General features: G+C 72.9%; 89 protein-coding genes, 1 tRNA gene, 1 rRNA gene and 1 pseudogene (1 of these 92 running past the window's edge). 32 read left to right on the top strand and 60 right to left on the bottom strand.

The genetic code is table 11. The annotated features are described in order from the left end of the window. Together ACIP9H_RS36445 and ACIP9H_RS36440 are read left to right on the top strand one after the other, a co-directional pair. Window positions 1–450: the final stretch of a RecQ family ATP-dependent DNA helicase gene (locus tag ACIP9H_RS36445; protein WP_401593330.1), read on the top strand. 1,710 nt of this gene lie to the left of the window's left edge; only the last 450 of its 2,160 coding nucleotides appear in the window; the start codon falls outside the window, past its left edge; it ends in the stop codon at window positions 448–450. 196 nt (window positions 451–646) lie between these two features. Continuing rightward, window positions 647–1,243, top strand: coding sequence for a hypothetical protein (locus ACIP9H_RS36440; protein WP_401593328.1), 597 nt, complete (start codon window positions 647–649; stop codon window positions 1,241–1,243). Here the strand turns inward: ACIP9H_RS36440 and ACIP9H_RS36435 are convergent, their stop codons facing one another. From ACIP9H_RS36435 to ACIP9H_RS36425, 3 genes are all read right to left on the bottom strand, one after another. Beyond that, complete coding sequence (locus ACIP9H_RS36435) at window positions 1,244–1,900, bottom strand: hypothetical protein (RefSeq protein WP_401593326.1); 657 nt, start codon at window positions 1,898–1,900, stop codon at window positions 1,244–1,246. Between the two features lie 59 nt (window positions 1,901–1,959). Further along, window positions 1,960–2,655, bottom strand: a complete 696-nt coding sequence (locus ACIP9H_RS36430) for a ribonuclease HII (protein WP_401593323.1) — start codon at window positions 2,653–2,655, stop codon at window positions 1,960–1,962. Window positions 2,656–2,725: 70 nt separating this feature from the next. After that, window positions 2,726–3,343 (bottom strand): TetR/AcrR family transcriptional regulator, encoded by a 618-nt coding sequence (locus tag ACIP9H_RS36425; RefSeq protein ID WP_401593320.1) that lies wholly within the window; start codon window positions 3,341–3,343, stop codon window positions 2,726–2,728. Between the two features lie 113 nt (window positions 3,344–3,456). On the opposite strand from ACIP9H_RS36425, the gene ACIP9H_RS36420 reads away from it, so the two are divergent. Next, entirely contained in the window at window positions 3,457–5,004 is a 1,548-nt protein-coding gene (locus ACIP9H_RS36420; RefSeq protein ID WP_401593318.1) for an MFS transporter, read from the top strand. Window positions 5,005–5,060: 56 nt separating this feature from the next. On the opposite strand, the gene ACIP9H_RS36415 is transcribed toward ACIP9H_RS36420, so the two are convergent. From ACIP9H_RS36415 to ACIP9H_RS36405, 3 genes are all read right to left on the bottom strand, one after another. Then, window positions 5,061–6,701: a DUF4153 domain-containing protein gene (locus ACIP9H_RS36415; RefSeq protein WP_401593315.1), complete on the bottom strand. Its 1,641-nt coding sequence runs from the start codon at window positions 6,699–6,701 to the stop codon at window positions 5,061–5,063. Between the two features lie 188 nt (window positions 6,702–6,889). Further along, on the bottom strand, window positions 6,890–7,801 hold the full coding sequence (locus tag ACIP9H_RS36410) for an ADP-ribosylglycohydrolase family protein (protein ID WP_401963295.1): 912 nt from the start codon (window positions 7,799–7,801) through the stop codon (window positions 6,890–6,892). Between the two features lie 56 nt (window positions 7,802–7,857). Continuing rightward, window positions 7,858–8,523: a histidine phosphatase family protein gene (locus ACIP9H_RS36405; protein ID WP_401593309.1), complete on the bottom strand. Its 666-nt coding sequence runs from the start codon at window positions 8,521–8,523 to the stop codon at window positions 7,858–7,860. A gap of 190 nt (window positions 8,524–8,713) precedes the next feature. On the opposite strand from ACIP9H_RS36405, the gene ACIP9H_RS36400 reads away from it, so the two are divergent. Next, entirely contained in the window at window positions 8,714–9,499 is a 786-nt protein-coding gene (locus tag ACIP9H_RS36400; protein ID WP_401593306.1) for a VOC family protein, read from the top strand. Window positions 9,500–9,538: 39 nt separating this feature from the next. Here ACIP9H_RS36400 and ACIP9H_RS36395 read toward each other — a convergent pair whose 3' ends face one another. Further along, window positions 9,539–10,147, bottom strand: coding sequence for a YdbC family protein (locus tag ACIP9H_RS36395; protein WP_401593303.1), 609 nt, complete (start codon window positions 10,145–10,147; stop codon window positions 9,539–9,541). Window positions 10,148–10,231: 84 nt separating this feature from the next. Here ACIP9H_RS36395 and ACIP9H_RS36390 point away from each other — a divergent pair, with 84 nt between their 5' ends. Together ACIP9H_RS36390 and ACIP9H_RS36385 are read left to right on the top strand one after the other, a co-directional pair. Further along, window positions 10,232–10,636 carry a VOC family protein gene (locus ACIP9H_RS36390; RefSeq protein WP_401593300.1) on the top strand — a complete coding sequence of 135 codons (405 nt, stop codon included), beginning with the start codon at window positions 10,232–10,234 and terminating at the stop codon, window positions 10,634–10,636. A 33-nt stretch (window positions 10,637–10,669) separates the two neighbouring features. After that, entirely contained in the window at window positions 10,670–11,701 is a 1,032-nt protein-coding gene (locus ACIP9H_RS36385) for a hypothetical protein (RefSeq protein WP_401963292.1), read from the top strand. 88 nt (window positions 11,702–11,789) lie between these two features. Here ACIP9H_RS36385 and ACIP9H_RS36380 read toward each other — a convergent pair whose 3' ends face one another. Then, window positions 11,790–14,720 (bottom strand): vitamin B12-dependent ribonucleotide reductase, encoded by a 2,931-nt coding sequence (locus tag ACIP9H_RS36380; protein ID WP_401593295.1) that lies wholly within the window; start codon window positions 14,718–14,720, stop codon window positions 11,790–11,792. A 127-nt stretch (window positions 14,721–14,847) separates the two neighbouring features. Next, window positions 14,848–15,360: a transcriptional regulator NrdR gene (gene nrdR, locus ACIP9H_RS36375; protein WP_401593292.1), complete on the bottom strand. Its 513-nt coding sequence runs from the start codon at window positions 15,358–15,360 to the stop codon at window positions 14,848–14,850. Window positions 15,361–15,952: 592 nt separating this feature from the next. On the opposite strand from nrdR, the gene lexA reads away from it, so the two are divergent. After that, a complete protein-coding gene (gene lexA, locus ACIP9H_RS36370) occupies window positions 15,953–16,723 on the top strand; it encodes a transcriptional repressor LexA (RefSeq protein ID WP_319659169.1) in 771 nt (256 codons plus the stop codon). A gap of 111 nt (window positions 16,724–16,834) precedes the next feature. Here lexA and ACIP9H_RS36365 read toward each other — a convergent pair whose 3' ends face one another. The 4 genes from ACIP9H_RS36365 to ACIP9H_RS36350 all read right to left on the bottom strand — a co-directional run bounded on the left by ACIP9H_RS36365 (window position 16,835) and on the right by ACIP9H_RS36350 (window position 22,966). After that, the gene (locus ACIP9H_RS36365) at window positions 16,835–18,844 is read right to left on the bottom strand and encodes an ATP-dependent DNA helicase (RefSeq protein ID WP_401593289.1); all 2,010 of its coding nucleotides are present in this window, start codon (window positions 18,842–18,844) and stop codon (window positions 16,835–16,837) included. Window positions 18,845–18,938: 94 nt separating this feature from the next. Continuing rightward, entirely contained in the window at window positions 18,939–19,688 is a 750-nt protein-coding gene (locus ACIP9H_RS36360; protein WP_401593286.1) for a GNAT family N-acetyltransferase, read from the bottom strand. A 37-nt stretch (window positions 19,689–19,725) separates the two neighbouring features. Continuing rightward, window positions 19,726–21,507: an IucA/IucC family protein gene (locus ACIP9H_RS36355; RefSeq protein ID WP_401593284.1), complete on the bottom strand. Its 1,782-nt coding sequence runs from the start codon at window positions 21,505–21,507 to the stop codon at window positions 19,726–19,728. A gap of 67 nt (window positions 21,508–21,574) precedes the next feature. Beyond that, window positions 21,575–22,966 (bottom strand): diaminobutyrate--2-oxoglutarate transaminase family protein, encoded by a 1,392-nt coding sequence (locus ACIP9H_RS36350; RefSeq protein WP_401593391.1) that lies wholly within the window; start codon window positions 22,964–22,966, stop codon window positions 21,575–21,577. A gap of 224 nt (window positions 22,967–23,190) precedes the next feature. Between ACIP9H_RS36350 and ACIP9H_RS36345 the strand changes: the two genes are divergently transcribed. Then, the gene (locus tag ACIP9H_RS36345; RefSeq protein WP_401593281.1) at window positions 23,191–24,378 is read left to right on the top strand and encodes a trypsin-like serine peptidase; all 1,188 of its coding nucleotides are present in this window, start codon (window positions 23,191–23,193) and stop codon (window positions 24,376–24,378) included. A 79-nt stretch (window positions 24,379–24,457) separates the two neighbouring features. Here the strand turns inward: ACIP9H_RS36345 and hflX are convergent, their stop codons facing one another. From hflX to miaA, 6 genes are all read right to left on the bottom strand, one after another. Further along, a complete protein-coding gene (gene hflX / locus ACIP9H_RS36340; protein WP_401593278.1) occupies window positions 24,458–25,960 on the bottom strand; it encodes a GTPase HflX in 1,503 nt (500 codons plus the stop codon). 177 nt (window positions 25,961–26,137) lie between these two features. Then, the gene (locus ACIP9H_RS36335; protein ID WP_401963288.1) at window positions 26,138–27,673 is read right to left on the bottom strand and encodes a M1 family metallopeptidase; all 1,536 of its coding nucleotides are present in this window, start codon (window positions 27,671–27,673) and stop codon (window positions 26,138–26,140) included. A 71-nt stretch (window positions 27,674–27,744) separates the two neighbouring features. Next, on the bottom strand, window positions 27,745–29,877 hold the full coding sequence (locus ACIP9H_RS36330) for a RelA/SpoT family protein (RefSeq protein WP_401963286.1): 2,133 nt from the start codon (window positions 29,875–29,877) through the stop codon (window positions 27,745–27,747). A 153-nt stretch (window positions 29,878–30,030) separates the two neighbouring features. After that, a complete protein-coding gene (dapF, locus tag ACIP9H_RS36325) occupies window positions 30,031–30,909 on the bottom strand; it encodes a diaminopimelate epimerase (RefSeq protein WP_401593270.1) in 879 nt (292 codons plus the stop codon). Between the two features lie 17 nt (window positions 30,910–30,926). After that, entirely contained in the window at window positions 30,927–31,394 is a 468-nt protein-coding gene (locus ACIP9H_RS36320; protein WP_360912894.1) for a hypothetical protein, read from the bottom strand. A 97-nt stretch (window positions 31,395–31,491) separates the two neighbouring features. Beyond that, complete coding sequence (gene miaA / locus ACIP9H_RS36315) at window positions 31,492–32,442, bottom strand: tRNA (adenosine(37)-N6)-dimethylallyltransferase MiaA (RefSeq protein WP_401593267.1); 951 nt, start codon at window positions 32,440–32,442, stop codon at window positions 31,492–31,494. A 106-nt stretch (window positions 32,443–32,548) separates the two neighbouring features. Between miaA and ACIP9H_RS36310 the strand changes: the two genes are divergently transcribed. Beyond that, window positions 32,549–32,764 (top strand): antitoxin, encoded by a 216-nt coding sequence (locus ACIP9H_RS36310; RefSeq protein ID WP_360912803.1) that lies wholly within the window; start codon window positions 32,549–32,551, stop codon window positions 32,762–32,764. On the opposite strand, the gene ACIP9H_RS36305 is transcribed toward ACIP9H_RS36310, so the two are convergent. Genes ACIP9H_RS36305 through miaB form a run of 3 tightly spaced genes read right to left on the bottom strand, consistent with a single transcriptional unit; the run spans window position 32,761 to window position 35,348 of the window. Beyond that, window positions 32,761–33,465 carry a class III extradiol dioxygenase subunit B-like domain-containing protein gene (locus tag ACIP9H_RS36305; protein ID WP_401593264.1) on the bottom strand — a complete coding sequence of 235 codons (705 nt, stop codon included), beginning with the start codon at window positions 33,463–33,465 and terminating at the stop codon, window positions 32,761–32,763. The genes ACIP9H_RS36310 and ACIP9H_RS36305 overlap by 4 nt on opposite strands. Window positions 33,466–33,490: 25 nt before the next feature. Continuing rightward, complete coding sequence (locus ACIP9H_RS36300) at window positions 33,491–33,814, bottom strand: hypothetical protein (protein ID WP_401593261.1); 324 nt, start codon at window positions 33,812–33,814, stop codon at window positions 33,491–33,493. A gap of 46 nt (window positions 33,815–33,860) precedes the next feature. Further along, a complete protein-coding gene (gene miaB / locus ACIP9H_RS36295; RefSeq protein WP_401963299.1) occupies window positions 33,861–35,348 on the bottom strand; it encodes a tRNA (N6-isopentenyl adenosine(37)-C2)-methylthiotransferase MiaB in 1,488 nt (495 codons plus the stop codon). A gap of 136 nt (window positions 35,349–35,484) precedes the next feature. Between miaB and ACIP9H_RS36290 the strand changes: the two genes are divergently transcribed. Together ACIP9H_RS36290 and ACIP9H_RS36285 are read left to right on the top strand one after the other, a co-directional pair. Further along, window positions 35,485–36,468 carry a TAXI family TRAP transporter solute-binding subunit gene (locus ACIP9H_RS36290; RefSeq protein ID WP_401593259.1) on the top strand — a complete coding sequence of 328 codons (984 nt, stop codon included), beginning with the start codon at window positions 35,485–35,487 and terminating at the stop codon, window positions 36,466–36,468. Between the two features lie 171 nt (window positions 36,469–36,639). Next, on the top strand, window positions 36,640–38,475 hold the full coding sequence (locus ACIP9H_RS36285) for a bifunctional serine/threonine-protein kinase/glutamate ABC transporter substrate-binding protein (RefSeq protein WP_401593256.1): 1,836 nt from the start codon (window positions 36,640–36,642) through the stop codon (window positions 38,473–38,475). Window positions 38,476–38,508: 33 nt separating this feature from the next. Here ACIP9H_RS36285 and ACIP9H_RS36280 read toward each other — a convergent pair whose 3' ends face one another. From ACIP9H_RS36280 to ACIP9H_RS36260, 5 genes are read right to left on the bottom strand one after another with little or no spacing between them, the layout of a single operon-like run. After that, entirely contained in the window at window positions 38,509–40,287 is a 1,779-nt protein-coding gene (locus tag ACIP9H_RS36280) for an HAD-IA family hydrolase (protein WP_401593254.1), read from the bottom strand. A 59-nt stretch (window positions 40,288–40,346) separates the two neighbouring features. Next, complete coding sequence (locus tag ACIP9H_RS36275) at window positions 40,347–41,459, bottom strand: ABC transporter ATP-binding protein (protein WP_401593252.1); 1,113 nt, start codon at window positions 41,457–41,459, stop codon at window positions 40,347–40,349. A 14-nt stretch (window positions 41,460–41,473) separates the two neighbouring features. After that, entirely contained in the window at window positions 41,474–42,301 is an 828-nt protein-coding gene (locus ACIP9H_RS36270; RefSeq protein WP_401593249.1) for an ABC transporter permease, read from the bottom strand. Then, window positions 42,289–43,182: an ABC transporter permease gene (locus tag ACIP9H_RS36265; protein ID WP_401593246.1), complete on the bottom strand. Its 894-nt coding sequence runs from the start codon at window positions 43,180–43,182 to the stop codon at window positions 42,289–42,291. Before ACIP9H_RS36265 ends, ACIP9H_RS36270 begins: the two co-directional genes overlap by 13 nt. Further along, entirely contained in the window at window positions 43,179–44,330 is a 1,152-nt protein-coding gene (locus ACIP9H_RS36260) for an ABC transporter substrate-binding protein (RefSeq protein ID WP_401593243.1), read from the bottom strand. The genes ACIP9H_RS36265 and ACIP9H_RS36260 overlap by 4 nt, the downstream gene beginning before the upstream one ends. Before the next feature lie 274 nt (window positions 44,331–44,604). Between ACIP9H_RS36260 and ACIP9H_RS36255 the strand changes: the two genes are divergently transcribed. Further along, a complete protein-coding gene (locus ACIP9H_RS36255; RefSeq protein ID WP_401593241.1) occupies window positions 44,605–45,372 on the top strand; it encodes a GntR family transcriptional regulator in 768 nt (255 codons plus the stop codon). Here ACIP9H_RS36255 and ACIP9H_RS36250 read toward each other — a convergent pair. Next, on the bottom strand, window positions 45,347–46,735 hold the full coding sequence (locus tag ACIP9H_RS36250) for a sensor histidine kinase (RefSeq protein ID WP_401593239.1): 1,389 nt from the start codon (window positions 46,733–46,735) through the stop codon (window positions 45,347–45,349). The genes ACIP9H_RS36255 and ACIP9H_RS36250 overlap by 26 nt on opposite strands. An 11-nt stretch (window positions 46,736–46,746) precedes the next feature. Beyond that, the gene (locus tag ACIP9H_RS36245) at window positions 46,747–47,460 is read right to left on the bottom strand and encodes a response regulator transcription factor (RefSeq protein WP_401593237.1); all 714 of its coding nucleotides are present in this window, start codon (window positions 47,458–47,460) and stop codon (window positions 46,747–46,749) included. A gap of 303 nt (window positions 47,461–47,763) precedes the next feature. On the opposite strand from ACIP9H_RS36245, the gene ACIP9H_RS36240 reads away from it, so the two are divergent. The 5 genes from ACIP9H_RS36240 (at window position 47,764) to ACIP9H_RS36220 (ending at window position 52,880) form a co-directional block, all read left to right on the top strand. Further along, the gene (locus tag ACIP9H_RS36240) at window positions 47,764–48,540 is read left to right on the top strand and encodes an amino acid ABC transporter ATP-binding protein (protein ID WP_401593235.1); all 777 of its coding nucleotides are present in this window, start codon (window positions 47,764–47,766) and stop codon (window positions 48,538–48,540) included. Window positions 48,541–48,566: 26 nt separating this feature from the next. Beyond that, entirely contained in the window at window positions 48,567–49,484 is a 918-nt protein-coding gene (locus ACIP9H_RS36235) for a glutamate ABC transporter substrate-binding protein (RefSeq protein WP_401593232.1), read from the top strand. Between the two features lie 142 nt (window positions 49,485–49,626). Beyond that, the gene (locus ACIP9H_RS36230) at window positions 49,627–50,274 is read left to right on the top strand and encodes an amino acid ABC transporter permease (RefSeq protein WP_401593230.1); all 648 of its coding nucleotides are present in this window, start codon (window positions 49,627–49,629) and stop codon (window positions 50,272–50,274) included. Next, window positions 50,271–51,119 (top strand): amino acid ABC transporter permease, encoded by an 849-nt coding sequence (locus ACIP9H_RS36225; RefSeq protein ID WP_401593228.1) that lies wholly within the window; start codon window positions 50,271–50,273, stop codon window positions 51,117–51,119. The genes ACIP9H_RS36230 and ACIP9H_RS36225 overlap by 4 nt, the downstream gene beginning before the upstream one ends. A 105-nt stretch (window positions 51,120–51,224) precedes the next feature. Further along, a complete protein-coding gene (locus ACIP9H_RS36220; protein ID WP_401593225.1) occupies window positions 51,225–52,880 on the top strand; it encodes an FAD-dependent monooxygenase in 1,656 nt (551 codons plus the stop codon). A 48-nt stretch (window positions 52,881–52,928) separates the two neighbouring features. Here ACIP9H_RS36220 and rny read toward each other — a convergent pair whose 3' ends face one another. The 7 genes and pseudogenes from rny to ACIP9H_RS36185 form a co-directional block, all read right to left on the bottom strand. Beyond that, window positions 52,929–54,422 (bottom strand): ribonuclease Y, encoded by a 1,494-nt coding sequence (gene rny, locus ACIP9H_RS36215; RefSeq protein WP_401593222.1) that lies wholly within the window; start codon window positions 54,420–54,422, stop codon window positions 52,929–52,931. Window positions 54,423–54,515: 93 nt separating this feature from the next. Beyond that, window positions 54,516–55,148 (bottom strand): annotated as a pseudogene (recX, locus tag ACIP9H_RS36210) (recombination regulator RecX); the annotation flags it as partial. Further along, window positions 55,085–56,230, bottom strand: coding sequence for a recombinase RecA (recA, locus tag ACIP9H_RS36205; protein ID WP_401593220.1), 1,146 nt, complete (start codon window positions 56,228–56,230; stop codon window positions 55,085–55,087). The gene recA and the pseudogene recX, both read right to left, overlap by 64 nt. 169 nt (window positions 56,231–56,399) lie before the next feature. Further along, window positions 56,400–57,602 carry an AI-2E family transporter gene (locus tag ACIP9H_RS36200; RefSeq protein ID WP_401593219.1) on the bottom strand — a complete coding sequence of 401 codons (1,203 nt, stop codon included), beginning with the start codon at window positions 57,600–57,602 and terminating at the stop codon, window positions 56,400–56,402. Window positions 57,603–57,761: 159 nt separating this feature from the next. Continuing rightward, the gene (locus ACIP9H_RS36195; RefSeq protein WP_401593218.1) at window positions 57,762–57,956 is read right to left on the bottom strand and encodes a DUF3046 domain-containing protein; all 195 of its coding nucleotides are present in this window, start codon (window positions 57,954–57,956) and stop codon (window positions 57,762–57,764) included. Between the two features lie 71 nt (window positions 57,957–58,027). Further along, window positions 58,028–58,741 (bottom strand): MEDS domain-containing protein, encoded by a 714-nt coding sequence (locus ACIP9H_RS36190; RefSeq protein WP_401593215.1) that lies wholly within the window; start codon window positions 58,739–58,741, stop codon window positions 58,028–58,030. Window positions 58,742–58,754: 13 nt separating this feature from the next. Continuing rightward, window positions 58,755–60,476, bottom strand: coding sequence for a PucR family transcriptional regulator (locus ACIP9H_RS36185; protein WP_401593213.1), 1,722 nt, complete (start codon window positions 60,474–60,476; stop codon window positions 58,755–58,757). A 325-nt stretch (window positions 60,477–60,801) separates the two neighbouring features. Here ACIP9H_RS36185 and dnaK point away from each other — a divergent pair, with 325 nt between their 5' ends. The 8 genes from dnaK to ACIP9H_RS36145 all read left to right on the top strand — a co-directional run bounded on the left by dnaK (window position 60,802) and on the right by ACIP9H_RS36145 (window position 70,364). Next, window positions 60,802–62,715 carry a molecular chaperone DnaK gene (dnaK, locus tag ACIP9H_RS36180; protein WP_401593211.1) on the top strand — a complete coding sequence of 638 codons (1,914 nt, stop codon included), beginning with the start codon at window positions 60,802–60,804 and terminating at the stop codon, window positions 62,713–62,715. Window positions 62,716–62,724: 9 nt separating this feature from the next. After that, the gene (locus tag ACIP9H_RS36175) at window positions 62,725–63,294 is read left to right on the top strand and encodes a nucleotide exchange factor GrpE (protein ID WP_401593209.1); all 570 of its coding nucleotides are present in this window, start codon (window positions 62,725–62,727) and stop codon (window positions 63,292–63,294) included. Window positions 63,295–63,300: 6 nt separating this feature from the next. Then, window positions 63,301–64,260, top strand: a complete 960-nt coding sequence (locus tag ACIP9H_RS36170) for a DnaJ C-terminal domain-containing protein (RefSeq protein ID WP_401963277.1) — start codon at window positions 63,301–63,303, stop codon at window positions 64,258–64,260. Further along, window positions 64,257–64,670 (top strand): chaperone modulator CbpM, encoded by a 414-nt coding sequence (locus ACIP9H_RS36165; protein WP_401963276.1) that lies wholly within the window; start codon window positions 64,257–64,259, stop codon window positions 64,668–64,670. Before ACIP9H_RS36170 ends, ACIP9H_RS36165 begins: the two co-directional genes overlap by 4 nt. Beyond that, the gene (gene clpB / locus ACIP9H_RS36160; RefSeq protein ID WP_401963274.1) at window positions 64,661–67,309 is read left to right on the top strand and encodes an ATP-dependent chaperone ClpB; all 2,649 of its coding nucleotides are present in this window, start codon (window positions 64,661–64,663) and stop codon (window positions 67,307–67,309) included. Before ACIP9H_RS36165 ends, clpB begins: the two co-directional genes overlap by 10 nt. Before the next feature lie 25 nt (window positions 67,310–67,334). Continuing rightward, on the top strand, window positions 67,335–67,796 hold the full coding sequence (gene trxA, locus ACIP9H_RS36155; RefSeq protein ID WP_401963272.1) for a thioredoxin: 462 nt from the start codon (window positions 67,335–67,337) through the stop codon (window positions 67,794–67,796). A 98-nt stretch (window positions 67,797–67,894) separates the two neighbouring features. Beyond that, complete coding sequence (locus ACIP9H_RS36150) at window positions 67,895–69,652, top strand: FAD-dependent oxidoreductase (protein ID WP_401963270.1); 1,758 nt, start codon at window positions 67,895–67,897, stop codon at window positions 69,650–69,652. 73 nt (window positions 69,653–69,725) lie between these two features. Then, the gene (locus ACIP9H_RS36145) at window positions 69,726–70,364 is read left to right on the top strand and encodes a DUF1707 domain-containing protein (RefSeq protein ID WP_401593196.1); all 639 of its coding nucleotides are present in this window, start codon (window positions 69,726–69,728) and stop codon (window positions 70,362–70,364) included. 51 nt (window positions 70,365–70,415) lie between these two features. On the opposite strand, the gene ACIP9H_RS36140 is transcribed toward ACIP9H_RS36145, so the two are convergent. Beyond that, window positions 70,416–71,336 (bottom strand): DUF6891 domain-containing protein, encoded by a 921-nt coding sequence (locus tag ACIP9H_RS36140; protein WP_401963268.1) that lies wholly within the window; start codon window positions 71,334–71,336, stop codon window positions 70,416–70,418. 195 nt (window positions 71,337–71,531) lie between these two features. On the opposite strand from ACIP9H_RS36140, the gene ACIP9H_RS36135 reads away from it, so the two are divergent. After that, on the top strand, window positions 71,532–72,815 hold the full coding sequence (locus ACIP9H_RS36135) for a PP2C family protein-serine/threonine phosphatase (protein WP_401593192.1): 1,284 nt from the start codon (window positions 71,532–71,534) through the stop codon (window positions 72,813–72,815). Here ACIP9H_RS36135 and ACIP9H_RS36130 read toward each other — a convergent pair. After that, window positions 72,763–73,311 carry a helix-turn-helix domain-containing protein gene (locus ACIP9H_RS36130; RefSeq protein ID WP_401593190.1) on the bottom strand — a complete coding sequence of 183 codons (549 nt, stop codon included), beginning with the start codon at window positions 73,309–73,311 and terminating at the stop codon, window positions 72,763–72,765. The two genes, ACIP9H_RS36135 and ACIP9H_RS36130, sit on opposite strands and share 53 nt — an antisense overlap. 66 nt (window positions 73,312–73,377) lie before the next feature. On the opposite strand from ACIP9H_RS36130, the gene ACIP9H_RS36125 reads away from it, so the two are divergent. Further along, a complete protein-coding gene (locus tag ACIP9H_RS36125) occupies window positions 73,378–74,328 on the top strand; it encodes an alpha/beta fold hydrolase (RefSeq protein ID WP_401593188.1) in 951 nt (316 codons plus the stop codon). 113 nt (window positions 74,329–74,441) lie between these two features. After that, window positions 74,442–76,346: a Na+/H+ antiporter NhaA gene (locus ACIP9H_RS36120; protein ID WP_401593186.1), complete on the top strand. Its 1,905-nt coding sequence runs from the start codon at window positions 74,442–74,444 to the stop codon at window positions 76,344–76,346. Window positions 76,347–76,373: 27 nt separating this feature from the next. On the opposite strand, the gene ACIP9H_RS36115 is transcribed toward ACIP9H_RS36120, so the two are convergent. The 6 genes from ACIP9H_RS36115 to ACIP9H_RS36090 all read right to left on the bottom strand — a co-directional run bounded on the left by ACIP9H_RS36115 (window position 76,374) and on the right by ACIP9H_RS36090 (window position 85,990). Continuing rightward, a complete protein-coding gene (locus tag ACIP9H_RS36115) occupies window positions 76,374–79,139 on the bottom strand; it encodes a cation-translocating P-type ATPase (RefSeq protein WP_401963265.1) in 2,766 nt (921 codons plus the stop codon). Window positions 79,140–79,160: 21 nt separating this feature from the next. Continuing rightward, window positions 79,161–80,117, bottom strand: a complete 957-nt coding sequence (locus ACIP9H_RS36110) for a polyphosphate kinase 2 family protein (protein WP_401593182.1) — start codon at window positions 80,115–80,117, stop codon at window positions 79,161–79,163. Between the two features lie 136 nt (window positions 80,118–80,253). Further along, window positions 80,254–81,726 carry a SulP family inorganic anion transporter gene (locus ACIP9H_RS36105; RefSeq protein ID WP_401593180.1) on the bottom strand — a complete coding sequence of 491 codons (1,473 nt, stop codon included), beginning with the start codon at window positions 81,724–81,726 and terminating at the stop codon, window positions 80,254–80,256. Between the two features lie 109 nt (window positions 81,727–81,835). Next, entirely contained in the window at window positions 81,836–82,228 is a 393-nt protein-coding gene (locus ACIP9H_RS36100; protein ID WP_401593178.1) for a hypothetical protein, read from the bottom strand. Window positions 82,229–82,335: 107 nt separating this feature from the next. After that, complete coding sequence (locus tag ACIP9H_RS36095) at window positions 82,336–84,771, bottom strand: SpoIIE family protein phosphatase (protein ID WP_401593176.1); 2,436 nt, start codon at window positions 84,769–84,771, stop codon at window positions 82,336–82,338. Window positions 84,772–84,856: 85 nt separating this feature from the next. Next, entirely contained in the window at window positions 84,857–85,990 is a 1,134-nt protein-coding gene (locus ACIP9H_RS36090) for a hypothetical protein (protein ID WP_401963262.1), read from the bottom strand. A 167-nt stretch (window positions 85,991–86,157) separates the two neighbouring features. On the opposite strand from ACIP9H_RS36090, the gene ACIP9H_RS36085 reads away from it, so the two are divergent. Next, window positions 86,158–87,066 carry a hypothetical protein gene (locus ACIP9H_RS36085; RefSeq protein WP_401593172.1) on the top strand — a complete coding sequence of 303 codons (909 nt, stop codon included), beginning with the start codon at window positions 86,158–86,160 and terminating at the stop codon, window positions 87,064–87,066. 16 nt (window positions 87,067–87,082) lie between these two features. Here ACIP9H_RS36085 and ACIP9H_RS36080 read toward each other — a convergent pair whose 3' ends face one another. From ACIP9H_RS36080 to ACIP9H_RS36065, 4 genes are read right to left on the bottom strand one after another with little or no spacing between them, the layout of a single operon-like run. Next, window positions 87,083–88,291 carry a PucR family transcriptional regulator gene (locus ACIP9H_RS36080; protein ID WP_401963261.1) on the bottom strand — a complete coding sequence of 403 codons (1,209 nt, stop codon included), beginning with the start codon at window positions 88,289–88,291 and terminating at the stop codon, window positions 87,083–87,085. Window positions 88,292–88,339: 48 nt separating this feature from the next. Next, a complete protein-coding gene (locus ACIP9H_RS36075) occupies window positions 88,340–88,648 on the bottom strand; it encodes an AzlD domain-containing protein (protein ID WP_401593168.1) in 309 nt (102 codons plus the stop codon). Beyond that, window positions 88,645–89,409, bottom strand: a complete 765-nt coding sequence (locus ACIP9H_RS36070) for an AzlC family ABC transporter permease (RefSeq protein ID WP_401963259.1) — start codon at window positions 89,407–89,409, stop codon at window positions 88,645–88,647. Before ACIP9H_RS36070 ends, ACIP9H_RS36075 begins: the two co-directional genes overlap by 4 nt. Window positions 89,410–89,419: 10 nt before the next feature. Further along, on the bottom strand, window positions 89,420–90,268 hold the full coding sequence (locus ACIP9H_RS36065) for an AraC family ligand binding domain-containing protein (protein ID WP_401963257.1): 849 nt from the start codon (window positions 90,266–90,268) through the stop codon (window positions 89,420–89,422). A 181-nt stretch (window positions 90,269–90,449) separates the two neighbouring features. Here ACIP9H_RS36065 and ACIP9H_RS36060 point away from each other — a divergent pair, with 181 nt between their 5' ends. Continuing rightward, complete coding sequence (locus tag ACIP9H_RS36060; RefSeq protein WP_401963256.1) at window positions 90,450–95,114, top strand: ATP-dependent helicase; 4,665 nt, start codon at window positions 90,450–90,452, stop codon at window positions 95,112–95,114. 13 nt (window positions 95,115–95,127) lie between these two features. Then, window positions 95,128–95,961: a DNA-formamidopyrimidine glycosylase family protein gene (locus tag ACIP9H_RS36055; protein ID WP_401593160.1), complete on the top strand. Its 834-nt coding sequence runs from the start codon at window positions 95,128–95,130 to the stop codon at window positions 95,959–95,961. Between the two features lie 765 nt (window positions 95,962–96,726). On the opposite strand, the gene ACIP9H_RS36050 is transcribed toward ACIP9H_RS36055, so the two are convergent. From ACIP9H_RS36050 to ACIP9H_RS36010, 9 genes are all read right to left on the bottom strand, one after another. Beyond that, window positions 96,727–97,203 carry a Dps family protein gene (locus tag ACIP9H_RS36050; RefSeq protein ID WP_401593158.1) on the bottom strand — a complete coding sequence of 159 codons (477 nt, stop codon included), beginning with the start codon at window positions 97,201–97,203 and terminating at the stop codon, window positions 96,727–96,729. Window positions 97,204–97,422: 219 nt separating this feature from the next. Continuing rightward, window positions 97,423–97,812, bottom strand: coding sequence for a helix-turn-helix transcriptional regulator (locus ACIP9H_RS36045; protein WP_360917182.1), 390 nt, complete (start codon window positions 97,810–97,812; stop codon window positions 97,423–97,425). A 94-nt stretch (window positions 97,813–97,906) separates the two neighbouring features. Continuing rightward, on the bottom strand, window positions 97,907–98,449 hold the full coding sequence (locus ACIP9H_RS36040; RefSeq protein WP_401593155.1) for a CinA family protein: 543 nt from the start codon (window positions 98,447–98,449) through the stop codon (window positions 97,907–97,909). Then, complete coding sequence (gene pgsA / locus ACIP9H_RS36035) at window positions 98,446–99,189, bottom strand: CDP-diacylglycerol--glycerol-3-phosphate 3-phosphatidyltransferase (RefSeq protein ID WP_401963253.1); 744 nt, start codon at window positions 99,187–99,189, stop codon at window positions 98,446–98,448. Before pgsA ends, ACIP9H_RS36040 begins: the two co-directional genes overlap by 4 nt. Continuing rightward, the gene (gene rimO / locus ACIP9H_RS36030) at window positions 99,186–100,676 is read right to left on the bottom strand and encodes a 30S ribosomal protein S12 methylthiotransferase RimO (protein WP_401593151.1); all 1,491 of its coding nucleotides are present in this window, start codon (window positions 100,674–100,676) and stop codon (window positions 99,186–99,188) included. Before rimO ends, pgsA begins: the two co-directional genes overlap by 4 nt. 114 nt (window positions 100,677–100,790) lie before the next feature. After that, on the bottom strand, window positions 100,791–101,588 hold the full coding sequence (locus ACIP9H_RS36025) for a helix-turn-helix domain-containing protein (protein ID WP_401593149.1): 798 nt from the start codon (window positions 101,586–101,588) through the stop codon (window positions 100,791–100,793). 231 nt (window positions 101,589–101,819) lie between these two features. Continuing rightward, entirely contained in the window at window positions 101,820–104,489 is a 2,670-nt protein-coding gene (locus ACIP9H_RS36020; protein ID WP_401593147.1) for a DNA translocase FtsK, read from the bottom strand. Window positions 104,490–104,602: 113 nt separating this feature from the next. Beyond that, window positions 104,603–105,283 (bottom strand): response regulator, encoded by a 681-nt coding sequence (locus tag ACIP9H_RS36015; RefSeq protein ID WP_360917201.1) that lies wholly within the window; start codon window positions 105,281–105,283, stop codon window positions 104,603–104,605. A gap of 286 nt (window positions 105,284–105,569) precedes the next feature. Then, window positions 105,570–111,038 (bottom strand): HAMP domain-containing protein, encoded by a 5,469-nt coding sequence (locus ACIP9H_RS36010; RefSeq protein WP_401593145.1) that lies wholly within the window; start codon window positions 111,036–111,038, stop codon window positions 105,570–105,572. Window positions 111,039–111,322: 284 nt separating this feature from the next. Between ACIP9H_RS36010 and ACIP9H_RS36005 the strand changes: the two genes are divergently transcribed. Further along, window positions 111,323–113,941, top strand: coding sequence for a SpoIIE family protein phosphatase (locus ACIP9H_RS36005; RefSeq protein WP_401963250.1), 2,619 nt, complete (start codon window positions 111,323–111,325; stop codon window positions 113,939–113,941). A gap of 78 nt (window positions 113,942–114,019) precedes the next feature. Here ACIP9H_RS36005 and ACIP9H_RS36000 read toward each other — a convergent pair. The 3 genes from ACIP9H_RS36000 to rrf all read right to left on the bottom strand — a co-directional run. Then, window positions 114,020–114,092 (bottom strand) — tRNA-Thr (locus ACIP9H_RS36000). Window positions 114,093–114,154: 62 nt separating this feature from the next. Beyond that, the gene (locus tag ACIP9H_RS35995) at window positions 114,155–115,120 is read right to left on the bottom strand and encodes a DegT/DnrJ/EryC1/StrS family aminotransferase (protein ID WP_401593141.1); all 966 of its coding nucleotides are present in this window, start codon (window positions 115,118–115,120) and stop codon (window positions 114,155–114,157) included. Window positions 115,121–115,260: 140 nt separating this feature from the next. After that, window positions 115,261–115,343, bottom strand: a 5S ribosomal RNA gene (gene rrf, locus ACIP9H_RS35990); the annotation flags it as partial.

Here is a 115,343-nt window from a genome sequence, read left to right as displayed (position 1 = left end):
GTGGCGGACGACGTGGTCGGCGCCGTGGTCACGGTACTGGCGGACTGGGCCCGGGGACCGGGCGGCTGGGCCAGTGGCGGGCCCGACGCACCGCCCCGCCCGGTCGGTGTGGTGACCGTCGCCTCGCACACCAGGCCGCAGTTGATCGCCTCGCTCGGGCAGCGCATCGCCGACGCCGGGCGCATGCCGCTGCTGGGACAGCTGGCCCACACCGGAGACGTCGAGCCCTCACGCGTGCCGCGCAGCAACAGCGCCCAGCGACTGCGCGCCCTGCACGAGGCGTTCGCCGTTCCGCCCGCTCTGGCCGAAGCGATCGCGGCCGTGCCCGGACCGGTCCTGCTCGTCGACGATGTCACCGAAACGGGCTGGACCCTGGCGGTCGCCGCGCGACTGCTCCGCAGGTCCGGTGTTACGGCCGTGTTTCCGCTGGTCCTGGCGCTGCAAGGCTGATCCGTCGTCATATGCTGGACAGCTCGCGGGGATCTATGCGGCGGACGGCGCGATAACCGGCACATCGACCAATTGACCGTTGCCGCTCGCGAGTGCGCCAGCGAGAATTGGGGGCGTTCCCCGTTCGGCTCCTCGAGCCCCCCGACCGGCATGCGCCCGCGCACCCGGTCTCGGACGCATACCCGAAGGGAGGATCGTGGCCATGGGCTTCGCTCCGGAGACCACTTCCGGCACGTCCTCCCGCGCCGTCCGCCGGGTTCGCACCCTGGAACCGGCCGAGTGGATCGCCTCGGGATTCCCGCTGCTGATCAGCCCGCGCGACGTGGTCAAGGACCTGCACGCGCGCCACCTCCCCGCCCCGGGCACGGCGGTGATCGCGGTCCTGTCGCCCGACGGACGGCTGACGGCCAGTGCCTCGTTCGCCCAGCGCGAGGGCGTCGTCGACGGATGGGAGCGCCGCAACGCGATCCTGTCCCACCTGCGCCGGGTCACCCCGGACGACCTGCGGCGGCGTACGCCGGTGCGCACCACGGTCCTTCTGGTGTGCCGGGAGGGCGGCGCCGAGTGGACCGAGGCGGACGGTGCGTGGGCATGGGGCCTGCGGGACGCGTGCTCGCTGCACGGACTGCGCCCCGGCTCCTACATCACCCTGACCGAGGACGGCTGGCGCGTGTACGGCGAGGCCCGGGTCGGGCGCACCCCCAACGCCTCGTCCTGGTCCGGAGAACAGCACGGCGCAGCGGCCCTGCGTCCCGGGGGGACACCGGCCCTGCGCCGCGCGGCGGCCCGCTGATCAGGCGGTCGCGCCGAGCAGTCCGTTGATCCGCTGGGGGTCGCCGCACACGATCAGCAGGGCGCCGGCCCGCCGCACCGCCGAGGGCAGCAGCGCTGCCAGGACCTCGTCCGAGCCGCCGTTGACGGCGACGACCACGACCGGACGGCCCTGGGCGCGCTCCGCGTCGTGAGCCGCGTAGAAGACGTCGTCACCGGCGTCGTGCTGCGCCCAGTAGGACGCCTCGCCGAAGCTCAGCTCGTGGGCGGCCCAGGGGTGCTGCTCGCCGGTGGTGAGCACCAGGACCTCGCCGGGCGCCCGGCCGCTGTCGAGCAGCAGGTCGACGGCCTCGTCGGCGGCGTCGAGCGCGCCCTCGACCGGAGCAGGGATGAGCTGGATCTGCGCCGCCGTCGCACCGGCGGAGCCGGTCTGTGCGACCTCGGCTTCCCGTGGCGACCGCGGCTGCGGCGGAACGGCCGGACCGCGGGCGGGGCCGGGGCGACCGGGCCGGGCGCTGCCCGCAGTGCCGCCGCGCGGTGGCGCTGGACGCGGGGACGCGGGACGGGGGCCGGGGGCCGGTACGGGGCGGGGGGTCGACGCGGACCGGCCGGCGGCCGGGGCTACGCGAGAACCCGGGACACTCTCGTGAATCTGAGGCTCCTCGGGGATGAGAGGCATGTGCTGATGTCTATCAAATGCACCGGAACAGCGCATCGGCGGGTAGGTCACAACTCGGCTCAGAAATCGAAGCCGAGCTGCTCACCTGTCTCCCCCGCCTCCACGGTCTCCCGGACTTTCTTCAGGTGTTGCCAACGCGGCAGCGTATCGAGATATGCCCAGGACAGCCGGTGGTGGGGGGTGGGCCCCAGCTCCGCCAGCGCGGCACGGTGCACCGGCGAAGGGTACCCGGCATTGTCGCCGAAGCCGAACGGAGCATAGTCGATGCCCAGTTCGGCCATCATGGCGTCCCGGCGCACCTTGGCGATCACGGATGCGGCGGCCACGGCGACGCAGGACTGGTCGCCCTTGATGACCGTCCGCACCCGCCACGGGCCGCCGAGGTAGTCGTGCTTGCCGTCGAGGATGACCGCGTCGGGCCGTACGGGCAGGGCCTCCAGGGCACGCGTCGCCGCGAGCCGCAGTGCGGCCGTCATCCCGAGGTCGTCGATCTCCTCGGGCGAGGCGTGGCCGAGGGCGTAGCTGTTCACCCAGCCGACGAGTACGGCGGAGAGTTCGCCCCGGCGCTTGACGGTGAGGAGTTTGGAGTCGGTGAGCCCGTCCGGCGCCCGCCGCAGTCCGGTGACGGCCGCGCAGACGGTGACCGGTCCGGCCCAGGCTCCCCGGCCGACCTCGTCGACGCCCGCGACGACCTTGGCGCCGAGTGTCGCGCGCAATGAGCGCTCGACGCTGTGGGTGGGAGGTTCACGAACCATGACAGGGCCCACCCTACGCTTCCGCGCGGTACGGTCCGAGGCCGGGTCCCGCGCGTCCACGCGCGCCTCGTCAGGGGCGGAGCAAGGGCAGCATCACCTGGTCGACGACCTCCACGAGGTCGTGTTCGGAGATCTCGCGTCCGCCCATCTTCGAGCGGTACATCATCAGGGCGGGCACGACGTCGGCGACGATGTCGCCGGTGGCGTCCGGGCGCACTTCCCCGCGTCCCACTCCGCGCCGTACGACGTCCAGGATGCGGTGCTTGGTGGGTTCGACGACGCCCTCGACGACCAGCCGCACGAAGCAGTGCGCGGTCTCCTGGTCGGACTCGTCGATGACGGCGCGCAGGGCGAGTCCGCTCTGCGAGTACATCGCCTCGCGCATTCTCAGCACGAGGAAGAGCAGGTCCTCGCGCAGGCTGCCGAGGTCCGGCACATCGGGGACGGCGGGGAGCGCGGCCTGGAGCGCGTCGGTGGCCAGGGCCTGCTTGGACGGCCAGCGTCGGTAGACGGCCGCCTTGCCGGTCTGGGCGGCGGACGCCACGCCTTCCATGGTCAGCCCCCGCCAGCCGACGGTGCTCAGCTGCTCCAAGGCCGCTGTGAGGATGGCCCGTTCCAGCACCGGACCGCGGCGGCGCGGCGCGACCTGCTTGGACGGCTCCGTTGCCGCCTTGCGCGACATGACCATGGCACCTTCTCGGCTTTCTCGCTTCTAGTGAACGCTTGCGTTCACTAACAGACCCACTCTACTGTCGTCCATAGTGAACGCGACCGTTCACTAGCCATCGTCTGGGGGATCTTGTGACGACTGAGCAACTCACCTCACCACCCACGCCCGGCGCCGCGCGACGCGGCGGCAGGCCGGGTGTCGCACTCGCCGTGATCGCGGCCTGCCAGCTCATGGTCGTGCTGGACGCCACGATTGTGAATATCGCGCTCCCGCACATCCAGGGCGCACTCTCCTTCTCCACGACCGACCTGTCCTGGGTGCTCAACGCCTACACCCTCACCTTCGGCGGCCTGCTGCTGCTCGGCGGGCGGGCCGGCGACATCCTGGGCCGCCGCAGGGTGTTCGTCTTCGGCATCCTGCTGTTCTCGCTCGCGTCCCTCCTCGGGGGCTTCGCCCAGGAGCCGTGGCAGCTGCTCGCGGCGCGCTCCCTGCAGGGTGTCGGCGGCGCGATCGCCTCGCCCACCTCGCTCGCCCTCATCACCACGAACTTTCCCGAAGGCCCCGAACGCAACCGCGCGTTCGGCGTCTTCGCCGCGGTCTCCGCGGGCGGCGGCGCGGTGGGCCTGCTGGCGGGCGGCATGCTCACCGACTGGCTCGACTGGCGCTGGGTGTTCTTCGTCAACGTGCCCATCGGCCTGCTGATCGCCTTCCTGGCACCGCGCTGGATCAACGAGTCGCAGCGGCATCCCGGCCGCTTCGACATCGCCGGCGCGGTGACGTCGACCCTCGGCATGGCCTCCCTGGTCTACGGCTTCATCCGGGCGGCGAGCCAGGGCTGGCGGGACGGGCTCACGGTCGGCGCGTTCTGCGCGGCGGTGGTGCTGCTGATCTCGTTCGTCCTGATCGAGCGTCGCGCGAAGGAACCCATCACCCCGCTGCGGATGTTCGCCGACCGCAACCGCTCCGGCACCTACGTGATGATGCTGAGCCTGGCCGCGGGGATGTTCGGCATGTTCTTCTTCATCGTCCTCTTCGTGCAGAACGTGCTCGGCTACAGCGCCATCGCGGCCGGTTTCGCCTTCCTCCCGGTCACCGTGGCGATCGTGACGGGGGCGGGACTCTCCACCCGCTTCCTGCCGGTGCTCGGGCCGAAGCCCTTCCTGGTCACGGGCTCGACGCTGGCCGGCATCGGCATGGCCTGGCTGACCTTCATCGACCCGGGCAGCAGTTACGTGGGCGGTGTGCTGGGCCCGATGGTGATCTTCGGCTTCGGCATGGGCCTGAACTTCGTGACGCTGACGCTGACCGCCGTCTCCGGGGTCGCCCAGCACGAGGCGGGCGCGGCCTCCGGACTGCTCAACGCCATGCAGCAGGTGGGCGGTTCGCTGGGCCTGTCGATCCTGGTGACGGTCTTCGGCACCGCGAGCCGCGACCAGGCGACCGAGACGGTGCCGCAGTTCCTCGCCGGGGCGACCCCGGCGCAGAAGGCGGAGTTCCTGCGGACGCGCGAACTGCCGGCTCCCTGGTCGCACGAGGTGCTGGCGCACGGCATCTCCACCGCCCTGTACGCCGCCGTGGCCCTGGTCCTACTGGCCCTGGCCACCGCGCTGTTCGTCATCCGGGTGCGCAGGAGCGACCTGGAGGCGCTGAGCGGCACGGCGGGGACACCGGCCGCCTGACGGCACCCCGCCGCCCGGCCCGAGGGGAGGCCGGGGCGGCGGTGCGCCGGGCCCCATCAGGGCACTTCGATGCGGTACCCGTCGAGTCCCGCCCGCGAGCAGGCGTCGGAGGGGTCCACCGGGCGCGCGGCCAGCACCGAACGGGCCCGGCTCTCGCCGAGGCTCCTGGCGTACCAGGGATCGCCGCCGCCGCGCAGGTCGTGCGCCAGCGTCTGCAGCGCGCAGGAGCGCTGCGGCTCCGGCAGCCGGTCGAGCGCCGGGACCGCGTCGGCGGACAGGTCCTGGAGGTAGACCAGGTCGATGCGTCCGGTGTTCTCGTACCGGGTGACCTGCTGCTCGGCGATGAGGGCGTCCGGACCCGAGAGGCCGAAGACCAGGAAGCCGACGGCCGCGCTCGCCACCACCGCCCGCGGCAGCCAGCGGGCGCCGAGCACCCCGGCCGCCATGATCAGCACGATCAGCAGCCCCAGCCACAGTTCGACGCCGGCCACGGAGATCCGCATCCGCGTCAGCCCGTAGGCGCCCACGTACAGCTCCATGCGGCGCAGTGCGGAGGCGACCACGACGAGCGTCAGCACGCAGATCGCGCCGAGGACCGAACGCACCAGCAGGCGGTCGCCGTCCCCGCCCCGCGGCGCCCAGCGCAGCGCCAGGCCGATCACCGCGATGGTCAGCAGGGTGACGATCAGCAGTTGCCAGAAGCCCTGCCGGGCGTACTGCGCGTACGTCAGCCCGGTCTCCGCCAGCACCTTCTGGTAGCCGCCGAACAGCACGGTGAGCTGCACGGCGTTGAAGACGGCGAACAGCACGGCGAGGACGACCAGCGGCAGCGCCCACTCGGCCCGGCCGCGGGCGCGGCCGGGCCTGACCTTGACGCGGTCGAAGCGGCGCGGTGCCGCGGCCGTGTACGCGGCGGCCAGGGCGCCCAGCAGGCCGAGGGCGAACATCACGACGCGCAGGGGGAAGTCGCCGAGCGTCATGTCGGGGACGATGCCGCTCAGCAGGTCGGCGAAGGCGGCGTCCGCCCCGGCGAACAGCGCGCCGAAGACGACGAGCAGGACAACGGCGACCACGACCGCCTTGGCCATGGGCAGCCAGCGCTGCCGGTTGCCCGCGGTGCGCTCGCGCAGGCCGCGCATCGCCCAGCCGGTACCGGGCACCACGGACGCCCACACGCCGAGGCTCCCCAGCAGCACGCCCGGCCAACGGCGGCCGCCGTGCAGGGCGAGCGAACCCACGGCGAAGAAGGCGAGGACCGCGAGAAAGGCCGGCCAGCCGGCGTCGCGCAGCGCGGGGACGAGCAGCAGGCCAAGGGCCGTGACCGCCCACACCAGGGTCCACGCGCGCGGGCGGCGGCCGCGCACGACGGCCGCGACGGCGGCGGCGAGCGCGGCGGGCAGGGCGGTCAGCAGGAGGTTGACGCCGATGCCGTCGCGCAGGAGCACGGCGGCCACGAGACCGGTGCAGACGGCGATCCAGAGGACCGCCGCGGGCACGGCGGACGGTGCCTTCACGCGGCTGTCGATGATCCACTGCGGAGGGGGCGGCGGGGGCGGCGGCGTCCAGGGATGCGGCTGCACCGGGGCACGGCCGCCCGGGCGGGCCTGTGGATACGCCGGCAGGGCCGGCGGCCGGGCGGAGTGCGCGGTGCCGTGCGGCGGCCGCTGCGGCGCGGCGCCCTTCGGTACGTCGGACATGAGGACCCCTCCCCACCGGTCGCATGCCGATGACGCGGCGCGGGACCGGAGCTTGTCAGCGCCCCGGGAAGATCGCCGGGGCAGCGTGGCCGACAGGCTATGCGCCGTGGTCCGGGGCGCACAGGCGCCGAGGAACTCCCTGGCCCGTCTGTGACAGGGCCGTGACAGTGGAGGGGTTTCCGCCGCGCTCAGGCGGCGGACAGCCACTCCGGCAGCGGTTCACAGCGTTCCCGCCACGCCCGCGGCGGCTCGCCGTCCGGCCGGGCCGCGACGATGCCGCCGACGATGGCACAGGTCGTGTCGACGTCACCGCCCGCCCGGGCGGTGGTCCAGAACGCGCGCTCGTAGTCGCCGAGCCCCCGGACCGCGGCCCACAGCGCGAAGGGGACCGTGTCGTGCGCGCTGGTGCGCCGGCCGCAGCCGAGTACGGCGGCGACGGTGGCGACGTCGTCGTAGTCGAGCATGTCCACGGCGCGCCGCAGCCCCGCGTGGACGGCGCTGCGCGGCAGGAGCCCGACGACGGACGTGAGCAGCGCGGCCGGATCGGCCGGGGCGCCGGGTGCGGCGACCAGGGCGGCGGCAGCGGCGACCGCCATGGCGCCGGCGACCGCCTCGCGGTGCTGGTGGGTGGTGTACGCGGACAGCTCCGCCTGCTCGGCGGCCTTCTCCGGCTCGCCCGCGAACCACGCCCCGAGCGGCGCGACGCGCATGGCCGCGCCGTTGCCCCAGGAGCCCTGACCGTTGAACATCTCGGCGGCCAGCGTGCGCCAGTCACCGTTCTCCTGCCGGATCAGCCGCAGCATGCGGTTGACCGCGGGGCCGTAGCCGCGGTCGAAGTCGTGGTGGGCGGCGAAGGACGCGGCCAGCGCGTCCTGGTCCACGGCGCCGTGCGCGGACAGGACAGCGAGGACCGAGCAGGCCATCTCGGTGTCGTCGGTCCACTGCCACACCCCGGCCGGCAGCGTGCCGCTCTGCAGCGCGGGGTAGTGCGCGGGGACGAAGAACTGGGAGCCCAGGGCGTCGCCGACGGCGAGTCCTCGCAGGCTGGCGAGCGCGCGGGAGCGCGAGGCATCAAAAGGATCAGAGGGATCAGCGGTCATGGCGCCCAGAACTCTGACATCCCGTGTCATCGGGGTCAATCGTCCTGTGCGCAATATCACTCGTGATATCTCGCCAGGTCGGAGACAGTGGTGCGCCAGCGTGCGAAGGGCCGGTCGAGCCGGTAGCGGCCGTCCGGCTCGGCGAGCAGCACGCGGAACTCTCCGTTGTCCGGATTGGACAGGCACTCGAACTCGTCGACCGTCCAGTGGAACCACCGCATGCAGAACAACCGCATGGTCAGCCCGTGCGTCACCAGGAGCACGTTCGGCGGGAACTCCGGCTTGTCGAAGGCCCGGTAGAGCGTCTCCAGGAACGCCCCGACCCGGTCGTACACGTCCGCCCCGGACTCGCCCTGCGCGAAACGGTAGAAGAAGTGGCCGTACGCGTCCCGGGCCTTGCGCTGCCGCTGCACGTCCTCGGCGTCCTGGTAGTTGCCCCAGTCCTGCTCGCGCAGCCGGGGCTCCTCCCTGGCCCGGGTGCGGCGCGGGTCGAGTCCCAGCAGGTGGAAGGTCTCGTGCGTGCGGCGGTACGGGGAGACGAAGGCCTGGACCCGTTCGTCGCCGAAGAGCCCGCGCAGTTCCCCGCCCGCGGCACGGGCCTGCTCCTCGCCCTTGAGGGTGAGGTTGAGCGCGTGGTCGGGGACCCGCTCGTAGATCGTGTCGTCGGCGTTTCCCTGGGACTCCCCATGACGGATGAGCACAATGCGACGCGGTCGAGCCATGGCCTCACTGTAATTCGTGCACCCCCGCGCGGGCACGGCGGTCCGCCCACCGGGCATCGCGGCCGGCCGGGCCTCCTGACCTCGGCGGAACCCACGTCCGGCCGAGGGCGGCGGCCCCGATTGTCAGTGGTCGGTCCCAGACTGAGGATTGAAGAGGGAGCCCTTGGCGGCACCCCGGTTGGAGGCCGCAATGAAGACCACCGCGTTCGTATCCGGCACACCCTGCTGGACCGATCTGAGCAGTCCCGACATCGAGGCCTCGCGCGCCTTCTACGGCGGCCTGTTCGGCTGGGAGTCCGAGCCGGGGCCCCCGGAGGCGGGGGGCTACACCTTCTTCACCCTGCGCGGCGAGCCCGTGGCCGCCGTCGGGCCGGTGATGGCGGAGGGCGACCGGCCCCGCTGGATCACCTACATGGCGACCTCGGACGCCGAGGCCACGGCCAAGGCGGTGCAGGCCGCGGGAGGCGCCGTCTCCGTGGCGCCGATGGCCGTCTTCGACCAGGGCGGCTTCGCGCAGTTCACCGACCCGCACGGTGCGGAGTTCGCCGTCTGGCAGCCGGGGAGGTTCAAGGGCGCGGGGCTGCTGAACGAGCCGGGGGCGTTCAGCTGGATCGAGCTCAACACCCGCGACGTGGAAGCCTCCCGCAGGTTCTACGGGGACGTCTTCGGATGGACGGGCGAGACGCATCCCTTCGCCGGCGACAGCACGTACACGGAGCTGGAAGTGGAGGGCGGCGGCGGCCCGTTCGGCGGCATCCTGCTCATGAACGACGCCTGGCCCGCGGAGATACCCCAGCACTGGATGCACTACTTCGCCGTCGAGGACACCGATGCGGCCGCCGCGCGGGCCGCGGAGCTCGGCGGCGGCGTCTCGGTGGCGCCCTTCGACCTGCCGCACGTGGGACGCATCGCGGTCCTCGGCGATCCGCACGGCGCCTACTTCTCCGTGATCACCCGCCCCGCAAAGGAGGACTGACCGGGCGGCTCCGAACCGCTGCGCGCGAGCCGTCCGGCCTCAGACCGACCAGGACTGCTCCAGGTCGACGACGTCGCCGGCGACCGCGAGCACGTCCGCTTCCAGCTCCGCGCGCTGCGAGAGCCGGGCGACCGAGCCGTCGCGGTACTTGCCGCGCTCCGCGGCCGAGTCCCACATCGACAGGGTCAGGAAATCGGACTCGGGACCCTGCGCGAACACACCGCGCAGCATGCCCGGCGAGCCGGCCATCGCCGGGTTCCAGACCTTCTGCTGCATGAGGACGAAGTGGTCCGCCCGGTCCGGCCGCACCTTGCAGTGGGCCAGCCTGAGCAGGTCGCTGTCCGCGAAACGGGGGCGGAAGCCGATCTTGACGTCCAGGCGGTGCTCGAAGAGTTTCACGCCGAGGCTCTCGTACGTGTCCGCCTGCGGCGTCGCGAAGCGGTCGTGGGGCCCGGCCATGAAGGCGTCGTAGTACTCGCGGTCCTCCCAGAAGGCGAAAAGGTGCGCGACACCCGGCTGGCTGCGGCTCCAGCCCCCGCCCTGCCCCCGGAAGCCCGGCTCGCCGGGGAGTCCGTTGGCCCATTTCCGCTGTCCGCGCTCGAAAGCAGCCCGATCGAGGACGCCACAGCGAATCCACTTCACCAGCACCGCGCCATCCTATGGCCCACCAGCGGCCATTCCGCCCCTCAGGGAAATCAACTACCCCATGGGACAAGCCAATACGATCACGGCATGGATGCCCTGTACCCGCGGCTGCTCGTCGAGGACTTCGACACCGCCGTCCGCTTCTGGACCGCCGCCCTGCGCGACCTGCTCGCGACGGAGCCCGTCAAGGTGCTCCCGGAAGCCGGCTACGCCAACTGGGACCTCGGCGGACAGGCCGCCCTCACCCTCTTCTCCCGCACCGCGATCGCGCGGACGATCGGCACGGAGTCGCTGCCCGCGCGCGCTCCCGTCCAGGACGCGGCGATGCTCGTGCTGCGGGTCGACGACGTCCACTCCGCGACCGGGACGCTCGCGGCCCACGGCGCCGAGGTCCTCGCCGGACCGCAGGACCGCCCCGACTGGGGACCGAACCTGCGCACCGCCCACCTCCGCACGCCCGACGGCACCCTCGTCGAACTCCAGTCGTACTGATCCCGGCAGCCCGCCAGCCCCGAAGGAGTCCCGATGGTGAGGACCACGCCGCCCCGGCCGATCGACGTCGCTGCCGTGTTCCCCGAACTGGCGCCGCTGGCACGGCAGGCCGTTCGCCTGCATCCTCGGCCGGGCCTGCCGACGGTCCACGAGAGCTCGGTCGGCGGGCCCCTGCTCTGGCCCGTCGGCGAGGACTGGCCCGCGTGCGACGACGCACACGAGCACTGGGACCCGCCGGTTTCGCCGGACGACGTCCGCCGGTCCCGGGATCTGCTGGAAGAGGCGTGGCTCCGGCCCCGCTCTCCGCAGGAGGACCTCCTCACCGCGGAGCAGCGCGCGTACCTCGACACGCTGCAAGAAGGGCATCCTCCGCACAGCGGACCCAATCCGCTGCTCCCGGTCGCCCAGCTGTATCTGCGCGACGTGCCGGGGCTGTCCGGCCCCGACGGGGCCGACGTCCTCCAAGTGCTGTGGTGCCCGCTCGACCACGAGGACGCCCTGCCCACGGCCCGCCTGGTCTGGCGGAACTCCTCCGAGGTCCACGAGGTGCTCACGGAGCCGCCCGTCCCGCTCGACGTCGACCACTACGGCAACTACGTGCCTGAGCCCTGCGTGCTGCACCCCGAGGCCGTCACCGAGTACCCGGCGCCGCTCCAACTGCCCGGCGAACTCGCGCGGCGCCTCCACGACTGGGGACGCGCCGAATGGGCCGCGCTGCACCCGGAGGACGCCGGCCACGATGGCAGCGCGTACTACCAGTACGAGCACAGCGTCGCCCCCGGCTGGAAGGTGGGCGGCTGGGGTCCGTGGAGCTTCAGCGACCCGTCGCCGCTGAACTGCGACATGTGCGGCGCGGAATACCGGCCGCTCCTGACCGTCTCCTCCGGCGAGTGGGACGGAGGAAGCGGCAGCTGGATCCCGCTCGAGGACCGCGACCGCACCGGCCCCGCGGGGCTCCGGCGGCCGTCCGACCCCCCGATGGTCCAGATAGGCCGCGGCTACAACCTGCAGATCTACAGCTGCCCCACGTCCTTCGACCACCCTCACTTCGAGAACATGCAGTGACGCCCGGGGTGCCCTGCCGCCGGCCGGAAAGCACGTGTCCCCCCGAAGCCCTCGGGGCTTCGGGGGGACACGTCAGGGGCGGTCGGGCTCAGCTGCAGCCGCTGGTCGAGCCGCAGCCCTCGCAGAGGTAGCAGCTGCCCGCGCGGCGCATCTTCGTACCGCAGGAGAAGCAGAGCGGGGCATCGGCGTTGAGGCCGAGCTGGATCTCCAGCAGTTCGGTCGAGTTGTGCGCGGTCTTCGGCGCCGGGACCGTCGCGGCTTCCGCCACGGCGGCCTCAGGAGCCGCGGCCGGCTTGGCCGACGGGGCCTCGCTCTGGCGCGGCGCGGACTGGGCCAGGCCCTCGACGTCGACCTCCTCGTCGGCCGCCGGCTCGTAGGAGCCGGTGTCGAGGTGGCGGCGGCGCTCCCCGGCGGAGTGGATGCCGAGCGCGGAGCGGGTCTCGAAGGGCAGGAAGTCCAGCGCCAGGCGGCGGAAGATGTAGTCGACGATCGACTGGGCCATCCGCACGTCCGGGTCGTCGGTCAGACCGGCCGGCTCGAAGCGCATGTTGGTGAACTTCGAGACGTAGGTCTCCAGCGGCACGCCGTACTGCAGGCCGACGGAGACGGCGATGGAGAAGGCGTCCATCATGCCCGCGAGGGTCGAGCCCTGCTTGGACATCTTGAGGAAGACCTCGCCGAGACCGTCGTCCGGGTAGGAGTTGGCGGTCATGTAGCCCTCGGCTCCGCCCACCGTGAAGGAGGTGGTGATCCCCGGACGGCCCTTGGGGAGCCGGCGGCGGACGGGGCGGTACTCGACGACCTTCTCGACCGCGGCGGGGGCGGCGGCCTCGACGACGTCGGCCTTCTTCTCCTCCGCCTTCTTCTTGGCGGAGAGCGGCTGGCCGACCTTGCAGTTGTCGCGGTAGATCGCGAGCGCCTTCAGGTCGAGCTTCCAGCCCTGGTAGTAGATCTCCTCGATCTCCTCGACGGTCGCCGACTCGGGCATGTTGACCGTCTTGGAGATGGCGCCGGACAGGAACGGCTGGGTCGCGGCCATCATCCGGACGTGGCCCATCGGCGCGATGGAGCGCTCGCCCATGGCGCAGTCGAAGACCTCGTAGTGCTCGGTCTTCAGCCCGGGGGCGTCGAGGACGCTGCCGTGCTCGGAGATGTGGGCGACGATCGCCTCGATCTGCTCCTGCTGGTAGCCCAGGCGGTGCAGGGCCTGCGGGACCGTGTTGTTCACGATCTGCATGGAGCCGCCGCCGACCAGCTTCTTGAACTTGACCAGGGCGAGGTCGGGCTCGATGCCGGTGGTGTCGCAGTCCATCATCAGGCCGATGGTGCCGGTGGGGGCCAGCAGGGAGGCCTGGGCGTTGCGGAATCCGTTCTGCTCACCGAGGCGCAGGACGTCCTGCCAGGCCTCGGTGGCCGCGGCCCAGACCGGGGTGTCCAGGTCGTCCATGCGCGTCGCGACGGCGTTCGCGTCGGAGTGCTGCTTCATGACGCGGTTGTGGGCGGTGGCGTTGCGGGCGTAGCCGTCGTACGGGCCGACGACCGCGGCCAGCTCGGCGGAGCGCCGGTACGACGTGCCGGTCATCAGCGAGGTGATGGCGCCGGCGAGCGCGCGGCCGCCCTCGGAGTCGTAGGCGTGGCCGGTCGCCATCAGCAGGGCGCCGAGGTTGGCGTAGCCGATGCCCAGCTGGCGGAAGGCGCGGGTGGTCTCGCCGATCTTCTGGGTCGGGAAGTCGGCGAAGGAGATGGAGATGTCCATCGCGGTGATGACGAGCTCGACGACCTTGGCGAAGCGCACGGCGTCGAAGCGCTGGGTGCCCTTGCCGTCGTCCTCGAGGAACTTCATCAGGTTGAGCGAGGCGAGGTTGCAGGACGAGTTGTCCAGGTGCATGTACTCGCTGCAGGGGTTGGACGCGGTGATGCGGCCCGTCTCCGGCGTGGTGTGCCAGTGGTTGATGACGTCGTCGTACTGGATGCCGGGGTCGGCACAGGCCCAGGCGGCCTCGGCCAGCTTGCGGAACAGCGCCCTGGCGTCGACCTCCTCGATGACCTCGCCGGTCATGCGGGCACGCAGGCCGAACTTCTCGCCGTTCTCGTACGCCTTCATGAAGTCCGCGTTCACACGGACGGAGTTGTTGGCGTTCTGGTACTGGACGGACGCGATGTCGTCGCCGCCCAGGTCCATGTCGAAGCCCGCGTCGCGCAGGGCGCGGATCTTCTCCTCCTCCTTCACCTTGGTCTCGATGAAGGCCTCGACGTCGGGGTGGTCGACGTCGAGCACGACCATCTTGGCAGCGCGCCGGGTGGCACCGCCGGACTTGATGGTGCCGGCGGAGGCGTCGGCGCCGCGCATGAAGGAGACCGGGCCGGAGGCGTTGCCGCCGGAGGAGAGCAGCTCCTTGGAGGAGCGGATGCGGGAGAGGTTCAGGCCGGCGCCCGAGCCGCCCTTGAAGATCATCCCCTCTTCCTTGTACCAGTCGAGGATCGACTCCATGGAGTCGTCGACGGAGAGGATGAAGCAGGCGGAGACCTGCTGCGGCTGGGCGGTGCCGACGTTGAACCAGACCGGGGAGTTGAAGCTGAACACCTGGTGGAGCAGTGCCCAGGTCAGCTCGTGGTCGAAGATCTCGGCGTCGGCGGGCGACGCGAAGTAGCCGTGGTCCTCCCCGGCCTTGCGGTAGGTCCGCACGACACGGTCGATGAGCTGCCGCAGGCTGCTCTCGCGCTGCGGCGTGCCGACCGCGCCGCGGAAGTACTTGCTGGTGACGATGTTGACCGCGTTCACCGACCAGGAGTCGGGGAACTCCACGCCGCGCTGCTCGAAGTTGATCGAGCCGTCGCGCCAGTTGGTCATGACGACGTCACGACGCTCCCAGACCACCTCGTCGTAGGGGTGCGTCCCCGGGGTGGTGTGGATGCGCTCGATGCGCAGACCCTTGGCGGGCGCCGTGCCCGCGCCGCCCGCAGCCTTGCCGGACTTGGCGCGGGAACCCCGTGCCGGGCCGCTCGTCGTCTCTGTCATGTGCCGCCTCCCATTACAGGCATTACATCTAAAACGCCTTGAAGCGCCGCGATCTTCCCGCGGCGATGCTGTTCCACGGCCGGAACACCCTTGCGGGCGCCCGGCAAATCTGAGTTGTCCGCCGGTCCTAGTCGGCGGTGGCGACGGGCGAGGGGACAGCGCCGTCCCGGTCCCGTCCGCCGGTGTCGGTCGGTGACCTCCGGTCGCGCAGTTCGGCGATCGCGGCCTCGAAGTCCTCGAGCGTGTCGAAGGCCTGGTAGACCGAGGCGAAGCGCAGATAGGCGACGAGGTCCAGGTCCTTCAGCGGGCCGAGTATGGCCAGGCCGACGTCGTGAGTCGACAGCTCGGCGCTGCCCGTGGCGCGCACCGCCTCCTCGACGCGCTGCCCGAGCTGGGCGAGTGCGTCCTCGGTGACGGGGCGGCCCTGGCAGGCCTTGCGGACTCCGGCGATGACCTTGTTCCGGCTGAAGGGTTCGGTGACCCCGCTGCGTTTGATGACCATCAGCGAGGCCGTTTCCACGGTGGTGAAGCGGCGGCCGCAGTCGGGACACTGCCGGCGGCGGCGGATCGACGTGCCGTCGTCGGTGGTCCGGCTGTCGACGACGCGGCTGTCGGGGTGTCGGCAGAAGGGGCAGTGCATCGGTTCCCTCTCCCTCCCTCACCCACGGTGAGCGCACGACGTCATGACGCGGGGAACCCCCTGGGGCCTCGCGAAGCAGCCACAAGCATAGGCGATCCGGGAGGGCCCGAAGACCCGGGGACCACTACTTGTGGGGCCTGCCCCCTATCCAACCACTAGATCTGGTGGCTCGGGGGTCATGTGCGCCAATCCGGCGGAGCGCGTGTCGCGGCTCGCCGACGGGACGGGAGCCTACGCGACACCACGCCTCACGGGAGCGGCGGGGCGGAAGTGACACACTGGGTGTACGGATCGTCACGGGTCGCGCATCATGGAACCCGGGGCGCCGGGGGTGAACGGCGGGGAACTCCGGGAGAACGGCGGGCCGACGGCGGGGAGCGGGGGCGGGCGTCACACGGCCGCGATCCCGTCCGCACGAGGGGGATTGGGCGGCGGAATCCCGGGAAGAATCGAATTCATATTCGATCTATATCATCGACCGCTTGATCTTGTCAGTGGAACTGTGGAAATTCACTCGAACGTGTGTTTGGCGCAACCTTTCGAAAGCAACTACCGTTGTCTTACTAGGGAGAACATCTCGAGAGGGGCCGCCGTGACCACCACCGCCGACAGCGCCACACTGACCGCCCATGACCGCCCCCAGGACCGGCTACGCCCGATGGATGCGATGAACGACGAGACCACCAAGCCCGCACGTGCGCTCCCCGGACGACCTCCTGGAATCCGCGCGGACAGTTCCGGACTGACCGACCGGCAGCGCCGGGTCATCGAGGTCATCAGGGACTCGGTGCAGCGCCGCGGGTACCCGCCCTCCATGCGGGAGATCGGCCAGGCCGTGGGCCTGTCGAGCACCTCGTCGGTCGCCCATCAGCTGATGGCCCTGGAACGCAAGGGGTTCCTTCGCCGGGACCCGCACCGCCCCCGCGCCTACGAGGTGCGCGGCTCCGACGCCGCGCAGGCGCAGCCGACCGACACCGCGGGCAAGCCCTCCGCGTCGTACGTGCCGCTGGTCGGCCGGATCGCCGCCGGTGGCCCGATCCTGGCCGAGGAGTCGGTCGAGGACGTCTTCCCGCTCCCCCGCCAGCTGGTGGGTGACGGCGAACTGTTCGTGCTCAAGGTCGTCGGCGACTCGATGATCGAGGCCGCCATCTGCGACGGGGACTGGGTGACGGTGCGCCGTCAGCCCGTCGCCGAGAACGGCGACATCGTCGCCGCGATGATCGAGGGCGAGGCCACGGTCAAGCGCTTCAAGCGCGAGGACGGCCATGTCTGGCTGCTTCCGCACAACTCCGCGTACCAGCCCATCCCGGGCGACGAGGCGACCATCCTCGGCAAGGTGGTGGCGGTGCTGCGCCGGGTCTGACCCACGACCCGCCCGTGACCGGGCCCCGGGACCTCTGCGCCGGTTCCGGGGCTCGTCTGTGCACGGGCGGACGGGGTGCGGCGGGCCACTGGGACGGGGCCCGCGCCCCGGTCAGACCACCTGCGCCTCGTTGGCCTTCGCGGCCGCGTCGATGGCGGCGAGCGACCTGCGGACCTGATTGCGGTCCGTGGTCTGCCAGAAGTCCGGCATCGACGCCTTGATGAAGCTGCCGTAGCGGGCCGTGGCGAGCCGCGGGTCGAGGACGGCGACCACGCCCCGGTCCCCGGCCGCACGCACCAGGCGGCCGGCCCCCTGGGCCATCAGCAGCGCCGCATGGGTGGCGGCGACCGCCATGAAGCCGTTGCCGCCCTTCTCCTCCACCGCCTTCTGACGCGCGCTCATCAGCGGGTCGTCCGGACGGGGGAAGGGAATCCGGTCCATCACCACCAACTGGCAGCTGTCCCCCGGCACGTCCACGCCCTGCCAGAGCGACAGCGTGCCGAACAGGCAGGTGCCGGGGTCGGCGGCGAAACGGCGGATCAGCTCACCCAGCGTCTCCTCGCCCTGGAGCAGCACCGGGTGGTCGATCCGGCCGCGCAGCGCCTCGGCGGCGGCCTGGGCCGCGCGCATCGAGGAGAACAGCCCGAGGGTGCGGCCCCCGGCGGCCTCGATCAGCTCGGTCAGTTCGTCCAGCATGTCCTCACGGCCGCCGTCGCGTCCGGGCTGGGAGAGATGCCGGGCGACGTAGAGGATGCCCTGCTTGGGGTAGTCGAAGGGCGAGCCGACGTCGAGGCCCTTCCAGACCGGGAGTTCGTCCTCGCCCTCCGCGGCCACGGTGCCCTCCGGCGGGAGCCCGAGCGAGGCCGCGACGCCGTTGAAGTCGCCGCCCAGGCGGAGGGTGGCCGAGGTCAGCACGACGGAGCGCTCGGTGAACAACTTCTCGCGCAGCAGCCCGGACACGCTCAGCGGTGCCACCCGCAGCGAGGCGCCGAAACGGTCGTGGCGCTCGTACCAGACCACGTCCCACTCGGAGCCCTCGACGATGCGCTCGGCGACCTCGTGGACGTTCTCGGCCGAGGCGAGCGCCATCTTGCGGACGGCGTCCTCGTCCTGCACGGAGCGGTCGCGGGTCTCGCCGAGCGAGGTGATGACCAGCCGGCAGGCGTCGCGCAGCGCCATCAGGGCGTAGCGCAGGTCCTCCGGCAACTCCTCCAGCCGCCCGGGCAGGGCGAGTTCCATCAGCCGCTCGAAGCCCTCGGAGGCGCTCATCAGCGCGTCCGCGGCCTTCTCGTTGACCAGTTTGGCGGCGAGTCTGACGGTGCGGTTGACCCGGCCGGGGGCGAGCTCGCCGGTGGCGACACCGGTGACCCGGGAGACGAGTTCATGGGCCTCGTCGACGATCAGCACCTCGTGGGAGGGCAGGACCGGCGCGCCTTCGAGCGCGTCGATCGCCAGCAGCGCGTGATTGGTGACGACGACGTCGGCGAGTTTGGCGCGCTCGCGGGCCGCCTCGGCGAAGCACTCGGCGCCGTACGCGCAACGGGTGGCGCCCAGGCACTCCCGGGAGGTGACGGCCACCTGCTGCCAGGCGCGGTCGGACACGCCCGGGGTGAGGTCGTCGCGGTCACCGGTCTCGGTCTCGTCCGACCAGTCCCGCAGCCGCAGCAGGTCCTGGCCCAGCTTGCTGGTCGGCGCCGCGGCCTCGAACTGGTCGAAGAGGCCGGGCTCGTCCGACTCCTCCTCCCGCGGCACGCCCTCGTGGAGCCGGTGCAGGCACAGGTAGTTCGACCGGCCCTTGAGCATCGCGAACTGCGGCTCGCGCCGCAGGAGCGGGCGGAGCGCGGTGACGGTGCGCGGCAGGTCGCGTTCGACGAGCTGGCGCTGCAGCGCCAGGGTCGCCGTGGCGACGACCACGCGCTCCCCGTGCGCCAGGGCGGGCACCAGGTAGCCGAGGGACTTGCCGGTGCCGGTGCCGGCCTGGACCAGTAGGTGGGAGCCGTCGTCCACGGCTTCGGCGACGGCTTCGGCCATGCTGACCTGGCCGGGGCGCTCCACGCCGCCGACGGCGGTGACGGCGGCGTGAAGAAGGTCGGTGAGGGCGGGCTTCGAGGGCTGTGTCATAGCAGGACCACCCTACGGGGCGGCACCGACAACGCAGGCGGCCACGGAATTCCCCGGTGCCCGGCACCCCGCGCAGTCCGCCTCGGCCTCCGCCTCAGAGGACGTGCCGCAGCGCCCGGTCGCGGATCAGCAGGGCGGCCCGCTTGCCGGGCAGCTGCACCTCCGCTGAGAACCGGAACCCCGCCGCGAGGAAGGCCGACACCGAGGGCGTGTTGCGCAGATCGGGCTCGGCGACCACCCGGGCGCAGCTCGGGCGGTGCTCCAGGACGTGGTCGGCGACCGCGCGCAGCAGGGTGCCGCCGAGGCCGCGCGCGCGGTCGCCGACGCGGCCGATGAGCAGGTGGAGCCCGGTGTCGTGGGGGCGGGCCGGGTAGTGGCGGGCGAGGGGGTCCAGGTCGGCGCGGTAGATCTCCCAGTAGCTCATGGGGACGCCGTCGAGCACGCCGATGCACGGCACGCTGCGTCCGTCGCCGTCGAGCTGGCCCCGCAGGTGCCGCTCGGCGACCGCCGGGGCGCCCGAGAGCTGCCAGAACGCGGCGACGGCGGGATCGTTCATCCAGCGGCTGACCACCGGCAGGTCGCGCTCGGGCCGGGCGGGGACGAGGTGGAAGGTCCCGGCCGGAGTGTCCACCGGGCCCCAGTCGGCGACCCCGTCGAGGAGGTCGTCCAGGGCGGCGGGGCAGCCCGCGCGGTCGTCGGCGGTGACGTCCTCCGCGAAGAGGGCGCGCACCTCGGGGGGCAGCTCCAGGTCCAGGGTGTCGTCCTGGGCGGGAGCACCCGGCGCTTCCGGGGCCGCGGTGCGGCCGGTGCGTCCGGCGTGGGTGTTGGAGTCGGCGGCCGTCATGGCGGCTGCGGCCTCCTTCCTTCGTGGCCTCCCGCGGTCAGGCGCGGAGGGGGTTGGGGACGGTGACGTACACGGACTGGGTGTCGACGGGGCCGACGAGTTCGTCCAGGCCGTGCAGCCGGGTGAGCAGGTTGGCCTTGCAGCGCAGCTCGGGTGCCTCCAGCAGCAGGCCCGGCAGCGGGGACCGGCCGCCCGCGGCGGCCTTGCCGAGGAAGCGGCGGAAGGCGGCCAGCAGGACCCGCTCGTCGGCCAGGCGCTGGGAACCGAAGGCGCCGATGAGGCCGAGGACGTTGTTGATGCCGAGGTAGTAGGCGAGGCGCTCGTCGGCGACGGTGTCCGGCACAAAGGTGTCGCTTTCCGCTCCGGCACCGGGCAGGCGCGCCTCCAGGGCGGTGCGGGCGCTCTCGCGGAAGTAGTAGCCCTGGTTGTCGCGGTAGCGGCCGCCGGCCGGCCAGCCGTGGGCGTCCAGCACGACGAGGGTGTTCTGCTGGTGGGCCTCCAGGGCGATGCCCGCCTCGCCGTCGAGCCACAGCACCGGGCGCACGACCGCGTCCAGGTAGCGCAGGAACCACTCGGCCGACACCGCCGCCGCGGGGCGTCCGCTGCGGGCCGCCAGCCCCCCGACGAGTTCGGCGAGGCGCGAGGTCATGCCCGGTCCCCCGTCGGGCGCGGGCCGGGGAGCGGTGAGGCCGGCGAGGCAGGCCACGTCGTCGCCGGGCCCGAAGGGGTTGTGCCGTACGACGACGTCGAGACCGCGGACGGGGGCGCCGCCGTCCGGGGCGTCGACGGCGAGCCACGCGGGATCGCGGACGATGTCGAAGCCCGGGTGCGCCAGGTGCCAGCGCTCGGCGAGGCCGGCCCGGAGCAGGCGGTGCACCTCGACGCCCCGGTGGAGCTCCTTGCGGAGGTTCTCGCGGCGGGAGTTGGTGATGCGTACGGCGAGGGAGAGCTTGAGCATCGCGGCCGTGCCGGGCCGCAGGACCGTCCGCACGGAGGACGTCGGGTGCCAGGGCTCGCCGGCCGCGCCCAGGTCGTGCAGCAGGCCGGCCTCCACCAGGGCGCGCACCTCGGGCCGGTGCGCGAGGTCGCGGGCCTGCCAGGGGTGCAGCGGCAGCGGGACGGTGCCGGGCGGGAGCCGCCGGACGACGTCGGGGCCCGCCAGGGCGGCGATCAGGCGGGCGGCCGGCACGGTGCGGCCGCGCTCGGTCCACGCCGAGTCGTGGGCCAGGACCGCGCGGTCCACCGCCGCCCAGTGCAGGGCGAAGGACCCGCGGTGCTCGGGCGCGTAGGCGGCCGATTCGGCCTCCGTCAGTCCTTCGCGGCTCTTGGGCGTGGGGTGCAGGGGGTGGCCGAGCACGAGGGCCTGCTCGGCGTCGAGGAACGGGGTCGTGCCGGGGGGCGCGGCCGGCCGTGCCCGGCGTTCGGTGACGATCGCCGCGGTCCTGCGGACGGAGTCCGCCACCCGTGCCACCAGGTCGGTGCCGTCGGGTCCGGGGACGGCGGCCTCCCGGGCGAGCAGTGCGGCCAGGGTGACGGCGTCCACCGCCCGGCCCCCGGCGGCCGGACGCGGGGCGCCGAATCGGTGGTGGCCGGTGGGCGACCAGTGGCGGACCGGCACACGCAGTTCGGTGCCGGTGACGGGCAGCGGCACGCACAAGGTGTCGCCCTGCGGCGCCGGCAGGCCCGTCTCGCGTGCCCAGCACCGCAGCAGGGCCTCGCTGCCGGCCGCGTCGGCGACGGCGTACGGCTCGTCGGCCTCCTCGTGCCGGGCCTGCGGGGGGACGGTGGCCGTGGTCCCGGGGGCGGGGCGTGCGGTCATGCGGTGGCTCCTGGGGGGTCGGCGTGGCGGCGCGCGGTGCCGGCGGGGTCCGGGGTCACGAGGTGCTTCACGTCCGATCCGCGCAGGCCGCCGCCAAGGCGTCGGCCAGGCGGTCGAGGACGGCCTCGCACTCCTCGTCGGTCATGGTGAGCGGGGGCAGCAGGCGGACGACGCTCGCGTCGCGCCCGCCGAGTTCGACGACGAGGCCGCGGTCCAGGGCGGCGCGGCGGACGGCGGCGGCCAGTCGGGGTGCGGTCGGTGGGACGCCGTGGGCGGTGGGCGCGGCCTGATGCTCGGGGTCGATCAGTTCGAGGCCGAGCATCAGGCCGCGCCCGCGGGCGTCCCCGACGCAGGGGTGGGCGGCGGCGAGGTCGCGCAGCCGGGCGAGCATGCGGGCGCCCAGGACGGCGGCGCGGGAGGCGAGGCCTTCACGCAGGACGTGGGTGAGGGTGGCGGCCCCCGCGGCCATGGCGAGCTGGTTGCCGCGGAAGGTGCCCGCGTGGGCGCCGGGCCGCCAGACGTCGAGCTCCTCGCGGTAGACGACGACGGCCAGCGGCAGGCTGCCCCCGATGGCCTTGGCGAGCACCATCACGTCCGGCACGACACCACTGTGCTCGACGGCCCAGAAGGCGCCCGTCCTGCCGACGCCGGTCTGCACCTCGTCGGCGATGAGCGGGATGCCGCGTTCGCTGGTGACGGCGCGCATGCGGCGCAGCCAGGTGTCGGGGGCGGGGATGACGCCGCCCTCGCCCTGGACCGGTTCCAGGAGCATCCCGGCGGGCGGCCGGACCCCGCCCTTGGGGTCGTCGAGCAGACTCTCCGTCAGCCGGGCCGAGAGTTCCGCGCCCCGCTCCCCGCCCACGCCGAACGGGCAGCGGTAGTCGTACGGGTAGGGGAGCCTGGTGACACCGGCGTCCGCGGCGGCGCCCGCGGCGCCCCGCACGGAGGTGTCGCCGGTGACGGCCAGCGCGGCGGCCGTCATGCCGTGGTAGCCGCCGGAGAAGGCGAGCAGCCCGTCGCGGCCGGTGGCGGTGCGCACGAGTTTCAGGGCGGCCTCGACGGCGTCCGTGCCGGCCGGGCCGCAGAACTGCACCTTGCCGTGCTCGGCGAGTTCGCGGGGCAGCGTCTCGAACAGGGCGGTGGTGAAGCGGTCCTTGACGGGGGTGGCCAGGTCGAGCACGTGCAGCGGCGCACCGGAGTCCAGGACGGCCCGGATGGCCTCCACGACGACCGGGTGGTTGTGGCCGAGCGCGAGGGTGCCCGCTCCGGAGAGGCAGTCGAGGTAACGGCGGCCGTCGGCGGCCTCGATGGTCATCCCGTGGGCGCGCACGGGTACGACGGGAAGCGTACGGGCGTAGGTGCGGGCCGCCGACTCGCGCAGCGACTGACGTCGCAGGATGCCCTCGGTGTCCCCGAAGTCGTCCTGGTGCACCGCCAGTCGGTCCGGTGCGCTCGGCATGGCGGCCACGTGCTCACTCCTCGGTGTCGGCTGCAGCGCCCCCGGAGCTACCAACGACCGCACGGGCGCACGGCAACTGCCTGTGCCGGAGATCTCACGGCGGAACCGCCCGCGCGGGCCTTGCCGTCCCCTTCCACGGGGCATACGTCGCCCATGAGCGGGCAGAGTTGGGCATTGCCCTTCAGCGAGCAACCACCATGTTCACTACAGGGGGATCGCAACCGATGTCATCGATAAGCCGGTTGGCCGTGGCGGCGACCACGGCCGCGTTGCTCGCCGTCACGGCGACCGCCTGCGGCGGTTCCGACGACAAGGCCGATGCCAAGCCCAGCCCTTCGGCGTCCGCGTCGTCCGGGGACAGCGGGCTCCAGTTGCCCACCGACCTGCCCACCACCCTTCCCACCAGCCTCGACGACCTGAGCAAGTGGGCGGACGCGCTCCAGAACGGCGGCTGGAAGGACTGGGACAAGGACAAGTGGCTGCGGGACGCCGCCGACTTCATCAACCCGATCATCAAGGACCTGTGGGACGCCGACCGGCTCCGCGAGGCCGACGGGACCCCGGACGACGAGCAGCGGGCCGACGTCACGCAGGCGGACGACGGCACCACCGACCCCGAGCCGGCCGCGATCCGGGCGCAGCGGCTGGCGACCCCGTTCCACGACGCCTCGCCGGCGACGGGCAAGCTGCTGTTCGACATGCCGGACGGGCAGGCGGTCTGCTCGGCGACCGTGGTGAGCGACCCGGCGAACCCGGGGAAGAGCAATCTGGTGTGGACGGCCGGCCACTGCGTGCACGCGGGCGCCGCGGGCGGCTGGTACCGCAACATCGTCTTCGTGCCCTCCTTCAACAACGGGGGCCTGAGCGGCGCGGCACTGCAGAGCGCCACCAAGGAGCAGCTCGCCCCGTACGGCACCTGGTGGGCGACGAAGGCCGGCACCTCGAAGCAGTGGATCGACGGGGGCGGGGAGTCCTCGGAGACCAGCTCGGCCTACCCGTACGACTTCGCCGTGCTGAAGGTGACGAACCCGGACTCCACCAGGTCGCTGGAGGAGACGGTCGGCGCCTCCGTACCCGTCTGGTTCGACGCGCCCACCTCGGCGGCCATCGACTCCATGGACATCCGCGGCTACCCCGCGGCGGCGCCCTTCGACGGCTACGGCTACCAGCAGTACCACTGCGCGGGAGACCCGGTCCGGCTGGCGCTCACCAAGGGCGCGCCGACGATGCACTGGCTCGGCTGCACCATGACGGCCGGCGCCTCGGGCGGCGGCTGGTTCGCCAAGGAGCCCGACGGCACGGTCGCCCTGGTCAGCAACACCTCGATCGGGCCGCAGGACAGCCCCCGGTGGCTGGCCGGACCCCACCTGGGGTCCGAGGCGGAATCGATCTTCGACACGGTGCGCCAGTAGCCGCGAGCGGCGAGCCGACAGAGAACGCCGCAGGGCCCGCCCCTCCATGGGGCGGGCCCTGCGGCGTACGTACGTGCCGCTAGTGGCGCGCGGCGAGCGCGAACGGCTCCAGTTCCGCCGCCAGCTCGTCGTGGACGCGGGCCTTGAGCAGCGTGCCGTCGCCGGTGTGCTCCTCGGAGAGCACCTCGCCGTCGGAGTGCACCCGGGCGACGAGCGCGCCGCGGGTGTACGGCACCAGGGCCTCGATCTCGACGGCGGGCCGCGGGAGCTCGTCGTCGATCATCGCCAGCAGTTCCTGGATGCCGCGCCCGGTGCGGGCGGACACCGCGATGGAGTGCTTCTCGCGGCGCAGCAGCGACTGCAGCACCACGGGGTCGGCCGCGTCGGCCTTGTTGATCACCACGATCTCCGGCACGTCCAGCGCGCCGACGTCGCGGAAGACCTCGCGGACCGCGGCGAGCTGCTCGTCCGGGTTCGGGTGCGAGCCGTCCACCACGTGCACGATGAGGTCGGCGTCGGCGACCTCCTCCATGGTGGAGCGGAACGCCTCGACCAGGTGGTGCGGCAGGTGCCGGACGAACCCGACGGTGTCGGCCAGGGTGTAGAGCCGGCCGCTCGGGGTCTCCGCCCGGCGCACGGTCGGGTCCAGGGTGGCGAACAGCGCGTTCTCCACCAGGACGCCCGCGCCGGTGAGCCGGTTGAGGAGCGAGGACTTGCCGGCGTTGGTGTAGCCGGCGATCGCCACCGAGGGCACCTTGTGGCGCTTGCGCTCCTGGCGCTTGAGGTCGCGGCTGGTCTTCATCTCCGCGATCTCCCGGCGCATCTTCGCCATCTTCTCGCGGATACGGCGCCGGTCGGTCTCGATCTTGGTCTCACCGGGACCACGGGTGGCCATGCCGCCGCCCGAGGAGCCGGAGCCACCGCCACCCATCTGCCGGGACAGCGACTGGCCCCAGCCGCGCAGGCGCGGCAGCATGTACTGCATCTGCGCCAGCGAGACCTGCGCCTTGCCCTCACGGCTCTTGGCGTGCTGGGCGAAGATGTCGAGGATCAGGGCGGTCCGGTCGACCACCTTGACCTTGACGACGTCTTCCAGGTGGATGAGCTGGCCGGGGCTGAGCTCACCGTCGCAGACCACGGTGTCGGCGCCGCTCTCCATCACGATGTCGCGCAGTTCCTGCGCCTTGCCCGAGCCGATGTAGGTGGCCGGGTCCGGCTTGTCGCGGCGCTGGACGACGCCGTCGAGGACGAGTGCGCCCGCGGTCTCGGCGAGGGCGGCGAGCTCCGCGAGGGAGTTCTCCGCGTCGCGGACGGTGCCGTCCGTCCACACACCGACGAGTACCACCCGCTCCAGGCGGAGCTGCCGGTACTCGACCTCGGTGATGTCCTCCAGCTCGGTGGACAGACCCGCCACGCGGCGCAGAGAGGCACGTTCGGAACGGTCGAACTGCTCGCCGTCACGCTCCCCGTCGATCTCGTGACTCCAGGCGACGTCCTCTTCCATCAGGGCGTCGGCCCGAAGGCTCTCGGGGAGGCGCTGGCGGCTGCTTGCAGAGCTCGAAGAGGAGGAAGAGGAGGTCATTGGATCCTTTGCTCGGAGAGGAATCGATGCGCGGGGCGCTCACGCCTCGCGTACGGGACAACGCCTGGCGCGTCCGGGGGATTCCCCGGCCGGGCCGCGGCGCCGTCGCCGTACGTAGATGGTCGCACGCCGGTCCCCGCCCGGTCACGCGACTTTCGCCCGTGCGGGCGCGGGCCCTCAGCGGTGCCCGCCGTGTGCCTGGCCGTGCGCATGCCCGTGGGACTGGCCGTGGGACTCCGCGTGCGGAGCGGCATGGGGTCCCGGTTTGGCGGGGGCCGGCTTCCAGTCCGGGTGGCCCGGCATCGGGGGTGTGGTGGGCCCGTACAGCCACGCCCGCAGGAAGGGGCCGAGGTCGCGGCCGGCGGTCTCGGAGGCCAGGTCGATGAAGTCCTTGGTGGTGGCCACGCCGTCGCGGTGCCGGGTGACCCAGGCGCGCTCCAGCTCCTGGAAGGTGTCGGCGCCGATCTCCTGGCGGAGCGCGTACAGGGCGAGGGCGCCGCTGAAGTAGACGTTGCCGCGGAAGATGCTCAGCTTGGCCTGCGACCCGGGGTTGCCGGGCACGAGCGGGTGGGCCGGGGGCCCGCCGGCGCGGCGCAGTTCGCCGTCGACCTCGTAGGCGCTCTTCGCGAGCTTGTCCAGCGTGTACTCGTGGTACTTCTCGGCGCCGTAGCGCCACTGGTACCAGGTGGCGTGGCCCTCGTTCAGCCACAGGTCGGACCAGGTCCCGGGGCTCACGCTGTCGCCGAACCACTGGTGGGCCAGTTCGTGCACCATCACCGGCGTGGCGTCCTGCTCGCGGGCGAGCAGGACGCGGCGCTCGAAGAGCGAGAGGGTCTGCGTCTCCAGTTCGAAGCCGGTGATCGTGTTGGCGCTGAGGATGCCGTAGGTCTCGAAGGGGAAGGGGCCGACCTGCTCCTCCATCCACGCGATCTGGTCGGCGGTCTGCGCCAGCCGCTTCTCCAGCGTCGCCCGGTCGGGGTCGGCGGCGTCCAGGACGTCGCGCAGGGGCAGGCCGCCGGGCCCGGTGCGGTGCAGGACGGCGCTGTGCCCGATGGAGACCTGCGCGAGCTCGGTGGCCATGGGGTGCGCCGTGCGATAGGTCCACGTGGTCGTGGCGCCCCGCGTGAGGGAGGGCTCGGGCAGGCCGTTGGCGACGACCGTGAGGTCCTTGGGGGCGGTGACGTGGAAGGCGAACCCCGCCTTGTCCGAGGGGTGGTCGTTGCAGGGGAAGACGGTGTGGGCGGCACTGGCCTGGTTGGCCATGACCAGCCCGTCCTTGGTGGGGATCCAGCCGCTGTCGTCCTTGGTGGTGGGGTCGCTGGTGTGGACGACGGTGATCTCCATCCGGCCGCCCTCGGGGACGGGGGCGGCCGGGGTGACGACCAGTTCCTCGCGCTCGGTGGTGAACCGGGCGGGCTGGTCGTTGACCTCGACGGAGCTCACGATGCCCCGGGCGAAGTCGAGGTGGAAGCTGTGCAGGGTGTCGGTGGCGAGCGCGTCGATGCGGGTGACGGCGCTGAGCGGCCGATTGTTGCCGTGGTAGGTGAGCGAGATGTCGTAGTCGTGGACGTCGTACCCGGGGTTGCCGAGCTCGGGGTAGAGCCGGTCGCCGATGCCGGCGGAGGTCGAGTCGCCGCCGGGCAGTCCCGCCGCAGTGAGCGCGATCACCGCGGCCGCGGTGAGGGCGCCGCGGCGCGCAAAGGATCCGATCATGAGACATCGGTATCAGCGCTCCGGGCACCTGAGGTGGCGGCGCGTCAGCACCCCACCCGATCGGGTATTCCTCAGGCCTGTGGGGTGGCGAGGGTCCCCTGGGCGCGGTACACGTCGTAGACGCCGGGTACGGCGCGCATCGCGCGCATCAGGGCCGGAAGCGCTCCCGGATCAGGCAGTTCGACGGTGTACGTGTGGCGTACCCGGTGCTCCTGCGGGGGCTCCACGGCGGCGTAGACGATGGCGGCGCCCTGGCCGGCGATGACCTCGGTCAGGTCGGCGAGCAGCCGCGGACGGCCCAGGGCCTCGGCGTAGAGCGTGGCGCGGTGGCCGGAGCCGGGAGCGTCGTGCCGCCACCGGACGGCGACCGGGGCGCGGCCGGAGTCCACCATGCGGGCGCTGACCGGGCAGCCCGCCCGGTGCACGGCCACCGTGCCGCCGCGGATGACGAAGCCGGTGATCCCGTCGGGCGGCACGGGCGTGCAGCAGCGGGCCATCCGCACGGTGCCGCCGGGCGGGTCGGTGTCGGCGGTCTCCGCGAGCGGGTCGGCGGTACGGCGCGTGCTGGTGGCGGCGGCGCGGACGGTGGGCGTGGCCGGCTGCTCCTCGGGGCCGGCCGGCGGGTGGGCCTCCAGCCACCGGCTGATGGCGATGCGGGCGGCGGGGGTGCGGGCGTGCTCCAGCCACTCCGGGGACGGCCCGGAGGCCTCCTCACCTGTGGTGCGGGCCATGAGCAGTTGCAGGGTGTCGCCGTCCTTGAGCGGGGTGCGCAGCGGCGCGAGCCGGCCGTTGACCCGCGCGCCGACGACGGCGTGGGCGGCCTCGCCGTGCAGCGCGTAGGCGGCGTCGGTGCACGTGGCGCCGTCGGGCAGGCCCACGGTGCCGCCGTCGGCGGAGAAGACGGTGATCTCGCGGTCCTGGGCGAGTTCGTCGCGCAGGGTGCTCCAGAAGAAGTCCGGGTCGGGGGCGTCGCGTTGCCAGTCGAGCAGCCGGGCGAGCCAGCCGGGCCGGGTCGGGTCGACGCGCTCGCCCTCGGCGCCCTCGGGGGCCTCGCCCGCCGTGTACGGATTGCCGAGCGCGATGACGCCGGCTTCGGCGGCCAGGTGCATCTGCCGTGTGCGGATGAGGACTTCGGCGATCCGGCCCTCGGTGTCGCGGACGGCGGTGTGCAGCGACTGGTAGAGGTTGAACTTCGGTGCCGCGATGAAGTCCTTGAACTCGGTGACGACCGGGGTGAAGCAGGTGTGCAGCTCGCCGAGGACGGCGTAGCAGTCGGCGTCCTCGGCGACCTGGATCAGGACGCGGCCGAAGTCGCTGCCGCCGGGACGCGCGCCGCCGCGCTTGAGCCCGACCCGGTGCACCGACACCACGTGCCGCGGCCGCACGTCGACCGCGGCGCCGATGCCGGCGTCCCGCAGCACCCGTCGCACGTCCTCGGCGACGGCGTCCAACGGGTCGGGCAGGGCGGCGTGTTCGACGATCAGGTCGGTGGTGCGGCTGTACTCCTCGGGGTGCAGGATGGCGAAGACCAGGTCCTCCAGCTCGGTCTTGAGCGCCTGGACGCCGAGGCGTTCGGCCAGCGGGATGAGCACGTCGCGGGTGACCTTGGCGATGCGCGCCTGTTTCTCGGGGCGCATCACGCCGAGGGTGCGCATGTTGTGCAGCCGGTCGGCGAGCTTGATCGACATCACGCGGACGTCGTTGCCGGTGGCGACCAGCATCTTCCGGAAGGTCTCGGGCTCGGCGGCCGCGCCGTAGTCGACCTTCTCCAGCTTGGTCACGCCGTCGACGAGGAAGCGCACCTCCTCGCCGAACTCCTCATGGACCTGATCCAGCGTCACGTCGGTGTCCTCGACGGTGTCGTGGAGCAGCGAGGCGGTCAAGGTCGTGGTCTCGGCGCCCAGTTCGGCCAGGATCAGGGTCACCGCGAGCGGGTGCGTGATGTACGGCTCCCCGCTCTTGCGCATCTGGCCGCGGTGCGAGGACTCGGCGAGCTCGTAGGCCTTGCGCAGGATGGCGAGATCGGCGCCGGGGTGCCGCATGCGGTGCACCTTGGCGATGTGCTCGATCGCGTCCGGCACGCGCCCGCGGCCGCCGGGACCGAGCAGGGCCGCGCGCCCCAGGCGGCGCAGGTCCGCCGCCCGAGGGATGCGCCTGCGCCCCTCGGCGTTCGGGGCGGCTTCCACTGCGTTGTCTGGGCTCATACGGGCACCTCCGGCAGCGTCGACCGGCGGCGGGACGGCTTCCGTGCCGGTGCTTGATGCTACCGAGCCCATCACGTGCCGCTGCCACGCTCTCGCCCAGCGTGATCGGCATCACCCGTTCGAGCGAATGAACACCCCGGGGGACGGGTACGCTTATGCGCCCTCGCGCATCAGGACCGGATCGATCACGCCTGTTGCGACAATGACGGCCGGGCCGGTCATCTCCACGGTGCCGTCCGGGTGTTCGGTGACGGTCAGGCGCCCGCCGGGCACGTCCACGGTGTACGTCTGCGGACGGCCCGTCACCGCCGGGTCGATCCCGTCGCGGCGGGCGGCGGCGACCATGACGGCGCAGGCTCCCGTGCCGCAGGAGCGGGTCTCGCCGGAGCCGCGCTCGTGGACGCGCATGGCGACGTGCCCGGGGCCCCGGTCGACCACGAACTCGACGTTCACGCCGTCCGGGTAGGCCGCGGCGGGCTCCCAGACCGGGGACGTCAGCAGGTCGCCGGCGTCGGCGAGGTCGTCGACGAAGGCGACGGCGTGCGGATTGCCCATGTTCACGTTGCGGGCCGGCCAGCGGCGCCCGCCGACGGAGACCTCGACCTCCCCCGCGGGGAGCGCGACACGTCCCATGTCCACGGTGACGTCGCCGTCCTTGGCGAGGTGCGCGCGCCGCACGCCGGCGCGGGTGGCGACCGCGAGGTCGCCCGCCTCCGCGAGACCGGCGTGCTCCAGGTAACGGGCGAAGACCCGGACACCGTTGCCGCACATCTCGGCGACGCTGCCGTCGCCGTTGCGGTAGTCCATGAACCACTCGGCCTCCGCGGCCATCGCCGCGGCCTCGGGGTGCTTCGCCGAGCGGACCACCCGCAGCACGCCGTCCGCGCCGATCCCGGCCCGGCGGTCGCACAGCCGGGCGACCATGGCGGGGGTCAGGTCGAGCTCCCCGTCGTGGTCGGGGACGATCACGAAGTCGTTCTCCGTGCCGTGCCCCTTGAGGAACGGCAGGCCCTGCGGTGCGGCGGTGGTCATGCCCCCGATCCTACGGGTCAGCGCAGGCGGGCGACGCGCCAGAAGGCCAGCAGCGCCAGCACGAGGATGATCGCCGCGTACAGGGCGAGGTAGCGCCAGTCGGGGCGCCGCTCGGAGCCGCGGGCGGGCAGTCCCGGCCAGGTGTGACCGACCTTGCGGGCGGCCATCAGGCCCCAGCCGGCCGCGCAGCAGCCCAGCAGGAAGCCGAGCATGGCGACCACGGCACCGCCGTCGCCGGTCTCGAAGGCGAGCGGGAAGGCGAACATCAGCGAGCCGAGCGCGCCCAGCCCGACGATCGGGGCGATCTGCCAGACCCGCAGCCGGCGCTCGGGGCGCAGTTCGCTGAAGGACTGCTCCTCCTCGGCGAGGGTCTGCGCGTCGAGCGGGTCCTCCAGGGGTCCGTCGACGACCAGGCGGTCGTGCTCCGCGTCCGCGGCACCCTCCGCCTGTTCCGGTTGCGGTCCGTTGCGAGGGCCGGCTTCCATCGCCACGCGCCCTCCAAAGAGTCCGACACCGTAGCCCGATGCTCGATGATGGCACGGCCGAAGTGGCGTCAAGTGCCGGTGGGGCGTCCCGATGCCATCACGTGATCAGGCTGTGACCGCTGGGCCGGGCCGGGTCGAACAGGGCGAGGGCCTGGGCCACCAGTTCCTCGCCGCGTCCGCCGAGCCAGTGCACACGGCTGTCCCGGCGGAACCACGAATCCTGACGGCGCGCGAAGCGTTTGGTGGCGCGCACGGTCTCGTCGCGCGCCTCCTGCTCGGTGCAGGCACCCAGGAACGCGGCCAGAACCTGCTGGTAACCGAGCGCCCGGGAGGCGGTCCGCCCCTCGCGCAGACCGGCCGCCTCCAGTGCCCGCACCTCGCCGACCAGCCCGGCGTCCCACATGCGGTCGACACGCAGCGCGATCCGCTCGTCGAGTTCGGGGCGCGGCACGTCGACGCCGATCTGGACGGTGTCGTAGACCGACCCCTTGGAGTGGGCGTCGGGCAGGTTCGCGGTGAAGGGACGGCCGGTGATCTCCACGACCTCCAGTGCGCGCACGACCCGCCGCCCGTTGCTGGGCAGGATCGCTCGCGCCGCTTCGGGGTCGACGGCGGCGAGGCGGGCGTGCAACGGCCCGGAGCCCCGCTCCTCCAGCTCGGCCTCCAGCCGGGCCCGGACCTCGGGGTCGGTGCCGGGGAAGTCCAGGGCGTCGATCGCGGCACGCACGTAGAGGCCGGAGCCGCCGACGAGGACGGCGCTGCGCCCGGCGGCCAGCAGCCGGTCGATCTCGGCACGGGCCAGGCGCTGGTACTCGGCGACGCTGGCGGCCTCCGTGACGTCCCAGATGTCCAGGAGGTGGTGCGGGACGCCGTGCCGCTCCTCCTCGGCGAGCTTGGCGGTGCCGATGTCCATGCCGCGGTACAGCTGCATGGAGTCGGCGTTGATCACCTCACCGTCCAGGGCCCGGGCCAGGGCGACACCGAGGTCGGACTTGCCGGCGGCCGTGGGGCCGACGACGGCGATCACGTGGGGGGCGTCGTTCTTCACGTGCACAGTTTCGCAAATTCCGGCGGCGCGGATTCACCCCCGGACGGGTAGCATCATCAAACAGAAAAGGTCATTTCGGGCTATTCCACGCAGGGGACGGTGAGCCATGAGCTTCATGGACACGCTGAAGGCCAAAGCCGAGCAGGCCAGGGTCAAGGCCGGGGATTTCGTGGAGCGCCACGGCGACGCGATCGAGTCCAAGCTCGACAAGGTCGCGCACACGGTGGACGAGAAGACCAAGCACAAGTACAGCAGCAAGATCGACTCGGGCGTGGACAAGACCAAGGGCGCCCTGGGTCAGATGAAGGAAAAGCGGGACTAGGACCAGACCGACACGAAGTAGCCCACTCCGTAGGGCGCCTCGTCGTACAGCAGCGCGCCGCCGAGTCCGGCCTGCTCCCCCGCACCGGCCAGCACCTGCCACGGTGCGCGGCCCGCCGCTCCCAGCTCGCTCGCCAGCCCCGCGTCCAGCCCGGCCAGTGCGGCCGTGTCCGCGCCGCCCAGTGCCCGCGCGACGGACGCGTCGAAGGCCTCGGCCCGGTCGTCCAGGTAGCCGGGCGCCTTGAGGGTGCGGCAGTTGGTGCCGTCCGCCATGACGAGCAGCGCGACCCGGTCGGCCAGGTCCGCGAGCCCCCGGCCCAGCTCCAGCATGCGCGCCACCGGGGCGTCCTCGGGCACCGCGCAGCCGTGCAGGGGCGCGGCCAGGCGGGCGTCGTCCAGCAGCACGGCGGCGACCGTCAGCGCGGGAGCCAGCGGCTCGGGGTCGGAGCCGTCGCCCAGGCGCACCGCGCGGTTCACTCCGTACGGGCGCAGCGACCCGGTGCCCCCGCCCTCCCAGACGTGCGAGCCCTCCCCCGCAGCGACCGCGCCGACCACGACGAGCAGGTCCGGGCGGGCCGCGGCGACGACGGCCAGCGCGTCGGCACAGGCGGCGCGCAGGGCGTCCAGCTCGGCGGAGGCACCCGCGGCGACCTCGGGCACGAGCAGCGGCGGACAGGGGCACACGGCGGCGGCGACCAGCATGATCGGAAGCCTAACGCGCGCCGGCTCACCAGCCCTCGGGCACACGGTCCCGGGGCGTGGCCGCCACCGAGGGGTCCTTGCTGTCGGCGACCAGCTCGGCGACGGTGAAGCGGCAGATGTAGGTCGTGGTCATGCCCTCGTTCACCTGGAGCAGGCCGTCGGCCGTGCGGTAGGTCGAGGTGCGCCGTACGCTCAGCGGCTTGCGGGGCCGGAAGGCCTGCGCCGCGCCCTCCAGGGCCCGCAGCGCGTCCTCACGGCTGCCGTCGGCGTGGCCGAGCAGGTCGAACTCCCAGCGCCTGCTGTCGCCGCTGCCTGCGGTCTCCTCGACGAACAGTCCCCACCGGCTCATGCCGTCCCCCTTGGATCTGCTGTTGTGCCGCCGGGTACCCGGCGGGTCAGTGGGCGGCGCAGCCGGGCGCGGCCGCGGGCACCGGCGCCGGGACGCCGATCGTCGGCAGCCCGAGCATCACGCCCGCCGGCTTGGCGGCCGCGGCCGCGGTGCGGCGCTCCCAGGCGTCGCCCGCCGGGGTGCGCCGGACGGCGAAGGCGGGGCGTTCCGCGAGCAGGTGGTGCGGCGCGGCGTAGGTGATCTCGGCGGTCACCATGTCGCCGGGGCGCACGGGCCCGGCCGGCGGCGCGAAGTGCACCAGGCGGTTGTCGCCGGCGCGCCCGGACAGCCGCCGCGTGGCGTCGTCCTTGCGGCCCTCGCCCTCGGCGACCAGGATCTCCAGGGTCCTGCCGACCTGCTTCTTGTTCTCCTCCCAGGAGATCTCCTCCTGGAGCGCGACCAGGCGCTCGTACCGCTCCTGCACGACGGCCTTGGGCACCTGCCCGTCCATCTCGGCGGCGGGAGTTCCCGGGCGCTTGGAGTACTGGAAGGTGAAGGCCTGGGCGAACCGTGCCTCGCGCACCACGTGCAGCGTCTGCTCGAAGTCCTCGTCGGTCTCGCCGGGGAAGCCCACGATGATGTCGGTGGAGATGGCCGCGTCCGGCATGGCCGCGCGCACCTTCTCGATGATGCCGAGGTAGCGGTCCTGCCGGTAGGAGCGGCGCATGGCGCGCAGCACCGTGTCGGAACCGGACTGCAGCGGCATGTGCAGCTGGTGCATCACGTTCGGGGTCTCGGCCATGGCCGCGATCACATCGTCGGTGAAGTCGCGCGGGTGCGGCGAGGTGAAGCGCACGCGCTCCAGCCCGTCGATCTTCCCGGTGGCGCGCAGCAGCTTGCTGAAGGCCTCCCGGTCGCCGATGTCGGAGCCGTACGCGTTGACGTTCTGGCCGAGCAGGGTCACCTCGACGACGCCCTCGGCGACCAGGGCCTCGACCTCGGCGAGGATGTCGCCGGGGCGGCGGTCCTTCTCCTTGCCGCGCAGCGCGGGGACGATGCAGAAGGTGCAGGTGTTGTTGCAGCCGACCGAGATCGACACCCACGCCGCGTACGCGGACTCCCGCCGGGTCGGCAGCGTGGAGGGGAAGGTCTCCAGCGACTCGGCGATCTCGACCTGGGCCTCCTCCGCGACCCGGGCGCGCTCCAGCAGCACCGGCAGGCTGCCGATGTTGTGGGTGCCGAACACGACGTCGACCCAGGGGGCCTTCTTCACGATCGTGTCGCGGTCCTTCTGCGCCAGGCAGCCGCCGACGGCGATCTGCATGCCCGGGCGGGCCGCCTTCTGCGGGGCCAGGCGGCCGAGGTTGCCGTACAGGCGGTTGTCGGCGTTCTCGCGGACCGCGCAGGTGTTGAAGACCACGACGTCCGCGGCCACGGTGCCGTCTGCGTCCTTGGGCGCCCGGACGTAGCCGGCCGCCTCCAGGAGGCCCGCCAGCCGCTCGGAGTCGTGGACGTTCATCTGGCACCCGTAGGTGCGGATCTCGTAGCTCTTCACATCCTGCTCTTCACGCTGCACCCGTCCAGGGTAAGGGGGCGCCGGAGGCGCTCGTGCTCGCGTTCCCCCCGGACGGGCCCGCGGCGGAGCGGGCGCACGCTGGCCAGGGCGGGAGGGGGCTGGCAGTATCGCCCGGATGAAGGCTCCCCGGATCGGCAGGCGCCGGGCCGTGCAGGCGGTGCTGGCGAGCGCGGCGGCGACCGCGCTGCTGCTGTGGTGGCTGCTGCCCGCCGACGGGCCGTCGCGCCCCCGGGGAACGGTGTCGTTCTCGACCGGGTCGCGCAACGGGGTCTACGAGACCTACGGCAAGCGGCTCCAGCCCTACCTGCGCACCGATCTGCCGGGCGTCCAGGTGCGGCTCGTGCCGTCCGAGGGCTCGGTGGACAACGTGCGGCGGGTGGCGACCGGCAAGGCGGACTTCGCCATCGCCGCGGCCGACGCGGTCGCGGACTACCGGGGCGCGGGGGCCGGGCGGCTGCGGGCCTGCGCCCGGCTGTACGACGACTACATGCAGCTGGTGGTGCCCGCCGGCTCCCGGGTGCGGTCGGCGAAGGACCTGCGGGGCCTGCGCGTCGGGGTGGGGCAGCCCAGTTCCGGGGTGAACCTCATAGCGCGGCGGCTGCTCACCGCGGCGGGCCTCGGGCACAAGGGGGACGTGCACCGGGAGCCCGTCGGCATCGACACGGCGCCGCAACTGCTCCGCGAGGGCAAGCTGGACGCGTTCTTCTGGTCGGGCGGGCTGCCGACCAAGGCCGTGACGGATCTGGCGGAGCGCTCCGACATCAGGCTCGTCCAGCTCGGCGACCTCGTAACGGCGCTGCACTCCGGGCGCGACGAGTCCGGCTACTACCGGCAGGCCCTGATGCCGGCGGACGCCTACCCGATGATCCAGGGCGGGCGGGCCGTGCAGACGATCGCGGTGGCCAATCTGCTGATCACCACGGACCGGGAGGACACCGGGCTGGTGGAGCGGCTCACCCGGACCGTCATCGACAGCCGGGACCGGATCGGCCAGGAGGTGCACGCCGCACAGCTGGTGGATCTGCGGACGGCCGTCTTCACCGACCCGCTCCCGCTGCACGCGGGGGCCGAGCGCTACTACCGCTCCGTGAAGCCGTAGACCCGCCGGCGTGCTCCCCGCGGCATCGCGCCGTGCCCCGGCGCGCGGGAAGCAGGCCCTTTAAGCGGCGTTCCGTCCGACATGTGATCATCTCCCTTCCCGGGGGCCGATGTTCATCCCTTGCGCCGCCCCATAACCTGTAGCCGACCACGGACCGATGGGGGCACAGGCATGAGCACTGAGGGTATTCCGGAGACCCTCATCGACGGCCGCTACGAGCTGCGCCGGCAGCTCGGGCGCGGCGGCATGGGCGTGGTCTGGGAGGCGTACGACAACCGGCTCGGCCGTCAGGTCGCCGTCAAGGAACTGCTGTTCCGCGGTGCGCTGGACCCCGAGACGCAGGCGCAGTGGGTGGAGCGGGCGCGCCGCGAGGCGCAGGCGATCGCCCGGATCGGGCACGAGCACGTGGTCGCGGTGCACGACGTGATCGAGGCCGAAGGCCAGGTCTGGATCGTCATGGAACAGGTCAACCCGCACTCGCTGGCGGACCAGTTGCGCGAGCGGGGCCGGCTGCCGGCGATGCAGGCGGCACGGATCGGTCTGGAGGTGCTGCGCGGACTGCGCGCGGTGCACGCGGCCGGCGTGCTGCACCGGGACGTGAAGCCGCACAACATCCTCTTCCGGCGCGATGGCCGCGCCGTGCTGATGGACTTCGGCATCGCCACCTTCGAGGGCGCGGCCCAGGTGACGCGGCTGCACGAGACCGTGGGCACCCCGCAGTACCTCGCCCCCGAGGTGGCCAACCGGCAGCCCCCCACGCCCGCCGCCGACCTGTGGTCGCTGGGCGTCACGCTGTACGAGATGGTCGAGGGCAGGGCGCCCTTCCGGGGGCCGACGCCGTACGAGGTGCTGGAGGCGGTGCGCACCTCGGAGCCGCCGCCGATGACGCACGGCGGGCCCCTGCGGCCCCTGGTCGACGGCCTGCTGATGAAGGACCCGGCGGCGCGGATGACGGCGCAGCGCGCCGAGCAGTTGCTGCAGCACGTGGCGCAGGAGACCCCGCAGTTCCCTCTGCCCGTCCTCACCGACTACGACCCGCAGGCCACGGGGACGGAGTCGACGCCGGTCCAGGAGCAGCTCACGGACCCGTCCGCGTCGGAGGGCTCCGGGCCGGCCCCGCGGCCCGCCGGGCGCCCCGCGTGGCGGCGCTGGCGCGCGCTGCTGGCGGGCGGCGTGGGGCTGGTGGTGCTGGCGGCGGCGGGCTGGTTCGCCACCGACGGGCTGCGGGACGGCAACGGGCTGCGGCTGGCCGGGTCGCCGACGTACCAGGCGGCCCGTGCGCGCGGCTATCTGCTCGTCGGTGTCAAGAAGGACCAGCCGGGGCTGAGCCAGGCGAACGCCAAGGGCGGCTACGAGGGCTTCGACATCGATCTGGCCTGGGCGATCGCCCGTCATCTGGGGTTCCAGCAGGTCCAGTTCACGGTCGTGGACACGCAGTCCCGCGAGTACCGCCTGAAGGCGGGCCAGGTCGACCTGATAGTGGCGAGCTATTCGATCACGGAACCACGCAAGAAGCAGGTCGACTTCGCGGGCCCCTACTACCAGGCGGCGCAGGACTTCCTGGTGCGCACGAACTCGCCCATCCACGGCGCGCAGGACCTGTTCGGCCGCACCGTGTGCACGGTCACCGACTCCACGCCCGCGGAGCGCCTGCGGAACCAGTTCCCGCTGATAAAGACCGACCAGCAGGCGTCGTACGGGATCTGCGTCGACGAGTTGCTCAAAGGCCAGGTCGACGCCGTCTCCACCGACGACATCATCCTCGCCGGCTACCGGGCCCAGCACCCCGCGCAACTGCGCCTGCTGGGCGTGCCCTTCGGGATCGAGGAGTACGGCGTGGGCATCCAGAAGAACGAGCCCGCGCTGAAGCACGCCATATGCGACGCGATCCAGGACGAGATCACCTCGGGTGCCTGGCGGGCGTCGTACATCAAGCACCTCAAGCCGCTCACCCCGCAGCAGCTCGCGGACCAGCGGCCGCCCGAGGAGATGGAGGAGTGCGCCTGACGGCGCCGGGGTCCCCGGGCGGCCCCGCGGGGCTCAGCGCAGCGCGAAGGTGGTGACGACGGCGGCGTGGTCGGAGGGCCACGCGTTGCCGGCGACGTCGGGCTCGGGGCGGGGCTCGCCGGTGACCAGTGCGGTGGAGTCCAGGACCTCCAGCCCGCGGCCCGCGTAGAGCACGAAGTCGATCCGGTCCTGCGGTTCGGGCTCGGGGTTCACCGGCGACCAGGTGGTGCCGGGGTCGCGCACCGGGTCGGGGCGGGCGTCGCGGTAGGAGTCGCGCAGCCCGGCCGCCTCGGCCTCCAGGGTGACCGGCCAGGGCACCTCGCGGCCGCCGTGCAGCGGGGCCGCCGCGGCGGTCCAGTCCAGGTGGGAGGGGACGTTGAAGTCCCCGACCAGCAGCACCGGGGTGGTGTCGCGGGCGTCGAGGTCGCCGGCCATGTCGTGCAGGATCCGCCGGATCTCGCCGAGGCGGCCCGAGGCCGCCTCGCGCTCGGCCAGTGCCTCCACCGGCAGCCGGTCGTGGAGGGCGTCGTAGGGGCCGTAGGGCGTGTAGTTCAGGTGCGCGCTCCACAGCGTGACGTCGCGGTCCGCGTCGAGACGGACGGTCGCGCCGAGGCCGCCGTAGAACGGGGTGGCGGGCAGGCCGTGGCGGGAGACGATCGGATAGCGGCTGATGACGCCGAGGTTGTCGCCGGCCTGGTGGTAGTCCCAGCCCAGTGCCTCGGCCAGTTCCTTGGCGGAGTGGGTGCGGGTCTCCTGGAGGCCGACGACGTCGGCGTCCGCGTCCAGCAGGACGCGCAGCTGCTTGTCGCGGTGGTCGTCGACCCTCGTGCCGCCGAGCCACAGGTTCCACGTCATGACGCGCAGTTGCCGCACCAGGGGCTCGCCGGCCGCGGCGACCGGCACCCGGACGGTGACCGAGGCGGTGCGCCCGGTGTCGTCGGTGGCGGTGACGGTGACCTCGGCCTCGCCGGGCGCGTCGGGTGTGCCGGTCACGGTGCCGTCGGCGGAGACCTCGGCCCAGCCGGGACCGGCGGCCTTCGCGCACGTCACGGGGGCGCCGCGCAGCAGGCCGCCGACGGTGGCGCGGAAGGGCTCGCCGACGCGGGCGGCGCGGGTGGTGAAGGCGGGGACCAGGAAGGTCGGCGCGCGGTGCACCAGGTCCCGCAGCACCGCGATGCCGGCCCGCTCCAGGCTGTCCAGCACCAGGCGCCCGGGGCCGGGCGGGATCGGCGCCAGGGAGGGCACGGCGAGCACCCGGCAGCCCGCGGCCTCGGCGGAGGCCACGCCGGTCGGGGTGTCCTCGACGGCGACGCACGAGGCCGGGTCGGCGCCCAGGGCGCGGGCCGCGGCGAGGTAGGGGTCGGGCGCGGGCTTGGTGCGCTCGGTGTCGTCGGCGGTGAAGGAGACCGCGAAGCGGTCGCGGCCGAGGACGTCCAGGACGATGTCGACGACCTCGCGGGACGAGGCCGACACCAGCGCGATGGGGACGGCGTGCCGGGCCAGTTCGTCGAGCAGTTCGATCGCGCCGGGGCGCGGCACGGTACGGACCCGGACCCGGGCCGCGAACTCGTGGTGCAGGACGGCGGCCAGCTCGTCGGCGCGGGTCGCCGTCCCGGTCGTGCTCACCAGATGTGCGGCGGTGTGCTCGACGGCCTGACCGAGGACCTCGGTCACGTCGGCGTCGCCGAGCACGTGCCCTAGCCCCGCGGCCACTTGCTCGACCGCCTCCCACCACAGCTGCTCGGTGTCGACGAGCGTGCCGTCCATGTCGAACAGGACGGCCTGGAGCGGGTGGGTCGGAGGGTGGGTCACGGGGCTCTCTTTCAACGGGGTGTGGGGGGATGGGCGGTGCTGTCGGGGGTGCGGTCGGGTCAGGCGGCGCGTGCGGCCACCAGGACGGGACGGTCGGGCAGGGTCAGGGAGACGGCCGCGCCCGGCGGCAGCACGGCGGCCTCGGTGCTGGGCAGGTCGGCCTTGACGTCGGTGCCGTCGGACAGCCGGACGGTCACCCGGGTGATCGCGCCGAGGAAGGCGGTCGCCACGACGTGCGCGTCACCGGTGGGGTCGGCGGCGACGCTCACCGCCTCGGGACGGACCAGCACATCGACGTCGCGGCCGTCACGGTGGTCCTGGCCCTCGGGCGTGCCGCTCTGCGCGGGCAGACGGCGGCCCAGGACCTCGACGTACCCGTCGTCGGCCAGGCGTCCCGGGATCCGGCTGTTGGTGCCGACGAACTCGGCGACGAAGGCGGTCGCCGGGCGGTCGTACAGCTCGGCGGGGGCGGCGCACTGCTCCAGGCGGCCGGCGTTCATGACGGCCACGCGGTCGGCCATGGACAGCGCCTCCTCCTGGTCGTGGGTCACGAACAGGGTGGTGATGCCGAGCTCCAGCTGCAGGCGGCGGATCTCCTCGCGGAGGTTGGTGCGCACCTTGGCGTCCAGGGCGCTCAGCGGCTCGTCCAGCAGCAGCACACGCGGCCGCAGCGCCAGCGCGCGGGCGAGCGCCACACGCTGCTGCTGACCGCCGGAGAGCTGGTGCGGGAAGCGGTCCGCGTGGCTCGGCAGACCGACGAGCTCCAGCAGCTCGGCGGCGCGCTTGCGGCGCTCGGCGGTGCCGACCTTGCGCATGCGCAGTCCGAAGGCGACGTTGTCGGCGACGCTGAGGTGCGGGAAGAGGCTGTAGGACTGGAAGACCATGCCGGCGTCGCGGCGGTGCGCCGGGGTCGAGGTGACGTCCTGGCCGTCGACCAGGACCTGACCGGAGTCGGGGTGCTCGAAGCCCGCGAGCATGCGCAGCGCGGTGGTCTTGCCGCAACCGGACGGGCCCAGCAGGGCGAGCAGTTCGCCGGGCTGCACGGTCAGGTCCAGCCCGTTGAGGGCGGTGGTGGTGCCGAAGGTCCGGCGCAGCGCCCGGAATTCGACGGTGGCGCCGCCGGCGGCGCGCGACACGGCGTCGGTGGGCGGGGCAGGGACGGTGTCGGTCATGGTGTCGGTCACTCCTAGGCGGTGCGTGTCGAGGAACGGCGCCCGCTGAACGCCGTCAGGGCCAGCAGCAGCACCCAGGTGACGAGCAGGCTGAGCACCGAGACGGCGACGGACAACTGGGCCTGCGAACCGCTGGCGGTGACGATCCACACGGCGAAGGGCTGGAAGCCGAGCAGCGAGGCGACGGTGAACTCGCCGAGCACGAGCGCGAGGGTGAGGAACGCGGCGTTCAGCAGCGCCCCGCGCAGGTTCGGGAGCACCGCGTTGACCAGCGCGCGCGGGTAGCTCGCCCCGCAGGAGCGGGCAGCCTCCACCAGGGTGCGCACGTCGATCGCCCGCAGGCCCGCGTCGAGCGCCCGGTAGACGAAGGGCAGCGCCATCACCACGTCCGTGAGGACCAGCACCACGGGGAAGTCCGGGTTCTGGACGGCCACGAACGTCTGGAACAAGGGCGTGCTGGACAGGTACTCCGGGCCCCAGCCCAGGACGGTGCGGACGCCGGCGACCAGGGCGATCGGCGGCACGACCAGCGGCAGCGAGCAGACCACCTCGACCACGGGGCGCAGCCGGGGCACCGACAGCCGCAGCGCCACCATGGCGGGCACCATGAGCAGCAGCACGACGAGCACGGTGGCCACGGCCAGTTCGAGGGAGAGCAGCAGGCTGGTGGTGAAGCCCTCGGCGGTGAAGATCTGCCCGTAGGCGTCGAGGGTGAAGCCCTGGCCGGGGACGTCGACGGTGAAGATCACCGAGGCGGCCAGCGGCACCAGGAAGTAGATCGCGGCGAAGGCGAGGACGAGGGTCCGGCCGGGCCGCAGCCGTGCGGTGGTCACACGAGCCATCGCGCGCTCCGTCGTTGCAGGGGCAGGTAGATCGCCATGACCAGGCCGGCGACGACGACCATGTCGAGACTGAGGGCCAGGCCGACGTTCTCCTGGCCGACCAGCACATTGCCGGAGATGGCGTCGGCGATCTGCAGCGGGACCAGCGGCACCGAGCTGCCGACCATCGCTGCGGCGGTGGCGTACGCGGCGAAGGCGCTGCCGAAGAGCAGCACGAAGCCGCCGAGCAGCGAGGGGGCCAGCACCGGCAGCGCCACGTGCCGCCAGTACTGCACGCCGGTGGCGCCGTTGTTCTGTGCCGCCTCACGCCACTGGACCCGCAGACCGTCCAGCGCGGGGGTCACGGTGAGCACCATCAGCGGGATGAGGAAGTACAGGTAGACGATCACCAGGCCCCAGAAGCTGTAGAGGTTCCAGCCCTTGTCGGCGAGGCCCAGCCGGCGGGTGAGGATGCCCGAGTTGCCGAGGGTGGCGACGAAGGCGAAGGCGAGGGGCACGCCGCCGAAGTTGGCGAGCACACCGGAGGCGGTCAGAACGGCCTCGCGCAGCGCGCGGAAGCGCGAGGTGACCACGGCCTGCGCGAGCAGCAGCCCGCACACGGTGCCGATCGCCGCGGAGAGCGCGGACAGCTTGACGCTGCCCCACAGGGCCGTCAGGTAGGCACCCTGCAGCGAGTGGGTCAGATTGGCCGTGGTGTACGAGGAGGCCCCGGTGGCGGGGTCCTTGACGGTGAAGGCGCCGTTCAGCATGGCCAGGGCGGGGGCCCCGAAACTGATCGCCACGAAGACGAGCAGGGGGGCCACCGCGAGCCAGCCGGCGGAGCGCCGCCGCGCCGGGGACTTCTCCCCGGCGTCGGCGGCGGACGCGACGGTGACGGTCACGAGGTGACGGCCTTGGCCCAGCCCTGGGCCAGGACGTCCTTGGCCTTGTTCTGCTGGTCCTCGGTCGGGAAGGACGGCGTGCCGGTGACCGGGGGAAGCTTGGCGGCGGCGTCCTTGTCCAGGGTGCCGGCCGTCTCCATGGCGGGCATCAGGACGGGGCGGGCGAAGCCCTTCAGCCACAGGTTCTGGCCCTCGGCGCTGTAGAGGTACTCCTGCCACAGGCGCGCGGCCGCGGGGTGCGGGGCGTCCTTGTTGATCGCCTGGGAGTAGTACTGGGCGTACTTGCCGTCCTCGGGGACGACGACCTTCCAGTCCAGGCCCTTGCTGGCGAACTCCTTGGCGTAGCCGGCGTTCAGGTAGTCCCAGTCGATGGAGATGGGCGTCTCGCCCTTCTCGACGGTGGCCGGGGTGGACTCGACGGGCGTGTAGTTGCCGTTCTTCTTCAGCTTGGCGAAGAAGTCCAGGCCGGCCTGGATGTCGTCGAAGGAGCCGCCGTTGGCCAGGGCCGCCGCGTAGACGCCGCCGAAGGCGGAGCCGGACTTGGTCGGGTTGCCGTTCATGGCGACCTGGCTCTTGTACTGCGGCTTGAGCAGGTCGGCGAAGGAGGTCGGGCAGACCTTGACCGCCTTGGCGTCGCAGCCGATGGAGACGTAGCCGCCGTAGTCGTTGTACCAGCGCGCCTGTGCGTCCTTCTGGGCGGCCGGGATGTCGTCGAAGGAGGCGACCTTGTAGGAGGCGAACAGGCCCTGCTGGGCACCGCTGAGCGCGAAGGAGGTGCCGAGGTCCAGGACGTCGGGGGCGCGGTCCTGGCCCTTGCGGGAGGTGACGGCGTTGATCTCGTCCTGGCTGGCGGCGTCCGGGGTCTCGTCGTTGATCTTGATCCCGTACTTCTTGGTGAAGCCGTCGATCAGCTCGCCGTAGTTGGCCCAGTCGCGGGGCAGGGCGATCGCGTTGAGGGTGCCCTCCTTCTTGGCGGCGGCCACGAGGGCGTCCATGCCGCCGAAGTCCTCGGCGGAGGTCGCGGTGGCGGCGCTCTTGCCGTCGGCGGAGGTCTGGGATGCGGGGGCGGAGCCACAGGCGCTGAGGGCCAGCGCGGTCAGGGCAAGACCGGCGGCGACGGCTGCCGCCTTCGGGAGGGACGCGGGCACGGAACTCTCCTGGGTAGGGGTGTCGGGTCCTGGGGGTACGAGGACCGGCATCACTTGTTTGAACAAGTGGACCCCAGTAGGCCCGGCATCCATGTCCTTTCCGTTAACGCAACGAGAACCCCGGACAGCTGCCGAAGGACAGTACGTCGCTGATGACAACCGATTTGTCTCGTCAGGGAGTTGACCGATGCCCGCGCGGACGGAAACAATCCGGCTCGTCTACGCTGACCCCTGTTGTGCGCAGACGGCAGGCGAATGAACGGAAGGGGACGCGGTGACGGCGCGGCACGAGGAGATCGCCGAGGAGCTGCGGCGGGCCATCGACGACGAGCAGTACACGGTCGGTGCCCTGCTGCCCCCGGAGACCGAACTGGCCGCCCGCCACGGCGTCTCGCGCGGCACGGTGCGGCAGGCGATCGCGGCGCTCACCGCCGAGGGCCTGATCGGCTCCCGGCAGGGCGCCCGCCGGGTCGTCCTGGCCAGCCGCCGCAGCCAGAGCTTCGCGGAGCTGCGCAGCTTCGCCCAGTGGGCCCGCGCCATGGGCCGCGCCGCCTCCGGCGAGGTGGTCTCCGCCGAGACCCGGCCGGCCGGCGCGGAGGACGCCGCCCGCCTGCACCTGCGCACGGGCACCGACGTGCTGTACGTCCTGCGTGTGCGCGGGCTGGACGGCGAGCACGTCCTGGTCGAGCGCACGGTGTACGCGGACTGGATCGCGCCCGCGGTGCGGCGCATAGAGCCCGACTGCGAGTCGGTGACCCAGCGGCTGTACGACGACACCGGCCTGGTCTTCGCCTACGGAGAGCACCTGATCGACGCCGTCTCGGCCGGCACCAAGGACGCCGAACTGCTCGGTGTGCGCCGCGGCAGCCCGCTGCTGCGGGTGCGGCGGGTGACGACGACTCAGAAGGGCCGCCCCGTCGAGTGGTCGGACGACCGCTACCGCTCGGACGCCGTCAACTTCAGCATCCACAACTCCATAGGGTCCAACCCGCTGGCCCGTCAGGCCGGTCCGGGCCTCAGGGAGCCGTTCGGGGCACGGTGAGCGTCACGCGCAGCCCGTGCGGCTCGTTCGGGGCGTAGGAGATGCCGCCGCCGCCCTGGGTCAGCAGGACCCGCGCGATGGACAGTCCGAGCCCGGAGCCGTCCACGTTCTGGTGGCGCGGGCTGCGCCAGAACCGGTCGCCGATGCGGGCGAGTTCGTCCCCGTTCAGGCCGGGGCCGCCGTCCGCCACGGTGATCTCGACCCGGCCGGGACGGGTCGCCACGGCGGTGCCGACGCGCACCCGTTCCCCGCTCGGGGTGAACTTCAGGGCGTTGTCGATGACGGCGTCCAGCGCGCTGGACAGCGCGACCCGGTCCGCCCACCCGGTGGCCGCCGCGACACCGTCGTAGGACAGCTCCACCCCCTCGCGGTCGGCGACCGGCCGCCAGGCCTCGACGCGTTCCGCGGTGAGGGCGGCGACGTCGGCGAGGGCGAGGTGCGCCCCGGCGTGCTCGGCGGTGGCCAGGCCCAGCAGGTCGTCCAGGACGGAGGCCAGGCGCTTGCCCTCCTCCTGCACGGAGGCGATCTCCTCGTGTCCCTCGGGCAGTTCCAGGCCGAGCAGTTCGATCCGCAGCAGCAGCGCGGACAGCGGGTTGCGCAACTGGTGCGAGGCGTCGGCGACGAAGGCCCGCTGCTGGTCGAGGACCTCCTCGACGTTGTCGGCCATCTCGTTGAAGGAGCGTGCCAGCCGACGCAGTTCGGGCGGCCCGCCGGCGGCCGCGACACGGGACTTCATACGGCCGGTGGCGATGTCGTGGGTGACCCGGTCGAGCACCCGGACCGGGCGCAGCACCCAGCCGGTCAGCCGGAAGGCCGCCACCACGGCGACGGCCATGGCGGCGAGTTCGCCCGCGGCCAGCAGCAGCCAGCCGCGCAGGATGCGCGAGCGCATCGCGCCGGTCGGCGAATCGGTGAGCACGACCGCCACGACATCGCCGTCGCGCACCACCGGGGAGGCCACCGGCAGCCGGCGGTGCTGCCAGGGCCAGATCTGGCGGGGGTCGTGGCTGCGGCGCCCGGCCAGCGCCTCGCGGTACGCGGTCCGGGCCTCGCCGCCCTCCGGCAGCAGCCAGCCCGCCGGCGCGGAGGCGATCGGCCGCCCGTCGCGGCCGAAGACACCGGCCCGGATGCCGTACACCTGCTGGTACTGGAGCAGGTCGGCCTTGAGCGTGCCCTCGCGTTCACCGCCGGTGTCGGTGTTGACGTACTGGGCGAGCGCGGCGAAGCGCGCGGTGTCGTCGATACGGTCGACGACGACCCGCTGCTGCTGGGCGGCGGCCAGGCTGGCGGCGAGCGGGAACCCGAGCGCCAGCAGCACACCGGCCATGAGCACAATGAGCAGGGGAAGCAGCCGGGTGCGCACCGAGCAGGTCCTCAGGAGGACGGCACGACGAGCCGGTAGCCGACCCCGCGCACGGTCTCGATCAGGGACGGCAGGCGCAGCTTGGAGCGCAGCGACGCCACATGCACCTCAAGGGTGCGCCCGGTCCCCTCCCAGCTCGTCCGCCACACCTCGCTGATGATCTGCTCACGGCGGAACACCACGCCGGGCCGCTGCGCGAGCATCGCCAGCAGGTCGAACTCCTTGCGGGTCAGGGCCACCGGCTCCTCGCCGACCGTCACCTTGCGGGTGGCCGGCTCCAGGCAGACCGGACCCAGCCGGATCGGGCCGCCGTCCACGGCGGTCTCGCCGCCCTCGCCCTCGGCACCGGACACCTCCTGGGCCTTGCGGCGGCAGACGGCGTGGATGCGGGCGAGCAGCTCCCCCGTGTCGTACGGCTTCACCACGTAGTCGTCGGCGCCGAGGTTGAGGCCGTGGATGCGGGAGCGCACGTCGGCGCGGGCGGTGACCATGATCACGGGAATGGCGGTGCGCAGCCGGATCCTGCTGCACACCTCGAAGCCGTCCTGGTCGGGCAGGCCGAGGTCGAGCAGGACCACGTCGTAGGCCGGACCGTGGTCCGGCAGCAGGGCGTGCAGGGCCTCCTCGCCGCTGCGGGCATGCGTGACCTGCAGTCCGTGCTTGCCGAGCACGGCGGCCAGCGCGGCGGCGACCCGGTGGTCGTCCTCCACGAGCAGCAGCCTCATCCGTTCACCTCCCGCCGCAGGGCCTCCATGTTCCGGCAATGACGACCCGTCCCCCGCATCCACGCGGATCGGCGCCTCGCGCGTCAAGCGGCTCCGGGCGCCACGGGCCGACTGTTACGGAGCCGGTACGCTCCACCGGGCCGCATGCTCACCCAGCGTGCAGGAATTGTGCCCATCGGTAATCGGATCGTGATGCTCAAGTTCCCCTCAGATCGGGTGACTCGGTTCCTCCGATGTCAATAGGGTCGATCTTCAAGGTCTGGTCAACCGATGAGTCAACCGACGAGGATGGAGCACACGCCGATGACGGAGGTTCCGGTGACCGAGGACGTCACGGCCACGGCCGACGCCCTGGTCGTGCTGGAGGGCGTGAACAAGCACTTCGGCGCTCTGCACGTGCTCCAGGACATCAACCTGACCATCGGACGCGGCGAGGTCGTGGTCGTCATCGGCCCCTCCGGGTCCGGGAAGTCGACCCTGTGCCGCGCCGTCAACCGGCTGGAGACCATCGACACCGGCCGCATCACCATCGACGGCAAGCCGCTGCCCGCCGAGGGCAAGGAGCTCGCCCGGCTGCGCGCGGACGTCGGCATGGTGTTCCAGTCCTTCAACCTCTTCGCGCACAAGACCGTGCTCGAGAACGTGACCCTCGGGCAGGTCAAGGTCCGAAAGGCCGACAAGAGGTCCGCCGAGGAACGCGCCCGCACCCTGCTGGACCGGGTGGGCGTGGGCAGCCAGGCGGACAAGTACCCGGCCCAGCTCTCCGGCGGCCAGCAGCAGCGCGTCGCCATCGCCCGCGCCCTGGCGATGGAGCCGAAGGTGATGCTCTTCGACGAGCCGACCTCGGCGCTGGACCCGGAAATGATCAACGAGGTGCTGGAGGTCATGCAGCAGCTCGCCCGCGACGGAATGACGATGGTCGTCGTCACCCACGAGATGGGCTTCGCGCGGTCCGCCGCCAACCGGGTGGTCTTCATGGCCGACGGCCGGATCGTCGAGCAGGCGAGTCCGGACCAGTTCTTCAGCAATCCCCGGAGCGACCGGGCCAAGGACTTCCTTTCGAAGATCCTCCACCACTGAGGTTTGCCGACCTAAGGATGATGACGATGAGGTTCCGTACCACTGCCGCCGCCGGGCTCGCCGTCCTGGCACTGACCGCGACCGCCACCGCGTGCGGCAAGGAGGGCTCGCCCTCCTCCAGCGCGCCGACGGGCGGCTCCAGCAGCGCCGCCGCCGCCGAACTGCCCTCGTACACCGTCAAGACCGGCGTGGACCTGGCCGGGTCCAAGACCTGGGACCGGGTCAAGAAGGACGGCAAGCTCGTCATCGGCGTCAAGGCCGACCAGCCGAACCTGGGTTACCAGGACCCCGGCAGCAAGAAGTACTCCGGCTTCGACATCGAGATCGCCAAGATGATCGCCGCCGACCTCGGCTTCGACGAGAGCAAGATCGAGTTCAAGACGATCCAGTCGGCCAACCGCGAGACCGCCATCTCCGGCGGCCAGGTCGACTACTACGTCGGCACCTACACGATCAACGACGAGCGCAAGAAGCAGGTCTCCTTCGCCGGCCCGTACTTCGTCGCGGGCCAGGACCTCCTGGTCAAGAAGGGCAGCGGCATCAAGAGCACCGACGACCTCAAGGGCAAGAAGGTCTGCTCGGCCACCGGCTCCACCTCGATCCAGCGGATCAAGGACGGCGGCTACGGCGCCAAGACCGTCGAGTACGACTCCTACTCGCTGTGCGTGCAGAACCTCGCCTCCGGCCAGGTCGACGCCGTCACCACCGACGACGCCATCCTCAAGGGCTACGCCGCGCAGGACCCGGCCACCCTCGAGGTCATCGGCAAGCCGTTCTCCGAGGAGCCCTACGGCGTCGGCCTGCTCAAGGACGACACCGTCCTGCAGAAGGCGGTCACCGAGGCCCTGAAGAACCACGAGGACAACGGCGACTGGAAGAAGGCCTACGACGCCACGCTCGGCAAGTCCGGCGTGAGCGCGGAGATCCCGCAGCTCCAGTCCTGACCCTCCCCACTCCGGACGGGACCCGGCCCCCACGCGGGTCCCGTCCTTCCCCCGGCACAGCCCGAGCCTGCGAGCCTGACGCGCCGGCGGCCCGGCGCGGCCGCCGGCGCGCCCCTTTCGGAGAATCGGTTTCGGAGAATCGATGAACGTACTGCTGGACAACTTCGCGCTCTTCCGCGAGGGGTTCCTCGGCACGGTCGAGCTGACCGTGCTCAGCGGGGCGATCGCCCTGGTGCTCGGGGTGATCATGGCCGCGTTCCGGGTGTCGCCCGTGCCGCCGCTGCGCTGGTTCGGCACCGTATGGGTCACCCTGCTGCGGAACACCCCCCTGACCCTGCTCTTCTTCGTCGCGGCGCTCGTGCTGCCCCGGCTGGGGCTGAACACCTGGAGCTTCTTCCAGCTCGCCGTGCTCGCCCTGAGCTGCTACACCTCGGCCTTCATCTGCGAGGCGGTGCGCTCGGGCATGAACACCGTGCCGCTGGGCCAGGCCGAGGCCGCCCGCAGCCTCGGGATGACCTTCGGCCAGACCCTGCGCCTGATCATCCTGCCGCAGGCCACCCGCACCGTGGTGGCGCCGCTGGGCAGCCTGCTCATCGCGCTCGCCAAGAACTCCGCGATCGCCGGCGGCTTCAGCGTCTTCGAGCTCTTCAGCGTCCAGAAGACGCTCGGCGAGAAGGGCTACAACATCTTCGCCATCTTCATCTGGGTGGCGGTCGCCTACCTGATCATCACCTTGTTCATCAGCGCCGTCTTCCGGCTGCTCGAGACCCGGCTGGCGGTGGCCCGATGAGCGCGAACGTCCTCTTCGACGCGCCCGGCCCGCGGGCCAGGATCCGCAACCGGGTCGTCGGCGCGGTCGCCGCGCTGGCGATCCTCGCCCTGCTGTGGTTCGTCTACCGGCGGCTCGACGACTCCGGGCAGTTCGCCTCGTACCTGTGGGAACCGTTCCAGTACACCGACATCCAGCAGCGGATCGTCGACGGCCTGCTCGCCACGCTGAAGGCGTTCGCGCTGGCCGTGGTCCTCTCCCTGCTGCTGGGCGCGCTGCTGGCCGCCGGGCGGCTCTCCGACCACGCGCCGGTGCGCTGGACGGCCACCGTCGTCGTGGAGTTCTTCCGCGCGATGCCGCTGCTCATCATGATCTTCGCGCTGTACGTCGGCGTCTTCACCGCCGCCCCGCTGTGGGCCCTGGTGATCGGCCTGACCCTCTACAACGGCTCCGTGCAGGCCGAGATCTTCCGGGCCGGCATCAACGCCGTGCCCAAGGGGCAGCGCGAGGCGGCGTACGCGATCGGCCTGCGCAAGACGCAGGTCATGGTCTCCGTACTGATCCCTCAGGCGGTCCGGGCGATGCTGCCCTCGATCATCAGCCAGGTGGTGGTGACCCTCAAGGACACATCGCTCGGCTACATCATCACCTACGAGGAACTGCTCTACACGGGCAACCTCATCGCCAAGAACAGCGCCGGCTTCCCCTTCATCCCGATGATCATCGTGATCGGGCCGATCTACATCGCAATGTGCCTCGCGCTGAGCGCACTGGCCAACTGGATCGAACGCCAGGGCCGCCGCAGCCGCAAGGGCGCCCCGCCCAGGGCCGGTGACATCAAGGCCGTGGAGGCCGCGGCGGAGTGACGGTGCGCCAGGCGCACCACCCCCCGCCAGGTGTCGTCACTTGACGCACGCACGCGCAGTGGGTTGCATACGCAATGTGACTGCACATCTTCCCGGGACCGCACCGTGGACCCGGTGATCATCGCGGGGGCGGGTCCGACCGGACTCGCCCTCGCTCTCTGCCTGGCACGGCACGGCGTCCCGAGCATCGTCCTGGACGAGCACGACCACGCGCCCTCCCCGTCCCCGGAGCGCACCGCCGTCCTGACGCCCGAGACCGCCGCCCTGGTCGCCCGGCTCGGCCACACCCGACTCCACCAGGACGGCGCGACATGGACGGCCTGGCGCACGCTGCGGCGCCGCCAGGAGACCGTCCGCGTCGAGTTCGGCACCGAGGGGCACGGCGGCCAGGGCCCCTCTCCCCTGCACATCACCCAGGAACGGCTGGAGCACGGCCTGCGCGCCGCGATCGGCGCCCAGGCCCTGGCCCGGCTCGTGCCCGGGGCGCACGTGGACGCCGTGGAACAGGACGACTCCGGGGTGAGCGTCCGCACCCGCGGCGCCAACGGCACCTGGTGGCGCGGCAGTTACCTGATCGGCTGCGACGGACCGCGCTCCACGGTGCGCAAGCTGCTCGGGGTCCGCTTCCCGGGCCGCACCGCCGTTGACCGGCACGCGGTCGCCGCGCTGAGGGTCGCGCTCCCCGACGAGGGCGTGGCCCTGCTGCACCGCGAACCCCCGGGGCCGGGCGCCGGGCCGGAGGTGACGGCGCGTCCGCTGCCGGACGGCGTGTGGCGCCTGGACTGGCTGCTGCCCGCACGCGGCGCGGACCTCACCTCCGACGAGCTGGTCTCCCGCGTCCGGGGCACCCTCACCGCCTGGTGCGGAAGCGTTCCGCCGTACGAGCTGCTGGGCTCCGCCGAGTACCCGGTGCACCAGCGGCTCGCCCGGCGCTGGCGCACGGGACGGGTCTTCCTCGCGGGCGACGCGGCCCACCTGACGGGCGCGCTCGGCGCGCAGAGCGTCGAGGAGGGCCTGCGGGACGCGGACAACCTCGGCTGGAAACTGTCGCTGGCCTGGCACCACGGCGCCTCCGACACCCTGCTCGACAGCTACCAGGCCGAACGGCGCGGCGCGGTCGGCGCCAGGCTGCGCGCCACCGACCAGGTGCTGCCGCTGCTGCGGGCCAACGGCGTCTGGCACACGGTGCGGCGCTCGGTACTGTCCGGCTCCGCCCGGCGGTACGCGGAACTCCTCACCGACAGCCACATCGGACGCGGTCCCCTGGGGGCCTCGCCGGTCTACGCCCGGTCCCCGCTGGCCCTGCCGGCGCCGCGCGGCTCCGCCCCGCCCGCCGCGGGCGGCCCCGCCGACGCGCCGTCCCCGCTGATCGCCGCCTGCGCCACACCGCCCGGCGGCGCCGTGGCCGACGTCCCCGTCACGGCCCTCGACGGCTCCCAGGGGCATCTGTACGAGCACCTGGGCCGGGATCTGCTGGTCGTCCTCGTCGCGCCGGGCACCGGGGTGTGGGAGAGCCGGCACTGGCTCACCGCGGGCCTCATGCCCCGGCTCGCCAAGGCGGTCTCCGCACTCCCCCAGCGCGCCGAACTGCTCGTCACGGACGCCTATCCGGGTTCCGCGGCACACAGCGTGCTGCTGATCCGTCCCGACGGCCACCTCGTCGCGGTGATGACCGGCTGCCGCCCCACCGAGCTCTACGCCTATGCCGACCTCGCCCGCGGCGGTCCTCCGTCCCCGGTCGAGGACCCCGTTCCGCACTGAGCGGCGCTCGCCGGTCCACCGGGTCAGCGGTCCACCGGGTCCGCCCGCTCAGCGGGCGTACTCGGTGGCGCGGGACTCGCGGACGACGGTGATGCGGATCTGGCCGGGGTAGGTGAGTTCCTCCTCGACCTGTTTGGCGACGTCGCGGGCGATGACCTGGGCCTGGACGTCGTCGACGTCGTCGGGGCGCACCATCACCCGCACTTCGCGGCCGGCCTGCATGGCGAACACCTTGACAACGCCGGGCTGGGCCGCCGCGATCTGTTCCAGGCGCTTGAGGCGGCGGACGTAGCTCTCCAGGGATTCGCGGCGGGCGCCGGGGCGACCGCCGGAGATCGCGTCGGCGGCCTGGGTGAGGACGGCCTCGACGGTGCGGGGGTCGACCTCGTTGTGGTGGGCCTCGATGGCGTGGACGACGTCCTCGGACTCCCCGTGCCGGCGGGCGAGGTCCGCGCCGATCAGGGCGTGGCTGCCCTCCACCTCGTGCGTGAGGGCCTTGCCGATGTCGTGCAGCAGGGAGCCGCGTTTCACCGGGGCGGGCTCGACGCCGAGCTCGGCGGCCATCATGCCGGCGATGTGGGCGGACTCCAGGACATGGCCGAGCACGTTCTGCCCGTACGAGGTGCGGTAGCGCAGCCGGCCGAGGAGGGTGGTGAGCTCCGGGTGCATATCGGTGATGCCGACCTCGGTCAGCGCCTCCTCCCCGTGCCGGACGCACAGTTGCTCGACCTCGGCGACCTTGCGCTCGTAGACCTCCTCGATGCGGTGCGGGTGGATGCGCCCGTCGGTGACCAGGGCGTCCAGCGCGAGGCGGGCGACTTCGCGGCGCACCGGGTCGAAGCAGGAGAGCAGCACCGCCTCGGGAGTGTCGTCGATGATCAGATTGACGCCGGTGATCGCCTCGAAGGCACGGATGTTGCGCCCTTCGCGGCCGATGATGCGGCCCTTCATGTCGTCCCCGGGCAGCTGGAGCACGGAGACCACGGACTCGGCGGTCTGCTCGGTCGCCACCCGCTGGATCGCGGCGGCCACGATGCGCCGGGCCCGCTCCTCCCCCCGGTCGCGGGCGGCGCGCTCGATGTCCCGCACGATCAGGGCGGCTTCGCGCTTGGCCTGCTGCTCGACGGAGCGGACCAGGTCGCCGCGGGCCTCGGCGGCGGTGTAGACGGCGACCCGCTCCAGCACCGCCCGCCGCTCGTCCTCCAGCCGGTTCACCTCGGCACGACGGCGGTCCAGCTCGTCGCGTTCGTCCGCCACCTCGCGGCGGCGCCGGTGCAGTTGCTCGGACTCGGCGTCGATGCGGGCCTCACGGTCGATGAGCCGCTGCTCACGGCGCTCCAAGTCGGCCCGGATCTCGCGGACTTCCTCCTTGGCGGTGGCCCGGATCTCCCGGGCCTCGCGCTCGGCGGCGGCACGGAGCCGTTCGCGCTCCGCGCGCACCCGCAACAGCAGGGCGTACGCGGTGAGGGCGGCAATGACGACGACCGTGACGGAGGCGGCCACGACGGTGAGTACGGATCCGGTCCCCAGCGCGATGCCCATGGCACCAACTCCCGTGTCTGCGAGGCCGCGATCCCTCACCCGTTGTGAGGCTAGGTCGACTCAGAGGCACGGTCAAGGAACCTCAACGATGGTTCAGTCGGGCAGGTAGTACTCCAGCGCCTCCGGGTCCTCACCCTCCTCCTCCAGGGCACGCCGCACCACCCTCAGGGCGAGTCCTTCCGCATATCCCTTGCGGGCGAGCATGCCGGCGAGCCGGCGGATGCGCTTCTCCCGCTCCAGACCCCGGGTGGCCCGCAGCTTGCGGTCGACGAGGGCGCGGGCCGTGGACTCCTCCTGGTCGGCGTCGAGCTGCCCGACGGCATGGCCGATCGCCTCCGCGTCCACACCCCGGGTGCGCAGTTCCTGGGCGAGGGCGCGCCGGGCGAGACCCCGGCCGTGGTGCCGGGACTCCACCCATGCGTGGGCGAAGGCCTGGTCGTCGATGAGCCCCACGTCCTCGAACCGCTCCAGCACCTCTTCCGCCGCCTCCTCCGGGATGTCCCGGCGGCGCATGGCGTCCGCGAGCTGCTTGCGGGTGCGTGGAGTCCCCGTGAGCAGGCGCAGACAGAGCGCCCGCGCCTGCTCCACGGGGTCAAGTGGCGGCTCTTGCTCGGCCCTCGACGAGAAAGAGCCACCACGATCCTTGTGCCCGGATGCCACCGTCAGGCCTTGGCTGCCGCCGCGGCCTTGGTCGCCTTGGCGGTCTTGGCCGCCGGGGCCGTCGTCGCGGCCGCGGCCGCCGGAGCGTCACCCGTGGCTTCCGCGGCGGGACCGGCGGCGTCCGCGCCGGGCTGCTCGCCCGGGGCCTCGGGCCGGACGCCGATGCCGAGCTTCTCCTTGATCTTCTTCTCGATCTCGTCGGCGAGGTCGGGGTTGTCGCGCAGGAAGTTGCGCGCGTTCTCCTTGCCCTGGCCGAGCTGGTCGCCCTCGTAGGTGTACCAGGCACCGGACTTGCGGATGAAGCCGTGGTCCACGCCCATGTCGATCAGGCCGCCCTCACGGCTGATGCCCTGGCCGTAGAGGATGTCGAACTCGGCCTGCTTGAAGGGCGGCGCGACCTTGTTCTTGACGACCTTGACCCGGGTGCGGTTGCCGACCGCGTCGGTGCCGTCCTTCAGGGTCTCGATGCGGCGGATGTCCAGACGCACGGAGGCGTAGAACTTCAGCGCACGGCCACCGGTGGTGGTCTCCGGCGAGCCGAACATGACGCCGACCTTCTCGCGGAGCTGGTTGATGAAGATCGCGGTGGTCTTGGACTGGCTGAGCGCACCGGTGATCTTGCGCAGTGCCTGGCTCATCAGTCGGGCCTGGAGACCCACGTGGGAGTCACCCATCTCGCCCTCGATCTCGGCCCGCGGCACGAGGGCCGCCACGGAGTCGATCACGATGAGGTCCAGCGCGCCGGAGCGGATCAGCATGTCGGTGATCTCGAGCGCCTGCTCGCCGTTGTCCGGCTGGGAGAGCAGCAGCGAGTCCACGTCCACGCCGAGGCGCTTGGCGTAGTCGGGGTCGAGGGCGTGCTCGGCGTCCACGAAGGCGACCTTGCCCCCGGCCCGCTGGGCGTTGGCCACCGCGTGCAGCGTCAGGGTCGTCTTGCCGGAGGACTCCGGGCCGTAGACCTCGACCACGCGGCCGCGCGGCAGGCCGCCGACGCCGAGCGCGACGTCCAGGGCGGTGGACCCCGTCGAGATGACCTCGATGGGCTCGTTCGGCCGGTCGCCGAGGCGCATGACGGCACCCTTGCCGAACTGCCGTTCAATCTGTGCGAGCGCGGCGTCGAGCGCCTTCTCGCGGTCGGTTCCTGCCATGGGTTCCACCCTGGGTGTCTGAGTCGTTCGCTTCACGTCCAAGACGCTACTGCCTGCCACTGACAATGCGTCCCGGCGTCGCTCGGGCCTGTGGATAACTCCGGGAGAACCGGCCCGCCACACTCATAAGAATGGATGTTCGATTTGCGTGTCAAGCGACACGCACGACTCAGCCGTCGCGGCCGTCACCACCGCCGTCACCGCCGCCGGCGCCGTCACCACGACCGTCCCGGTCGCCTCCGCCGCCCCCGCCGGAGCCCGTCCGCCGCGGCCATGACCACCCGGACCACCGGGACCACCCAGACCACCGGATCCGCCGCGGCTGCGGCTCGTGGGCCCGCGGGTCGGTCACCGCGTACCGCTTCACGTACGCCCCGAGGAAGCCCTGCAGGGTCGCCGTCGCCGGGATCGCCACCAGCGCCCCCACCGCGCCGAGCAGCGCGGTGCCCGCGATGACCGAGCCGAAGGCCACCGCCGGGTGTATGTCGACGGTGCGCGCGGTGATCCGCGGCTGCACCAGGTAGTTCTCGAACTGCTGGTAGACCACGACGAACCCGAGCACCCACACCGCGTCCCACGGGTCCTGCGTGAACGCGATGAGCATCGGGAGCGCCCCGGCCAGATAGGTGCCGACCGTGGGCACGAACTGCGAGACCACGCCGACCCACACCGCCAGCGCCGGGGCGTACGGGATGCCGAGGATCTGGAAGAGCACGTAGTGGGCGACCGCCGAGATCAGTGCCATCAGCGCCCGCGAGTAGAGGTAGCCGCCCGTCTTGGCGACGGCTATCTCCCAGGCCCGCAGCACCTCCGCCTGCCGGGCCGGCGGCAGCACCGAGCACACCGCCCGCCGCAGCCGGGGCCCGTCGGCCGCGAAGTAGAAGGTGAACAGGGTGATCGTCAGCACCTGGAAGACCCCGCCCAGGACGGTCGCCGACAGCCCCCAGACGTTGCCCGCCTGCTTCTGCACGTAATTGCGCAGCCAGTCGGAGTGCAGGACGTTCTGCTGCAGCTTGCCGACGGACAGGTCGGTGCCGAAGACGTGGTTGACCCACAGCACCACGTCGTCGACGTACTCCGGCAGGTTCCGGCCGATCGAGGTGATCTGGTCCACCAGCAGCGACCCGAGCGCCACCACGAAGACGCCGCCCAGGGCCAGGACCACCAGGAAGACCAGCCCGGTCGCCAGCCCCCGGCGCATGCCGCGCGCGGCCATCCAGTCCACCGCGGGCTCGATCGCCAGGGCGGCGAAGAAGGCCAGCAGGATGTTCACCAGCAGGCCGATGACCTGGTGGAAGGCCCACTCGGCCAGTTGGAGGGCGGCCAGCAGCGCCACCGCCAGCACCATGGCCCGCGGCAGCCACCGGGGCATCCTCGGTATCCCCGCCCCTTCCCGGGAGCCCTCCCCCTGGTCCCCGGGCGGCCCGGCGGGGCCGCCGGGTTCTCCGGGGACTGCGGGCTCTGCCAAGTCGGCCGGTGTGCCGATCGTCGTCTCGTCGCTTCCTGCCACGGGCACAGTCTCGCGCAGCGGTCAGCGCCGCGAGGCCGGTACGTCCATGGCGGCGCACACCGCGCGCCAGACGTCCTTCGCCGCCCAGCCGGCCTCCAGCGCCTGGTACACGGTCCGGCCGCCCAGCTCGGACATGACATGGTCACGCGCGAAAGAGTCGGCGTACATGTCGCCGAAGTGCGCGTGCATCCGCTCCCAGAACACCGTCAGCTTCATGCGGCCAGTATCCCGCGTGCCGCGGACGGACCGCGGACGGGCTTCGGACGGGCCGTCCGGCGCCGCGGCCGTCAGTTCACGACGGCCCCCGCGGGGCCGGCGCCGCTGCCCGGACCGGGTTCCTGGTCGAGGTAGTACGGGTTCTCGACCACCATGCCGCCGAGCCACACCCTGGGGTGCGCCTTGACCATGGGGATGATCAGGTCCCCGCCGAAGAGCCCGAGGTCGTACAGGCAGACGCCGACCTGCGGACAGGCCCTCAGCCAGGAGGTGGCGCGCGTCTCGTACGCGACCAGCTCGCGGACGAAGCCCGGCCGCACCAGGGCGTGCGCCCAGCTCATGTCCGCGGCGATCCGCAGCAGCCGGGGACGGCGCCTCCCCCGGCCGTCGACGGCCGCGGCCCCGCCGCCGTCGAGGAGTTCGGCGACCCAGCCGCGCAGGGACGCCAGCATGCCGTCCGCGTCGAAGGCGCCGTTCCGCAGATAGGTGTCCTGCGGGTCCCCGACCACGAGACGGCCGCCCGCCCGCACCAGGGAGGGCACTTCGGCCTCCAGCGCGTCGCGGTACGCCCGGGCGTCCTCCGGCGCGGCCAGCAGCGTGCAGACGTGCTCCGCGCGCAGGCCCTCGGCGAGGAAGGAGGTGACGAGCCGGTCGCGTTCCGCGTGTCCCCGGTAGAACGCGCAGATGTGGTCCCCCTGCCGCAGGGGCGTGCCGCCCACCGTGGCGACGGTGGCGGAGGCCGTCACGAGGGCCGTCCCGCCGGCGGTGTGCCGTTCCCCGTCCATGGCGCGCTCCTCCTCACGGGCCGCCGCCGTCCAGGACCCGCCACACCCGTGTCGCGACGTGCAGGTTGAGCCGGCTGTCCACGTCCGTGAGGTCGTGCCCGCCGACGTCGCGGATGCGCTGCAGCCGGTAGCGCAGCGTGCTGCGGTGGATGCCCAGGGCGGCGGCCGCCTGGTCGTAGTTGCCCCCGCACTCGAAGTACTGCGCAAGGGTGCGGGCCAGATCGCAGTGGTGCGCGACGTCGTAGTCCAGGAGCGGGCCGATCCATTCCCTGACGAAGTGCCTGACCTCCTGGTCGTCGCCGTCCACCGGCCCGAGGATGCGGTAGAAGCCCAGGTCGTCGAAGGTCGTGGCACCGTTCGGGCACTGGGAGCGGCAGCGGACCTCCAGGGCCCTGAGCGCCTGCTGGAACGAGCGCGGCAGGTCGCGCGGGGCGTCGCAGCGGCCTCCGACGCCGATCGCGCCCGCGGAGGTGCCCAGTTCGCGGGAGACCGCCCGATAGAGCGCGTCCGCGGGGGGCCGCCCCTGGAGGACGAGCACGGCCATGCCCGACCGTCGCGCCGGCAGGCACCGCAGGCGCAGTCCCGCGGCGGCGCGCCCGACCGCCTGGACGAAGGCGTCGTCGGCCGCCCGGCCCTCCCACTGGACGGCGACCGGGTAGTGGGGACCGTGCAGGTCGTGCCCGATCGCGGCGGCGCGGGCGTACGCGCTCTCGTCGTCGGTGCCCGCGATCAGGTCCTCCACGAGTTCGCGGCGCAGCCGCAGCTCCACCTCGGCGAGGCTGTGCTGATGGGCCAGCTCCAGGGAGAGCGCGGTGCACGCGTGGTCGAGGGTGAACTCGTCCTGTTCGCCGCGGCGGTCCGCCGCGGCGACCAGCGCCATGGCGCCCAGGACCTCGCCGCGGTGCTGGACCACGGCGATGAGGCGGTCGCCGACGCGCAGCGGCCGCAGCCGGCGGGCGGCCTCCTGGAGGAGCTGCTCACGCCGGGTGGCGTCGGGTTTGGGGTACGGGTCGGGGCGGCCGGGTCCGGCCCAGGCCCGCAGGTTGCCGAAGCGGTCCTCGATGGCCACGGGGCAGCCGGTGAGCCGGTGGACGGCGGCGGCGATGCCCGCCGCGCCGCTGCCGCTCGCCGTCGCCTCGCTGAGCACCTCGTGCACGGTCCGCTGGTAGGTGAGCTCGGCGACGGACGCGGCGAGCCGCGCGTTCACGCTCTCCCGTTCCTCGTTGAGCCGCCGCAGCTCCTCGGCGTGCTCGCGTTCGCGGCGCCGGGCCGCGGCGTTCGCCAGGGCGGCGGAGGTCTGCTGGGCGAGCACATGGATCAGGAAGCGCTCGTCGTCGGTGGGCGTCGCGGGAGCGCTGACCACCAGGTGCCCGATGCCGCCGCCCCGGGTGTGCAGGGCGAAGGCCCAGCCCCAGGCGCGCCCGCGCACAAGGACGGGGCCTTCCCTGCCGTCCAGTTGCCGCAGCCGGTCGCCGAGTCCCGGCACCGCGGACCGCCCGGCCGCGGGGACGCCGGCGTGGGACCCTTCGGAGGTGAGGTGACCGGCCTCCGCCCGGCAGGGGCCGAGTGCCGCGACGGACGTCAGGGCGAGCCGCATGATGTCGGCCTCGTCCCGGCCGTCGTTCATGATCATCGAGAGCACGAAAAGGCTGTAGAGATTCGCCAGGTGCTCGCGGTCCCAGTTCCTGGTGCGGACCTCGGGGGCCCGGCCGGTCCCGCTCGTGGAAACGCTCATGGTGAGCCGGCTCCTCGTCGACGAACCGCTTCCGCACGCCCCGTCGCCGCTCCTGGCCGGGGCATACACGATGTGCACGACTTGCTGACTTTTGTACCCAATCGACACCTTGTGATGCCAGGACGAGAAACACCGCGGATTTGGTCCTCGCAGGCGCAGGCCGCCGACCGGTTCCGGCCGGGACGCTGGAGCCGATGCCGGCACCGGGGGCCGTCGAGGCCGCTCCGCGCCCACAGGTCTCCTGCGGGGCGGCCGCCGGCCCCGGTGCCGGCCCGCAGCGCAGCGCGCGGACGGGCGGGAAGCCCGCGACGTTAAGGAGCACCCCATGGCCAAGGCAGTCGGGATCGACCTCGGGACCACCAACTCGGTGATCGCCGCCTGGGAGGGCGGGGAGGCGACGGTGATCCCCAACTCCGAGGGCAGCCGCACGACCCCGTCAGTGGTCGCGTTCACCGACACCGGCGAGCGCCTGGTCGGCCAGCTCGCCCGGCGGCAGGCGATCCTCAACCCGAAGGGCACCATCTACTCGGCCAAGCGCTTCATCGGCCGCCGCTACGACGAGATCCCGGAGGAGGCGAAGGCCGTCGGCTTCGACGTCGTGCCCGACGAGCACGGCAACGCGCGCTTCAAGATCCGCGACAAGCTCTACGCGCCGGAGGAGATCAGCGCCCTGGTGCTGCGCAAGCTCGCCGACGACGCCGGGAAGCAGCTGGGAGAGCGCGTGACGGAGGCGGTCATCACGGTGCCCGCCTACTTCAACGACGCCCAGCGCACGGCCACCAAGGACGCCGGCCGCATCGCCGGCCTGGAGGTCCTGCGCATCATCAACGAGCCGACCGCCGCCGCGCTCGCCTACGGCCTGGACAAAAAGGAGCACGAGACGGTGCTCGTGTTCGACCTGGGCGGCGGCACCTTCGACGTGAGCCTGCTCGACGTCGGGGACGGCGTGGTCGAGGTGCGCTCCACCGCGGGCGACAGCCACCTGGGAGGCGACGACTTCGACCGGCGCCTGGTCGACTGGCTCGCGGACCGGTTCCAGAAGGAGAACGGCATCGACCTGCGCAAGGACCCGCAGGCGCTGCAGCGCCTCTTCGAGGCCGCCGAGAAGGCCAAGACGGAGCTGAGCTCGGTGACGCAGACGCAGGTCAGCCTGCCGTTCATCACCGCCGACGCGTCCGGCCCGAAGCACCTGACCGAGACGGTCATGCGCTCCACGTTCGACCAGATCACCTCCGACCTGGTCGAACGCACCATGGGGCCGGTCAAGCAGGCGATGTCCGACGCCAAGATCGGCGAGAACGACATCGACGAGGTCATCCTCGTGGGCGGTTCCACGCGCATCCCCGCCGTCCAGCAGCTGGTCCGCCGGCTGACCGGCGGCAAGGAACCCAACATGAGCGTCAACCCGGACGAGGTCGTGGCGCTCGGCGCCGCGATCCAGGCCGGCGTGCTCAAGGGCGAGGTCAAGGACGTCCTGCTGCTGGACGTGACCCCGCTGTCGCTCGGCGTGGAGACCCGCGGCGGCGTGATGACCAGGATCATCGACCGGAACACCACCGTCCCGGTGCGCCGTGCCGAGACGTTCTCGACCGCCGAGGACAGCCAGCCGGCGGTGGACGTGGTGGTGCTCCAGGGCGAGCGCGAGTCCGCGGCGGACAACCGCGTGCTCGGCCGCTTCCAGCTGGGGGACATCCGGCCGGCACCGCGCGGGGAGCCGCAGGTCGAGGTCACCTTCGACGTCGACGCCAACGGCATCCTGAACGTCACCGCCCGCGACAAGGACACCGGCGCCGAGCAGGGCATCACCATCAGCGAGGGGTCCAACCTGGCCCAGGGCGAGATCGAGCGGATGGTCCGGGAGGCCGAGCAGCACCGCGGCGAGGACAAGGCGCTGCGCGAGGGCGTGGACGCCCGCAACGAGCTGGACGCGGTCGCCTACCAGGTGGAGCGCCGGCTCGACGAGCTGGGCGAGTCCGCCCCGGCCCACGAGAAGGCGCGGGCGGAGATGCTCGTGGCCGACGCCAGGGAGGCCGTCAAGCAGGAGGCGGCGCTGGACCGGGTGCGGTCGCTGACCTCGGACCTGCAGCAGGTCCATGCCTCGCTGGCCGCGGCCCGGCCTTCCACGGGTCCGGGGGCGCAGGAGCCGGCGGCCGGGGCGGGCGCGGGGCAGGAGAGCCCCGTCGGCGGTGGCGCGGGGGCCGGCGACGACGTGATCGACGCCGAGTTCGACAAGGGCTGATGCGCGCTCATGTCCACCGAACAGGAACCGACGACGCCCCCGGCCGGACCCGCACCGGTCGACGTACCCGACGGGGTCCGCGGGCAGGCCCCGCAGGAGGTGCCGGGGGCGGCCGCTCCCGGTGCCGCCCCCGGGCCGGACGAACGGACCGCCGCGCTGGAGGAGTTGCAGGACCGCTGGCGCCGCGCCCTGGCCGACCTCGACAACCTCCGCAAGCGCCACGGCAGGGAACTGGAGCGCGAACGGCTCACCGAGCGCGCCCGCACGACGGCCGCCTGGCTGCCCGTGGTCGACAACCTCGAACTGGCCCTGGCCCACTCCGGGTCCGACTGCTCCGCCGTGCTGGAGGGCGTGAAGGCGGTGCGCGACCAGGCCGTGCAGGTGCTGCGCGGCCTGGGGTTCCCCAGCCACGAGGAGACCGGCGTGCCCTTCGACCCGGCCCTGCACGAGGTCGTCGGGGTCGTCGACGACCCAGAGGCGGAGCCCAACTCCGTGGTGCAGGTGGTGCGTCCCGGTTACGGCGAGGGCGAGACGCAGTTGCGCCCGGTGTCCGTCGTGGTCGCCAGGCGTCAGGAGTGACGTCCGATGGCACGGGACTACTACGAGGTGCTCGGGTTGGCGCATGACGCGGGGTCCGAGGAGATCCAGCAGGCGTTCCGCTCCCGGGCCCGCAAGTTCCACCCGGACATCAACAAGGACCCGGGCGCGGAGGAGCGCTTCAAGGAGCTCAACGAGGCGTACGGCGTGCTGTCCGACCCCGCCACGCGCCGGCGCTACGACCGCTTCGGCGAGGACTTCCGCCGCGTTCCCGAGGACTGGGACGAGCGTGTGGGCGCGGGCGTCGGTGCGGGGGCGCGGGCCCGCGGCGGCCGGCCCGGCGGCGCGGGAGGCGGCGGCGACGGCGGCCGGGTCCGCTTCGTCTCGGACGCCGGCGAGGGCTTCGAAGGGGTCGACTTCGAGGACCTGTTCGGCGGCATGTTCGGCCGCGGCGGCACCCGGGGCCCGGTGCCCGGCGCCGACCAGGAGGCCGAGATCCGGCTCGGCGTGGCGGAGGCCTACCACGGCGGGAAGCGCGGCATCACCCTCGGCGGGCCCGGTGGGCAGCGGACGTACGACGTGACGATCCCCCGCGGCGTGACCGACGGCCAGCGCATCCGGCTGGCCGGTCAGGGAGGCCGCGGCAGCGGCGACGCCCCGCCGGGCGATCTGTACCTGCGCGTGCGGATCACCCCCGATCCGCGGTTCCGCCTGGAGGGCCGGGACATCCACGTCGTCCTGCCGGTCACGCCCTGGGAGGCGGCGCTCGGCGCGACAGTGCCGGTCCCCACTCCCGGAGGCACCGCCAAGGTGACGGTCCCGGGTGGTTCGTCCAGCGGGCGCAGGCTCCGTCTGCGCGGCGAGGGCATGCCGCATCCGCGCGGCGCCGCGGGCGATCTGTACGCGGAGGTCCGCATCATGGTGCCGCCCGATGTCGGCGACCAGGAGCGCCGGCTCTACGAGGAGCTGGCCGGCGTCTCCTCCTTCGACCCGAGGAGGCGGGGATGACCAGCGATCCGCGGCCGCGTGCCGCCGTCCGCCGGCCGGCCCCGGGCGTCAGGGCGGCGGCCCCGGCGTACCGTCCGGTGCTGAACGTCGTCGTACGCGGTACGGCCATGGTCCCGGTCCGCCGGCTCGACCTGGAGCTCGTCGCACGGCGCTCCGGCCTCCACCCCGACCTGGTGCGCAGATTCGTCGCGCTCGGCCTGGTCGACGCCGACCGGGACGCGGGCGGGCGGCTGTGGTTCGCGCCGGACGTCCCGGCGAAGCTGGCCCGTGTCCAGCGGCTGCGGGCCGGACTGCCCCTGAACTACGCCTCGTTGGGTGTGGTGCTCGACCTGCTCGACCGGATCGCCGAACTCGAGGCCGCCCTGAGGAGGGCGAACGCCGGCTCCAGGAGTGATGAATCGTGGATATGAACCGGCTCACCCAGAAGTCCCAGGAGGCGCTGCAGGAGGCGCAGACGATCGCCGGCCGGCTGCACCAGAGCGAGGTCGACGGCGAGCACCTGCTGCTCGCCCTCCTCGACCAGCCGGAGGGGCTCGTGCCCCGGCTCTTCGAGCAGACCGGCGCGCAGGTCGGTGCGCTGCGCAAGGAGCTGTCGCAGGAGCTGGCGCGCAGGCCCCAGGTGACCGGCCCGGGCGCCGCTCCCGGCCAGGTGTACATCACGCAGCGCCTGGCCCGGCTGCTGGACACCGCGGAGCAGGAGGCCAAGCGGCTCAAGGACGAGTACGTGTCCGTGGAGCACCTGGTGCTGGCGCTGGCCGGCGAGGGCTCCCGCACCGCCTCGGGCCGGCTGCTCAAGGAGCACGGCATCTCCGAGGACGGGTTCCTCACCGCGCTGACGCGGATCCGCGGGAACCAGCGGGTCACCTCGGCCACTCCGGAGGCCTCCTACGAGGCGCTGGAGAAGTACGGCCGCGACCTGGTCGCCGAGGCCCGCAGCGGCAGGATGGACCCGGTCGTCGGCAGGGACGAGGAGATCCGCAGGGTCGTCCAGATCCTCAGCCGCAAGACGAAGAACAACCCGGTGCTGATCGGCGATCCGGGCGTCGGCAAGACGGCGATCGTGGAAGGACTGGCGCAGCGGATCGTCCGCGGCGACGTCCCCGACGGCCTGCGCGACAGGACGATCTTCTCCCTCGACATGAGCCTGCTGGTGGCGGGCGCCAAGTACCGCGGCGAGTTCGAGGAGCGGCTGCAGGCCGTGCTGAGCGAGGTCAAGGGCGGCGGGGGCCGGATCCTGCTGTTCGTCGACGAACTGCACACGGTGGTCGGCGCGGGCGGCGGGTCCGAGGGCGCCATGGACGCCGGGAACATGCTCAAGCCGATGCTGGCACGCGGCGAACTGCACATGATCGGCGCCACCACGCTGGAGGAGTACCGCAAGTACGTCGAGTCCGACGCGGCCCTGGAACGCCGCTTCCAGCAGGTGGTGGTGGACGAGCCGAGCGTGGAGGACACCGTGTCCGTCCTGCGCGGGCTGCGCGAGCGCCTGGAGGTCTTCCACGGCGTGAAGATCCAGGACACTGCGCTGGTCGCGGCGGCGACGCTGAGCCACCGCTACATCTCCGACCGCTTCCTGCCGGACAAGGCCATCGACCTGGTGGACGAGGCGTGCGCCCGGCTGCGGACCGAGATCGACTCCATGCCGGCCGAACTGGACGGCATCACACGGCGGGTGACCCGCCTGGAGATCGAGGAGGCGGCGCTCGGCAAGGAGACCGACCCGGCCAGCGCCGAGCGCCTGGAGGAGCTGCGCCGCGAGCTGTCCGACCTGCGCGCCCAGGCCGACGCGATGCAGGCCCAGTGGGAGGCCGAGCGCCAGGCCATCCGGCGGGTGCAGCAGCTGCGCCAGGAGCTGGAGCAGGTCCGCCAGGAGGCCGAGGAGGCCGAACGCGCCTACGACCTCAACCGCGCGGCGGAACTGCGCTACGGCACGCTCACCGGCCTCGAACGGCGGCTCGCCGCAGAGGAGGACGCGCTCGCCGCGAAGCAGGGCGAGAGCCGGCTGCTGCACGAGGTCGTCACCGAGGACGAGATCGCCGAGATCGTCGCCGCGTGGACCGGCATCCCGGTGGCCAGGCTCCAGGAGGGCGAACGGGAGAAGCTGCTGCGGCTGGACGACATCCTCACCGAGCGCGTCATCGGACAGGACGAGGCCGTCCGGCTGGTCACCGACGCGATCATCCGGGCCCGTTCGGGCATCCGCGACCCGCGGCGCCCCATCGGCTCGTTCATCTTCCTCGGACCGACCGGCGTCGGGAAGACCGAGCTGGCCAAGGCCCTGGCCGCGACGCTCTTCGACACCGAGGAGAATATCGTCCGGCTCGACATGAGCGAGTACCAGGAACGGCACACCGTCAGCAGGCTGGTCGGCGCTCCTCCCGGGTACGTCGGCTACGAGGAGGGCGGGCAGCTCACCGAGGCCGTGCGCCGCAAGCCGTACTCCGTGGTCCTCTTCGACGAGATCGAGAAGGCCCACCCGGACGTGTTCAACACCCTGCTCCAGGTGCTCGACGACGGCCGGATCACCGACGCCCAGGGCCGCACCGTCGACTTCCGCAACACCATCGTCATCATGACCTCCAACATCGGCTCGGCCCACCTGCTCGACGGCGTCACCCCCGACGGCGAGGTCAAGCCCGACGCGAGGGCGCTGGTGATGGGCGAGCTCCAGAGCCGGTTCCGGCCCGAGTTCCTCAACCGCGTCGACGACATCGTGCTGTTCAGGCCGCTCGGCCTGAAGCAGATCGAGCGCATCGTCGAGTTGCAGATCGACGACCTGCGCCGGCGGCTGGCGGAGCGGCGGATCACCGTCGAACTCAGTGACGCCGCCCGCGAGCTGATCGCCGAGCAGGGCTTCGACCCGGTCTACGGCGCCCGGCCGCTGCGCCGCTACATCTCGCACGAGGTCGAGACGCTGGTGGGCCGGGCCCTGATCCGCGGCGACGTGCAGGACGGCGCCACGATCGGGGTGGACGCCCGGGACGGCGAGCTGGTGGTGACCTACGGCGACCGCCCCCAGGCGGCCGCCCGGGACCGGCTGGCCTCATGAACGGCCGACGGGAGGCGGGAACACGATGTCCGTGACGTCCGTGAACCGGAGCACCACCGTCGCCTGCGGCACGTGCGGGCGCACGAACCGCGTGCCGGCGGCGGCGCAGGGGCGTCCCCGCTGCGGCGCCTGCGGCGCGGCGCTGCCGTGGATCGTCGACGCGGGCGACGAGGACTTCGCGGAGATCGCAGAGATCGCGGCGAAGGCCGGCCCGGTCGTGCTGGTGGACCTGTGGGCCACCTGGTGCGGTCCCTGCCGCATGGTGAGCCCCGCCCTGGAGCGGGTCGCCCGGCAGCTCGCCGGAAGGATCAAGCTCGTCAAGGTCGACATCGACCGGGCGCCCGCGCTCGCGCAGCGCTTCCAGGTGATGGCGGTGCCCACCCTGGTCCTGGTCGGCCAGGGGAAGGAGATCACCCGGCGGGCGGGCGCGGCGCCCGACCACGAACTGCGCCGATGGGTGGAGGAGAACATCGCGGACCGCGGCTGACGCCGCCCGGCCGGCGGAAGGAGCACTGTCATGGTGACGCAACCGGACCCGCGCCCGGCCCCGGACCCGGTCCCGCCGACGGACCCGGCCGCGGTCTGATGGACACCCCGGCCACCCACGCGCGCCGGGTCGCGCGTGAGACACCCGACCGCTACGGCGCCTTCCCGCGGCTGACGCAGGCACAGCTCGGCGAACTGTCGGCGCACGGCGAACGCCGGCGGACCCAGGACGGCGAGCTGCTGTTCCGCGAGGGCGAGCCCCTCCACGAGTTCCTCGCCATCCTCGGCGGCACCGTGGAGATCCTCCACGACCGCGGAGGACCGGACGAGCGGACGGTCGCCGTGCACGGCCCCGGCCGGTTCCTCGGCGAACTCGGCCTGCTCGAAGGGCATGCGGCGCTCGAGACGGCCGTGGTCCGCGAGCCCGGCGAGATCCTCGCCGTGCCGGTCGCCCGCCAGCGCGAACTGGTGGCCCGCGACCCGGTCCTCGGCGACCTGGTGCTGCGGGCCCACCTCGGGCGCCGCTCCCTGCTCGTCGGGCCCGGCGGCGGCTTCCGCGTCCTCGGCTCCCGCTACTCGCCGCAGACGCTGCGGCTGCGCGAGTTCGCGGCGCGCAACCGGCTGCCCCACCGGTGGACCGACCTCGAGAGGGACGAGGAGGCGGAGGCGCTGCTGCGCCGGTTCGGCATCCGTCCCGAGCAGACGCCGATGGTCATCTGGGAGGGGCAGCAGGTGCTGCGCAACCCCGCCCCCGCCGAACTCGCCCGTCTCATCGGGCTGCCCGCACCCGGCCGGCGGCCCGCCGTCCTCGACCTCGTCGTGATCGGCGCGGGCCCGGCGGGCCTCGCCGCCTCGGTGCACGGCGCGTCCGACGGGCTCACGACGGTCACCGTCGACGCGGTGGCCACCGGCGGCCAGGCCTGCACCGCCTCCCGCATCGAGGACCAACTCGGCTTCCCCTCGGGCATCTCGGGGCGCGAACTCGTCGAGCGCGCCGCGCTCCAGGCACGCGGGTGCGGGGCGCGGCTGACGGTGCCCGCGGAGGCGACCGCGCTGGAGGCCGGCGACGACCACTGCGCGGTCGTCCTCGCCGACGGCTCGCGCAGCCGCGCGGGAACCGTCGTCCTGGCGCCGGGCGTGCGCTACCGCAGGCTCGACGTCCCCGGCATCGAGCGTTTCGAGGGCGGCAGCGTCTTCCACGCCGCAACGGCCCACGAGGCGGGCCGCTGCGGGGCGGACCCTGTCGCCGTCGTCGGCGGCGGCGACGGCGCGGGCCAGGCGGCGCTGTTCCTCGCCGGGTGCTCGCCCCGCGTGCACCTCGTCGTCCGCGGCCGCGACCTCGGCCGGGACATGTCGCGCTACCTGGTGGACCAGGTACGCCGCCACCCGCGGATCGAGGTGCTGCTCGACACCGAGGTCCGCGCGGTCTCCGGGACGGACGCGCTGGAGACGGTGACGGTGGAGCACACCGTGACCGGCGTGCCCCGCCGGATCCCCGCGCGGGCCTTGTTCGTCCTCATCGGCGTCCGCCCGCGCACGGCGTGGCTGCGCGGAGCGGTCGGCCTGGACGAGCACGGCTTCGTCCTCACCGGTCCCGCCGCCGAGGCGGCGGCCGACCCCGAGCTCTGGGCACCGCTCGGCCGCGGCCCGCTGCCGCTGGAGACGACCCTGCCCGGGGTGTTCGCCGCCGGGGACGTCCGCAGCGGCTCGGTCAAACGCGTGGCCGCGGCCGCCGGGGAGGGCGCCATGGCGATCCGCCTCGTGCACGAGCACCGCGCGCGGGAGGGCACCTTGGTCCGCTCCTCGGGACGCGACGACGGGCGCCCGGCACCGGCCCGGTCCACGTCCTGGCGCTGACGACCGGTCGCCGGTGACCGCGACCACCGGCCGCGCGCACACCACCCGCGCGTCCTGCCATAAGGTGCCGGTCATGAGCCATCCGACCCCGTGGGAACCCAAGAGCCCCTTGGAGCAGCGGGCCTCGCACGAGGACCGCGACCGGATATCCGACGTCCTGCGGGTCGCCGCCGGGGACGGCCGGCTGAGCCTGGAGGAACTGGAGGAGCGGCTGGAGGCCTGCTACACGGCCCGCACCTACGCCGACCTCGCCCCGCTCGTCGCCGACCTCCCCGGTCAGGGCCTGGTGCGGCAGCCGCCGCAGCAGCCGCAGGCGAAGGACGTCGTGCGGACCCGGCGGGTGGGTGGCAACCTCCGCTGCGAGGGGGCCTGGCTGGTGCCGAAGCGGCTGGAGGCCGAGGTGCGCGGCGGCAATGTGGTCCTCGACTTCACCTCCGCCACCGTCACCGAGCCGGTCACCGAGGTCGATGTGACCCTCCGCGGCGGCAATCTGCGGCTGATCGTCCCCGCGGGCCACGACGTGGACGCGGCCGGGGTCGAGATCCGCGGCGGCTCCGTCGTACGCCGCCGCAAGGGCGAGCAGCAGCAGGACGGCCCGGTCCTGCACCGGATCGTCGTCACCGGCCGCATCGTCGGCGGCAGCGTGGTGGTCGTCCCGCCCCGGCCGCCGCGCCGCCCGGGCTGGTTCCGCAGGATGCTGGGCCGCGGCTGACCGTTGCTCCGGCGGCCGACGGGCCGCGGCCGCGGTCCGGTGGCTCCGCGGCTAGCCGACGAGACGCCGGCGCCAGTCCAGGGGCGTCACGGTGATCGCACGCCCGGGGTCCCCGTCCCACTCCACGGACAGCCCCGCTTCCGTGAGCGCCGCCACGACCTCCCGGCCCACGGCCGCCGTCGTCCCCTCGGAGCCGTCGAAGCCGCCGTAGAGCAGCGTGAGCCCGCGCCCGGCCGCGGCGGAGCCGGTGCACTGGCTGTGGGAGTAGACGAAGCCGCGGGCGTCCGGTGCCCCGGCCGCGCCGATCTCGCTCTGCCCGCAGGAATGGCAGCAGGTGAAGTTCTCGCGGGCGGTGACGTCCGACGCGTCCAGTACCGCGAAGGCCCGGGTCAGCCGCTCGGGGTCGGTCTCGCCGTCCCAGCCGGCCTGTTCTGCCACCCGTTCCCGCCACATCCGGTCGACCAGTTGCCGGGCCTGCTCGGGCGAGACCGGACGGTCGTCGCCCGAGACGAGGTGGTCCTCCGCGGTCTCCGCCAGTTCGGCCCGCGTGGCGAAACCGCCGATCAGCAGCTCGCGGACGTGTGCCTCCAGGACCTCCCGGTCCTGCCGGCTCAGATCCGGCTCGGGTACGGGCTCGGGTGCCGGGCCGAGGTCCAGCGGCGCCCAGTCCGCGCCCTCCGCCCAGCCCGGCTCCCCGGACGCCCAGCCGGTGAGTGCGGCGATCACGGGCTCCGGAGCGTCCAGGGTCGCGTGGAAGTGCCGGTCGAAGGCCCCGTCCCGGTGCTCCAGTACGTATGCGCCTCCGGCCTCGTGCCAGACCTGGGCAAAGACTTCGGGAAGGTCGGGCACCCGCTGGAGGACCAGGAACCGGTCGCCCTTCTGCCCGATCCGCCGGACGAGTCCCGCCAACTCCGCCGCCGACGGCCGGACGTGCCGCCGACCGTCCTCCGTGTGCACCGTGATCGCCACCATGGCCACACCCTGGCACGCCCCGCTGACAGCGCCGGGATCGGCCGCCGTCGGGCTCCGGGCCGCGGCCCGTCCTGATCGTTCCGACGGCCGGGGAGCGGTCGGGCGTACATTCGACATATGCGACAGCCAACCGCCGGCGCGCGGCTGCCGGCCCGAGAAGCGGGGCTGCGGGTCCTCTGACGCCATGGGACCGCGATGAGCAGCACCTTCTGGCGCCGATTCCGGTGGCACCCGCCGCAGGGAACCGCCTCTCCGGGCGCGCCGAGTGCGTGGTCCTGGCGGATGATGATGGCGCAGGGCCCGGGACCGCTCGTCGTGGCACTGGTGATGATCGCCGGCATCCTCATCGCCGGTTTCGTCGTGCCGACCACGCAGCACCTCGCCTCGCTGATGGCCGTCGTCCCCGCGACGACGGCGGCGCTGGCGGGGCCGCGGCTGACCGCGGTGATCGCCGCCCTGTCGTGCGTCGCCGCCTTCGTGCTGGACGCCCACGACGACCTCCTGGGCACCTCGATCCCCGTCGTCCACCTGGCGGAGATCGGGCTGATCTCCGCGTTCGTCATCGCCTCGCGCAGCATCCGCGACCGCAGTGTGCGCGAGCTGACCGAGGTGCGGATCGTCTCCGACACCATTCAGCGGGTGCTGCTGCGGCCGCTGCCGCCGCACGTGGGGCATCTGCGGATCCGCGCCACGTACCACGCCTCGCATCCGCACGCGCAGATCGGCGGCGACCTGTACGCGGTCTCCAGATGCGCGGCCGGGGTGCGCATCCTCATCGGCGACGTCAGGGGCAAGGGCCTGCCCGCGGTGGAGGACGCGGAGGCGCTGCTGGGCGCGTTCCGCGCCGGCGCCCGCAGGACGCGGTCGCTGCCGGAGCTGATCGCCGAGCTGGAGTTCAGCGTGCGCGGCCACTTCGAGGAGGCGGGTCTGACGGACGCCGACGCCGTGGAGCGCTTCATCACGGCCCTGCTGCTGGAGGTGCCGGACCAGGGCGACACGGTCCGGGCGGTCAACTGCGGCCATCCACCGCCGTACCTGGCGCACGGGGCGGACACCCTGCTGCTGGCGCCCAGGTCGCCGTCCCCGCCGCTGGGCCTGGGCAGTCTGAGCGCCGGCGACTACGCGGTGGACACGTTCCCCTTCTCGCGCCGGGCGACGCTGCTGCTCTACACCGACGGCGCGATCGAGGCCCGCAACTCCGACGGCCAGTTCTACGACCTCGGGGCGCACGTCGCCGCCTGGCCGGGCTCCCAGCCGGAGGACCTGCTCCGGCACGTGCTGGACGGCCTGTCCCACCACGTCGGGGGCGGCGCCCCCATGGAGCTCGACGACGACATCGCGCTGATCGCCGTCCAGTACGGCGACGACCTGCCCGCCCCCGCCGCCGCGCCGGCCGCGGAGGCCCTGGTCCAGGGCCGTACGTCCGTCAGCGGTCCTGGCGCCCGGGCGGTTCCTCGGCGGGGAACAGGACCGGGCTGATCAGGTGCCGGGTCCGGTCCGGCGCCGGGCCCTGTGCCAGCCGCGGGAGGAGGACGGCGCGCAACTCGTCGATCATCGCCGCGCGTTCGTCCTCGCTGAGCCAGACGGCGTGCTGGCGGTAGCCCACGGCGTCGGCGGCCGGGTCGGCGCCGTCGCGGTCGAGGTAGGCGTTGAACTCGGCGAGGAGGGTGGCCATGGCCACCGCGAAGATCCGCCGGTGGTCGTCACGGCCGACGGACGCGGCCGTCCTGGCGTCGACCGTGGCGCGGGCGCGGTGCAGCCGGTAGCGGCGCTCGACGGCGCCGCGCACCCGCTGCTCGCCCTCGACCTCCAGCAGGCCGCCGTCGGCCAGGAGGCCGACGTGCCGGTAGACGGTCGCCTTGGAGACGTCCGGGAGAAGGCCGCACAACTGTGTCGTGGTGAGGGTCCGGCCGCCCGACAGGGCGTGCACGATGCGGAGCCGCACCGGGTGCAGGAGCAGGTCGACCGGTTCCATGGACGCACGATCTCATGTCCGATACCTTTCTCAAAGTTGAGAACGTTGGGGAGGGAGTCAGCCCGCATGACACAACGACCGCACGGGACAACGGCCGGCCCGGGAGCCGCGGACGGCACCGGGCCCGCCGCCGACCGGCAGCCGCCACGCGGAGAGTTCCACGACGTCGCGGGGCGCCGGCTCCTGCTGCACCGCTCCGGCACCGGCGGCCCGGCCGTGGTGCTGCTCGCCGGAGCGGGCATGATCGGCCTGGACTACCTGAACCTCCACGACCGCGTGGCCGCGTTCACCACCTGCGTCCTCTACGACCGCGGGGGCACGGGATGGAGCGCCCCGGCCGCACTGCCCCGCACGGCGTCCGACGTCACCGCCGAACTGCGCGACCTGCTGCGCACGGCGGGCGTCCCGGGCCCCTACCTGCTGGTGGGCCACTCCCTCGGGGCCGCGTACGCACGCCACTTCGCGCACCGCTTCCCCTCCGACACCGCCGGCCTGCTCCTGCTGGACCCGTTCCACGAGGACATGTACGCCCAGGCGCCGCCCGAAGTCCGGGAGAAGCTGGAGCTGATGAAGAAGGCGGATCTCCCGGAGGCGACGCAGGAACAGATCGACCGCTCCCGCGAGGTGCTCGGGCGCCACTTCGCCGCCTGGCCGCCGGACGTCCGGGAAGCCCTCGCCGAGTACCACCTCGTGTCGTGGCGCACCGGCTGGGAGGAGGACGGCAATCTGCACACCGTGGTCGCCGACGAGCTCCGGCAGGCGCGGGAGCTGCCCGACGTGCCGCTGACGGTCCTCTCGGCCATGGGCGTCGACCCCACCCAGGCGCAGTTGTGGTCCGAGGGGACGGTGCGGGAGATGAACGCCGCCAAGCTCGGACTGCACGCGCGGATCGCCGCGTCGGTGCCGCGCGGCACCCACCGCGTCCTCGACGCCGCCGGGCACGGATGGCTCCACGAGGAACGCCCCGACGCCGTGCTCGGGGCGATCGGGGAACTGCTGCGCGACGCGTCCCGCTGAACCCCGGCGTCCGGCCGCGCTCGGGGACGGCCCGTCCTTCCGGCGAGCACAACCGGAGGCCGTCCTCGCCGGAAGGACGGGCCGCCGCCGGCGGCACGTGCCAGGATGACCGGGTGAGTGCCTTCTCGTCCCTGCGGGCATCGGGGCAGACGCCGCGCAGCGCCGGCACGACAGCGCCGCTGCTGCGGTTCCTGCGGACCGAGACGGCGAGCGCGGCCTATCTGCTCGCCGCCACGATCATCGCCCTGGTCTGGGCGAACGCCGCGCCCGGGAGCTACGCCTCGGTCTGGCACACCCATCTGTCGCTGGCCCTGGGGTCCAACGAGGTCTCCCTGGACCTGCGCGAGTGGATCAACAGCGGCCTGATGACGCTGTTCTTCTTCATCGTGGGCCTGGAGGCCCGGCGCGAGTTCGACCTCGGCGAGTTCCGCGACCGTATGCGGATCACCCTGCCGACGGCGGCGGGGCTGGCCGGGATGCTCGTGCCGCTCGCCATCTACCTCGCCTTCACCCACGGCACGGGCGGCGCGGGCGGCTGGGGCACCGTGATCTCCACGGACACCGCGTTCGCGCTGGGGATGTACGCCCTCGTGGGGCGGCGGCTGCCGGTCGCGACACGGGCCTTCGTGCTGACGACCTCCGTCGTCGACGACTTCGTCGCGCTCGCCGTCATCGCGGTCGCCTACACCACCGGGGTGTCCTGGCCGGCGCTGTTCGCCGCGATCGGCCTCTTCGCCGCGGGCATCTGGATCGCCAATTACGTGGTGCGCGTCTGCGGCGAGTGGCGCGGCGCCGCGTACGCACTGACCGGCGTCGCCGTCTGGTTCGCCCTGCTGGAGTCGGGTGTGGACCCGGTCGTGACGGGCCTGGCGCTGGGCCTCATGGCGTGCGACTACCCGGCCCGCGGCGAGGACCTGCGCCGGGCGAGCCGGCTCTACCTGCAGTTCCGGGAGCAGCCGACGCCGAGCCTGGAACGCTCCGCGCGCCGCGGCCTGGCGAGGTCGGTGTCGCTGAACGCGCGGCTGCAGCAGTTGTTCCACCCCTGGACCAGCTATGTGATCGTGCCGGTGTTCGCCCTGGCCAACGCGGGCATCACCGTGAACGCCTCCCAGTTGTCGGCCGCGTTCACCTCCACCATCACCTTGGGCATCATCGCCGCCTATGTGATCGGCAAACCGCTCGGCATGGTGGGCGGCTCCGCGCTGACGACCTGGCTGAGCCGGGGGCGGCTGCGCCCGCCCGTCGGCTGGGGCTCGGTGACGGTCGGCGGGGCCGTCTCGGGCATCGGCTTCACCATTGCGCTGCTCATCGCCAACCGGGCCTTCGAGGGGCAGCAACTGGCCGAGGCCAAGATCGGCATCCTCTGCGCCGTCCTGCTGGCCTTCGTCCTCACCTGGCTCGTCACGCTCGTACTGGCCCGGCTGCCCCGGGCCCTGCGGCGCCGGGCGCTGCTCGGCAGGGCGCAGCAACTGGAGGACCTGGCCGAGCCCGTGGACCCCGACCGGGACCACATCCGCGGTCCCCACGACGCCATGGTCACCGTCGTCGAGTACGGCGACTTCGAATGCCCCTACTGCGGGGAGGCGGAGCCGGTCATCCGCGACCTGCTCGCGGACTTCGGCGACGTCCGGTACGTCTGGCGCCATCTGCCGCTCTCCGATGTGCACCCCAACGCCGTGATGGCCGCCCGCGCCGCGGAGGCCGCCGCGGTCCAGAAGCGCTTCTGGGAGATGCACGACCAGATCTTCGCCCACCCCCAGTCCCTGGACGGCCCGGGCCTGGACCGGCTCGCGACCGCCATCGAGCTCGACATGGAACGCTTCCGCCGCGACCTGGACGCCCGCCCCGTCGCGCTGCGGGTCGCGGAGGACGCCGAGTCCGCCGACCTCAGCAACGTCTCCGGGACGCCCACGTTCTTCATCAACGGCCGCCGCCACTACGGCGCGTACGACATCGAGACGCTGTCGGCCGCGGTACGCACCGCCCTGGAGCGCGCCAAGACCCTCCGGCACTACTGAGGCGGCCCCGGCGCGGCGGAAGCCGCCCTACGCGGCCACGCGCCCGGGATCGGGCACCGCGACCGTGCCCGCGCGCGAACGCGTCCTGCGCGCGAGGAGCTTGCCCGCCTCCCACAGCAGCAGGAGGACGACGGCAGCGAGGAGCGCCCAGCCGAACTGGCGCAGATCGATCCGGGTCGTGCCGAGCACGGAACGGAATCCGTCCACCTGGGTCACCAGCACGGCGAGGACGAACTCGCACAGCGCCGCCCGGTTCATCTGCTTGCTGTCGAAGGTGGACGTCGTCAGGACCGATTCCGTCTCGCTGCGGCATTCGAAGGCGGCCACGATCAGGCAGAGCGCGAAGGCGGTGAACGCCATCGCATTGCCGGTCCCGGCGCTGCCGAAACGGGCTTCGCCCACCTTGATGAGCGCGAGCAGGAGGACGGTCAGGGCCAGTCCACCGAGCCCGACCGTGACCAGGACCGGCCGGGTCAGCACGGACTCCCCGCGGGGACGCGGCATGCGCCTCATCAGTCCCGGGCTCTCCCTGTCGAAGCCCAGGGCGAAGCCGAACGGCGCGTTGACGACGAAGTGCACCCACAGGACCTGTGCCGGGCTGAACGGCTCGCCGGCGGCAATGTTGAGCACCGTGGCGCCCAGGAAGGTCAGGACGAAGGCCACCAGCAGCAGGAGGACGAAGCGGATGTACTTGGTGAGGTTGTCGTAGAGCTTCCTGCCCTCGGCCACGGCGTGGACGATCGTGGCGAAGTTGTCGTCGGACAGGATCATGCGGCCGGCATTCTTCGCCACGTCCGTGCCGCTGCCCATGGCGATGCCGATGTCGGCCGCCTTGATGGCGGGCGCGTCGTTGACGCCGTCGCCGGTCATCGCTACGACCTCGCCCTTCTTCTTGAGCGTGTCGGCGAGCAGCACCTTGTGCTCGGGAGCGACACGCCCCACCACTCCGATCCCGTCGATGCGGGCGAGTTGCTCGCTCTCGGGAAGCGCCGCGAAGTCCGCGCCGAGGATCGCCTCGCCCGGGATGCCGAGTTGCCGGGCGATGGCCGCGCCGGTGGTCACGTCGTCACCGGTCACCATGCGGACGCGGATGTGCGCCTTCTGCGCCTCGGCGACCGCGGTCCGCGACTCCTCACGAGGCGGGTCCACCATGGCCACGAGGCTGGTCATGCGCAGGCCGGTGACGAGGGCGAGCAGGTCGCCGTCCGGGTCGAAGTCCGCGGGGTCCAGATCGCGTGTGGCCGCGGCCATCACCCGGCGTCCCTCACTGCCCATGCGCTCGATCTGCTCCTGGGCGCGCCTTTGCAGTTCCGCGTCCCAGGGGATGCCCTCTCCCGCCGAGAGCGCGGTGGCGGCGCGGGACGTGACCGCGGGCGCGGCGCCCTTCACGAAGCAGCGGACGACCGGGCGGCCGGACGCGTCGGCCGCCGTGTGGAAGGTGGCCATCAGCTTGTAGTCGGGGTCGAAGGGCAGTGTGGCGATCCGGGGCAGCCGGGCACGGGTCCCGTCGATGTCCAGACCCGCCTTGTGCCCGAGGACGAGCAGCGCGCCCTCCGTGGGGTCGCCCACGACCTCGCCGTCCACCAGCCCGGCGTCACTGGCGACCAGGTAGGGCAGGATCGCGTCCTCGATGCCCGCGGAGGAGCCCGCGGCGTGGTGGATCCGGCCCTCCAGTGCGTAGCCGGTGCCCGAGACGGTGTACCGGTCGGTGGGGGTGACCACCTCCACGGCGGTCATCTGGTTCAGCGTCAGGGTGCCGGTCTTGTCGGAGTTGATCGCCGAGGTGAAGCCCAGCGTCTCCACCGACGGCAGCTCCTTGACGATCGCGCTGCGCCGGGCCAGGTTGAGGCTGCCGACGGAGAGGATCACCTGGGTCACCGTCGGCAGTGCCTCGGGAATGGCGGCGATGGCCAGCGAGACCGCGCTGACGAACAGCGTGTCCCAGGCCTGGCCGCGGGTCCGGCCGAGCGCGAACATCACGATCATCGTCAGGCCGGCCGCGGCGGCGATCCACAGCGTGAGGTTGTTCAGCTCCCGGGTGAGCGGCGACTGCTCCTTGGCGGTGGCCGACAGCATCCCGGAGATCTTGCCCAGTTCGGTGTCCGCGCCCGTCCCGGTGACGAGCAGCACCCCGCTGCCGTGCGTGACGGTCGTGTTCATGAACGCCGAGTTCGGCAGGTCGCCGGGCCCCGGGCGCCTCGTGCCGCGCGGCAGTGTGCCGGCGTCCTTGACCGCGGGGACGCTCTCGCCGGTGAGCGCCGACTCGTCGATCTGCAGCGCGTGCGCCTCGACAAGGCGCCCGTCGGCGGGGACCTGGTCGCCGGCGGCGACGAGCACCACGTCGCCGGGCACGAGCTCTTCGGCCGGCACCTCCGACTCCGCGCCCCCGCGCCGGACCCGTGCCGTCACCTTCATCATGGACTTCAGCGCGTTCATCGCGCTCTCGGCCTTGCCCTCCTGGCGCAGTCCGACGACCGCGTTCAGCAGGGTGAGGAGTACGAGCAGGATGCCGGTGCTCCACTGCTGGATCAGGAACGAGACCACCGCCGCGACCACCAGGATGATCTGCATGTAGCTGCGGTACTGGTCGAGGAACCGGCGCCAGGCCGGCGGGGGCTTCTCCTCGGGCAGTGCGTTCGGGCCGTGCGCGAGGAGCAGTTCGGCGGCCCGTGCCGCTGACAGGCCGGCCGCCGGGTCCACCCCGAGGAGCGCTGCGACGTCCTCGGGAGCACGCGCGTACCAGTCGTCCGGGGCATCGGGACCTGGTGGCGCGGGAAGGGGCTCCTCCGTCATCTCCTGCCTCCGATCAGCCGGTCACGAGCCGTGCCCGTCGCGCGGGTGGCCCGCCGCGTACGGGTCTGCGGGGGCGCCCTCGGGGGCTTCGGCTTCGAGTTCCCGTCTGGCGGTGAGGAGTTCCTCGCGGGCCTCGGCGCCGACCGTGGGGTACCGGGGGTCGATCTCCACCAGCATGTGCGCCAGCACGGCGGCCGCGCAGATCCGCGCGAACCACTTGCGGTCCGCCGGGACGACGTACCAGGGCGCCCACGTGGTGCTCGTGGCCGACAGCATCTCGGAGAACGCCTCCTGGTAGGCATCCCAGTGGCGCCGTTCGCGGACGTCCGCCGCGGAGAACTTCCAGTTCTTCTCCGGCAGGTCGATCCGCTTGAGGAATCGGGCGCGCTGCTCCTCCTTGGAGAGGTTCAGGAAGACCTTGACCACCTTGAAGCCGTTGTCGGTGAGGTACCGCTCCCAGTCGTTGATCTCCCGGTAGCGGCGCTTCCACAGCGCCTTGCCGTGCGGGGCGCCAGGGAGCCGCTGGCGGTCGAGGACCTCCTGGTGCACGCGTACGACGAGGACCTCTTCATAGTGCGAGCGGTTGAAGATCGCGATGTCCCCGCGGGCCGGCAGCCTGCGGGCGTAGCGCCACAGGTAGTCGTGGTCCAGCTCTTCGGCGGAGGGCACCTTGAAGCTGCTGACCTTCACCCCCTGCGGGTTGACGCCGCTCATGACGTGGCGGATCGTCCCGTCCTTGCCCCCGGCGTCCAGGGCCTGGAGGCACAGCAGCACGCCGTAGGTGTCCTGGGCGGCCAGCCGCGCCTGGTACTCGGCGAGCAGTGCCACGCCCGCCTTGAGCAGTTCCACGCCCTCCGGCTTGGTCAGGTGGGCCTTGTAGCGGGGGTCGAAGTCCTCGGCGAGGTCCACCTTCGACCCGGGCGCCACACGCAGCGGCTCGATGAACTCCGCGATGCGCCGGGCCCTGGTGTCCTTCATCGCCGGCCCCTTCCCTTCCCATTCCCTCGCCACCGCGTCGCGGCCACGCGCCGCGGGGTGTGTACGGCAACGCTCCGCCGGTGCCGTGGCATCGGCAAACGCACCGCCGCCGTTCGCCTGAGCCGCACGGCCCGGGTCACAGGGCGGGTGCCGGCCGTACGGCGGCCGTCCCGGGGGCGGTACGGGTCTCCGCCCAGGAGCGCAGGGCGACGCCGCTGGCGTGGTCCTGGTGCCGCAGCCCCGTCAGGTCCAGCTCGACGGGCCGGTGCGCGGGCAGGGCCTCCAGGACGTCGAGCATCTTCGGCAGGCGCAGGAAGGTCGCGTTCCCGCTCAGCCGCACCGTGATGGCGCCCTGGCCGTGGTCGGTGACGGCCACGTGCACCCGCGAGATCTCCCAGGCCGTCTTGGCGACCGCGAGCCCCAGCCCGATGAGCACGCCCTCGAACATGTTGACCGTCACGATGGCCGTGGCGGTCACCGCCAGGACGACGGCCTCGCCCCGGTGCGCGGACCACAGCGCCCGCAAGGGGGCGACCGGCAGCAGCTTGACGCCGGCGTGCACCAGGACACCTGCCAGGGCGGCGAGCGGGATGTACTCCAGGACGGCCGGCAGGAGCGCGGCGAACAGCAGCAGCCACACCCCGTGCAGGACGCGGGACGCCTTCGTGCGGGCCCCGGCGTGCACATTGGCGGAGCTGCGCACGATGACGGCGGTCATGGGGAGCGCCCCCAGCAGCCCGCACACGGTGTTGCCCGCGCCCTGGGCCACGAGTTCCTTGTTGTAGCGGGTGCGCGGGCCGTCGTGCAGCCGGTCCACCGCCGCCGCGCTGAACAGGCTCTCCGCGGAGGCGATCAGCGTGAACGCCACGACGGTGCCGAGCACGGCGGGCGAGGCGAGCACGCCGAGGGCGTCCGCGCCGGGCAGCCGCAGCGCGTCGGCCAGGCCCCGCACCTGGACGGTCTTCAGCGGCAGGTGCAGCAGCGCCGCGGCCGCCGTGGCGCAGGCGACCGCCACGAGCGCCCCGGGCACCACCCTGGCCCTGGCCGGCAGCCGCTGCCACAGCACGATGACCGCGATCGTCCCCACCCCGACGGCCAGGGCCGACAGGGCCCGCGGTTCGGTCGCCGCGTGCGCGATAAGGCCGGGCAGACCGGCCAGTTTGCCGGGCCCGGAGGCGGGTGCCCCATGGTCGGCCATCGCGTACAGCTGCCCGAGGATGATCACCAGGCCGATGCCGCCGAGCATGCCCTCCACCACCGACACCGAGATGGCCCGGAACCAGCGGCCGAGACCGGCCGCGCCCAGGGCGAGTTGCAGCACACCGGTGGCGAGGACGACCACGCCGAGCGCGGCCGCGCCGTGCTCCCGTACGGCCTCGTGGACGATCACCGTGAGGCCCGCGGCCGGCCCGCTGACCTGGAGGCTGCTGCCGGGCAGCAGGCCGGTCACCAGGCCGCCGACGATGCCGGTGACCAGCCCCAGCTCCGCGGGGACGCCGGAGGCGACGGCGACGCCCACGCAGAGCGGCAGGGCGACGAGGAAGACGACGAGCGACGCGGTGACATCGGTGCGCAGGACGCGCGTGACGGACGGGACGGCAGGAGGCATGGCGTACACCTTCATTGCGGAACGCGGACAGGGGGTGCCGAGCCCAGGAAGGCCGGGCGGACCGGGGACGGGACGCGTCCCCGCGCGGGGGCGGACGGCCCCGGCCCTGTCAGCAGCGCGGAACGGGAGGCGCCGAGGGGGCGTTCGGCGGTTGGGCGGCGGCAGCGGCGCAGCGGGCGCCGTCGTCCGGCACGGCGGCCGGGGCACCGTCGTCGTGCGTCACGGCGGCCGCGAGGTCGCGCACGGCGTGCCCGTACCGCAGGTGCGGCGCGGCGATGTGGCAGGAGTCCGGGCCTCCCCCGTGGTGCCCGTTGTCGGCCGGGGCGGCCAGCGGCTGGAGGGGAGCGCACGCGGGCGCGGCGCAGCGGCCGGTCCCGATGTCGGCGGCATGGGCCCCGGCGGGCGTGAAAGCGGTGTGCAGGAGGGCGAACAGGGCGAACAGGAGCGCCGCGCACCGCATGCCGCGCCGCGTGGGGCGGCGGGTACCGGCGACAGGCCGCATGGGGACCCCCTCGTGTTCCTGCTACGAGGGAACCTCCCGGCAGCGCCGAACCGGGGGCACCCAGGGCGCGGGTCCGCACGTTTCACCCGCAATAGTGAACGCCGCGGTCACCGCCCGGCGTCCCCCAGGGGCTGCTCCGCCCAGATCGTCTTGCCGGTGTCCGTGTAGCGGCTCCCCCAGCGGCTGGAGAGCTGCGCGATCAGGAACAGGCCGCGCCCTCCTTCGTCGGAAAGGCGCGCCCGGCGCAGCCGCGGCTGGGTCTGGCTGGCGTCGGAGACCTCGCACACCAGGTTCTCGTCGCGGATCAGGCGCAGGCCCACGGGGGCGCCGCCGTAGCGGATGGCGTTGGTGACGAGTTCGCTCGTGATCAACTCGGTGGGGAACGCGAGGTGCGTCAGGTTCCAGCGCTCCAGTTGCGCCTCCACCGCGGTGCGGGCCTCGGCGACCACCGCGGGGTCGGCGGGGAACCGCCAGGTGGCCACGGCGTCGGGGGGCAGCGGCCGCATGCGGGCCACCAGCAGGGTCACGTCGTCGTCGGGCGGCCCGGGGAGCAGGTCGCGCAGGAGGGTGCGGCCGGTGCGGGTGGGCGTGGTGCCCTCCGACGCGTCGGCGGCGAGTACCGCGCGCATGCGGGCCAGGCGCTCCGCCGGGGTGCCGTCGGGCTGCGACAGCAGCGGCAGGTTGTAGAAGGCGAGCATGCTGCCGGGCGGGATGTCGAAGCCCACCGGCTCGAAGGGCAGGCTGTCCACGCCCAGCGGCGGCCCGGGTTTGACGTCGACGACCTCGGCGGGGACGCCGGGGGCGGCGAAGACCGGCGGCGGGTGCCCTGCGCTGGCCATCTCGCAGCGCCCCGCCAACGGGTCGTACACGCAGTAGAGGCAGGTCGCCCCGGTCGCGGTGGGCAGGGCGTCCCCGGGTGCGTCCCCGGGCGGCGGTTCCACGTCGCCGAGCCGGACCACCAGGTCGTCCAGATGGGCGAGGAGTTCGCCGGGGGGCAGGTCGAGGTCGCCGAGCGTCTGCACGGCGGTGCGCAGCCGCCCCATGGTGGCGGCCGCGTTGAGTCCGTGGCCGGTCACACCGCCGATGACGAACGCCAGCCGCGACGAGGACAGCGGGATGACGTCGAACCAGGCGCCGCCGACCCCTTCGGTGCTGCCGGCCGGGACGTAGCTGCCGGCGGTCCGCGCCGCCCGGGTCTCGGTGACGGCGGGCGGCAGCAGGCTGCGCTGCAGCGCCTCGACGGTGCGGTGCTCGCGGGTGTAGCGGCGGGCGTTGTCCAGCCCGAGGGCGGCCCGTGACGCGATCTCCTCGGCAAGGGCGGCGTCGTCCTCGCCGAAGGGGGCGACGGCCGCGGTGCGCCACAGCATCAAGGTGCCGAGCACCAGGCCGCGGGCGCTGAGCGGCACCAGGAGGAACGACTCGGCGGCGTCCGGCAGCAGCACCTGGGCCTCGTCGGAGTCGAGGACCGGACCGGCCCGCCACTGGTCCAGGCGCGGCCGGAGCCCGCCCGTGCCCCGGCGCACCTGCTCCTCCGCCAGGCCGGGCATCTCGAAGGTGGCGCCCGACGGGTGGATCTCCGGGGGCCATTCCCCGTCGGAGGAGGCGACGGCGACCCGCTGGAAGGCCGTATCCGGCCCCGCCTCACCGGGTTCCTGCCCCAGCAGCACGCCCTCGGTGAGGTCCACGGCCGCCATACAGGCGAACCCCCGCTGCACCAGGACGTCCGCGAGCTCCCGGGCGACGGTGGGAACGGCCAGGCTGCGGCCGATGCCCTCGGCGGCGGCCTGGAGCAGCGAGATGCGCTCACGTGCCGCGTGCTCCTGGGTGACGTCGGTGAAGACCACCGCGACACCGATGGCACGCCCGGTGGCGGAATGCAGCCGGAACGCGGAGAAGGACTGGGCCCGCTCCCGCCCGGGCTCGCTCCGCAGCCGGGCACTGTGCACCCAGTCGACCATCGGCTCGCCCGTCTCCGCCACCCGCTGGAGTTGTGCGAGGACCGCCTCGGCGTCCGCCGGGATCAGTGTCTCCTCGACGCAGCGGCCGTACGCCGACGCCGGGTCCGTGTCGCCCTCCGCCCCCACCTCCGCCGTGCCGAGGTGGTGCGAGGAGAGATTGAGGCGGGTCGTGGTCAGGTCCATGCTGTGGATCGCCAGCCCCACCCGCTGCTGCCGGAACAGGGCCCTGACCAGCGCTTCGTCCTCCTGGCGGCGAAGGGCGAGCTGCAGGGGCGTCATGTGCACGACGAGTCCCTCGCCGCCGGGCGCCATCATGGGCAGCGCCTCCAGGCACATCATGACCGTCGTGCCGTCCCTGCGGCGCAGCTCCAGGTCGCCGTGCATCCCCTTCAGGGGCCACATGCCGGCGTCGGCGAGCAGGTCGGCGACCGGGCGGCCGCACAGGTCCCCGGGTGTCAGGCCGAGGAGTTCGCGCACCGCCTCGCTGCACATGACGATGCTGCCGTGCGCGTCGACCACGAGCACGGCGCCGCCGCCGTCGGGCAGCGCTCGGAGATTGCGGAGATCGGTGTGGTGGGTGCTCACCCATGCGCCCGCTTTCCTGGACTTCCCTCCCATTCAAACCCCCGGGTGCCACCGGGCGCACGCCACCGGGGCGGGTGATGGTGGCTCAGGGGGCGGGACGGCCGGTGACGCCGACGGGCCCGGCGGCGGTGACGGCACCCCTGAGCGTGACGCTGCCGGGGGCGAGCCGGTCGACGCCGGGGGCGCGCGGGTCGGCGGCCCGGGAGAGCGACACGGCGAGGTCGTCGGTGCCCACGGGGGCGGGCGCGTCGCCGAAGCTCCAGGCGGCGGGGCCGCCGAAGACGGCCTCCTCCACGGCGCGCAGCCACGCGGCGAGACGGCGCCGTGTCGGGGCGGCCGCACGGCCGTGGACGGCCGGCGAGAGCAGCGGACGGGACCATGCCTGCAAGGTGTCCACGGGGCCGCGGGCCATCACCTCGGGGCCGCCGGCGCGGCCGATCATGAGCAGCGGGGTGCCGTGCTCGATCCGCCACACCTGGGCCCGCATGCCGGTCCTGGGAAGCGCGGCGCGCGCCGCGCGGCCGGTCGGGGCGGGCGTCGCACCGTCGAGTGCGGCAAGCCATTGCCCGAGGTCGCCGCCCGTGCCGACCCGTCGGCGCTCCAGGGCGGCGGGCGAGGCGAGCAGGGCGGTGTCCTCGGCGAGGGCCCGCGGGCGGGAGGTGACCAGCAGCCGGTCGTCGGACGGGCGGACGCCGCCCGTCCCCGGCCCGGTGTCGAGGCTCTCCAGGGCGACGAGGACCGTCCCGGCGCGGTGGTGGAGGGTGACGGCGAGCGGTTCCGCGAGGGGCGTCGCGGACCACGACCGGCGCGGCACGGGGACGGGGAGCAGCGGGGACAGCCGGTGCAGCCAGTCGGCGAGGGCCGCGGGGGAGGTCACCGGCGCGTGCAGGCGCACGCTTCCGGCGCGTTCCCCGGAGGGTGTGACCCGCAGTGCGCCGGCGCCCGTGCGGCCCTCGACCAGGTACTCGACGGCCGGCTCGTCCTGCCGCGCGCCGCGGCGGGTGGTGGCCCGCAGGGCTTCCACGCCCCGCCCGGCGAGGAACCGCGCCAGGTCGCCGGTGTCCGCGGCCTGGTGGATCACGTCACCGTAGTCGGGGAAGACCGGCCCGCTCCGCACGGTGTAGCCCGCCACCGCTTCGCCGAGGAGCAGCCGCTGCACGCCCCCGAGCCACGTCGCCAGATCTCCCGAACCCGCCCTCCACAGCAGTGGATCCCCCATTGCGACTCCCGTCTCCGCCGTTTCCGGGGCACATTAACCGCGCGATTCGTACGGAACGTCAACCTCCGGCACCAGGTGTCCCGCGCCAGGGGGCGCGTGGTCGCACGGCAGGGTGCTCCAAGGGCGCAGCCGTATGCAGAGAGCGCACGGAGTCCTACTGTGCGCACATGCCAGCAACCCCGCTAGAGCGCGCCGAGTACTTCGTGTGGCTGACCGCACGCGTGCTCGAGCAGCGCAGGTTCGCGTACCACTTCAGGAACGGGGCGGCGGACGCGGTGGAGGCCGCGCTGACCGCGTACCGCAACGACGACGAGGGTTTTGGGCACGCGCTGGAGCCGGACCTGCGCGGTCCGGTCAGCCAGCCGCTGCACGTCGCCCGCGCCCTTCGCGTGCTCGACGAGATCGGCAGGTGCGGCAGCCAGCGCGCCGAGCGGATCTGCCGCTACCTGACCGCCGTCTCCACCGCGGAGGGCGCGCTGCCGGCCGTGCACCCCTCCGTGCGCGGCTATCCCGCCGCCCCCTGGCTTCCGGTGGTGGACGACCCGCCGGGCGACCTGCTCACCACGGCGCCGGTGGTCGGGACGCTGCACCGCAACGGGGTGTGGCACGCCTGGTTGTTCCGGGCGACGGACTTCTGCTGGGAGGCGGTCGACGCGCTGGACAAGACCCATCCGTACGAGGTCGTGGCAGCCCTGGCGTTCCTGGACAACGCGCCGGACCGGATGCGGGCCCGGGAGGCTGCCGCAAGGATCGGTCGCCTGGTGCGCGAGCAGCGCCTCGTCGTGCTCGACCCGCGGCGCGCGGGGGACGTGCCCGTACCGTCCGGCTACGCGCCCGGCGAGCACCACTTCGCGTACGACTACGCGACCGGCCCCGACTCCCTCGCCCGCCAGTGGTTCTCGGACGCCGAGACGGACGCGGCCCTGGACTTCCTCGCGGCTCAGCAGCAGGAGGACGGCGGCTGGCCGGTCCGGTGGCACGCGTGGGCACCCGGGACGGCGCTGGAGTCACGGCCGGTGGTCACCGTCGACGCGCTGCGCACGCTGCGGGCCTACGGCCGGTCCCTGGACGGCTGAAGGGTCCGCGGCCCCTTCAGCCGGCCGCGGCGGCGTCGCGCAGCAGGAGCGCGGCCAGCGCCAGGGCCGTGCCGTGGGGCGTGGCGAGGTCCAGGCCCGTGAGTTCGGTGATGCGGGCCAGCCGGTTGTCGACGGTGTTGGGGTGCAGTCCCAGCTGCCGGGCCGTGCTGCGGCGCTCCTGCCGGCTGCCCAGGTACGTGCGCAGGGTCTCCACCAGGTCCGGTCGCCCGGTGATCGGGTCGAGCAGCGCGGCGATCCGCTCGCCGCTGCCGTCGCGGTGCGCGAGGTGGTACTCGAGCAGCACGTCGTCGAGACGGTGCAGTCCCGCGGCGAGTCCGCCGGCCCGTGCCACCCGCAGGATCTCGGAGGCCGTACGGGCCGCTCCGGCGATGGCGCCAGGATCGGCGGCGGGGACCGCTGCCACCCGTATCTCCGGGGAGCAGGCGTGCCTCAGCCGCGCCAGAAGGTCCTCGTCGGTGCCGTGCGGCACGGCGTGGCCGGGCACGACCGCGTGGCCGCCGCCGGTGTCCAGCACGGCGGGCACGTCCGTGCCGTACGTGCGGTCGAGCGCGGCCTGCACACGGCGCAGTTCCCGCCGCACCGCCAAGGGGGCGCGCACCGGGCCGTCGCCGGGCGGCAGCCGCAATGCCAGCACCAGGGCGCCGTCCGCCAGCCCGAGCCGGGCCGCGGGGAAGCGGTCGGCGGGGAGCGAGCCGTCGAGCAGCGCCCGCACCAGGGAGCGGTCGCGTTCGCGCTCCTCCGCGGCGAGGGCGGCCCGTTCGTCGACGTACGTCTCCGACACCGCCCCGACCAGGTACTCCTGGGCGGCCAGGAGGAAGCCCGCCAGCTCGATCAGCGCGTCCTCCTCGCCGGGGCGCGCGGCGGCGCGCAGCGACCGCCACAGGGCGTGCGTGCCGTGCAGATGGCCGCGGAGCAGGAGGTGGAGCGGCAGCCCGTCGTCGGCGTGCTGGGCGGCGCGTTCCCGCAGCAGGCGTGTGTCGCCGCGGTCGCCCCGCACGGCGCGCCGGATCAGCCAGCGCAGCCCGTGCCGTGCGGCCGCCGCGATGCGGGGGTCCTTCGCCTCGGGTGCGAGCTCCGCGGGCGCGGGAGGGCCGGTCGGTCCGGCCTCGGTGATCCGGCGGGCGAGATCGCCCGCCTTGGACTCGCAGCGCGCGGCGAGAGCGCGGGCCGCGTCGGAGAGGACCGGCAGGGCGTCGGCCGCCATCGTCCCCACCCCCACTTCCGCAACGGTTCGACGGGTCACACTAACCCGTCATCCGGTGACGGCCCGCAGCGATCCCGTCACGACGACCGCCACCGCCACGACCACGAGGAACGGCGCGCGCAGCAGCAACGCCACGGCGGCCGCGGCCAGTCCGGCCCCCCGCGCGTCCAGCACCAGGGTGCGGCCCTGACCGAAGGTCTGCAGTGCCGTCAGCGCCGCCAGCAACGCGATGGGGAGCAGCGCGGCCAGCCGCCGCACCAGGGGCCGTTCGAGGAATCCGGCCGGGACGGACAGGCCGAGCAGTTTCATCGCGTAGCAGCCGAGGGCGGTGGCCGCGACGGCGAGCCAGGTACTCAACGGTCGTTCTCCTTGCGGCGGGTGGCGGCCAGGACGAGGGGCGCGGCGAGCGCCGCGACCAGGACGGGAACCCCGGCCGGCAGCAACGGCAGGCAGGCCAGGGCGAGAAGGACGGCGACGGCGGCCGTGGCACGCTCGCGGCGGCCCCGCAGCATGGGCGCGAGCAGCGCCAGGAAGACGGCGGGACCGGCCGCGTCCAGACCCCAGTCGGCGGGGTCGCCGAGCGCGGCGGCGCCCATGGCGCCCCCGAAGGTGGTCAGGTTCCACAACGCGTACAAGGCGGCGCCGGTGACGGTGAATCCGAGGCGGGCGCTCGCCCGGTCGGGCTGCGCGAGCGCCACTGCCGAGGTCTCGTCGATCACCCACTGCGCCGCGAACGGGCGCAGTGCGCGCGGGAGCCCGAGCAGTCCGGACAGCCGCAGCCCGTAGAAGGCGTTGCGCACACCGAGGAAAAGCGCACCCGCGGCCGCCGCGTAGGCACCGCTGCCGGCGCCCAGGGCGCCGACGAGCGCGAACTGCGAGGCGCCCGTGAAGACCAGCAGGCTGAGCGCGCACGTCTGGAGCAGGCTCAGCCCGGCTCCCGCCGAGGTCACGCCGAAGGCGAATCCGGACAGCCCCACCGCGACGCCCACCCCCAGGGCGTCGCGGACGACGGCGGCACGCGGGCGTGCGGGGCGCGCCCGTTCGGGCGCGGTGTTCTGGATGTTCTCGGTGTTCTGGGTGTTCTGGGTGTTCTCGGCGTCCATGGGTGCTGCGGTCACCCGTCCGACGTTAGGCGGCGCCCTGGGGGCCGTCTTGTACGTTATTGCGCTCGCGCCGGTAGGCGCCGGGCGGGACGCCGACGATGCGGGTGAAGTGCCGGTTGAGGTGCGGCTGGTCGGTGAAGCCGACGGCCACCGCGGCCTCCGCCGGGGCCGTGCCGGCGTCCAGGAGACGGCGGGCCCGGCGCACCCGTGCGTCGGTCAGCCAGGTGTGCGGCGGCATCCCGTACAGCTCGCGGAAGGCACGCAGCAGGGAGAAGGGGCTCGTGTCCAGGGCCGCCGCGAGCTCGGCCAGGGGCGGCGGATCGGCCAGCCGTGCCTCCAGGAGCTCGCGGGCACGCTGGGCGTTGCGTGCCCCGGCCGTCAGCGGCTCCCGCGCCGCCATGGTGCCGCCGTGGTCCCGCAGGAGGCGGGCGATCACCCGGCGCATCATGGTGTCGGCCGCGAGGGCGTTGTGGGCCTCGGCCGCCCGCAGCACCTCCGTGACCAGGCGCACCGACTGCGGGTCGTCGGCCACCGACGTCGCGAAGCGGGCGGAGCCCCGGATCGCCGTCGTCTCGGCGGCCACGGCGGCCACCACGTCCGCCCCGGGATAGATCACGCTGTACGCCCATCCCTCCGGCACGCCCGCGTGGCCGGTGTGCACCTCCCCCGGATTGATCAGAGCCAGCGCGCCGGGGCCGGCCCGCTCGACCCTGCCGTGGTGGTGGAAGGCCTCCACGCCTCCGGTGATGCCCGCGATCACGAACGACTCGTGCGTGTGCCGCACGAACGTCTTGCGCACATAGCGCGCCCGCAGCAGGTCGACGTCCGGCAGTCCCGGATGCCGCCAGTGCCGTGCCCGCTCCTCCCCTGCCATGCCCCCATTCTGCGCCGCCCGGATCCCTGCGGGACGGCCGCCGCCACCGCCGCACCCGCCCGTCCCACCGAGCACATGCGTCACCTGCGTACCGGAACCGTCCGCCGCAAGGCCGGCCCGCGCGGCCCGGGTCCGCACGGACGAGGGCGCGTTGTCAGTGGTGCGAGGCAGGATGGATGGCATGTCGCGACGGAACAGCGGGGGCGCACCGGAGGAGGCGGACACGGCCGGGGCGCTCGACGGATTCTCACCGGCCACGCGGGCGTGGTTCACGGGCGCCTTCCACGCGCCCACGGCCGCCCAGGCGGGGGCCTGGCAGGCGATCGCCGGCGGGTCCGACGTCCTTGTGGTGGCCCCCACGGGCTCGGGCAAGACCCTCGCGGCGTTCCTGGCCGCGCTCGACCAGCTGGCGTCGGCACCGCCGCCCGCCGACGCCAAGCGCCGCTGCCGCGTGCTGTACGTCTCGCCGCTGAAGGCCCTCGCGGTCGACGTCGAGCGCAATCTGCGCAGCCCGCTGACGGGCCTGCGGCACGAGGCGGTGCGTCTGGGGCTGCCGGAGCCCGAGGTGCGGGTCGGCATCCGCTCCGGCGACACCCCGGCCGCCGAGCGCCGGGCGCTGGCGACGCGGCCGCCGGACATCCTGATCACGACGCCCGAGTCGCTGTTCCTGATGGTGACCTCCTCGACGCGGGACGCGCTGCGCGGCGTGGAGACCGTGATCCTCGACGAGGTGCACGCCGTGGCGGGCACCAAGCGCGGCGCGCACCTGGCCCTGTCCCTGGAGCGGCTGGACGAGCTGCTGGAGCGGCCCGCCCGCCGTATCGGCCTGTCCGCGACCGTGCGCCCGGTGGACGAGGTGGCGCGCTTCCTGTCCCCGCAGCGCAAGGTGACGGTCGTGCAGCCGCCCTCGCAGAAGGAATTCGACCTGTCCGTGGTCGTCCCGGTCGAGGACCTGGGCGAGCTGGGCGGGTCCCCCGCGTCGGAGACCGACGACCCGCGGCCGTCGATCTGGCCGCACGTCGAGGAGCGGATCGCCGACCTGGTGCAGAGCCACCGCTCCACCATCGTCTTCGCCAACTCCCGGCGCCTGGCGGAACGCCTGTGCAACCGCCTCAACGAGATCGCGTACGAGCGCGCCACGGGTGAGCCGCTGCCCGAGGGGGCGCCGCCCGCGGAGATCATGGCGCAGTCGGGTGCCGCGCACGGGGCGCCGCCGGTGCTGGCGCGGGCGCACCACGGCTCGGTCTCCAAGGAGCAGCGCGCCCTGGTCGAGGAGGACCTCAAGGCGGGCCGGCTGCCGGCCGTGGTGGCGACGTCCAGCCTGGAGCTGGGCATCGACATGGGCGCGGTCGACCTGGTGGTACAGGTGGAGTCGCCGCCCTCGGTGGCCTCCGGGCTCCAGCGCGTGGGCCGCGCCGGGCACCAGGTGGGCGCGGTCTCCACGGGTGTGGTGTTCCCCAAGTACCGCGGTGACCTGGTGCAGTCGGCCGTCGTCACCGAGCGCATGCGGGAGGGCGCGATCGAGGCCCTGCGCATCCCGGCCAACCCGCTGGACGTCCTGGCGCAGCAGCTGGTCGCGATGACGGCGCTGGACACCTGGGACGTGGACGAACTCCTGGCGGTGGTCCGCCGGGCCGCGCCCTTCGCGGCGCTGCCGCACTCGGCGTACACCGCCGTGCTGGACATGCTGGCGGGCCGCTACCCCTCGGACGCCTTCGCCGAGCTGCGGCCGCGGCTGGTGTGGGACCGGGTGGCGAACACGGTGACCGGCCGCCCCGGTGCGCAGCGGCTGGCGGTGACCTCCGGCGGCACGATCCCGGACCGCGGCCTGTTCGGGGTGTTCCTGGCGGGCGCCGACCCGAAGAAGGGCGGCGGCCGGGTCGGCGAGCTCGACGAGGAGATGGTCTACGAGTCCCGTGTCGGGGACGTCTTCACGCTGGGCACGACCTCCTGGCGCATCGAGGACATCACCCGCGACCGGGTGCTGGTCTCCCCCGCTCCCGGTGTGCCCGGGCGGCTGCCGTTCTGGAAGGGCGACCAGCTGGGCCGCCCGCTGGAACTGGGCCGGGCGGTGGGCGCGTTCCTGCGCGAGGTCGGCCGGCTCGACCCCGCCGAGGGACGCGAGCGGCTGTCGGCCGCGGGCCTGGACCCGTGGGCCGTCGACAATGTGCTGGCCTACCTGGACGAGCAGCGCCGCGCCTGCGGCCATGTGCCGGACGACCGCACGATCGTGGTCGAGCGCTTCCGCGACGAGCTCGGCGACTGGCGGGTCGTGATCCACTCCCCGTTCGGTGCCCAGGTGCACGCCCCCTGGGCGCTGGCCCTGGGCGCCCGCCTGGGCGAGCGGTACGGCTTCGACGCACAGGTGATGCACGCCGACGACGGCATCGTGCTGCGCCTGCCCGACGCGGACCTGATGGGCCTGGACCTGCTGGACGTGGACCCGGCCCGCCAGGGTGCCGAGTTCGACACCGAGCAGTCCCCGGTGGGCGCCGCCGACGTGGCGTTCGACAAGGGCGAGGTCGAGCAGCTCGTCACCGACCAGGTGGGCGGTTCCGCGCTGTTCGCCTCCCGCTTCCGCGAGTGCGCCGCCCGCGCCCTCCTCCTGCCGCGCCGCGACCCCGGCAGGCGCACCCCCTTGTGGCAGCAGCGGCAGCGCGCCGCGCAACTGCTCCAGGTCGCCTCGGAGTTCGGCTCGTTCCCGATCGTCCTGGAGGCGGTCCGCGAGTGCCTGCAGGACGTCTTCGACGTCCCCGGACTGGTCGAGCTGATGGGCGACATCGAGTCGCGCAAGGTCAGGCTGGTCGAGGTCACCACCCCGGAGCCGTCGCCCTTCGCCAAGTCGCTGCTCTTCGGCTACGTCGCGCAGTTCCTGTACGAGGGCGACTCCCCGCTCGCCGAGCGGCGCGCCGCGGCGCTGTCCCTCGACTCGCACCTGCTGGCGGAGCTGCTGGGCCAGGCGGAGCTGCGCGAACTGCTCGACGCCGACGTGATGGCCGAGCTGGAGCGGGAGTTGCAGTGGCTGACCGAGGAGCGCCGGATCAAGGACGCCGAGGGCGTCGCCGACCTCCTGCGCGTGCTCGGGCCGCTCGACGACGCCGGACTGGCGGCCCGCGGCGCCGCCCCGGGCTGGGCGGGCGACCTGGAGACCGCGCGCCGCGCGATCCGGGTGCGCATCGCGGGCGCGGACCGCTGGGCGGCCGTGGAGGACGCGGGGCGCCTGCGGGACGCGCTGGGCACCGCGCTCCCGGTCGGCGTGCCGGAAGCCTTCACCGAGCCCGTCAAGGACCCGCTGGCGGACCTGCTGGCCCGGCACGCCCGTACCCACGGCCCCTTCACCTCCGCTGAGGCGGCGTACCGCTTCGGCCTGGGCACCGCTGTCGCGGACGGCACACTGCACCGGCTCGCGGCGTCCGGGCGCGTGGTCCAGGGCGAGTTCCGCCCCGGGGGCGCCGGGCACGAGTGGTGCGACGCGGGCGTGCTGCGCCGGCTGCGCCGCCGTTCCCTCGCCGCGCTGCGCCACGAACTGGAGCCGGTGCCGCCGGCCACCTTGGCGTCCTTCCTGCCGCAGTGGCAGCACGTGGGCACCCACGGCCTGCGCGGCACGGACGGGCTCGTCCGGGCGGTGGAACAGCTCCAAGGCGCGGCGGTGCCCGCCTCGGCCCTGGAGAAGCTGGTGCTGCCGGCCCGTGTCACCGGCTACACCCCGGCGATGCTGGACGAACTGACTTCGGCAGGCGAGGTGCTGTGGTCGGGGGCCGGCGCCCTGCCCGGCAAGGACGGCTGGGTGTCGCTGTACCTCGCCGAGACCGCGCCCCTGCTGCTGCCCGAGCCCCAGCCGCTGGAGCTCTCCCCGCTCCACCGTGCCGTCCTGGAGGCGCTGTCGGCCGGCTACGGGCTGTTCTTCCGGCAGATCGCCGACCAGGTGAGGGCCGCCGGGCACGAGCCGGGCGACCCCGAACTGGCCGAGGTGGTCTGGGACCTGGCCTGGTCGGGCCGGCTCACCAACGACACCCTCGCGCCGTTGCGCGCACTGCTCGGTTCCGGCCGCACCGCGGGCTCCACCGCCCACCGGGCACCCCGCGCGGTACCGCGCGGCCGCTACGGGGGCCTGACCGCGCGGACGGGCGGTGTGCCACGGGCCACGGCGTCCCGCGGCGGCCCGCCGACCACGGCCGGCCGCTGGTCCCTCGTACCGGACCTGGAGACCGACCCCACGCACCGGGCGCACGCCCTCACCCACACCCTGCTGGACCGGCACGGCGTCGTCACCCGCGGCGCGGTGGCCGCCGAGGGCGTCGAGGGCGGCTTCTCGGCCGCCTACCGGGTGCTGGCCGCCTTCGAGGAGACCGGGCAGGCCCGCCGCGGCTACGTCGTGGAGGGCCTGGGCGCAGCCCAGTTCGCCATGGACGGCGCCGTGGACCGGCTGCGTGCCCTCAGCAACGCCCGAGACCGCGAGGGGAGCCGCCAGGAGAAGGCGCGTACGGTCGTGCTCGCCGCCGCCGACCCCGCCAACGCCTATGGTGCCGCCCTGCCGTGGCCCGAGCAGCCCGCCGGGGTGACCCACCGGCCGGGCCGCAAGGCGGGCGCGCTGGTCGTGCTGGCCGACGGCGAACTCGTGCTCTATGTGGAGCGCGGCGGGAAGACCCTGCTGGCCTGGGCCGAGGACGAGGAACGCCTCCAGGCCGCCGCCGACGCCCTGGCGCTGGCGGTACGGGACGGGGCGCTGGGTCGCCTGACGGTGGAGCGCACCAATGGCGAGCCGGCCCTCACCTCCACGCTCGGCAGCGCCCTGGAGGCGGCCGGATTCCACGCCACACCCCGCGGCCTGCGGCTGCGGGCCTGACCGGGGGGACACCGTGCCCGAGGGAGACACGATCTGGTTCGCGGCGCACCGCCTGCACCGCGCGCTGGCAGGAAGGGTGCTGCTGCGGGCCGACTTGAGGGTGCCGCGCCTGGCGACCGCCGATCTGACCGGACGGCGGGTCGAGGAGGTGGTCGCGCGCGGCAAGCACCTGCTCACCCGGATCGAGGGCGGCCTGACCCTCCACTCCCACCTGCGCATGGACGGCTCCTGGCAGGTGTACGGACCGGACGAGCGCTGGCGGGGCGGCCCCGAACACCAGATCCGCGCGGTGCTGGCCAACGCCGAACAGGTCGCCGTGGGCTACCGGTTGCCGGTGCTGGAGTTGCTGCGGACGGCCGAGGAGGACAAGGCGGTCGGCCATCTCGGCCCCGATCTGCTCGGCCCGGACTGGGATCCCGTCGAGGCCGCGTACCGGCTGGGGACGCAGCCCGACCGCCCCGTGGGCGAAGCGCTGCTGGACCAGCGCAACCTGGCGGGTCTCGGCAATGTCTACAAGTGCGAGTTGTGCTTCCTGCGCGGTGTCACCCCGTGGATGCCGGTCGGTGAAGTCCCGGCGCCCGAGCGGGTCGTGGACCTGGCACAGCGGCTGCTGGAGGCCAACAGGACCCGGCACGGCCACATCACGACCGGGGACACCCGCCGCGGCCGCACCCACTGGGTCTACGGCCGGGCCCATCAGCCCTGCCGGCGCTGCGGCACCGCCATCCGCGTCGCCGACCAAGGCCCGCGCGGCCAGGCACGGGTGACCTACTGGTGCCCCCGCTGCCAGCGCGGCCCGGCCCCGCAGACGGCGGAGCCGTCCCGCTCCGACCCCCGTCATTACTGACGGGTCATCAGGCAGCAGGTCTTCCGCACATCGGCCCGGCGATCAAGTCCCGGGGTCCGTCATCCCCTTGGCCCGCGCCCGGGATGGGCGGACCGTGGCGTGCGCCGCGTCCCCGGACCGCCTGGGCGGCCCGGGGACGTGACGCACACCTGCACCTCCTGGCTCTGCCGGTTCCCGTCCCGTGCGGCCTCAGCCGTCACGACGGGCCAGATTCATCCGCCCGACGGCGGAGTCGTCGTGCCCTGGAAGGGAGCGGCTACGCGGCCCCGGTACTCTCCCCCATGGCCATCTGCCCATGGGGGTGCCGTCCTCACGAACGGGTACCACCGCGCCGTCCGGTCCCCGCGACCACCTCGCCGAATGCATCGGGATGATGCTCAGACCCCAGCCGCCGGCTGCGACGAGGCCTTCGAAGGGACCTGCTTGGGCGGGCTGGACGGTGAGCCGGACCATGGCCCACCACCACAAGGCGCCCGCGACGAAAGCGATGACCCAGCGGACGGGCCGCCGGGCCCACAGCTCCTGAAACAGCCGAGTGACGCACATGGCCGCCTCCTTCGGAGCCCCGAGGTTGCGGCGGGAATCACCCGGGACGGATCCCGGGCTTTCCCCGTACAGAAGTGCGATCCCCGTCCGTCAAGATCCCTAGACCTCTGCCGTCCCAGCCGGCACGACGTTCACTCCACTGGCGTACACGACCGGCTACTGCCTGCGACGACCCCGGGGCTCAGGTCCACAGCGGGCGACCGTCGCCGGGCGCGGGGCTCAGGCGTTCTCGGCCTGGAACATCCAATGGTGCTTCTCGAGCTCGGCGGCCAGGCCGATCAGGATGTCCTGGCTGACCGGGTCGGCGTCCCCGGTCGCCTCGATGCCGTCCCGGACCCGCCGGACGACCGCCGCCAGCGCCTCGACCATGACGTCCACGACCTCGCCGTCCCGGATCCAGCCGTCGTGCACCTCGTGGACGAGGCTGGACTTGGCCACCGTCCCGGCCCGGCCGTCCGGCGGCACGCCGATCGCGGCGGACCGCTCCGCCACGGTGTCCGCGTGGATCCGGGCGGTGGTCACGACGTCGTCGAGCTGGAGGTGGACGGAGCGGAACCGGGGGCCGTGGACGTTCCAGTGCACCTGCTTGGCGACCAGCGACAGATCGATCAGATCCGCCAGGGTGTGCTGCAGCGCGTTGCCCACGGTCGCGCGGGCCTCCTCGGACAGGGTGCTCTTCACAACGACGCTCGTCATGCGTCCTCCAAGGTCGGTCGGGTCGGACACAGAAGATCGCCTCGCCGGCGACATCCGTACGCCTTCCCCGGGCACGCGCGGGCACGCACCCCCACCCGCAGACCGGCCGCAACGCCCCCACGCCCAAAAGCAGTCCCACCGTGCGTGCCAAGCAAGAACGAGGCCCCGGCCGGCGGTCCACCGGCCGGGGCCTCGTCCCGGAACTGCTTGTGTCGCTCCTCAGGCCGCGACGACGTCCACGGCCTCGGTGGGCGCCTTCGGCGCCTTGATGGTGACCCGCTCGTCCGGACGACCGGACGGTACGGACGGAACCGCGCCCAGCAGCGGCCGCACAGGCGCGGCTGCCGATCCGACAGCGGCAGCCGACTCGGAAAGCTCGGCAAGCGCCAGATCGTCGCTGACCTCCCGCATCACCTCGGACATCGGGACGTCCAAGGCGTCACAGATCGCGGAGAGCAGTTCGGAGGAAGCCTCCTTCTGCCCCCTCTCGACCTCCGACAGGTAGCCCAGGGAGACCCGGGCGGATGAGGAGACCTCACGCAGGGTGCGGCCCTGGCGTTGGCGCTGCCGACGCAGCACGTCACCGAGCAGGCGACGGAGCAGAATCATCGGTGGCTCCCTCCTCGGACCGCGAATTCGCAACCTTCTTGCCCCACCGTACCGCCTCCGGCGTCGGCCGTGCGGGGAGCGATGACGTGTTCACTCAGGGCTGCAAACATCCCTTCCCCCCACTCTCTTCCCTACCCTTGGCCGCCGCGGATTCGCCAGGTGTTCCCCCGCCCGTCACCAGACTCTGGTGCAACAAGGTGAGTACGGCCTCCACGGAGGAGATACGGATGGCGGTGCGGTCCCCGTTCAGCTGCAGTTTCTCGCTGACCGTCCCCCCGGGCCCGGCGACCGCGACGAACACCGTGCCGACCGGTTGGCCGTCCTGCGGATCGGGGCCGGCGACCCCGGTCGTCGCGACCCCCCAGTCGGCGCGCAGCACGCGCCGCACGCCCTCCGCCATGCCTCGGGCGACCCCCGCGTCGACGGCGCCGCGTTCGGCCAGCAGCGTCCCGTCCACGCCCAGCACGTCCCGCTTGAGCTCCGTGGCGTACGCGGTGACCGAGCCGCGGAAGCTCCGGGAGGCGCCCGGCACCGCGGTCAGTTCGGCGGCGACCAGCCCGCCGGTGAGCGATTCGGCGACCGCCAGGGTCGCGGAGCGGCTCGCCAGCAGCTCCAGGACCTCGGCGGCGGCGTTCACGCGTCCTGCCCCGGCTCCCCCGCGGACCCGGACGGCCCCGGTTCCCGGACGGCGACGGCCGCCGCCACGGCCGCCCTGGCGACGGCCGCGCGCTGCGCCGCGAGCCCGGCCCGGCGCATCACCACGGCCTGCCGCACGTAGTCGAGTCCGGTGACCACGGTGAGGAACACCGCGGCGCCCATGATCACCGCCCGGATCGTCGCCAGCGGGCCGGTCAGCACCAGGATGTACATGCCGACCGCGACGCCCTGGGTGAGCGTCTTGAGCTTGCCCCCGCGGCTGGCCGGGATGACGCCCCAGCGGATGACCCAGAAGCGCATGAGCGTGATGCCGAGCTCGCGGAAGAGGATCACCACGGTGACCCACCACGGCAGGTCGCCCAGCGCGGACAGCCCGACCAGCGCGGCACCCATGATCGCCTTGTCGGCGATCGGGTCGGCGATCTTGCCGAAGTCGGTGACCAGGCCGTAACGGCGGGCCAGCTCCCCGTCGAAGAGATCGGTGATCATCGCGATGGCGAACGCGGCCCACGCGAAGGAGCGCCAGGCCGGGTCGTGACCGTCGCCGTGCAGGAGCAGCACGACGAAGCCCGGCACCAGCACCAGCCGCACCATCGTCAGGATGTTGGCGATGTTCCACACGCTGGGCTTGGCCGCGGCCGCCGCCCCGGGCGCCCCTGCCGCCGGGGCGGAAGCGGCGGGACGGTGGTTCCCCGCGGCGGACGCCGGTACTCCCGTCATCTGTCCGCCTCCTCCGTGCCCAGCGGCTCGGCGACGAGGTCGACGCCTTCGGTGTCCACCACCTTCGCCGCGACGAACGAACCGGCCACCAGGCCCTCCGACGAGGTCAGGATGATCTGGCCGTCGGTCTCGGGTGCCTGGTGCGCGGCGCGGCCCACAGCGCCGTCCTCCTCGTCGACGGACTCGACCAGGACGTCCACGGTCGAGCCCAGGCGTTCCTCGGCGCGCTGCGCGGTCAGCTCCTCGGCGAGCCGGGAGACCCGCGCCAGCCGCTCGGCGACGACGTCCTCGGGCAGCTTGCCCTCGTAGCCCGCCGCCTCGGTGCCCTCCTCGTCGGAGTAGCCGAACACCCCGATCGCGTCGAGCCGCGCGCCGCTCAGGAAGCGCTCCAGCTCCTCCAGGTCCGCCTCGGTCTCGCCCGGGAAGCCGACGATGAAGTTCGAGCGGACACCGGCTTCCGGCGCCTTGGAGCGGATGGTGTCCAGCAGTTCCAGGAAGCGGTCGGTGTCGCCGAAGCGGCGCATGGCCCGCAGCACCTTGGGCGCCGAGTGCTGGAAGGACAGGTCGAAGTAGGGCGCGACCTTCGGCGTGGAGGTGAGCACGTCGATCAGGCCGGGCCGCATCTCGGCGGGCTGCAGGTAGCTGACCCGAACCCGCTCGATGCCCTCGACGTCCGCCAGCTCCGGCAGCAGCGTCTCCAGCAGCCGGATGTCGCCGAGGTCCTTGCCGTACGAGGTGTTGTTCTCGCTGACCAGCATGATCTCCTTGACGCCCTGACCGGCGAGCCACCGCGTCTCGCCCAGCACGTCCGAGGGGCGGCGCGAGACGAAGGAACCCCGGAAGGACGGGATCGCGCAGAACGAGCAGCGGCGGTCGCAGCCCGAGGCCAGCTTGACCGAGGCGACCGGGCTGCTGTCCAGACGGCGGCGCAGCGGCGCGCGCGGCCCGGAGGCGGGCGCCAGGCCGTCGGGGAGGTCCGCGGGCGCGGAGGCGGCCGCCTGGGCGTCCTCGGCGGCCTGGGAGTGCCCCGGCAGCGCGACGCCGGTCGCCGACTGCCGCTCGGCCGGGCTGATCGGGAGCAGCTTGCGGCGGTCCCGGGGGGTGTGCGAGGCGTGCACCCCGCCGGAGAGGATGGTCTGCAGGCGGTCGGAGATGTTGCTGTAGTCGTCGAAGCCGAGCACGCCGTCGGCCTCGGGCAGCGCCTCGGCGAGTTCCTTGCCGTACCGCTCGGCCATGCAGCCGACGGCCACGACGGCCTGTGTACGGCCGTGGGACTTGAGGTCGTTCGCCTCCAGCAGGGCGTCGACGGAGTCCTTCTTGGCGGCCTCGACGAAGCCGCAGGTGTTCACTACGGCGACGTCGGCTTCGGCGGCGTCCTCGACGAGCTGCCAGCCGTCCGCCGCCAGCCGGCCGGCGAGTTCCTCGGAATCCACCTCGTTGCGGGCGCAGCCGAGCGTGACAAGGGCGACGGTACGGGGTTCGGACATAGGCTCAGCCTACTTTGTCCCTGACGGGGCTCTGACGCGCTGCGGCGCCCGGCCCGGGGCCAGGTGCCCCGGGCCGGGCGCCGCGGTGTGCTCGCGCGCCCGTGGTGGCGGACGTCACCCGGCTTCCGGGTCGCCGGGGGTGAAGGTCAGCCGCTGGACCTGACCGGGGTCGCCCGCGGGGCCCAGGTCCTTGCCGTTGACGAAGAGGTCGACGGCGCCGGCGTTGCCGATGATGAGGTTGACCTTCTTCTTGTCGGTGAAGGTCTTGGCGTCGCCCTGCTCCAGGCTGCCCTGGTACAGCTGCTTGCCGTTGCTGTCGACGGCCTGGATCCAGCTCTTGCCGTTGTCGGCGGTGAGCTTGACCGTGACCTTGTCACCGGGGGCGGCGGCGATGGCGCTGTCGGTCGCCTCCGGTGAGGGGCTGGTCCTGCGGGTCGCGGAGGGCTTGGCGGCGGGGCTCTGCGGGGACGGCTTGCCGGCGACGGGCTGCTTGCCGCTGTCGTCGCCGCCGTTGAACAGAGTGAAGCCGACGAAACCCACGACCGCGACGATGGCCGCCACCATGGCGGCGGTCCAGTTGGGGCGGCGCGGCTCGGGCCGCATCCGCTCCGCCTCGTACAGCGGTGCTACGGGGGTGGGGGACGGTGTGCTGCCGTGCTCGGTGGAGAACTGCGCCACCAGGGCCTCGGGGTCGAGGCCCACGGCGCGCGCCAGCGCGCGGATGTGGCCGCGGGCGTAGACGTCACCGCCGCAGCGGGAGAAGTCGTCCTGTTCGATCGCATGGACAATGGGCGGCCGCACTCGGGTGGTGGAACTGACCTCGTCGACGGTGAGCCCGGCGTCGAGACGGGCTCGGGCGAGGGCACGACCGACCGAGGGACGGTCGTCGGGGGGCGGGTTGCCGATGGACACGGGTGCGCCTTTCGAGCGTGTAGCCACCTGCTGGAGACTCAGTCTAGGGGGGGTTGCAAAAGGTCGGGCAAGCGGGCGGACGTTGTTTGTCCGCCATCAGGATTGCCGTCGTGACCGGCACCGATGACGGACGGCCATACGGCTTCCCCTTGCACTAACTTGACGTACGGGCAGGAGAAACGGTTGCTCCCCGCCCACTTACGAGTGAGCTACGGATGGGCTACGAACGGGCTACGCGCCGGTCTCGCCGCGCAGGACCGCGAGCACCCCGTCCATCTCGTCCGGTTTGACCAGCACGTCGCGGGCCTTCGACCCCTCACTCGGACCGACGATCCCGCGGGATTCCATCAGGTCCATGAGCCTGCCCGCTTTCGCGAAGCCGACACGCAGTTTGCGCTGGAGCATCGAGGTCGAGCCGAACTGGGTGGAGACCACGAGCTCCGCCGCCTGGCAGAGCAGGTCGAGGTCGTCGCCGATCTCCTCGTCGATCTCCTTCTTGGGGCCGGTGCCGACCACGACGTCGTCCCGGTAAGCAGGCGTCAGCTGCGCCTTGCAGTGCTCCACGACGGCGTGGATCTCCTGCTCGGTGACGAAGGCGCCCTGCATGCGGATCGGCTTGTTCGCGCCCATCGGCAGGAACAGCCCGTCACCCTTTCCGATGAGTTTCTCGGCACCGGCCTGGTCCAGGATGACCCGGCTGTCGGCGAGCGAGGAGGTCGCGAACGCCAGCCGCGAGGGCACGTTGGCCTTGATGAGACCGGTCACCACGTCCACGGACGGCCGCTGGGTGGCCAGCACCAGGTGGATGCCGGCCGCGCGGGCGAGCTGCGTGATGCGGACGATCGCGTCCTCCACGTCCCGCGGCGCGACCATCATCAGGTCGGCCAGCTCGTCCACGATCACCAGCAGATAGGGGTACGGGGCCAGCTCGCGCTCGCTGCCCGCCGGCGGCTTCGCCTTGCCGCTGCGCACCGCCGCGTTGAAGTCGTCGATGTGCCGGAAGCCGTAGGCGGCAAGGTCGTCGTAGCGCAGGTCCATCTCGCGCACGACCCACTGGAGCGCCTCGGCGGCCCGCTTGGGGTTGGTGATGATCGGCGTGATGAGGTGCGGGACGCCCTCGTACGCGGTCAGTTCCACGCGCTTGGGGTCGACCAGCACCATGCGCACCTCGTCCGGCGTGGACCGGGCGAGCACCGAGGTGATGAGGCAGTTGATGCAGGAGGACTTGCCGGAGCCGGTGGCCCCCGCGACGAGGATGTGCGGCATCTTCGCGAGGTTGGCCATCACATAGCCACCCTCCACGTCCTTGCCGAGGGCGACCGTCATCGGGTGCTCCTCGCCGGCGGCGTCCGCCGACCGGAGCACGTCGCCGAGGTTGACCATCTCCCGGTCGCTGTTGGGGATCTCGATGCCGACCGCGGACTTGCCGGGGATCGGGCTGATGATCCGCACGTCGGGGCTGGCGACGGCGTACGCGATGTTCTTGGCGAGCGCGGTGATCCGCTCGACCTTGACGGCCTGTCCGAGTTCCACCTCGTAGCGGGTGACCGTCGGCCCCCGGGTGAAGCCGGTGACCGCCGCGTCGACCTTGAACTGCGAGAAGACGCTCTTGAGCGACTCCACCACCGCGTCGTTGGCGGCGCTGCGGGTACGTCCGGGGCCGCCGCGCTCCAGCACGTCCAGGGAGGGCAGGGAGTACGTGATGTCGCCCGACAGCTGCAACTGCTCGGCGCGCGGCGGCAGGGGCTGCCCGGCGTCGGGCGCCGCCTTCTTGGTGAGGTCCGGCACGGAGCGCCCGGAGCGGTCGCCGGTGGCCTCCGCGGTGTCGGCGGACCCGTCGTCCCGGGCCGGCGGCACCGACTGGTGCACGAGGTCCGCGACGACGGAGGAGCCGGGCACGCCGTACGTCAGCGCGCCGTCGAGGTCCGCGGCGACGCCGTAGGCGAGGTCGACGGTGCCGAGGCCGCCGGGCGTCAGGTCGGGCAGCGGGGGCTGCTCTTGGCGGCGCCGGCCGCGGCGCCGGGGCGCGGCCTCCGGGCCGCCCGGTCCGGCGGCGGGCTCGTCCTCGAACAGGTCGCCGAACGGGACGGCGTCCTCGTCGGGCTCATCCTCCGGCCGCACCTCGACCAGGCCGAGCCGTACGCCGGCCTCCCGCAGGCGGCGCGGGATGGCGTTGACGGGGGTCGCGGTGGTGACCAGCAGGCCGAAGAAGGTCAGCAGCGTCAGCAGGGCGACCGCCAGCGGGGCCCCCACCGTGTAGCGCAGCGGCGCGGAGGCCGCCCACCCGATGAGCCCTCCGGCGTCCCGGATCGCGTCGGCGCCCTGGCCCCGGCCCGGCGAACCGCAGCCGATGTGCACCAGGCCGAGCACGCCCACGGCGAGCGTGGACAGGCCGATGACGATCCGCCCGTTGGCGTCCGACTGCTGGGGGTGGCGCATCAGGCGCCAGACGACGGCACCGAGGAGGACCGGCACCAGCAGGTCCAGCCGGCCGAACAGCCCGGTGATCAGTATCTCGACCAGGTCGCCCACCGGACCCTGCAGATCGGACCAGGTCCCGGTGGCGACGACGAGCGCGAGGCCGAACAGCAGCAGCGCGAGCCCGTCCTTGCGGTGGGCCGGGTCGAGACCGCGCGCGCCCCGGCCCACGCCCCGGAAGAGCGCGCCGACGCCGTGCGCGAGGCCCAGCCACAGCGCCCGGGTGAGCCGGTAGACGGCCCCGGTCGGTGAGGGTGCGGGCTTGGGCGCGGGTTTGGCGGGGGGTGCCGCCTTCTTGGCGGGGGCCTTCTTGGCCGGTGCCTTCTTCGCCGCCGGCTGCTTGGCGGCGGCCTTCTTCGCCGCGGGCCTGGCCGCAGGTTTGGCGGCAGCCTTCTTCGCGGTGCCGGACGTACGTGGGGCCATGGTGCGAGGTTACCGTTCCGTCCCGTGCGCGACACCCGTGGCCGCACATACGCCCGTTCGTGTCGCGCCCCGTACGCGTCAAGGGTGACGGGCCGTCAAAGGACCGGCAGGAGTCACTCTTGCGAGGGAATTTTCTTGTCGCCCGAGCCGGTGCCCGGCTCCAGCGCGTCCAGCGCCCGGCGCAGTCCGGTCAGCTTGCGCTCCAGATGGGCCGCGGTCGCCACCGCCGCCGCGTCCGCCGACTCGTCCAACTGCTTGGACAGCGCCTCCGCCTGCTCCTCCACCGCCGCCAGCCGCGCGGACAGCTCGGCGAGCAGGCCGACCGGCTCCTTGGCGCCGCCCGCACCCTGCCGGGAGCCCTGCTCCAGTTGCAGCCTCAGCAGGGCGGCCTGCTCGCGCAACTGGCAGTTCTTCATGTAGAGCTCGACGAAGACCGAGACCTTGGCGCGCAGCACCCACGGGTCGAAGGGCTTGGAGATGTAGTCGACCGCGCCGGCCGCGTAGCCGCGGAAGGTGTGGTGCGGACCGTGGTTGATCGCCGTGAGGAAGATGATCGGGATGTCCCGCGTGCGCTCCCGGCGCTTGATGTGCGCCGCGGTCTCGAACCCGTCCATGCCCGGCATCTGGACATCGAGCAGGATCACCGCGAAGTCGTCGGTGAGCAGCGCCTTGAGCGCTTCCTCCCCGGACGATGCCCGCACCAGTGTCTGATCGAGCGCGGAGAGGATGGCCTCCAGCGCCAGCAGATTCTCCGGCCGGTCATCGACCAGGAGGATCTTGGCCTTCTGCACCATGGCCCGCCCTCCTCGTCCCGGCACTGCACCGGGTGCCGCCCCCATGGACGACTCCTGAGCGCCGTCCGTCCTTGTGCCGGTCATGGTAGCCGCACCCCGCTGTCCGCCACACCCTGTCACCGCCATGTCACTGTGCACGTAGCAGAAACGCAAGCGGGGACCAGAAGGTTCCCCGTTTCCCGCACCCTCACACCTCCGTGAGCACTCCGTGTCATGACCGCGGCCGGCCGCACCGCCGCGGTGACCACCGCACGGGCGGTCACCGCGTCCGTCGTCCGACGCTCCGTCACCGCGCGTGCATCCACTGCTCCATCACCGCGAGCAGGTGGTCGGTGTCCACCGGTTTGGCGACATAGTCGGACGCACCGGACTCGATGCTCTTCTCCCGGTCGCCCTTCATCGCCTTCGCCGTGAGGGCGATGATCGGCAGCCCCGCGAACTGCGGCATCCTGCGGATCGCCGCCGTCGTCGCGTACCCGTCCATCTCCGGCATCATGATGTCCATCAGCACGACCGCGACATCGTCGTGCTGCTCCAGCACCTCGATGCCCTCCCGGCCGTTCTCCGCGTACAGCACCGTGAGCCCGTGCTGCTCCAGCACGCTGGTCAATGCGAAGACATTGCGGATGTCGTCGTCGACGATGAGCACCTTCTCGCCACTGAATCCCCCCGCGAAGCCGGTGTACGCGTCGGAGTGCGCCCCGTCCACCCACGACTCGGCGGCCGGCGGCGGCTGCCGGTCCGGCTGCCCCTGGGCGATGGGCCGCTCGGTGAGGGCCGAGCGGCGGCGCAGCCGCGCAAGGCTGCTTCCCGCGCCGCCGCGCCGCCCGCCGGTGTGCGCGGGACCGGTGCCGCGCAGCGGTTCGGCGTAGGCGTCCGGCTCGGCGAAGGGCTCGCCGGGCGGGAGTTGCGCGTAGCCGTGCGGCGGCAGTTCACCGCTGTTGAGCGGCAGGTAGAGGGTGAACGTCGAGCCGCGGCCGGGCTGGCTGTCGGCGTGGATCTCGCCGCCGAGCAGCCGCGCGATCTCCCGGCTGATGGACAGGCCGAGGCCCGTGCCGCCGTACTTGCGGCTGGTGGTGCCGTCGGCCTGCTTGAACGCCTCGAAGATGACCCGCATCTTGCTGGCCGCGATGCCGATGCCGGTGTCGGTGACCGAGAAGGCGATCAGCGGCTCGTCCGGGGCCCGCAGCGAACCGGACTCCAGCAGCTGTTCCCGGATCGCCTGCGGCGCCTCCTGGCCGGCCGGGCGGATCACCAGCTCCACCGACCCGCTGTCGGTGAACTTCACCGCGTTGGACAGCAGGTTGCGCAGCACCTGGAGCAGCCGCTGCTCGTCGGTGTGGAGCGTCGCGGGCAGTTCCGGGGAGACCCGAACCGAGAAGTCCAGGCCCTTCTCGGCCGTCAGCGGCCGGAAGGTGGCCTCGACGTAGTCCACGAGCTGCACGAGGGCGATCCGGGTCGGGCTGACGTCCATCTTGCCCGCCTCGACCTTCGACAGGTCGAGGATGTCGTTGATCAGCTGGAGCAGGTCGGAGCCCGCGCCGTGGATCGTCTCGGCGAACTCGACCTGCTTCGGCGACAGGTTGCCCTCGGCGTTGTCCGCGAGCAGCTTGGCCAGGATGAGCAGCGAGTTGAGCGGGGTGCGCAGCTCGTGCGACATGTTGGCCAGGAACTCGGACTTGTACCGCATGGAGACCGCGAGCTGCTCCGCGCGCTCCTCCAGCACCTGGCGGGCGTCCTCGATCTCGGTGTTCTTCACCTCGATGTCGCGGTTCTGACGCGCCAGCAACTCGGCCTTCTCCTCCAGCTCGGTGTTGGAGATCTGGAGCTGCTTCTGCCGGTTCTCCAGCTCCGCGGAGCGCTCCCGCAGCTGCTCGGTCAGCTCCTGGGACTGCTTGAGCAGGTACTCGGTCTTGGTGTTCACGCTGATGGTGTTGACGCTCACCGCGATCATGTCGGTGATCTGGCCGAGGAAGTCCTTCTGGATCTGCGTGAACGGCTGGAACGAGGCCAGCTCGATCACCCCGAGCACCCGGTCCTCGAACAGCACCGGCAGCACGATGACGTGCGCCGGGGGCGCTTCTCCGAGCCCGGAGGAGATCCGCAGATAGCCCGGCGGCACGTTCTCCACCAGGATGCTGCGCTTCTCCACCGCGGCCGTGCCGATCAGGCCCTCACCGGGCAGGAAGACGGTGGGCATCGTCCGTGGCGAGAAGCCGTAGCTGCCGATCAGGCGCAGCTCGTACTCCTCGGCGATGTCCTCGGTGGCCGGCTCCTCGGCGAGGAAAAAGGCACCGTGCTGGGCCGAGACGACCGGCGTCAGCTCGCTCATGATGAGGCCGCCGACGTCGTTGAGGTCGCGGCGGCCCTGCATCAGACCGGAGATGCGGGCGAGGTTGCCCTTCAGCCAGTCCTGCTCCTTGTTGGCGAGCGTGGTCTCGCGGAGCCGGACGATCATGGTGTTGATGTAGTCCTGCAGCTCCAGGATCTCGCCGGCCGCGTCCACGTCCGTGCGGATGTTGAGGTCGCCGCGGGTCACCGCGGTGGCCACCTGGGCGATGTTGCGCACCTGACGGGTCAGGTTGTTGGCCATCAGGTTGACGGACTCGGTGAGGTCCTTCCAGATGCCCGAGACACCCGGCACGCGCGCCTGGCCGCCGAGGCGGCCCTCGGTGCCCACCTCGCGGGCCACTCGCGTGACCTCGTCACCGAAGGCGGACAGCTGGTCGACCATCGTGTTGATGGTGGTCTTGAGCTCCAGGATCTCGCCGTGCGCGTCGACGTCGATCTTCTTGGACAGGTCGCCGCGGGCCACCGCGGTGGTGACCATCGCGATGTTGCGGACCTGGCCGGTCAGGTTGGACGCCATGTTGTTGACGGACTCGGTGAGGTCCTTCCACGAGCCGGACACTCCCGGCACGCGGGCCTGACCGCCGAGGATGCCGTCCGTGCCCACCTCGCGGGCCACTCGCGTGACCTCGTCACCGAAGGCGGACAGCGTGTCGACCATCGTGTTGATGGTCTCGGCGAGCTGGGCGACCTCGCCGCGCGCCTCGACGGTGATCTTCTTGGTGAGGTCGCCGTTGGCGACCGCCGTGGCCACGGAGGAGATCGAACGCACCTGACCGGTCAGGTTGTTGGCCATCAGGTTGACGTTGTCGGTGAGGTCCTTCCAGATGCCGGAGACGTCCCGCACCCGGGCCTGGCCGCCGAGGATGCCGTCGGTGCCCACCTCGCGGGCCACGCGCGTGACCTCGTCGGCGAAGGCGGACAGCGTGTCGACCATCGTGTTGACGGTCGTCACCAGGGCGAGGATCTCGCCCTTGGCGTCGACGGTGATCTTCTTCGACAGGTCGCCCTGCGCGACCGCCGTGGTGACCTCGGCGATGTTGCGCACCTGCATGGTCAGGTTGTTGGCCATGAAGTTGACGGACTGAGTCAGGTCCTTCCACGTACCCGACACGCCCTTGACCTCGGCCTGACCGCCCAGGATGCCGTCGGTGCCCACCTCGCGGGCCACCCGGGTCACCTGGTCGGCGAACGCCGACAGCTGGTCGACCATCGTGTTGAGGACGTTCTTCAGCTCCAGGATCTCGCCGCGCGCGTCGACGTCGATCTTCTGCGACAGGTCACCGCGGGCCACCGCGGTCGCGACCTGGGCGATGTTGCGCACCTGGGCGGTGAGGTTGCCAGCCATGCCGTTCACCGAGTCCGTCAGGTCGCGCCACACACCGGCCACGCCGGGCACCTGCGCCTGGCCGCCGAGGCGGCCCTCGGTGCCCACCTCGCGGGCCACCCGGGTCACCTGCTCGGCGAACGCCGACAGCTGGTCGACCATCGTGTTGATGGTGTTCTTCAGCTCCAGGATCTCGCCGCGCGCGTCCACGTCGACCTTCTGCGACAGGTCACCGCGGGCCACGGCCGTCGTCACCTGGGCGATCTGGCGGACCTGCGAGGTCAGGTTGCCCGCCATGAAGTTGACGGAGTCCGTCAGCTCCTTCCACACGCCGCTCACGCCGTCGACGCGCGCCTGACCGCCGAGCCGGCCCTCGGTGCCCACGTCGCGCGCCATGCGCGTGACCTGGTTGGCGAAGGAGGACAGCTGGTCGACCATCCGGTTCACGGTGTTCTTCAGCTCCAGCATCTCGCCGGAGACGTCCACCGTGACCTTCTGCGACAGGTCGCCGTTGGCGACCGCCGTCGTCACCTGGGCGATGTTGCGCACCTGGCCGGTCAGGTTGCGGAAGGCGGTGTTCACCGAATCCGTCAGGTCCTTCCACAGACCCGCCGCACCCGGCACCTGCGCCTGGCCGCCCAGCTCACCCTCGACACCGACCTCCCGGGCCACCCGGGTCACCTCGGCGCCGAAGGCCGACAGCTGGTCGACCATCGTGTTCACGGTGTTCTTCAGCTCCAGCATCTCGCCGGAGACGACCACGGTGACCTTCTGCGACAGGTCGCCGTTGGCGACCGCCGTCGTGACCTGCGCGATGTCGCGCACCTGGCCGGTCAGGTTGCGGAAGGCCATGTTCACCGAGTCGGTGAGGTCCTTCCAGATGCCCGCGGCGCCCGGCACCTGCGCCTGGCCGCCGAGGCGGCCCTGCGCGCCGACCTCGCCGGCGACGCGGGTCACCTCGTCGGCGAAGGTGCGCAGGGTCTCGGTCATCGCGTTCACGGTCTCGGCGAGCTGCGCGACCTCGCCGCGCGCGCCGATGGTGATCTTCTGCGACAGGTCGCCGTTGGCGACCGCCGTCGTGACCTGCGCGATGTCGCGCACCTGGGCCGTCAGATTGCCGGCCATCAGGTTGACGGAGTCGGTCAGGTCCTTCCACACGCCGTCGACGCCGGCCACCTTGGCCTGGCCGCCGAGCTGGCCCTCGGTGCCCACCTCGCGGGCCACCCGGGTCACCTCGGACGCGAAGGAGGACAGCTGGTCCACCATCGTGTTGACGGTGTTCTTCAGCTCCAGCATCTCGCCGGCCACGTGCACGGTGACCTTGCGCGACAGGTCGCCCTTGGCGACCGCCGTCGTCACCAGCGCGATGTCGCGCACCTGCGCCGTCAGCCGGGAGGCCATGGTGTTGACCGAGTCGGTCAGGTCCTTCCAGGAGCCGGCCATGCCGCGCACCCGGGCCTGGCCGCCGAGCTTGCCCTCGGTGCCGACCTCGCTGGCCACCCGGGTCACCTCGTCGGTGAACGTGGACAGCTGGTCGACCAGCCCGTTGACCGTGCGCCCGACCTTGAGGAACTCGCCGCGCAGCGGGTGCGCGGCGCCGTCCGGCCCCTGCGAGCGCAGTTCCATGCGCTGCTCCAGGTCGCCCTCGGCGACCGCCGACAGCACGCGGCCGACCTCGGACATGGGCCGCACGAGATCGTCCACCAGCGCGTTGGAGGCGTCGATGGCGGCCGCCCACGAGCCCTCGCACGCCCCCGTCTCCAGGCGCTCCGCGAGCTTGCCCTCCCGGCCGACGACCCGGCGGACCCGGGCGAGCTCACCGGTGAGGTGCTGGTTGCGGTCGGCGACCTCGTTGAACACGGCGGCGATCTCCGCCATGACGCCGTCGCCGGTGACCGTGAGCCGCTTGCGGAAGTTGCCGTCCCGCATCGACTCCAGGGCGGACAGCAATCTGTGCAGTGCGGCCGAGTCCACCTCGACGGTCCCATTGGTGCGCGAACGCGCATGCTTCACCCGCGCGGAACCACCCCGCTTCGCCGCGGGTGCCGCGCCGCCTCGCGCCGATGCGCCAGACTCCACCGTGTCCCTCCCGGAGGGTCGACCGAACTGCATGTGCCTCGTTCAGGCATGCCCAGTGTTTCACCATGCCCGCACCCGGCCATAACAGTTCGGCAGCATCGCATATGACCGTCGCCACGATCGGGGCAGGAACACCCCCAACCGGCACACGCGTGGTCGCCGGGGGTAAGTAACCTGGCATGCGGTTGCCCACCTTGGGCCGGGCGTACACCTCGAAGTGGGGGCCGGTGGTGACAGTACAGCGGATGACACATGGTGACGTCCCCGGACAAACAAGGAGATCTGTGATCACGGCGCGCGCAGCGGCCACCTTCGAGCCGGTGGGACGCTCGGTCGCCACCGCACGCGCTTTCGTCCGCGACACGCTCCAGGGCTGGGGCTTCGCCGAGGTCGTCGACGACGCCGTCGTCCTCACCAGCGAACTGGTCACGAACGCCGTGGTCCACGCGGGAACCGCCGCCGACGTCCAGTGCCTGCGCTACGAATCCGCCGTCCGCATCGAGGTCGCCGACCGCTACCCCGAGCGCGAGCTGCCGCTGCACGACGCCAAGAAGCAGATCCACCCCGACCACGAGGGCGGCCGCGGCCTGCTCCTGTGCTCGGCCCTCGCCGCCCGCTGGGGCGTGGAGTACACGCCGGCCAACAAGCACGTCTGGTTCCACCTGGACCTGCCCCAGCGCCCCGCCGGCACCCGCTCCGCCGGACCGGCCCTGCCCGCCGCCGCCCTGCCGCTCGCCGACGAGCAGGTCCGTGTCGCCGTCGTCCAGGTCGACCGTGCCGGCATCATCACGCGCTGGAACCAGGACGCCGCCGAACTCTTCGGCCACCCCGACGAGCAGATCGTCGGCAAGCCGCTCGGCGATCTCGCCGCCTGGCCGCAGACCCCCGGCACCGGCCACGGCATCGCCGAGGCCCTGCTGCTCTCCCGCTGGGAGGGCAGTTACGGCGTCCGCGGCGCCGACGGCCGCATCATGCCGGTGTACGGCACCCACTTGCGCGTCCGCGACACCTCCGGCGAGCCCTCCACCGTATGCCTGCTGGTGCGCGAGGACGCGCGTGCCGTGCTGCAGAACCCCGGACGCGGCGGCGGCGTCTCCGCCGACGGCGGCATGGACCGCGGCAAGGCCGCCGACCCCTTCGAGTCGTTCATCGGCTCCCCCGCGCCCGACGACCTCGACGGCCTGCTCCAGCGCACCGTGGAGCGCGCCCGCGACATGCTCGACGGCGACGCCGCCTACCTGCTCCTCGCCACCGACGACGAGACCGAGTTGGAGGTACGCGCCTCCACCGGCCTGCCCTCGGCCCGTCAGCGCTTCGCCCGCGTCCCCGTGGAGGCCGGCACCGGCCGCTACGGCAGCGCCCGCATGCCCGCCGTCCACGAGGACCTGACGGCCGTCCCCGGCGCCGTCCCGCTGCTCGCCGGCACCGGCATGCGGTCCGTCATCACCGTGCCGCTCAAGGTCGAAGGACGCCTCACCGGATCCCTCGGCGTCGCCGCCGAGACCCCCGGCCGCTACAGCAACGAGGAGGCCCTGCGGCTCCAGTTCGCCGCGGACCGCATCGCCCTCGCCGTCGAGAGCGCCCGGCTCACGGAGCTCGAACGCCTGCGCCGCGGCTCGCTGTCCTTCCTCGTCGAGGCCTCCGACCTGCTGGCCGGCACCCTGGAACGCGACCAGACCCTCGCGCTGATGGCCCAGATGACGGTGCCCACCCTGGCCAGTTGGTGCGCCGTCTACACCATCGCCGACCAGGCCTCCGAGCCCGAACTCGCCTTCGTCCTGCACGAGGACGAGGACCGCATCGACGGCATCAAGGCGCTCCTGTCCCGCCTCGCCCCGCCCCGGCCCGACCCCACGCCCGGCGCACGCGTCTGGACCGCCCCGTCCGACGCCGCCCACTCCACGGCCCTGCGCGCCTCCCTGCGCAGCCTCGGGCTCGGCGAGGCGGGGCGGCCCGCCGCCGGCCCCGGCACGGCCCTGGCGACCGCCGCCGCGGTCGGCGGCGAGACCGTCGTGCTGCCCCTGGTGGCCCGCAACCGCGTCATCGGGATGCTGACCCTCGGCAGGGCCGCCGACGAACGCTTCCGGCAGGAGATCCTCGAACTCGCCGAGGACCTCTCCCGCCGCGCCGCCCTCGCCCTGGACAACGCCCGCCTCTACAGCGAGCGCACGGCCATCAGCCAGTCCCTCCAGCGCAGCCTCCTGCCGCCCGGCCTGCCGGTCATCCCCGGTGTCGAGGTCGAGGTGGTCTACCGCGCAGCCGGCGAGGGCAACGAGGTCGGCGGCGACTTCTACGACGTCTTCCCGATCCGCGACGGCTGCTGGGGCTTCGCCATCGGCGACGTCTGCGGCACCGGCCCCGAGGCCGCCGCCGTCACCGGCCTCGCCCGGCACGCGCTGCGCCTGCTCGCCCGCGAGGGCTTCAGCGGGCCGTCCGTCCTGGAACGCCTCAACGCGGCCATCCTCGACGAGGGCTCCCGCAGCCGCTTCCTGACCCTCCTGTACGGCGAGTTGTGGCCCCAGGCCGACGGCAGCGCCGAACTGAAGGTCGTCTGCGCCGGCCACCCGCTGCCGCTCCGTCTGCGCCAGACCGGCGCCGTCGAGCCCGCGGCCGAGCCCCAGCCCCTGCTCGGCGTCATCGAGGACCTCGAACTCGTCGAGCAGAACGTCACCCTCGCCCCCGGTGACGTGCTGCTCTGCGTCACCGACGGCGTCACCGAACGCCGCGAGGGCACCCGCATGCTCGGTGACGACGGCCTCGCCGACGTCCTGGCCACCTGCACGGGCCTCACCGCCGGTGCCGTCGCAGCCCGTATCCAGCGCGCGGTGGAGCGCTTCGCCTCCGACGCGCCCTCCGACGACATGGCCATTCTCGCCATGCGCGTTCCGGAACTGCCCGCGTAGCCCTGCACCGACGAACACCAAAATGAAGCACCAAAATGAAGAAGGCCCCCGCCGAATGGCGGGGGCCTTCTTTCTCTGAGCCCCAATACGGAATCGAACCGTAGACCTTCTCCTTACCATGGAGACGCTCTGCCGACTGAGCTATTGGGGCGCGTCGACGTGAAGGATCTTAACCCATCGACCGCCGGGTTCGGAAATCCGCCCGGCGTCCACTCAGAGCAGTCCGCCGAGGGTGTTGCACGCCTCGGCCATCCGCTTCAACTCCTTCTCCGTGAGCCCGGGGTGGACCGGCAGGGACAGCGTCTCGCCGGAGGCCGCCTCGGTCCGCGGCAGGAAGGACTGCGACCGGTACTTCGGCATCCGGTGCACCGGGGTCGGGATGCTCACATCGGCCCGCACGCCGCGGGAGGCCAGCGCCATCGCGAACGCGTCGCGGTCGGGGCGGCCGTTGCCCGGTATGCGGACCGTGTAGCGGTGGTAGACGTGGTGCGCGCCCGGCTCGACGTACGGCACCAGCACGCCCGTCAGGGCGGAGTCCAGGTACCGGCAGTGGGCCCGCTGCCGCGCGATCGAGCCCTCCAGCTTGCGCAGCGCGGCGCGTCCGCTCGCGGCCCGGTTGTCGGCGAGTCGCGCCGCCGAGTGCGCACCGTCCCTCAAACGCTTGACGCAGGAGGCCAGTTCGGGGTGCTCCGTGGTCACCACGGCGCCCTCCGCGAGGGCGAAGACGCTCAGCGCGCCGTACGTGCCGACCCGCCGGCCGGCAAGCGTCGCGGCCTGCGCCTGGGTGGCGTCCTCGACGATCGCCAGGCCGTGCCGCGCCGCCAGGTCCGCGAGCTGGTCGACGGCCGCGGGATGACCGAACAGGTGCACCGGCAGGATCGCCACCGTCAGCGGCGTGATCGCCGCAGCGACGGCCTCCGGGTCGAGGCAGAAGGTGAGCGGATCGATGTCCGCGAACACGGGCACCGCGCCGACCAGCCGGACCGCGTCCGCGGTCTCCACCGGGGCGAACGACGGGAGGATCACTTCCTCGCCGGCACCGATACCCAGCGACAGCAGCGCAAGGTGAAGGGCGGAGGTCGCGGAATCCACCGCGACGGTATGGCGATCGTCCACCGCCGAGGAGAACTCGTCCTCGAGCGCCGCGACTTCAGCACCCCGATCCAGGAACTGCTGCATCAGGCCCACCTCCACTTGCCCGTCAACGCCAGGATTACGGTGACCGGTGAGTGGATGCTGATCTCAACATGAACAACGGGTGTTGCCCACGCAAATAGCCGTGCCCCCGGACAGAAGTCCGGGGGCACGGCTGAAGAATTGTTCGGCGGCGTCCTACTCTCCCACAGGGTCCCCCCTGCAGTACCATCGGCGCTGAAAGGCTTAGCTTCCGGGTTCGAAATGT

Source organism: Streptomyces sp. NPDC088732, assembly GCF_044751205.1.
Taxonomy (GTDB): Bacteria; Actinomycetota; Actinomycetes; order Streptomycetales; family Streptomycetaceae; genus Actinacidiphila.
Note: the sequence above shows the minus strand (reverse complement) of the source record. Positions and strands in the feature narration are given on the sequence as shown.

Bases quoted from the DNA above. Each gene is read 5' to 3' on its own strand.
- ACIP9H_RS36435 (WP_401593326.1), bottom strand. From the start codon at position 1,900: ATGCCTCTCATCCCCGAGGAGCCTCAGATTCACGAGAGTGTCCCGGGT.
- ACIP9H_RS36430 (WP_401593323.1), bottom strand. From the start codon at position 2,655: ATGGTTCGTGAACCTCCCACCCACAGCGTCGAGCGCTCATTGCGCGCG.
- ACIP9H_RS36425 (WP_401593320.1), bottom strand. From the start codon at position 3,343: ATGGTCATGTCGCGCAAGGCGGCAACGGAGCCGTCCAAGCAGGTCGCG.
- ACIP9H_RS36415 (WP_401593315.1), bottom strand. From the start codon at position 6,701: ATGTCCGACGTACCGAAGGGCGCCGCGCCGCAGCGGCCGCCGCACGGC.
- ACIP9H_RS36410 (WP_401963295.1), bottom strand. From the start codon at position 7,801: ATGACCGCTGATCCCTCTGATCCTTTTGATGCCTCGCGCTCCCGCGCG.
- ACIP9H_RS36405 (WP_401593309.1), bottom strand. From the start codon at position 8,523: ATGGCTCGACCGCGTCGCATTGTGCTCATCCGTCATGGGGAGTCCCAG.
- ACIP9H_RS36400 (WP_401593306.1), top strand. From the start codon at position 8,714: ATGAAGACCACCGCGTTCGTATCCGGCACACCCTGCTGGACCGATCTG.
- ACIP9H_RS36390 (WP_401593300.1), top strand. From the start codon at position 10,232: ATGGATGCCCTGTACCCGCGGCTGCTCGTCGAGGACTTCGACACCGCC.
- ACIP9H_RS36385 (WP_401963292.1), top strand. From the start codon at position 10,670: ATGGTGAGGACCACGCCGCCCCGGCCGATCGACGTCGCTGCCGTGTTC.
- ACIP9H_RS36380 (WP_401593295.1), bottom strand. From the start codon at position 14,720: ATGACAGAGACGACGAGCGGCCCGGCACGGGGTTCCCGCGCCAAGTCC.
- nrdR (WP_401593292.1), bottom strand. From the start codon at position 15,360: ATGCACTGCCCCTTCTGCCGACACCCCGACAGCCGCGTCGTCGACAGC.
- ACIP9H_RS36365 (WP_401593289.1), bottom strand. From the start codon at position 18,844: ATGACACAGCCCTCGAAGCCCGCCCTCACCGACCTTCTTCACGCCGCC.
- ACIP9H_RS36360 (WP_401593286.1), bottom strand. From the start codon at position 19,688: ATGACGGCCGCCGACTCCAACACCCACGCCGGACGCACCGGCCGCACC.
- ACIP9H_RS36355 (WP_401593284.1), bottom strand. From the start codon at position 21,507: ATGACCGCACGCCCCGCCCCCGGGACCACGGCCACCGTCCCCCCGCAG.
- ACIP9H_RS36350 (WP_401593391.1), bottom strand. From the start codon at position 22,966: ATGCCGAGCGCACCGGACCGACTGGCGGTGCACCAGGACGACTTCGGG.
- ACIP9H_RS36345 (WP_401593281.1), top strand. From the start codon at position 23,191: ATGTCATCGATAAGCCGGTTGGCCGTGGCGGCGACCACGGCCGCGTTG.
- hflX (WP_401593278.1), bottom strand. From the start codon at position 25,960: ATGACCTCCTCTTCCTCCTCTTCGAGCTCTGCAAGCAGCCGCCAGCGC.
- ACIP9H_RS36335 (WP_401963288.1), bottom strand. From the start codon at position 27,673: ATGATCGGATCCTTTGCGCGCCGCGGCGCCCTCACCGCGGCCGCGGTG.
- ACIP9H_RS36330 (WP_401963286.1), bottom strand. From the start codon at position 29,877: ATGAGCCCAGACAACGCAGTGGAAGCCGCCCCGAACGCCGAGGGGCGC.
- dapF (WP_401593270.1), bottom strand. From the start codon at position 30,909: ATGACCACCGCCGCACCGCAGGGCCTGCCGTTCCTCAAGGGGCACGGC.
- ACIP9H_RS36320 (WP_360912894.1), bottom strand. From the start codon at position 31,394: ATGGAAGCCGGCCCTCGCAACGGACCGCAACCGGAACAGGCGGAGGGT.
- ACIP9H_RS36310 (WP_360912803.1), top strand. From the start codon at position 32,549: ATGAGCTTCATGGACACGCTGAAGGCCAAAGCCGAGCAGGCCAGGGTC.
- ACIP9H_RS36305 (WP_401593264.1), bottom strand. From the start codon at position 33,465: ATGCTGGTCGCCGCCGCCGTGTGCCCCTGTCCGCCGCTGCTCGTGCCC.
- ACIP9H_RS36300 (WP_401593261.1), bottom strand. From the start codon at position 33,814: ATGAGCCGGTGGGGACTGTTCGTCGAGGAGACCGCAGGCAGCGGCGAC.
- ACIP9H_RS36290 (WP_401593259.1), top strand. From the start codon at position 35,485: ATGAAGGCTCCCCGGATCGGCAGGCGCCGGGCCGTGCAGGCGGTGCTG.
- ACIP9H_RS36285 (WP_401593256.1), top strand. From the start codon at position 36,640: ATGAGCACTGAGGGTATTCCGGAGACCCTCATCGACGGCCGCTACGAG.
- ACIP9H_RS36275 (WP_401593252.1), bottom strand. From the start codon at position 41,459: ATGACCGACACCGTCCCTGCCCCGCCCACCGACGCCGTGTCGCGCGCC.
- ACIP9H_RS36270 (WP_401593249.1), bottom strand. From the start codon at position 42,301: ATGGCTCGTGTGACCACCGCACGGCTGCGGCCCGGCCGGACCCTCGTC.
- ACIP9H_RS36245 (WP_401593237.1), bottom strand. From the start codon at position 47,460: ATGAGGCTGCTGCTCGTGGAGGACGACCACCGGGTCGCCGCCGCGCTG.
- ACIP9H_RS36240 (WP_401593235.1), top strand. From the start codon at position 47,764: ATGACGGAGGTTCCGGTGACCGAGGACGTCACGGCCACGGCCGACGCC.
- ACIP9H_RS36235 (WP_401593232.1), top strand. From the start codon at position 48,567: ATGAGGTTCCGTACCACTGCCGCCGCCGGGCTCGCCGTCCTGGCACTG.
- ACIP9H_RS36230 (WP_401593230.1), top strand. From the start codon at position 49,627: ATGAACGTACTGCTGGACAACTTCGCGCTCTTCCGCGAGGGGTTCCTC.
- ACIP9H_RS36225 (WP_401593228.1), top strand. From the start codon at position 50,271: ATGAGCGCGAACGTCCTCTTCGACGCGCCCGGCCCGCGGGCCAGGATC.
- rny (WP_401593222.1), bottom strand. From the start codon at position 54,422: ATGGGCATCGCGCTGGGGACCGGATCCGTACTCACCGTCGTGGCCGCC.
- recA (WP_401593220.1), bottom strand. From the start codon at position 56,230: ATGGCAGGAACCGACCGCGAGAAGGCGCTCGACGCCGCGCTCGCACAG.
- ACIP9H_RS36200 (WP_401593219.1), bottom strand. From the start codon at position 57,602: ATGCCCCGGTGGCTGCCGCGGGCCATGGTGCTGGCGGTGGCGCTGCTG.
- ACIP9H_RS36195 (WP_401593218.1), bottom strand. From the start codon at position 57,956: ATGAAGCTGACGGTGTTCTGGGAGCGGATGCACGCGCACTTCGGCGAC.
- ACIP9H_RS36190 (WP_401593215.1), bottom strand. From the start codon at position 58,741: ATGGACGGGGAACGGCACACCGCCGGCGGGACGGCCCTCGTGACGGCC.
- ACIP9H_RS36185 (WP_401593213.1), bottom strand. From the start codon at position 60,476: ATGAGCGTTTCCACGAGCGGGACCGGCCGGGCCCCCGAGGTCCGCACC.
- dnaK (WP_401593211.1), top strand. From the start codon at position 60,802: ATGGCCAAGGCAGTCGGGATCGACCTCGGGACCACCAACTCGGTGATC.
- ACIP9H_RS36175 (WP_401593209.1), top strand. From the start codon at position 62,725: ATGTCCACCGAACAGGAACCGACGACGCCCCCGGCCGGACCCGCACCG.
- ACIP9H_RS36170 (WP_401963277.1), top strand. From the start codon at position 63,301: ATGGCACGGGACTACTACGAGGTGCTCGGGTTGGCGCATGACGCGGGG.
- ACIP9H_RS36165 (WP_401963276.1), top strand. From the start codon at position 64,257: ATGACCAGCGATCCGCGGCCGCGTGCCGCCGTCCGCCGGCCGGCCCCG.
- trxA (WP_401963272.1), top strand. From the start codon at position 67,335: ATGTCCGTGACGTCCGTGAACCGGAGCACCACCGTCGCCTGCGGCACG.
- ACIP9H_RS36150 (WP_401963270.1), top strand. From the start codon at position 67,895: ATGGACACCCCGGCCACCCACGCGCGCCGGGTCGCGCGTGAGACACCC.
- ACIP9H_RS36145 (WP_401593196.1), top strand. From the start codon at position 69,726: ATGAGCCATCCGACCCCGTGGGAACCCAAGAGCCCCTTGGAGCAGCGG.
- ACIP9H_RS36140 (WP_401963268.1), bottom strand. From the start codon at position 71,336: ATGGTGGCGATCACGGTGCACACGGAGGACGGTCGGCGGCACGTCCGG.
- ACIP9H_RS36135 (WP_401593192.1), top strand. From the start codon at position 71,532: ATGAGCAGCACCTTCTGGCGCCGATTCCGGTGGCACCCGCCGCAGGGA.
- ACIP9H_RS36130 (WP_401593190.1), bottom strand. From the start codon at position 73,311: ATGGAACCGGTCGACCTGCTCCTGCACCCGGTGCGGCTCCGCATCGTG.
- ACIP9H_RS36125 (WP_401593188.1), top strand. From the start codon at position 73,378: ATGACACAACGACCGCACGGGACAACGGCCGGCCCGGGAGCCGCGGAC.
- ACIP9H_RS36115 (WP_401963265.1), bottom strand. From the start codon at position 79,139: ATGACGGAGGAGCCCCTTCCCGCGCCACCAGGTCCCGATGCCCCGGAC.
- ACIP9H_RS36110 (WP_401593182.1), bottom strand. From the start codon at position 80,117: ATGAAGGACACCAGGGCCCGGCGCATCGCGGAGTTCATCGAGCCGCTG.
- ACIP9H_RS36105 (WP_401593180.1), bottom strand. From the start codon at position 81,726: ATGCCTCCTGCCGTCCCGTCCGTCACGCGCGTCCTGCGCACCGATGTC.
- ACIP9H_RS36100 (WP_401593178.1), bottom strand. From the start codon at position 82,228: ATGCGGCCTGTCGCCGGTACCCGCCGCCCCACGCGGCGCGGCATGCGG.
- ACIP9H_RS36090 (WP_401963262.1), bottom strand. From the start codon at position 85,990: ATGGGGGATCCACTGCTGTGGAGGGCGGGTTCGGGAGATCTGGCGACG.
- ACIP9H_RS36085 (WP_401593172.1), top strand. From the start codon at position 86,158: ATGCCAGCAACCCCGCTAGAGCGCGCCGAGTACTTCGTGTGGCTGACC.
- ACIP9H_RS36080 (WP_401963261.1), bottom strand. From the start codon at position 88,291: ATGGCGGCCGACGCCCTGCCGGTCCTCTCCGACGCGGCCCGCGCTCTC.
- ACIP9H_RS36065 (WP_401963257.1), bottom strand. From the start codon at position 90,268: ATGGCAGGGGAGGAGCGGGCACGGCACTGGCGGCATCCGGGACTGCCG.
- ACIP9H_RS36060 (WP_401963256.1), top strand. From the start codon at position 90,450: ATGTCGCGACGGAACAGCGGGGGCGCACCGGAGGAGGCGGACACGGCC.
- ACIP9H_RS36050 (WP_401593158.1), bottom strand. From the start codon at position 97,203: ATGACGAGCGTCGTTGTGAAGAGCACCCTGTCCGAGGAGGCCCGCGCG.
- ACIP9H_RS36045 (WP_360917182.1), bottom strand. From the start codon at position 97,812: ATGATTCTGCTCCGTCGCCTGCTCGGTGACGTGCTGCGTCGGCAGCGC.
- pgsA (WP_401963253.1), bottom strand. From the start codon at position 99,189: ATGACGGGAGTACCGGCGTCCGCCGCGGGGAACCACCGTCCCGCCGCT.
- rimO (WP_401593151.1), bottom strand. From the start codon at position 100,676: ATGTCCGAACCCCGTACCGTCGCCCTTGTCACGCTCGGCTGCGCCCGC.
- ACIP9H_RS36020 (WP_401593147.1), bottom strand. From the start codon at position 104,489: ATGGCCCCACGTACGTCCGGCACCGCGAAGAAGGCTGCCGCCAAACCT.
- ACIP9H_RS36015 (WP_360917201.1), bottom strand. From the start codon at position 105,283: ATGGTGCAGAAGGCCAAGATCCTCCTGGTCGATGACCGGCCGGAGAAT.
- ACIP9H_RS35995 (WP_401593141.1), bottom strand. From the start codon at position 115,120: ATGCAGCAGTTCCTGGATCGGGGTGCTGAAGTCGCGGCGCTCGAGGAC.